The sequence below is a fragment of the Novosphingobium sp. ERN07 genome, from assembly GCF_012641335.1.
GTDB lineage: Bacteria > Pseudomonadota > Alphaproteobacteria > Sphingomonadales > Sphingomonadaceae > Novosphingobium.
This window is the reverse complement of record NZ_JABAID010000009.1, coordinates 54,631-142,954: the sequence shown is the minus strand read 5'-3', so window position 1 is coordinate 142,954 and position 88,324 is coordinate 54,631. Positions and strand designations below refer to the sequence as shown.

The following is an 88,324-nucleotide window of genomic DNA, read 5'->3' as shown; positions in this document are numbered from 1 at the left end:
CAATGCCCACCAGCCCGCTCAAATGCCCGCACTCGACCCGTCAAACACAAAACCGGTCAGCGTGCCGCCAAAGTCGCGGTTATTGCGGGTGTCCAGCTTAACGCTCATTTCGCAACGCTTATCTCCAATTTTGTCGATATAAATAACGATCCCACTAGCTTGAGCGAACTAGAGCGAAGTTGGTATTTTGAGAAATGCGATCAATCCAAAGAATTGGATATATTTGGCCACGTCCACTATGGTACGTTCGCTTTTAAAGCGAATCTGAGAAATAATAGAACTAAAGAACTTAACTACGAGCGCCAAACCGACGACGTCGAAGAAATACCTTTGTATTTTCATTTTTGGACTCCTGCAAACAAGTCAATCACACTTGCAGCCTTTCAGTCCTTTCAAGGTCGGTCATGTGTACAGATCGTTCTGGAGCAATTTAAAGCCGCATTTGAGGCTGCTCATCCAGACCTAATCTTCAAGTATAGAAAACTGGCCCCTAACGATTCAAATGGGAGTATTTTTGATGCTGCACCCGTTAAGAGCTTACGGCTGATCAAACGCAACGCAGAAGCGGATCTCGCTGACCGATATCACCAATCTGGCCAGCCTGAGATTGTCGATATCGAGCTAACCGTTAAGGCAAAAAAACGCCGCAGCCTCGGCAACTTTAAAAACGTTGCTGATAGCCTTCGAACCGAAGGCGCTATAATTTACAACGGCATGGATTTCCAAGAGGCAGTAGCGCTGATTCGCGTAGGGAACAAAATTCGGCCTGTGGGCATGTTTGGCGACCATTCCAATGCAGGGGTTATAGACATTACTGCTGACATCGAATTTGGAGAAGATGGCCACCCAACGATGGATAGTGTGCGCTTTCAAACAGTAGCACTTCTAGCTGACTTTTATAGTCGCCTAAAAGGAAAATGAAATGAAGGTCGACATAAGGCCGATTATCCGCGACCATTTCGCGTCAATTGAGCGCGGAAATGTAAATAAGCGCCCTTATTTTGACTACTTCATATTTTTCGGCCTGCCAGTAGCAATGGGAATTGTAGCTTTTTACCTGAGAGTTGAGTTAGGTAGAGATTCATACAATGCATCGATAACTTTTTTCGGCATATTTATTGCCCTCCTACTTAACATTCAGATGGCAATGTTTTCGATCTATCAGCGTAAAACCGACGCTCCCCAAGATGACGTTATGAATATAATCCACGACGAGCAAGTTGAACTTCGCCGACAACTCCTTGAGGAACTCAATTCCAACGCATCATATTTAATTTTAGTCTGCTGCGTCGCGCTCGTAATGTGTTTGTCGAGCTATGTTTTTGAGATCGAATGGGTTTTAATGTCAGCCTTAACAATCGTTATTTACAGTCATTTTCTTCTCACGATGCTGATGGTCGTCAAACGCACACACGCTCTTTTTCAAAGGGAGTATGTGCGCGACGTCAGCTAGTATCCAAGGCAACAGCGATAGCTTGCTAAAAACGAAAATTTTACCCACCTGTCTCAGCAATGCTCCTCATTGAAATGTACGCCACAATGGCGTACATTTCCCCTACAAGGAGCACCTCATGCTGGCCCACACCGACGCCACCGGCGCAATCGATGAACGCAGCACCGAACGCATGTCGTTTCGGACCAAGCCGCGCATCAAGGACGCTATCCAGAAAGCAGCGGCGCTGGCCGGGGTGGATGATTCCGTCTTCACGATGAACGCAGCCTACAAAGCGGCAATGGAAACCATCGCGGCGCACGAGCATACGATGCTCGCCCCAGTCGATCATCAGGCCTTCTTTGCCGCGCTAGACCGTCCGCCCGCACCCAGTGCCAAACTGCGTGCCGCCTTTACCCGTCACAAAGAGACGATTGCCAGCAAGTGACCGGCGATCCGGCGGATGCGCAGTGCATCATCGAACCGCTCGATCCGGCGCGGCATGATCGGGCGGCGTTTTCATGCGGGATCGAACAGGTCGACAACTATTTCAGGAAAACGGCCAACAAGCTGGCGCAAACCGGCAATGTCCGGGTTCATATTCTGACCAGTCCGGGCGGCGAAGTCATCGGCTTTTATGCCGCCAATGCCCACGCCGTCCATTACACCGATCTGCCCGACACCTTCCGGCGCGGTCGGCCGGGCCACGGGCATATCCCGGCAGCGTATATCTCGATGATCGGCGTCGATCAGCGTCACCAGCGCAAAGGCTATGGGGGCGACCTGCTCGTCGATTGCCTGCGCCGCATCGCCGCTGCTGCCGATGCCATCGGGATCAGGGTCGTGCTGCTCGATGTGCTGGATTGCGGCAATGCTGCCGTCACGCAGCGGCGCAAGGAACTCTATGCCAGCTATGGCTTTGCGCCTTTGCCCTCAAACGCATTGCGCATGTTCCTGCCGATCAGCGACGTGCAGGCGCTGGTGGCAGAGTTGCCTTAACGCGAGGCTTGGAGCCCTCCCCGCTGCGACTAATCTCACCTACGATTCGATAAGTCTCGCTCCCCTACCTTGAGCGAGGGGTTGGGGTGGGTGTTCGGCGGTCGCGCTGACAATCGACGCCTGCGAAAAGCCCCTGTCCTACAAACCCCCACCTGACATAGCCTCCGGGGCATGACGCACCTCGCCCCCCGCTCAGCCCCCGCCCCAGCCAGCACCGCCGCAGAAGGCCGCGCCGCATCCTCGATCCAAACCCCGGCAAGCCGCCGCGCCGGTCAATCGCAAGAGCCGATCAATCACGCCCAACTGATCGATCCCAATTATTCTTCAGGACAGTGTAAACTGTGTAAACCCCCCTCCCCTTTTCAGGGCGAGGACGGGTCGACCGGCCACGATCTGCGCGATCCTTTTGCAGGCCGCGCCGCACATGAAAAAGCTGCGGCGCTTCCCGCACCGCAGCTTCTCCCGGTTCGCCGGTCCCGCGCCTTGCGGCGCGGGCCGCGTCATCTGTTCGTCAGAACCGCAGGCCGACCACCGCGCGCACGGCGTGGGTGTCGAAATACTTGTCCTGAATGCGCATGTTCGTGCCGCCGCCGTTCAGCAGGAACGGATTGGTTGCAGGCGCGGTGCCCTGGCCCACCGAGACGGTGTACTTGTCGTCCTTGTAGCGGCTGTAGAGGTATTCGAGGCCGAGCGAGAGATTGTTGGTCAGCATCACTTCGGCACCACCGCCGGCCTGCCAGCCCCACACCATGTCGCCATCGTTGTTTTCGCTGAACGAGTTGGCGGTGTTGCTGGTGTAGAAATCGTGGTCGATCTTGGCATAGCTCACGCCGCCGGTGCCATAGAACAACGCACCGCCGCCGGGGGTGAAGCCGACGCGGCCACGGGCGGAGATGGCATAGTCCACCGAGCGGGCGATCTTGTAGAACGCGGGCGTGGTGCTGAACGCGGTCGAACGGTCGATCGAGTCATTGCGCGAACCTTCCAGCAGGCCGCCGAACACGATGTTGCCCGAGCGTGCGTCAAAGCCGATGCGGGCGCCATATTCGGCCCCAGCCTTGTCAGGCGCGCAACCGGCTGAACGCGATGCGCCGATGGCACCGTTGCAGAAGCCGGGCGAGAAAGCGTTGGCACCGGCCAGCGTGGTGACCTGATCGTTGTAGGTGCCGTTGCGATCGGTATCGAAGCCAAAGGTGTTACCGTTTTCGCCGTTCACGCCAAGGCCGCCGAAGCCCTGCACGTAGATGCCGTTGAAGTGGCTGTCGCGGTTGAAGCCATCGGCGGTGGTGGTCGCGGGCATGTCTGCCGACGAATCCTGCGCCATTGCCGGAACCGAGACAAGCGCTACCGTCGCGGCCAGCGGCCACGCGAAAAGGTTGTTGAACCTCATGTAAAATCCCTTTGCAGTTAACGCCTTGGGGCGTGCACCGGCTCAAACCGGCGGGGCGAGAAAAGGTTTCCGGCTTCGTCTCCACATCGGACTGAAAACGCGGAAAACTGCGGCGGAACGGAATTTCTTTGCGGCGCGGCGCGGCTGTCACTCGCCATTCATGTTTGACGGGTTTATGGCGCAGGCGATGACCCAGCCTGATCCTTCCGCCTTCCCCACCGCGCTTTCGGGGCTGCGCGTCGCCCTGTTCAGCGGCAACTACAACTACGTGCGCGATGGGGCGAACCAGGCACTGAACCGGCTGGTCGGCTATCTGCTGCGGCAGGGGGCGGACGTGCGGGTCTATGCGCCCAAGGTGGATAACCCGGCCTTCCCGGCCACCGGCACGCACATCGGCATCCCGTCGTTCGCGATCCCGAACCGCCCCGAATACCGCTTCCCACTGGCGCTCAGCCCCCGCGTGCGGCGCGATCTGAAGGCGTTCGATCCGCACGTGGTCCACGTCTCCTCGCCCGATGTGGTGGCGCACCGCGCGGTTTCGTGGGCGCGCCATCGCAAGTTGCCGATCCTCGCCTCGGTCCACACCCGGTTTGAAACATACTTCCGATACTACAACATGGCCTGGGCCGAACCGGTAGTCGAAGCGCTGATGCGGCGCTTCTATCGCCGCTGCGATGCGCTGGTCGCCCCATCGGAATCGATGGCGCAAGTGCTGCGCGATCAGCGCATGAACTACGATATCGACATCTGGTCACGCGGGGTTGACCGAGAAATCTTCCATCCCGGCGCGCGGGATATGGCGTGGCGGCGCAGCCTTGGTATCGCGGATGACGAAGTGGTGGTCGGCTTCCTTGGCCGTCTGGTGATGGAAAAGGGACTGGACGTCTTTTCGGATTCCATCGACCAGCTTGTGCGCAAGGGCGTGAAGCATCGCGTGCTGGTGATCGGTGAAGGCCCCGCCCACGAATGGTTCGCCGCGCGCCTGCCCGATGCCGTGTTCGCAGGCTTTCAGGGCGGTCACGATCTGGGCCGCGCGGTGGCGAGCATGGACGTGCTGTTCAACCCGTCTGTCACCGAAACCTTCGGCAACGTGACACTTGAGGCGATGGCCTGCGCGGTGCCGGTAGTGGCAGCGGCCGCTACCGGGAGCCAGAGCCTTGTCGACGATGGCGTATCCGGGCGGCTGATCACGCCAGGCGCGGTGCGGCAATTTGCCGAAGCGCTGCGCAGCTATGTCGAGGACGCAAGTCTGCGGGCAAGGCACGGCACGGCTGGCGAGGAGCGCAGCCTCGAATTTTCGTGGGACCGGATCAATCAGGCCGTGGCCGATACCTATCTGCGGCTGGTGCGTCAGAAGGCGCGGGCGAAGCTGCGTTAACGCAAAACGCCTGCGGTCTTCATGCGGTTGGCATACCACAGGAAGAACAGCAGCGAGGCCCAGATCACCCCGGTCATCACCATCATCGCGCCGCTCTTCATCGTTTCGGGCATCGCGCTATCGGTGAACTGGTAAATCTGGCTAACCGCGAGACCGAGCAGCGAGACGGCGAAAGCCGTCACCGCGTGACGTGATCGCAGCAGCAGCAGGATCGAACCCGCGAGCGATCCCCATACGCCAAGCGCCCAGAACACGCTGAGCCAAGCTGGCATGGCCTGCGTATAGGCAATCTCGACGTCGCCCATCCCCATCGACTTCATGTAGCTGACCGGATCGAGTTTGGTCATCGTGTAATCGACGCAGCCGAAGCTGTTCCACAGCAGACTGATAACGCCGACGATCCACAGATGCGCGGGTGTGCGGGCTGCGGTTGGCGTGGATTCGAGGTTTTGCATGTGTCCCCTCCCCCTATGATCGGAGGAGAGGATACCATGCAGCAGAGCATCGTCAAAGCGCCGCGAGAGCGCAGCTTCGATGAGCATCAGAGCCGTTCGATCCGGCGCGCGGCTTCATCCAGAATGTCGGCCACGGCGTGCGCGGTTTCGGTGTCGAAACCACTGGCCATCGCGCGATGGCGAAGCACGGCGTGGAGATTACCCATCGCGCGGCGAACCGGCGGGCTTTCAGCACGATCACGTTGTTCACCCAGCGCCTTGAGCCGCGTCACGACGACATCGATCTCTGCCTCCTTGCCAGCGAGTTCGGCCCGGCCAGCGTCGGTCACGGCAAAAGCCTTTCGCGGGCCATCGCCTGCTTCCTCTGCAATCAGGCCTTCGTCGACCAGCAGATTGAGCGTTGGATAGACGACGCCGGGGCTTGGCGCATATTCGCCGCCCGCCAGATCACCCACGGCGCGGATCAGATCGTAGCCGTGGCGTGGCTGTTCGGCCACGAGGTAGAGCAGCAGAAGGCGCAGTTCGCCACCGGCAAACATCCGCCCGCCCCGACGCCCACCGCCGCGTCCACCACGACCGCCTCCACCGAAGCCACCGCCAAACGGGCCGTCCTCACCGAAAGGTCCGCCTTTCCCGAAGGGACCGCCAAAGCGCCCTCCCATCATCGCCATCATCTTCATGGCATGTCGACCGCCCTTATGATGGCCATGTTCGAATCTCATGTGTTCATATCCTTTCATGATGCGTCTAAGATATATCTTTATAGCGATCTGACAAGAGGCTGGTGCAATTTTTTCTCGCAGGGCCTATCTCGACGGCAATGGCAGACCTTTTCGCCCCTCCCCCGCAGGACCGACCGCCGCCCGAAACCAGCGCCGAGGCGCCGCTGGCAGACCGGCTGCGCCCGCGCGATCTGAGGGAAATCATTGGCCAAGATCATCTGACCGGATCGGAAGGCGCGATTGGGCGCATGGTGGCGGCAGGCAAGCTGACATCAATGATCCTGTGGGGACCGCCGGGCACCGGCAAGACCAGCATCGCGCGCCTGCTCGCTGAAGCGGTGGGGATGCGCTATGTTGCTATCAGCGCAGTGTTTTCGGGCGTGGCAGACCTGAAAAAGGCCTTTGCCGAGGCCGAAGCGATGGCACTTGCGGGTCGGCGCACGCTGCTGTTCGTCGACGAAATTCACCGCTTCAACCGCGCGCAACAGGATGGCTTCCTGCCCTTTGTCGAAAACGGCACGGTGACGCTGGTGGGAGCAACGACGGAGAATCCTTCGTTCGCACTCAACGCCGCATTGCTCAGCCGCGCGCAAGTGCTGATCCTGCACCGGCTGGATGCAGCAGCACTGGGCACGCTGCTCGACCGGGCCGAGGATATCACCGGTCTGCGCCTGCCCCTCACCCCGCCCGCGCGCGAGGCACTGGTGGCATCGGCAGACGGCGATGGGCGGTTCCTACTCAATCAGGCTGAAATGCTGTTCGACGTATCGCTGCCCGCGCCGCTCGATCCCGAAGGCTTGGGGAAGTTCCTGATGCGGCGCGTGGCGGTTTACGACAAGGACCGTGAGGGCCACTACAACCTGATATCGGCGCTGCACAAATCGGTGCGCGGGTCCGATCCGCAGGCGGCGCTCTATTACATGGCGCGGATGCTGGTGGCGGGAGAGGAGCCGCTTTACGTGTTGCGGCGGCTGGTGCGCATGGCGGTGGAGGATATCGGCATGGCCGATCCGCAAGCGCTTGTGCAATGCCTTGCCGCGAAGGATGCCTATGAGTTTCTAGGCAGCCCGGAAGGCGAACTGGCGATTGTGCAGGCGCTGCTCTACATCGCCACCGCGCCCAAATCGAACGCGGCCTATATGGCGCACAAGGCGGCGTGGAAATCGGCACGCGAAACGGGATCGCTGATGCCGCCATCCAACATCCTGAACGCGCCGACCAAGCTGATGAAGGACATCGGCTATGGCAAAGGCTATGCCTATGATCACGATGCGGAAGATGGCTTTTCCGGCGCGAATTACTGGCCCGAAGGCATGGCTCCGCAGAGCTATTACGCGCCGGTTGAACGCGGGTTCGAACGCGAAGTGATGAAGCGGCTGGAATGGTGGGACCGCAAACGGCGCGAGCGCGGCGCAGAGTGACCCCTAACCGCTTCGGCCATTTCGTGGCGATCGACTGGTCGGGCGCAGCGGGCGAGCGGCACAAGGGGATTGCGGTGGCTATGGCTACGCGCGGCAAGGCCACTCCGCAAATCGTGCGGGCCGGCCATCGCTGGTCGCGCAAGGATGTGCTGGATTTCCTGCGCGACGATTTGCCTGCCGATGCGCTGGTTGGCATGGACCTTGGCATCTCGTTGCCGTTTGCAGACCGTGGCGGCTTCTTTGACGGTTGGCCAGACAGCCCGGCAAACGCGCGGGAATTATGGGCGCTGATCGATGCGATCTGCGCGCATGAACCGCATCTCAGCGTATCCGCTCTGGTCGATCACCCCGATCTGTCTGCATGGTTTCGGCGACATGGCGGACGCGAAGGGGCACTATTTGGTGGAGGCGCAGGACGCTTTCGCGTGACCGAGGCGGCGCAGCGGCGAATGGGGTGCAAGCCCTATTCGAACTTCAACCTCGTCGGCGCAGCGCAAGTCGGCAAATCGAGCCTGTCGGGAATGCGGATGCTGCACCGCTTGGGCCAAAGCGCGAGCGTCTGGCCCATCGACCCTATGCCTGCCCACGGTCCGGTCGTCTGTGAGATTTACACTACCATCGCCGCGATGGCAGCAGGCCGCAGCGCCAGCCGATCAAAGATGCGCTCTGCCGCCGACCTGGACGCGGGCCTGCATGTGCTGGGTTCGGCACCGTCAGGGTTGGCAGGGCCGCTGGACGATCATACCTGCGATGCCATCCTGACCGCCGCGTGGCTGCGCAATGCTGCCCACGATCCCGCCCTGTGGCACCCCCGCGAATTGACGGTAGACATCGCGCGGACCGAAGGATGGACATTCGGGGCGGTGTAAGCGGTCTTGTGAAGCGTGATCTGTGCGGCTAAGGCGCGCGTAACGCATCGCGCGGGCCGGCTTAGCTCAGTTGGTAGAGCACCTGATTTGTAATCAGGGGGCCACGGGTTCGAATCCTGTAGCCGGCACCATTTCCTCAAATCTATGGATCGTTATCGGCGATGCGCGAGAGCAAGCGTTCAAGGCGCTTCAGTTCTTCCTGTCGCAGGGCACGAATTTCGAGGAAGATCGCGGCGAGCTCTGGCGAGTCCAGAGCAAGAGTGAGATCGGAAAGCGTGATATCCTGATATTCGGGAACGGCAAAGGCGCGCCTCAGGTTGCCCGCGATTTCGCGCAGGCGCAATTCGCTGCTTGGAGAAAGCGAACCATGCGGCATGTTTGAGCCGTACCATAAGCATATGAAATACAAGCATTGGTATGCCATCGTAAAACTACGCAAGCAAGGTCGACCAGCCGAAAAACCTTTCGGTCTGCCGCCCAAAAACATCGGCCAATCACAACGGGAAATGTGCAACGCACATCACGCGCGGTTTATGCGGGACATCAACCAGAATATAGTATAAACTGAAACCAGTTTTGTGCGGAAGCGTTTTCGTTCTGCGCGCTGATGGAGAGAGAGTTTGGCCGACCAGCAACCATCTACCGACCTGTTCGAGAATCCGCTGGGCCTCGATGGGTTCGAGTTCATCGAGTTTTCCGCGCCGAAAGCCGAGACGCTTGAACCGGTGTTCGAGCGGATCGGTTTTACCCGCATTGCCAACCATCGTTCCAAGCAGGTGCAACTCTGGCGGCAGGGCGGGATCAATCTGATCGCCAACTACGAACCGCGCAGCCCGGCAGCGTACTTCGCGGCGGAGCATGGCCCTTCGGCCTGCGGCATGGGCTGGCGCGTGCGCAATGCGGCAAAAGCATATGCCACCGCGCTGGAGCGCGGGGCCGAGCCGGTGGAAGTGCGCACAGGGCCGATGGAACTGCGTCTGCCTGCGATCCGGGGCATCGGTGGTTCGATCATTTACCTGATCGACCGCAATGAAGGCGCGCCGCAGGGCGATCTTTCGATCTATGACATTGATTTTGAATATCTGCCCGGCGTGGACCGGCATCCGGAGGGCGCGGGATTTCACACGATCGATCACCTGACGCACAACGTCTATGGCGGGCGCATGGCGCACTGGGCGGCGTTCTATGAGCGCGTGTTCGGCTTTCGCGAGATCCGCTACTTCGACATCAAGGGCGAATATACAGGCCTGACGAGTCGCGCGATGACCGCGCCCGATGGCAAGATCCGCATTCCGCTGAACGAAGAGGCGAAAGCGGGCGGCGGACAGATCGAGGAGTTCCTTCGCGCTTATAATGGTGAGGGCATCCAGCACATTGCCTTTGCTTGTGACGATCTGATCGGCGGGTGGGACAAGCTGAAGGCGATTGGCACGCCATTCATGTCTCCCCCGCCCGCGACCTATTACGAGATGCTGGACGAACGCCTGCCAAGGCATGGCGAGCCAGTGGACGAATTGCAGCGGCGGGGCATTCTGCTGGACGGGTCAACGCAGGAAGGCGATCCCCGGTTGCTGTTGCAGATCTTCTCCGAAACGCAGATCGGACCGGTGTTCTTCGAATTCATCCAGCGCAAGAAGGATGAGGGCTTTGGCGAAGGGAACTTCACCGCGTTGTTTCAATCGATGGAGCGCGACCAGATGCGGCGCGGGGTCTTGCAGGTGAAGGAGACGGCAGAATGATCCCTCAGATCAAGCGTATCCACCATGTCGCCTATCGCTGCCGAGATGCGAAGGAGACGGTAGCGTGGTACGAGCGCGTGATGGGAATGCGCTACACCACGGCCTTTGCCGAAGACAAGGTGCCGTCAACGGGTGAGGACGATCCCTATATGCATGTATTCCTCGACTGCGGCGGGGGCAATGTGCTGGCGTTCTTCGAACTGCCGGGGCAGCCGGAGATGGGGCGCGATCCCAATACGCCGGCATGGGTGCAGCATCTGGCGTTCGAGGTGGAGGACGAGGCGGCTTTGCTGGCCGCCAAGGCGCACCTGGAGGCTGAGGGCATCGACGTGTTGGGGCCGACCTATCACGGCATCTTCCGTTCGATCTATTTCTTCGATCCCAACGGCCACCGGTTAGAATTGGCGTGCAATATCGGCACGGCGGAACAGTATGCCGAACTGGCGGAACTGGCACCGGTAATGCTGGAAGAGTGGAGCCGGACCAAGCGCGCGCCCAAGCACGCAGAATGGCTGCACAAGGAGCCTTAAGGTAGCGTCAGGACCACCTTGAGGCCATCTAGGTGCACTTCAGAAAAGGTCAGATCACCGCCATAATCGCGGGCGATGGCGCGGGATATCGCAAGGCCCAGGCCGCAGCCGCCGTGGTCGATATCGCTGCTGTGACCGATTGCGAACACCGCCTCGCGGCGTTCGGGTTCGATGCCGGTGCCATCATCGCACACTTCGATGCGGTGGCCGCCATCGGCTTCGCGTGCTTCGACACGGATTTGCGCGCGCGCCCATTTTCCCGCGTTGTCGAGCAGATTGGAAAGCGTTTCGCTGAGGTCATCGGCGTCCATCGGCATGCTTAGGCCGGTTGGATAGTGCGCGGTGAAGGCTTTGCCGGGGTGGCAGCGGCGCATCGCATCAAGCAGCGGCGGAAGCACTTCATCGAGGCGAGCGCGCGGCGGGACGCCCGCTTTTGAACCGCCAGAGCGGACGCGGGCCAGATGATAATCGATCTGGCGCTGCATTCTGCCCGACTGGTCGAGGAACACCCGCGCAGCATCGCCTTGCCCGGCTTCCTGCAAGCGCTCTGCCTCATCCGTGACCACAGCAAGCGGCGTGCGCAGCGAGTGGGCGAGCGAACTTGCCTCCACCCGGCCTCGCTCTACGATTTCGGCGTTGCGATCGACATAGGCGTTGAGATCGGTGACGACGGCCTGAAGCTCATCAGGATAGCCGCCGGCGATGAGGCGCGCTTCGCCCTTCCGCAGGGCATCAATAGCGGCGGTGAGGCGGTTGAAGGGGCGGAAGCCCAGTGTGATGATCGCAAGGCCGCTGGCGAGCAAGGCGAGCGCCAGCAGCGTGAGCCAGACCGTGAGTTCGCGGGTGAAGGCGCTGATGATGCGTTCAAGGTGGCGCTCATCGGTGGCGATTACGAAGTGGACAGGCGCACCGCTGGGGGCTTGGCGGATGAAGCCGTAGACGATGGTTGGGCCAGTGGGACCATCTGCAATGCGGTGGAGAATTTTCGGCGAATGTGCGATATCATGATCGAGCGCACCGCGCGTCATCGACGGGGATTTGAGCGTGCCGAAACCGGGCCGCGTGATCTGCCAGTAGAAGCCTGAAAGCGGTTCGGCATAGCGCGGATCAGACAGCGGGCGCGTGAGATGCGGGCGGCCTTGCGCGTCCAGCACGGTCAGCCCGCCGAGTTCGCGGACGTGGACTTCCAGCTCTTCGTGATACTGGGATTCGACGTGGCTGGTGAACAGCCGCACCGAAGAATACCAGATCGCGCCGATGCCCAGCGCGACCCAGAGCAGGATCGAAAGGAGAAAGCGGCCGCGAAGCGAGGTCAGGCGCATGGGTCAGACGTCCAGCCGATAGCCAAGGCCGCGCACGGTGCGGATCGCATCGCGGCCGATTTTCCGACGCAGACGGCTGATATGCGCTTCCACCGCGTTGCGATCCCGCTCCGCCTCAAGCGCATAGAGTTGGTCGAGGATGGCGTCCTGCGGGATCACGTGGCCGGGGCGGCGCAGGAACAGGTGGAGCAGCGCGAATTCCTTGCGGCTGAGATCGAGCGGCTCACCGCCGCGCGTGGCGGTGCGGGCAACCGGATCGAGCGCAAGATCCCCCGCCGTCACCGTGCTGGCGCTTTGCCCCCTGCCCCGCCGCCACAGTGCATGAAGGCGGGCGAGCAGCTCTTCGAAGCGGACCGGTTTGACGAGAAAATCGTCGGCGCCGCTGTTCAACCCTTCCACCTTGTCACGCCAGTTGCCGCGCGCGGTTAGGATAAGGATGGGCACAGCTTGCCCGGCGGCGCGCCAGTGGCGCAGCAGGTCAAGCCCGTCCCCATCGGGCAGGCCAAGGTCAAGGATGATCGCCGCCGTCTCGGCCAGATCGGGCCAGTCGCGCGCGGCTTCGGCGGTCTGCACCCAATCGACAGCCATGCCTGCCGAGCCGAGACGCTCTGACAGGCGTCGGCCCAGTTCGGCATCGTCTTCAACCAGCAGCAGACGCATCTTGCGGCAGTTCTTTCCGTGTTTGCCGCCTTTCATTGGCGCACAAAGCTGACGCGACCCTGACAGATTGTCAGGCTTGTGTCAGCTTCGCTTGCGATGAGACGCAGCATGGAACGCAACACGATCATCGGCGGCGCGGCATTTGCGGCGGTTCTTCTTGGCGGGCTTGGCTGGTGGGCCAGCAAGGATGCTCCTGCAACTGAGGAGGCCACAACCGAAGCAAGCGGTGGCGACCTGAGCGCCGAACAGATCAAGCGCATGGGCATCACCACCGAAGCGGCAACCGCGTCAAGCTCCGCCGAACTGGGCATGGTGCCGGGCGTAGTCACCCTCCCCCCCGAAGCACGCGTTGCAGTGACCGCACCCTTTGGTGGCACGGTGCTGCGGCTGTTCGTGGTGAATGGTCAGGCGGTGACCAAGGGGCAGCCGCTGGCCATCGTGCGATCGATCGAACCCGTGCAGTACGGCGCGTCGCTCGCCAAGGGCGAAGCGCAACTGGCCGTAGCGCGGGCCAATGCCGCGCGGACGGGCCAGTTGGCCAAGGAAGGCATCATCGCTGCCGCACGGGCTGATGAAGCGCGCGCAGCCTTGCGCGAGGCCGAAGTGGCGGTGAGCGAGAACCGCCGCATCCTGAACCAGTCCGGCGCAAGCGCAGGCGGCGAAGTGACGCTGCGTGCGCCGATCACTGGCAAGCTTTCTGCGGTGGCAGTCCAGACCGGCGGGCCGGTTGATGGCCTGACAGCGCCATTCGTGATCGAAAACACCGCCAGTTTCATGATCGATCTGCAAATTCCAGAACGTCTTGCCGGACAGGTACGCCCGGGCATGGCGATAGCGCTTGCCGACAGCGGCAATGCGCCGGTCGAAGGGCAAATTGTTTCGGTCGGCAGTTCCATTGATCAGGAAACGCGCGCGCTGGTCGCGAAAGCGCGTATCGATGGATCGCCAGCGCTGGTCAGCGGAAAAGCGGTTTCTGTCCTGCTCAAAGGCGGGCAGAACGTTGCAGGCGTGGGGGTTCCGGCTGCTGCCGTGACACAAGTGGGCGGCAAAGATGTCGTCTTTGTGGCAACGCCCAAGGGCTTTGCCCAACGTGAGGTCGTGGTCGCAGGCCGCGGCGCAAGCCAGATAACACTGGCCTCTGGCGTCAAGCCCGGCGAGCGCGTTGCAACCAGCGGTCTTTCGGAACTCAAAGTCCTGCTGGGCGGCGAATAGGATGCTTTCCAAGCTGGTAGAAAAGGCGCTTGCCGCCCGCGTAGCTGTGCTGGGCCTTGCCCTTGTGCTGGCGGCATGGGGTGGGTGGTCGTTCGTAAACCTGCCCATCGACGCCTTTCCCGACATCAGTTCGACGCAGGTGAAGATCATCCTCAAAGCGCCCGGCATGACGCCGGAAGAGGTCGAGAGCCGGGTGATCACGCCGATCGAGATGGAAATGCTCGGCATTCCCGATCAGGCGAATCTTCGGTCAGTGGCCAAGTACGCGATTGCGGACATTACCATCGACTTCAAGGACGGGACCGACATCTACTGGGCGCGCAGCCAGGTGGCAGAGCGGCTGGCCAACGTTTCAGGCGATCTGCCCGCCACCGTCGATGGCGGCATGGCACCGATATCCACACCGCTGTCAGACATGGTGATGTTCACGCTGGAAGGACCGCAGAGCCTGCCTGAAAAGCGCCGCGTGCTGGACTGGATCGTGCGCCCTGCCCTACGCACAGTGCATGGCGTAGCGGATGTGAACGCACTGGGCGGCTTTGTTGAAACCTTTGAAGTGCGGCCCGACAATGCCGCCTTGGCAGCGGCAGGCCTGACCGTGGAAGATCTGCGCACCGCAATTGAGAGCAGCAACCGCAATGATGGTGCGGGCCGTCTGAAGCAGGGCGAAGAAGCGCTGATCGTGCGGGCGGTGGGTGCAATCACATCTTTGGAAGACCTGTCTTCGGTCGTCGTCCGCACGCAGGAAGGCACCGTACTGCGCGTGGGCGATGTGGCGACCGTCGGCATGGGCAGCCTGACCCGATATGGCGCGGTGACCAAGAACGGCAAGGGCGAGGCGGTGCAAGGCCTCGTCATCGCGCTGCGCGGTGCGGATGCTTCCAAGGTCGTCGATGGCGTGAAGGCGCGACTTGAAGAGATCAAGCCAAGCCTGCCCAAGGGTATGAGCGTGGACGTTTTCTATGACCGTTCCGACTTGATCGGCAGCGCCGTGGGCACGGTGGAAAAGGCGCTGATCGAAGCGACGATTCTTGTGGTCGTGCTGCTGTTGCTGTTCCTCGGCGATGTGCGCGCTTCGGTGATCGTGGCTTTGGCCCTGCCGATGGCGGCGCTGCTCACGTTCATCTTCATGCGATCGATTGGCCTTACCGCCAACCTGATGAGCCTTGGCGGGCTGGCCATTGCGGTGGGCATTCTCGTCGATGGCGCGGTGGTGGTGGTGGAGAACGTGGTCGAACGCCTGTCCGACCCGAAGCACCGTTCGGGCGGGAAGCTCCATGCAGTGTTTATTGCTGCATCGGAAGTGGCCGTTCCCGTCGCCTCGGGCCTGCTGATCATCGCGCTGGTCTTTTTGCCGCTGCTGACGCTTGAAGGGCTGGAAGGCAAGCTGTTCTCTCCGGTTGCGCTAACCATCGTGCTGGCTCTGCTGTCTGCGCTGGTGCTTTCGCTGACGTTCGTGCCTGCGCTGTCCTATTTCGTGTTGCGTCAACAGGATGGCCATCATGAGCCGTGGCTGATGCGCAAGATTGCGCCTGCCTATACGCGTGCGCTGGATTGGGCGTTCGGCAATCGGCGCACGGTGGGCTTCATCGCGGGCGGATCGCTGCTGCTCGCGGGCATTGCCTATACTTTCACCGGCAAGACCTTTCTGCCGACGATGGATGAAGGCGCAACGCTGGTGCAGCTTGCGAAACTCCCTAGCGTGAACATCGACCACAGCGTGGCGGGCGACATGCGCGTGCAGCGGCTGATCATGGAAAAGGTGCCCGAAGTAACCGACGTGATCGCCCGCGTCGGCAGCGACGAACTGGGCCTCGATCCCATGAGCCTCAACGAAACCGACAGCTTCGTTCGCCTGAAACCGCGCAGTGAATGGCGCGTGGCGGACAAGGATTGGCTGGTCGAACAGATCCGCATCGCCTTGCAGGACATGCCGGGGATCGAGCCGAGCTTTACCCAGCCCATCGAAATGCGCGTTTCGGAAATGCTGACCGGCGCGCGGGGCGATCTGGCGATCAAGCTGTTCGGGCCTGACCTCAAGGAGCTTTCGCGCCTTGCCGGGCAAATCCAGAAGCGGCTCGAAAAGATCGACGGCACTAGCGAAGCGATCACCGTGGCCAACGACAGCGTGGATTACCTGCAACTGGACATCGACCGCGTGGCGGCGGGGCGCGCCGGGATGCCGGTAGATATGTTGCAAGACATGATGCGTGCCAACGTGGAAGGCGTGCGCGCGGGCGTTGTGGCCGATGGCGTTCGTCGAGTGCCAGTGGTGATCCGTGGCAATGGCGGCGAAGGCATGGACCCGCAGGCCTTTGCCGATCAGGTCTATCGCAGCCCGGCCGGGCAATTGGTGCGGGCGAGCGATGTGGCACAGGTTCGCCGCGTGGAAGGCCCGGTAAAGCTGGAGCATGAGAACGGATCGCGCTTTGCGCTCGTGCAAGCCTTTGTTTCTGGGCGCGATCTGGTGGGCTATGTGGAAGAGGCCAAGGCAGACATCAGCGCCAACGTGCCGCTGCCGCAGGGCTATCGCATCGTCTGGGGCGGGCAGTTCGAAAACCAGCAGCGCGCTTCGGCAAGGCTGATCGTGGTACTGCCAATTGCGGTGCTGCTGATCTTCGTGGTGCTTTACCTGACACTACGGTCGGTGCGAGCCTCTGCCCTGATCCTCGTCAACATTCCCTTCGCGGCGGTGGGCGGCATGGTGGCGCTGGCGATATCGGGGGAATATCTTTCGGTTCCGGCCTCGGTTGGTTTCATCGCACTGCTGGGCATTGCAGTGCTGAACGGACTGGTCATGGTCAGCTATTTCCGGCAGTTGCGGCAGAACGGAATGCCGCTGCATGAAGCTGTCCGCGTGGGCGCCGCGCGGCGTTTGCGACCGGTGCTGATGACGGCCAGCATTGCCGCCTTTGGCCTCGTGCCGCTGCTTTTCGCCAGCGGGCCGGGATCGGAAATCCAGAAGCCGCTGGCCATTGTGGTGATCGGCGGGCTGGTAACCGCAACGCTGCTGACCCTGATCCTGCTGCCCATCCTTTACGAACGCTTTGGCGAAAGTGCGGTCGAGCGCGATGCGGGCGACCGGTTGCACCCGGCAGGAGAAGGCGCATGATCCGCCCGGCAACACTCGCCGCATTGCTCATCGGTGTGGCTGGATCCGCAGTTGCTCAAACTGCCTTACCCCCGGAGCCAGCGGTCCATGAAGCCATCACTTCGCATCCTTCGGTGCTGGCCGCCGACGCGCGCGTAGAAGCGGCAAAGGCCGAAGCGCGAGGCCTGCGCGCGGGACCGCACGAGTTCACTTTTCAGGCGAGCCATATGCGCCGTTCGGTGCAAGGGCTGGGCAACGTGGCGGAATACGACGCCACTTTGACCCACGCGATCCGCCTGCCCGGCAAAGGCAAGCTGGACCGCGAGGCTGGCGATTTTGGCGTAACCGCAGCGCAAAATCGCGCAGAAGATGCACGCCATCAGGCGGCAACCCTGCTTAACGATCTGTGGTGGGACTGGCTGGGCGCAAGCGCCGAAGCGCGCGTGGATGCGCAAGGCGTGGCAAACTATGAGGCTACGCTCGCCTCGATCAAGCGGCGCGTGGAAATGCGCGATATGGCACCGCTTGAGGCTGACCAGACGGCAGCGGCGCTGGGCGAAGCGCGCACCGTGGCGGCGCAATCGCGCGGGAAAGCCGATCTGGCGCGGGCGCGGCTGATGGCGCGGTTTCCCGGTCTTGCCCTGCCCGACGAAGCGCCTGAACCGCCGCAGCCAAAGCTCCCGGTCGAAACGTTCGAAACGATGGCTGCGCAGGTGATAGAACGCAGCCACGAAATCGGCGCGGCCAAGGCCGAAAGCGCGCGCATGGCCGCCGTGGCAGACCGTGCCCGCAAGGACCGGATTGCCGACCCAAGCTTTGGCGTGCGCCTGTTCAGCGAACAGGGCGGGCGCGAACGGGGGGCTGGTCTTGTCGTGTCGATGCCCATCGGCGGTGGCAACCGGCGCGCTGTGGCGGATATGGCTGAATCCGAAGGACAGGCAGCGGCGGCGGAACTGGCAGCGGTACGGCTCGATGTGCAGGAAATGGCATCGCGCGATGTCACGCGCGCGCATTCGTCGATGCAGGCGTGGGAGCGGGCGCGGGAGGCGTTGAATGCCCAGATGGCAGCGCTCTCCAAGACTCGGCGCGGGCACCAGCTTGGCGCAATCGATCTGGCCGACGTGCTGCTGGCAGAACGCCTGACACACGCGGCTTTTCGCAGCGAAGCACTGGCGCGGGCGGAAGCCAACCGGGCCATCAACTGCCTGCTGATCGACAGCCACAACTTGTGGATTGCGGACTGATCACTGAAATCTGATCCACAGAGGTGACATTTGTCATTGCCTGCACGCTGGCTTGTGCGCAGGCAGGGATCATGACTGAAAACAAGCGTTCGATTCCGCTGCTATGCAACCTTCTGGCGTGGAGGCGCAAACATCCGCTGCTGACCGTGGCTGGTGCGGTTACCCTTTCGACGCTTGGTGCAGGCGGCGCGCTGTGGGCCTGTGCAGACAGTTCCTGCGCTCCGGGATGGCAACTTGCGGCAGCGGATTATGATTGCGCCGGGCGTGCCATGATCAGCCCCGGCAACGATACGCGGATCAACATGGTGCTGCTGATGCAAAGCTTGCACCCAATGCCGGACGCGCCTGCCAAGGGCAATCCCGATCCGTGGGACCGGCAATTCGGCAAGACCTTCATGTCATGGGGCGGCCTGCGCGAAGCATACTGGCCGCAGCCCGAACAAACGGAACAGGCCGGATACGATGAGCGAGTGTGCGAACCTGCGCTTAGCGGCACACCCGCTTTCATCGCAGCGATGGGCACAGAACCAGGCCTTCCCGCAGGTGAACGCTCCGCGTTGACGGAGATGCGCGCGCAGACGGGGTGCAACGAAGGCGCATGGGGCGAAGCGGCGATCACCAGCAAGCCGGGGCGCGAATATCTGGCTTATCTGAAGGCCGCAGATGCCTTTCACAAGAACGACTGGGCGAGAGCGAGCCAGGGCTTCGCTGCCCTCGCCCGCGCCAAATCAGGCTGGATTGCCGAAACGGCGAATTACATGCCGATCCGCATCGGGCTGCGCATGGCAATTGCCAATGCCGTGGATGAATGGGGCGATTTTGCAGGCTCAGCCAAAGCTGACAAGCCATCACTGGATGCGGCAAGCAGCGCGATTGACAGATATCTCAAAGCCTATCCGAAAGGCACCTACGCCGCTTCTGCGGAGGGTTTGAAGCGTCGTGTCGCGTGGCTGAACGGCGATATGGCCACGCTTGTGCGCCGCTATGAGACGCTACTGGCCACCACGCCGGGTTCAAGCGAGGCCGCCGCCGATCTGGCCGAAGAAATCGACAACAAGCTGCTGCAACGCGAAGATTTTGCAGCACTGATCGCTGCACAAGGCAAAGCCCCGCTGCTGCTGGCCGTGGCCGACTTCAAGCAGATGCGCCCCGGCGGGGATGACGGCATCGGCCTTTCCGCCAGCGATCTTGCGGCGCAGAAGCAACTGTTCGCAAGCCATACAGAGCTTTATGGTCTGCTGGAGGCGAGCCGCACCATCTATGGCGGCGGAGATGCGAAAGCCGTTCTGGCTCTGCTGCCCGATGCGGCGCGCCAGCCCCGCTTTACGCCGCTGGCATTCAGTCGCCAGACCGTGCGCGGGATGGCTCTGGGAAAACTGCGCGATCCGAATGAGGCCGGTTTCTGGCGCGAGTTGCTGGCAGGGGCCAATCCGCTCTATCAACGTCCGCTTGCCGAAATGGGCCTTGCCGTGCGCTGGCAGCGTGACCGGCGGGTTGATCAGATTTTCGCCACCAGCTCACCCATCACCGATCCTACGATCCGGGAAGTGCTGCTGCAAACCGTTGCCAGCCCCGCAATCCTGCGCGCCGCCGCCGCCTATACGGCACGTCCTGCGCATGAACGCGATGTCGCGCGGTTTACGCTGCTCTACAAGGATCTGACGCGCGGTGCCTATGCCGATTTCACTCGCGATGTGGTGCTGGTCCCTGCCAACGCGAATGTCGATGGCGGTCTGTGGGACTTCGCGCGGCAAGACGCGGTTCCGGCAGGGTTGTTCCGTAAAGGCCGCTGGTCCGATGGGTTCGCTTGCCCAACCATTGCCGAGACAGCCGCCACGCTGGCCCGGACACCTGGCGATCCCCGCGCACGGCTGTGCCTTGGCGATTTCTATCGGCTGAACGGTTTTGACAGCTTTTCGCTGTTCACCCCTGATAACAATGAGATGGCGCTGGGCAATGGACCAGATGGCTTTTCCGGCAAAGCGCTATCGCGCGGCGCGATTTATGACGCCATCATTGCCGATAAGGCTGCCGCAGCAGATGTGCGCGCCTATGCGCTCTATCGGGCTGTGATGTGCTATGCGCCATCGGGCTACAACGGTTGCAGCGGTCCATCGCGCACGATTGAGGAAATGGACGCCGCCCAAGCGCCGCAATCCACACGCAAGGCGTGGTTCACCGAACTCAAGCAGCGCTATCCCCAAAGCCAATGGGCCAAGAACCTGCGCTATTACTGGTGAGTTTTCGCGCCGCAATACTGTTCGCTTTTGCGCTGCTGGCAGGGTGCAAGGCAGACCCGCAGGCCGAAGCGCAACAGGCGAACGCGGCAAAGTTTGACGCGATCTACGTCTGGCCGGGAGTACGCCCCGCGCCAGACAGTGCGGCAAAAACTGTCTATGTTCTCGATGGTGAAGTACGACGCAACGGTCCCGCGCGACTGCAACGCCTGCGCATGGGTGTGCCTAAATTGCCGGGACGGTCGGTGTGGCTGGTTGTGCGGGCGGACCGGCTCGACTGGAACCACGCCACTTACGCAGCAGTCCTTGCCGACGTTGAAAAGTGGCAAGCGGCGGGCAATGATGTTGCCGGGCTTCAGGTCGATTTCGATGCGGCCACGCGCGGCATCGAAGGCTATGCGACGTTTCTTCACACCGTGCGCGAACGCCTGCCCAAACGGTTGAAGCTATCGATCACCGGCCTGATGGACTGGAGCGCGCATGGCGATCCGCAAGCCTTGGCCGGGTTGGCGCAAACGGTCGATGAAGTGGTGGTGCAAACCTATCAGCATCGCTCCACCATTCCCGGTTACGAGCAATATTTTGCGCGGATGGAGCGCTTCCCCATCCCGTTTCGCGTTGCGCTGGTCGAAGGCGGGGCGTGGACGCCCCCGCCCATGCTGGAGCGCCACCCGATGTTCCGAGGCTACGTGGTGTTCCTGCTGAATCCGGCGAAACCAAAAGCCTGACCAGCTATAGCGGATTGCCTTGCCCATCGAGCAGTTCGATACGGTATGAACAGCCATAGAGCGTTTTGCCCGGATGGCTGGTGGCGTTGGATACAGATCGCGCGATCACGGTGTGCGTGCCAAAACCACCAGGCTTTTCAGCCGGTTCGGTCACGTCTACCAGCACGCGTTGGCCAAGGAATTTGCGGAAATGAATTTCCGCCTCGACCTCTGCCCGCGTGGCTGCGCCCGAAGCCACAATCTCAACTATCAGGGCTTCGGGGTCCATCTTGTTCACAATACCTTCAGGACCGGCAATGACCGCCGGATCAGGTTCATCCAGCACGGCGAGGATACCGCTGGACGAAAAGGCAATGTGATCCGTCTGCCATTCTCCGGTTACCGCGACCGGTTCGGGCAATCGATATTCCAGCAAAAAGGGATTGTCGGTTTCGATCTTTACCCAGCCCAGTTGCGTGGCAACGCCGTCGTCGCCCGAAACACCCAGCGCAAAGCCGTTGTAGGTGGGCGCATCGAGATGGCAGTTGATCGCATCGGTCACGCTTACCGCAGCAGGATCAAACTCCTCATCGTCCTGCGCAAACGCGGGAGTAGCAAGGATCAAGGCGAAGGCAGCTAGCCGATGCAGCACGAAAGTTCCTTTCAATTCCGCGAATAGCGCCCGCGCGGCATGTCTTGGGGGAACAAGTCACCATCACGAACATCAAGGCGCATCTGTGTAAATGGCGGCGCTTCGATCTGCCGGGTGTCCGCAATAACCGTCTGGACGCCGTGGGCTATCGGCGGGATAGACAGTGTTTGCGAACGGTTTACCGGTTCGGGAAAAGACAGGACGAGTTGGCTGACGGTCGCGCCCGTCCGCGCAGGTGCAAAGGCCCATCCGCCCCTGCTGGTCTGCGCGGTTTCGCGGTGGCCGTCGCTGTAGATGAACACCACACCCACGCGCGAAAGCCGCAGTTCGCGCGCGGGATCACCGACGATGACCGCAACGGACGGCTGCCATTCGCTCTGCGGGATCGCCACGCCATGATCCACGCGCCGGTGCGTGCAGGCAGGCGGCATGACAGGAGCGCCGATATCGGGCGCTTCCATACCGGCAACACGATAAGCGTTCTCCATCGCCTGCTTGGCGTTGTGCCAGGTATCTATTGCGTTGGCCGCATGTTCGCTTTCCGCTGCATCTATGGAGGCTGATCCCACTGCAACCGCAGCAGCGCGGCTTGCCGTATCGCGCGCCATTTCCGCCTGTGCCAAAGCCTTGTGCGCAGAGGCAATATCTGCCGCGCTCGCAGGGGGGCGGTCTTCCGGCAACAGCACAGGGGGCGACATCGCCACCGCGACATTCCACGGACACAGTGCGGCAGCGGCCTCTACCGCCTTGTCCTCTGCCAATTCCCGCATCCGGCGTTCAGCGTCTTCGTTCCATTCGAAGCGCTCGTCAGCACGAAACAGCGGCGCATCTGCGGCGGGCTGATCGGCAACAAGCATGACCGCGCCGCCACTTGCGCCCCACCGCCCTTCCGCCATCTGATCCACGGAACCATAGCTGATGTACCAATCGAACCGTCCATCGGCCTTCAGCCGCAGTTCCGACCCAGTTTCCATGACGCCCGACAGGTAATAGTGCCCGACCAGCGCTGAATCCGCTTGCCCCGGATCGACAGGTGGCGCGGTGCTTGCGCACCGTTGCCGCTGCTGTTCGGGGGAAAGTTGATCGGCGCCGTGGCCAATTTCTTCCTGCACTTTCGTGCCGTAAGACAGACTATCAGCGCCACCTGCCTGCTGGAGCAGGCGTTGCCCTTGCGCCAGCGGGACGCAAGGATCGCCGGTTCCGGCATCCACCATCGCCCGCGCCAGATCGCGCTGCAATTCGGCACGCAAGATCAGCGAAACCGGATCATCGTGCGGTTTGCCCTGCTCCAGCAATTGGGCTGCTTTGCGATAGATCGAAACGACTTCGGGCAGATTACCCGCATCACGCGCCGCAGCCGCTTTTTCAAGCAGAAGGCCAGCCTCCTCCCACGGATCGGAAAGGGCTGGCGCGGCAGGTAAGAAAGCCGTGAGCGCAGTGGCCAATATTGTGGCCACGATGCTGCCAGTACGGTTCATGGTATTGTTGCGTTCTGGCATTCGCGGGGCGTAGACGTTCGTCAAAGGGGCCACAATCCACCCTATCCAAATCGGTTTGGAATGACACCGCCCATGCGCAAAACCGCTCTCATGTTCGCGTCCGCCTTATCCTTGTCAGCATTGCTGGCCGCACCAGATGCCACTGCTGCGCCGCGCGCCGTGCAAGTTTCGACGCCTGCCCCAAGAACGCCGGAACGCAAGCAGATTCTCGATGCCATCCGCCCCTCTTCCGGTTCGCAGATCCGCTTCATCGTCCACGATCTGCGCGTGATGAAAGGGAAGTCTGCCAATTTCGCCTATGCCTCGGTCGAACCGTCACAGCAGGAATACGATGGCGGTGAATACATTCTGCGCAACGATGGGCCAAAGACAAAAGGCGGTTGGCGCGTGATCTGGGCGGTAACCGGTGGGGGCGCTAATTCATGTGCCGACATAGCCGCCTATTATCGCGCCATTGCCAAATTGCTGAATGCACAGGGCATTGCCCCTGACCGGCTCAATCCCGGCCACAGCAAGGAAGAGCAAAACCTGTCAGCAGCCGCGCGCGAAGATGCAGACTGCAATACCGTGGGCGACCTCGGCCCAGCGGTGGATTGATAGCCAATCAACCCGCCGCAGCGTTCCTGCGAAGTTCGGCAAGAACCACCCGAAAAGCGGGCGAAGGGTTGCGACGGTTGGGGTAGTAAAGTTGGTGCCCAGCAAAGTCGACTTGTAACGGTTTTGCGCCGGTCACCTGAGCGTTTTGAGCTCGCAACGGGGACCGATGAAAAGTGTTTGATCCCACGGTTTGATGGTTCGATCCTTTCGTTGGAATGGAAGGATGCCATATGGGACAGATACGTCATGGGTGCGCCACGACCACGCACGCCGTCCGAGCAGCAATACTGCGCGCCGAGCTTCGCTCGCGACGCTGAGCCGTGAGCTGGGGATCAACCCGAAGGCGGTAGCGAAGTGGCGTAAGAGAACGACGGTCGAGGACCTGAAGACCGGGCCGAAGGCCCCTCATTCCACCACTCTGTCCGAGGCCGATGAGGCAGTTGTTGTGGCGTTCCGGCGGCACACGCTGCTGCCGCTCGATGACTGCCTCTATGCCTTGCAGCCGTGGCTCCCGCATCTGACGCGGTCAGCGCTGCACCGTTGCCTCCAGCGGCACGGAATCTCCCGTCTACCTGACATCGAAGGCGACAAGCCGAAGCGTCAACGCTTCAAACGCTATCCCATCGGCTTCTTCCACATCAACATTGCCGAGGTGCAGACCGCCGAAGGCAAGCTCTACCTGTTCGTCGGCATCGACCGCACCAGCAAGTTCGCGGTCACCCAGCTGGTCGACAAGGCCGACAGGCGCACAGCGTGGGAGTTCCTCGACCACCTGCTGAAGGCCGTACCTTACCGCATCCACACCATTCTGACCGACAATGGCATCCAGTCCGCCGATCAGCCTCGTAACCGCAACACCGCCTGGTCGCGTCAGATGCGCTTCGACATGATCTGCGAGGCGAACGACATCGAGCACCGGCTCACCAAACCGAACCAGCCGTGGACCAACGGGCAGGTCGAACGCATGAACCGGACGATCAAGGAGGCGACCGTCAAACGCTTTCATTACCAGAGCCATGACCAGCTCACGATGCACCTCGCCGACTTCATGGCCGCCTACAACTTTGCCCGCCGGCTCAAGACGCTCAGCGGGCTCACGCCCTACGAATACATCGCCAAGATCTGGACGTCAGAGCCAGACCGGTTCATCGTCGACCCGACCCACCAAATACCGGGACTGAATACCTAGAATGCGTCGTCAAGCGGACGGGGCAAGCAGGGCAGTTCAACTATCCACGACGCGCCATCGCAATTGGCACAACTTCCGCCCCCGTGCGCAACGTGTCCAGATAGTCCGCCCGCCATTGCGCCATCTCGACGCGCTCCTGCCAGTGCTGGCCGCGATAGTAGCCGGCGCGCACGGCGTCTTTGTCCTTGTGGGCAAACGCGCGTTCGATCACGTCTGACGACCACTTGCCGGATTCGTTCAGGAGCGTGCTGGCCATTGCGCGGAAGCCGTGCGCGGTTATTTTATCCTTGGTGAAGCCCAGCCGCCGCAGCGCCGCGTTCACCGTGTTCTCGGACATTGGCTTGATTGGCGTGCGGATCGACGGGAACACATACTTGCAATCGCCTGTCATGGCGCGAGCATCTTCGAACAGAGCGATGGCTTGGCAGGAGAGCGGAACGGCGTGTTCCTGCCTGCCCTTCATCTTCGGGGCCATTATGCGCCACACAGCCGCGTCCAGATCAATTTCCGACCATTCCACTCTGCGCCGTTCACCGGGGCGCTCGAAGACGTAAGGCGATAATTGCAGGGCAATGCGCGTAATCGGCAAGCCCTGCCCTTCATAACCGTCCATCGCGCGCAGCAGTTCGCCAACGCGCTTGGGTTCAAGAATCGCCGCATGGTGTTTCGGCTGGCGTTTGGCCAAGGCCCCGCGCAGATCGCGCGTCGGGTCCGATGTCGCCAGTTGGTTTGCAATGGCATAGCGAAACACGCCACCGACGAACTGAAGCGCACGATGCGCCTTCTCGTCGTTCTTCGCCGCTTCATAGGGTCGCACGGCTGGATTTCGGAAATGGGGCGATTGCCCAGCTCCTTCTGCAACAGCCGGATGAACCAGCGCCGTTTGACGATCGTGTTAGCCGCGAGGCGATCGCGCTCGTTCTTGGCGATGTGGGCATCAGCAACAGCCGTGAAGGTGTTGGCCGCGCTGATCTCGGCGCTGCGCAGATCGCGCTGCTTCTGTTCCGCCGGATCAATGCCATTGGCCAGCAGGCGACGTGCATCATCGCGCCACTCGCGCGCGTCCTTCAGGCTGACACGGGATACATGCCCAGCCCCAGTTTCTTCTCTAATTGCTTTGGCTTGCCATCTGCGTCGGTGCCATCGACGCGCTATTTCATGCGCCAAAGCATCCCGCCCTATGGCTGGACCAGCAAGAACAGCCTCTTTTCATCCGTCAGCTTGTAGGGCTTCGCTTGGGGCTTCGCGTTTCGGATTGTGATCGTCGAAAGTGCCATTGGGGGCCACGCCTTTCAGCAGTTGCTAAATGGCCCCCACCGTGCCCCCAGAATCGCCTGATTAGAGACGAACGTCGGCGGGCGCTGGCGGTTCAACCAGTCCAATTTATGGCAGATTTCCGGGGTTTTTTCAACCAAACGCGGGCATTGGCGAAAGGGGAAATGGTGCCGCTTAGGTGATTCGAACACCTGACCCCATCATTACGAATGATGTGCTCTACCGACTGAGCTAAAGCGGCCTACCCTGTGGGCAGGGGCGGCGTTTAGCCAGACGGGGCGGGCTAGGCAAGGGTTTTTGCGCAGGTTTGTGCGATCATTTTCCGAGGCCCGCGCTCCAGTCACGAATGGCAGCGGTCATGGCAGAGCCGATGCGGCCCAAGTCTTCTTCACCGATGGTCAAAGGCGGCGTGGTATAGAGAATGTCGCGGAACGGACGCAGCCAAACGCCGCGTTCGATACAGCCGGCAGAAAGGCGGTCTGCCGGCGCTGCGCGATCAAGCTGCACCACGCCAATCGCGCCTCTCGTCCGCACGTCCTTCACCCCCGGCAAGTCGCGCAAAGGAGCCAGCATCCGCTCCAGCGCCTTGCCGATGGCCTGTGCCTGCGCCAGCCTCGGCTCACGCTCGAACAGGTCGAGCGAAGCGTTGGCGGCAGCACAACCCAGCGCATTGCCCATATAGGTCGGCCCATGCATCAGCGCGTGCAACGGATCGTCGGACAGAAAGCCATCGTGGATGCGCGCGCTGGCAATCGTGGCTGCCAAGGGCAGCGTGCCGCCGGTCAGCGCTTTCGACAGAGTGACGATATCGGGCTGCACCCCGGCAATCTGGCAAGCGAACATCGCATCGCCCAGCCGCCCCAGCCCCACGAAAATCTCATCAAAGATCAGCAGTAGATCATGTTCGTCCGCCAGCCGTCGCAGCGCCTGCAGCGTGAAAGGATCGTGGAACACCATACCACCCGCGCCCTGCACCAGCGGCTCCACCACGATGCCCGCCAGTTCACCCCGATGCTGCGCCAGCACGTCACCTAGCGCAGCCTCCTGCGCTGCATCACGCGGCAGATCGACCACGACCTGTTCGAGCAGCGCGCCCTTGAACAGGCTGTGCATCCCCTCATCCGGGTCGCACACGCTCATCGTGGCGAACGTATCGCCATGATAGCCGCCCCGAAAGCACAGGAACTTCACGCGCCGCTGCCCGCGATTGAGCCAGAACTGCGCGGCCATCTTCATCGCCACTTCAACCGCGACCGATCCCGAATCGCTGAAGAACACATGGTCAAGATCGCCGGGCAGCAATCCCGCCAGCCGCCGCGCGAGGACATAGGCCTGCTCATGCGCCAGCCCACCCAGCATGACGTGGGGCAGCGTCTCCAATTGCCCGCGCACCGCTGCTTCAATGTGCGGATGGCGATAGCCGTGAACGGTGGCCCACCAGCTTGAAATCCCGTCAACCAGTTCGCGCCCATCCGCCAGCCGCAGGCGCACGCCCTCGGCCGAAACGACCGGCAGCGCGGGCCGCACCGTCTTCATCTGGGTATAGGGCAGCCACACGTGGCCGCGCCCTTTGGTGTACCAATCAGGAGTTGCGTTCATCCCCCTGCACTGACCTGCATGGCCGCGCGGATCAAGACCTGTATCGCCGGCGAAACGACCATTGCCCCGCCGCCTCCCAAGGTCCCCCGCGGTAGTGGTGCAGTGCAAGCCCTGTGAAGCTGAAATCGCGTGGTGCAAAACCCGCCGCCAGTTCATCCTGCAATGCACGCGCCTGCGCCCGCACGACCTTGTTCTGCACGGTGACGTGCAGACGTGGCTTGCTATGGTCCTGCGCGCTCAGCATTCCGTGGAAATGATCGGCAATCTGCGCCCGCAGATCGAGCATGTGAGGGCTGAGAATGCGCAGGGCCGTGCCGCCGCCAAGGTCCATCACGGCATCGATCCGCGCGTCTATGGGAGACGTATCCCCCGCCAGCGTTGCCATCAGCGACCGCACTTCTTCCAGCAGCATCGGCGGCAGCGCATGGAACAGCGTAACGTGCGCTTTCAGGAAATTGCGTTCGGGTGGAAAATGCGTTGTCCGCAAATGATCTGCCCATGCCTGAATATCACCGGGCAAAGTGGCAGTGGCAATCAGCGGCGCGGGTGAGGAGGGGACATCCATCGCCAAGCCCTGCCATGACGACACGTCTTGTTCAAACTGCATAGAAGGGAGGAGAAGGGAACATTCGGCAAAACCGCAAATATTCGCAGGCGCGAACGGCTCGGTACAGCCGGAATGTTCCCCGGATCCTGGGCAAAGCAAAGCTTTGTCCCGGTGCCTCCGTGGAAGTCCTTAGGCAGTAACCATTAACAAGGGAAGAACTTATTCACCATTTCGGATAAGATTTTGCAGTTGCTCACAGATCACCCCGCGCCTTGCGCAGGGCGAACCATTTGGCAACATTGGCATTATGCTGTTCAAGTGTATCAGCGAATACATGCCCGCCTGTGCCGTCCGCCACCATAAAAAGTGCTTCAGTTTCGGCAGGATTCAAAACGGCAGCAATCGAATCACGTCCCGGATTCGTGATAGGCCCCTTTGGCAGGCCAACCATCGTGTAGGTGTTATAGCCATTTACCGCCTGAATTTCCGATTGGCGGATGCGGCGGCCCAGAGGTTTTCCCTTGGTGATCGGATAGATGATCGTCGGGTCCGCCTGCAGCAACATGCCCTTGCGCACACGATTGGAATAAAGTCCTGCCACCATGCCCCGCTCTTCGGGTTTGCCGGTTTCCTTCTCGACAATGGAAGCAAGGATCAGCGCTTCCTGCGGTGTCTTGGCCACCGTGCGGGGTGATCGCTTTGCCCAAAGTTCGGCCAGCGCCTTGTCCATTGCCGCCTGCATCCGCTTCAGCACGGCGGCGCGCGGTTCGCCCTTCTGCCAGTCATAGCTGTCGGGCAGAACGGTGCCCTCACCCGGCGCGGATACCGGGCCGGTCAGATCCTTGTTCGCCAGCAACCGTTCGGCGACCATGATCGACGGCATACCTTCGGGGATGGCAATCAGGCGACGGATCACCTTGTCGCCTTTGAGGATTTCAAGGATCGTCGATTCGCTCGCGCCCTTGGGGATCAGGAACGAACCTTCCTTCACCTCGGTGCCGCTGCCCAGCAACTTGGCCCGCAACTTGAACAGCGTGGCGGACCCGATGGCTCCCTGCGCTTCCAGATCGTCGGCCAGCGCGCTCAGCCCTTCGCCCTTGCCCACGTCGAATTCGATCTGCTGTTCGAGCGGACCCGTGGCGACCCAGCCCCCGGCTATCCAGCCGAAGACGCCCACCACCACAAGCGCCACCGCAATCAACGGCAGCTTCGAACGACGACGGCGAGCCATGCGGCTGTTCCTTAGTCTTCCAGCGCCTTGACGATCACGCTGGCGTTGGTCCCGCCAAAACCGAACGAATTGTTCAGCGCCGCGCGCACCTTGCGGGGTTTGGCAACGTGCGGCACGAGATCGACGCCCTCGGTGCCTTCGTCAGGGTTGTGCAAGTTCAACGTCGGCGGCACGATCTGGTCGCGAATGGCCAGAATGCAGAAGATCGCTTCAACCGCGCCCGCGCCGCCCAACAGGTGCCCGATGGCAGATTTGGTGCTGCTCATCGATGCGCCCGAAAGATCGTCGCCAAGCACGCGCTTCACCGCCGCCAGTTCGATGGTGTCAGCCATCGTCGACGTGCCGTGGGCGTTCACATAATCGATGTCGCCCGCCGTCATCCCGGCCTTTTTCAGAGCCATGCGCATCGCCAGTTCCGCGCCCTTGCCTTCAGGGTGCGGCGCAGTCACGTGATAGGCATCGCCCGACAGGCCATAGCCGACGACTTCGGCGTAGATCTTCGCGCCGCGTGCCTTTGCGTGCTCGTACTCTTCCAGCACGACAACGCCCGCGCCTTCACCCATTACAAAGCCATCGCGGTCCTTGTCATAGGGACGGCTCGCTTCGGTGGGGCGGTCATTATAGCTGCAGTTCAGCGCGCGGGCCTGGGCAAAGCCTGCCACACCCAGCGGGTTGATCGTGCTTTCCGCACCCCCCGCCAGCATCACGTCGGCATCGCCATCCTTGATCATGCGCGCAGCATCGCCAATCGAATGTGCGCCGGTAGAACAGGCGGTGACGACCGCGTGGTTCGGCCCCATCAAGCCATACTTGATCGAGACTTGCCCTGAGATCAGGTTGATCAGGCGGCCATGCACAAAGTGCGGCGAAACGCGGCCCGGACCCTTTTCGTGCAAGACAATCGATTCGCTTTCGATTCCCGGAAGCCCCCCGATGCCCGACCCGATCGAGCAGCCGGTGCGCGTCTTCAGATCATCGTCCATATCGACAAGACCTGCGTCTTCCAGTGCCTGGCCTGCGGCATCGATGCCGAAGACGATGAACGGATCGACCTGACGCTGGATCTTGTGATCGACGCGCTTGCCGGGATCGAAGCCGAACTCGTGATCGGCAGGCTTCACCTCGCAGGCGATCTTGCACTTCTGGTCGCTCACGTCGAACTTGGTGATCGGCCCTGCACCGCTTTTCCCGGCGAGCAGGTTCTTCCACACGGTTTCCACGTCCGCGCCCAGCGGGGTGACGAGGCCAAGTCCGGTTACGACGACACGACGCATTGAATTCTCCGGGAAATATGCAAACAGGCCCAGCCCCTGAAGAAGGGCTGAGCCTGCCGAAGTCCTCCCCTGCCCGGCGCTTCCCCTAAGGGTCCGGCGCCAAGCAGCCCATCGACAAGCTCAGGGCAAAGGGGGGAAGTGGGCGATCAGCCCTTGTTTTCGTCGATGTACTTGATCGCGTCCTGCACGGTCGAGATCTTCTCGGCCGCATCGTCGGGGATCTCGACACCGAATTCTTCTTCGAAAGCCATCACCAGTTCAACGATGTCGAGCGAGTCTGCGCCCAGATCGTCGATGAAGCTGGCTTCTTCGGTGACCTTGTCAGCCTCGACGCCGAGGTGCTCGACAACGATCTTCTTAACGCGGTCGGCGGTATCGCTCATGAAATGCCCCTTCGAAGGAAAGCGTTGGAATTCTGGTTTCGGGTTTCGCCCTAATGAACGCGGGCCACGCTGGCAAGAGGCGCGCTGTGGATCACCTCACTTCGCGCCCCGCCCGGCTCAACCTTTGGTCTGCTCAACCACACGGATGTTCAATTCGCGCAATTGCTTCAACGCCGCCGGTGACGGCGCGCCCATCAGCAGGTCTTCAGCGCGCTGGTTCATCGGGAACAGCGTGATTTCGCGCAGGTTCTGCGCACCGCAGATCAGCATGACCACGCGGTCCACGCCTGCCGCCATGCCACCGTGCGGCGGCGCGCCATATTGGAACGCGCGGTAAAGGCCGCCAAAGCGCTCCTCCACGTCCTGCTTGGAGAGGCCGACGATCTCGAATGCCTTCACCATCGTTTCGGGCGACTGGTTGCGGATCGAACCCGAAGCGATTTCAAAGCCGTTGCAGACCAGATCGTACTGGAAAGCATTGATCGTCAGCGGGTCCTGATTGCACAGCGCGTCCATCCCGCCTTGCGGCATCGAGAACGGGTTGTGGCTGAAGTCCACCTTCTTGTTTTCCTCGTCCCATTCATAGAACGGGAAATCGACGATCCAGCACAGTTCGAACCGGTCCTTGTCAATCAGGCCAAGCTGATCGGCCACGCGCGTGCGCGCCGCACCCGCCAGCTTTGCCGCCTGTTCGGCCTTGCCAGCCGCAAAGAAGCAGCCGTCGTCAGGACCAAGGCCCAGCTTGTCGAACAGCGCGGCCATCTTGTCCGCGCCGTGATTCTTGGCAATCGGCCCGCCGAACTCGCCGCCCTTGCGCGTCACATAGCCAAGGCCCGCGTGCCCTTCGGCGCGCGCCCAGTCGTTCATTTCGTCAAAGAACTTGCGGCTCTTGTCTGCCGTGCCCGGTGCCGGGATCAGGCGCACGACGCCGCCGGTGCCCACGATCTTCTCGAACAGGCCAAAGCCCGACTGCGTGAACTCGTCCGATACGTCCGAAATGATGATCGGGTTGCGCAGGTCCGGCTTGTCCGAACCATACTTCAGCATCGCTTCGGCATAAGGAATCCGCGGGAAGCTGCCCGTCGGCGTCACGCTGCGGCCGTTCGCAAACGCCTCGAACACACCGCCGATCACCGGCTCCATCGTCTCCCAAACTTCTTCCTGCGTGACGAAGCTCATCTCCAGATCGAGCTGGTAGAACTCGCCCGGCAGACGATCGGCACGCGGGTCTTCGTCGCGGAAGCACGGTGCGATCTGGAAGTAGCGGTCAAAGCCCGCCACCATCAGCAACTGCTTGTACTGCTGCGGCGCCTGCGGCAGCGCATAGAATTTGCCCGGATGAATGCGGCTCGGCACGAGGAAGTCGCGCGCGCCTTCGGGGCTGGAAGCGGTCAGGATCGGCGTCGAATATTCGGTAAAGCCCGCCCCTTCCATGCGGCGGCGCATGTCGGAAATGACCTTGGTGCGCGTTACGATGTTAGCGTGCAGCGTCTCGCGCCGCAGGTCGAGGAAGCGATAGCGCAGGCGGATATCTTCAGGATATTCCTGCTCGCCCGCCACCGGCATGGGCAGTTCTTCCGCAGCCGAAAGCACCGTCGCCCCGCGCGCATAGACTTCGATCGCACCAGTGGGCAGGTTCGGATTGACCGTGCCTTCGGACCGCGCTTTCACATCGCCATCGATGGTCACCACCGATTCCACGCGCAGGGCTTCAAGGATCGCCAACGCCGGGCTGTCAACGTCGGCCACGATCTGCGTCATGCCATAGTGATCGCGCAGATCGACGAACAGCACGCCGCCATGATCGCGCTTGCGGTGCACCCAGCCCGAAAGGCGGACAGTCTGCCCGACATCACCGCGCGAGAGGGCGCCGCAGGTATGGGAACGGTAAAGGTGCATCGAAACTCTTTCCAATCGGTCTGCAATCGGGCAGGGGGAATGCGCGGCTAACAGGCGATGGCCGCGCATTTGTCAAGCCGCGCTCCCCTGACGGGGGCACCACCGGGCCGCTTCCCACGCGCGCCATACAGAAAAGACCGATGAAGATACATCCCCTCATCACCACGACCGACGCTCTGGCCGATCTGTGCGAGCGTCTGGCGAAAGCCGATTTCGTCACCGTCGACACCGAATTCATGCGCGAGAACACCTATTGGCCGGAACTGTGCCTGGTGCAGATCGCGGACGACAAGGAAGCCGCCGCGATCGATCCGCTGGCCCCCGGTCTCGACATGTCTCCTCTGCTCGACCTGATGTGCGAGAATGAGGACGTGCTGAAGGTCTTCCACGCCGGCGGGCAGGACGTGGAAATCATCTACAACCTCACCGGCAAGACCCCGCACCCGATCTTCGATACGCAGATCGCGATGATGGCAGTCAGCCAGTCGGAACAGATCGGCTATTCCAACCTTGTGGAATCCTGGCTCGGCCTGACGATAGACAAGGGCGCCCGCTTTACTGACTGGTCGCGCCGCCCGCTGACCGAACGCCAGATCGAGTATGCCATTGGCGACGTCACCCACCTGTCGAAAATCTTCCCCAAGCTGCTCAAGCGCCTGATCAAGACCGGACGCGGCGAATGGCTGGATATCGAGATGGAAAAGCTGGCCGACCCGGAAAACTACCGGACCGACATGGAAACCGTCTGGCAGAAGATCCGCGCGCCCAGCCGCAATCCCACCGTTCTGGGCCGCCTCAAATCGCTGGCGGCATGGCGCGAACGCGAAGCGATGGACAAGAACATCCCGCGTGGCCGCATCATGCGCGATGAAACGCTGGCCGATATCGCCAGCCACCCCCCGCGCGAACAACACGATCTGGCCAAAGTGCGCGGCCTTTCCACCGGATGGAAGGACAACGACATCGGTCGCCGCCTGATGCAGACGCTGGCCGATTCAAAGCCGCTGACCGAAGCCGAAATGCCGCCGAAGACGCCACGCGGCGCGCCCTTGGGCAAGGAAGGCGCACTGGTGGCCGATCTGCTCAAGCTGCTGCTGAAAATCCGCAGCCGCGAAATCGACATTGCCGCCCGCCTCCTCGCCCGCACCGACGATCTGGAACTACTTGCCGCCGGGCAGCGCAAGAACCTGCCGATCCTAGAAGGCTGGCGCTTCGAACAGTTTGGCCGCGATGCGCTCGAACTCGTCGAGGGCAAACTCGCGTTCGCAGTGGTCAACGGCAAACTCAAGATGGCGCATATCGACGATATCGGCGGCAACGGTGAACAGGCCGAAGTCATTGCCCATGTAGACGAATAGGACGCGGATGAGCACCTATCTGCCCACGCTCAAGCAGTTGCAATACCTTGTTGCCCTGCACGAACACGGGCATTTCGGGCGCGCTGCCGATTCCTGTTTCGTGTCGCAGTCCACGCTTTCCGCAGGCCTGCGCGAACTGGAATCGCTGCTCGGCGTGGTGCTGGTGGAGCGCACCCGCCGCGTCGTCCGCTTCACGCCGCTCGGCAATCAGGTCGTCGCCAAAGCGCACCGCCTGCTGCGTGAGGCGGAGGAACTTTCCGAACTCGTCCAAAGCCACGGCGCGCCGCTCGCGGGCGAACTCAGGATGAGCGTGATCCCCACCATCGCGCCATTCCTGCTGCCGCGCATCCTCCCGCGCCTGCGCAAGGAACGCCCTCAACTCAAACTCTTCCTGCGCGAGGAACCCAGCGCCGCCGCCATCGAATCGCTGCATCATGGCCGCGCCGATTGCGTGCTGCTCGCCCTCCCCTACGCCACAGGAGAGGTGGAAACCGAAGTGCTGTTCAAGGACGATCTGCTCGTCGCCTTCCCCAAGGACGATCCGCGCGATCCGCCTGCCTCAATCACCGCCAGCATGATCGACGAAAACCGCCTGCTCCTGCTCGAAGACGGCCACTGCCTGAAAGAGCACGCGCTAGCCGCCTGCAATCGCCCCGAACTGCGCGCAAGCGCCACGATGATCGGCACGTCCCTGCACACGCTGGTCCAGATGGTGGACAACGGCCTCGGCCTCACCATGCTCCCCCAGATGGCCATCGATGCAGGCATCCTGCACGACACCCAAATCGTCGCCCGCCCCCTGAAAGCCGACCACGCCTGGCGCGATATCGCGCTGGTCTGGCGCCGCAACAGCCCTCGCGCGGAAGAGTTCAGGATGCTGGCGCAGGAACTGCGGGCGGGGTAATAGCAATGAGCGACGAGCCAAAGCGTCCGGCAGAAAATCCACCCCGCCACATGCCCAGATTTATTGCAATAGGTGTATTCTGCTCGGTCGTTGCCCTTATGGTTTACGGGCCGGATTTTGGTGTCGAATGGGGCGGCATTGCGATGCTTTTCGGCATCCCCTTTGCGTTTGGGATGCTAATTGGTGAAGCAATAGACCGCGACGAGTTGATGGGCTGCTTTGTTTGGCCGACGATTTCAATTGTTGCTCTACTCTTCATCGCTTACTTGATCTTCGGAGAGGGCGTACTCTGCATTGCAATGGTTATGCCTCTCTGGATCGTTGCTGCAATTGGCGGCACGTTGACAAGCTTATGGAACCATAAGCGACTTACGTCACGGAAAGAAGAGAACGACCATAATCATTTAAACCTTGCCGCATGGACGATTATTCCAACATTCCTCGTCGTTGCGGAAACTGCGTTGCCGCCATCATGGACTGAACGTGAAGTGATCCGCGAAATCACTGTTACCGGGACACCTGCGGATGTTTGGCCACACTTGGTCGAAATTCGCGACATCCGGCCTGACGAAGGTCGCTGGACCTTTTCGCATGATCTCCTTGGCATTCCTCGCCCAGTTGACGCGCGCATCGAATTTGATCGCGGAACACCTGTTCGCAAGGCGAAATGGGCCGATGGCGTCCGCTTCGAAGAACACGTCGTCTCACAGCAGATCGGCAAGGAAATGCAGTGGCGGTTCGTATTTCCAGACAATAGTCTGCAAAACCATACCGACAAACATATCTCACCAAATGGCGAAAGCTTGCGTATTCTTTCAGGCGGTTACGCACTCAAAATGACCGCAGATGGACGCACCAGTATTCGCTTGACCACTCGTTACGCAATGCGAACGCGCCTTCCCGGATATATGGAGTGGTGGGGCGAGAGATTGTTAGGCGATGTACAGAACAATGTTCTTCAGGTCATCGCAGGAAGGATCGCTTCGTAATGCGACCATGCCAAAACAAAACGGAAAAGCCCGTTAAAAGCGCCGGGTGGGCAGATTGGCAAAAGGCAAATAGCGAAGCTTTGGCAAGTTCGAACCGCTGGGTAGAGCAAAATGGCCTCCCGCTCGCTCGGTTCCGCCAGTTCTGAAAGCCCCTCAATCCATGTGCTTCAAACCAACGCGCAGGTAATCCCACCCCGTCACCACCGTCAGCACCGCTGCCGCCCACAGCGTCGTCAGGCCCACGGTATGCGGCACGTTCACTTCGATCCCACCCACCGGCATCAGCCATCCCGGCAGCGCTTGCCCCAGAATCAGCGCGCCCAGCGAGATCATCTGGAACGTCGTCTTCCACTTCGCCAGCTTGCTTACCGGCACCGAAACGCGGATGCCGCCCAGAAATTCACGCAGGCCCGAAACCGCGATTTCGCGCAGCAGGATCACCAGCCCCGCAATAACGTGCATATCGCCGACATAAGGCCCGCGCAGGATGCCTTGCGCGGTCAGCACCAGAATCACCGCCGCCACCATGATCTTGTCGGCAATCGGATCGAGGAAGATGCCCAGCTTGCTCACCGCGCCCTGCGCGCGGGCAAGATAGCCGTCGAAGTAGTCGGTAATGCCCATCAGGCAATAGACGCCGAACGCCAGCGCATAGCCCAGCCGCCATTCTGGCCACCACAGCAGCGCGGCCAGCAGAGGAACGGTCACGATCCGCGACAGGGTGAGCAGATTGGGCAGTGTCAGCATCGGTCCCCGGCATAGCGCGCAAATACGACAAACGGAATCGCAACATTCGCAGCCTACCGCATCAATCTTCAAAACTGCTTGCCCACGCCCCTCACCGGGCTAAGGGTGCGCACGAGTAGAGATGCTGGCAACGGATTAAATGACAACATCGACACATCTGGTGCGCACGCGCCGCTTCCTGCCATTGTTCGTCACCCAGCTTCTGGGGGCCTTCAACGACAATCTCTACAAGAACGCGATGGTCCTCTACGCGGTCTACAGCGTGTACAGTTCCGAAGCGGAAGAGGCGCGCTTTTCGGCCATTGCCTCTGCACTTTTCATCCTGCCGTTCTTCCTGCTTTCCGCACTCGCCGGGCAACTGGCCGACATGCGCGACAAGGCGAAGATCATCCGCGTGGTGAAAGCGTGCGAAATCGCGATCATGCTGGTCGGCGGCGCAGGGCTGGTCATGGCGTGGCTGGGCATGGAAGTGCAATCCATCGCCATCCCGCTGATGCTGGCCGCCCTGCTCGCAATGGGCGTCCACTCCACGTTCTTCGGCCCGATCAAGTACGCGATCCTGCCGCAGCATCTGCACGATCACGAAGTGCTGGCAGGCACCGGTCTGGTCGAGGCAGGCACTTATATTGCTATCCTTGCAGGCACGATTCTGGCGGGCTGGATTCCGGTAGAAGTCGCTGCCGGCGGCGTCGTTGTTACGGCGCTGATCGGCTACGTTTCTGGTCGGCAAGTGCCGCCAGCACCGCCGCTGCAAGAAGCGCAGAAGATCGACTTCAACGTCTTCACCGCATCATGGCGGCTGATCCGCAACACCACGCGCCACCGGCAGGTGTTCATGGCGATTGTGGCCATCAGCTTTTTCTGGACCGTCGGCACCGTGCTGTTCATCCAGTTCCCGCCGCTCGCAAAGAACGTGCTCTACGCCAGCAAGGAAGTGGCCAGCCTGTTCCTCGTGATCTTCTCAGTGGGCATCGCCATTGGCTCGATGTCGATCAACGCACTGCTCAAAGGCACGGTCTCGGCTCGCTTCTCGCCGGCATCGGTCTTGGTGATGGGTGCCTTCGTCACCGCCTTCCACCTCGTGTGCAAGATGTGGCCCGACATGCCGGGGCAGCAGTTGATGGACGTTGCCACCTTCGTGGTCCAACCGCTTGCCATTCCCCTGCTGCTCTGCCTTTTGGGCATCGCCGTGGCGGGTGGCATGTTCGTCGTTCCGCTCTATGCCTTTCTCACCACCGTGGTCGATAAATCGGAAACCGCCCGCACGATTGCCGCAAACAATATCGTCAATTCGGGCGCTATGGTGATCGGCGCATTGCTCGCTGGGGCGCTAAGCCACTTCGGCGTGGCGCTGGTCGATCAGCTCCTGCTGGGCGCAGCAATGTGCGTGGTTTCAGCCTGGCTGGGCTGGCTGCTCTACAAGGCGGAGAAAGCGGCGAAGGCTGCGTGAGCGGTCAGGCGATGAACGCCATCACCGCCATGAAGCACGCGCAGTAAGCAATCAGGAAATCGCGCACATCCTGCATCGTGATGCGCTTCAGATCGACGGGTTCTGACCGCACGTCCATTTCGCGCAGGCGCTCCTCGGCGCGGCGCATCGCGGCAATCACTTCCGGCTCATAGCTCGGCAGTTCGCGCAGCACGTGGCGCGGCAGCGATGCACGGAACGAATTGCGGGCAGTGCCGTATGCGGCAACGGAGGCGGGAGCGAGCGACCTGTTCATGACGCCTGCTTAACGCTTTATTCACCTTTCGGTATCCTGCTTTTCCGCCGTTTTCAGGAACGTTCCAAGGCGGGACAGAAGGTCGCACCGGCCCAATCCGACACCGAAACGACAAGGGCCGCCCCGCTATGGGACGGCCCTCACATCGACTGGCCGAGGAAGACTGCGCCAGTCGAAAATTTAATGGTCAGGTCAGATGCTGTCGCCCAGCGCGCCTTTGACCTTGCCCTTGACCTGCTGCGCCTCGCCCTTGCGCTCCTGCGCGACACCTTCGGCGTGAAGGCTGGCGTTGCCGGTCGCCTTGCCGACGGCCTGCTTCACGTTGCCGGCAGCTTCGTTGGCCAGACCCTTGGCCTTGTCGGTGAGTTCACCCACAGCATATCTCCTTGATTTTTCAGGCGATGTCTATCGCCCCTTCGGAAATGAAAACGCCGATATCGCCATCCGGTTCCAATCAGATCGCGCCAGCCATCTTCAAGATTTGCATCCACTCTTCCGGCCGCACCGCCCCCACCGAAAGCCGCGAAAGGCGGATCAGGTCCATCTCCTGCAATTCGGGCGTCGCCTTCACCTGTTTGAGCGTCACGGTCTGCGGCAACTTCTGCACTGGCTTCACTTTCACGGCCGCCCACTTGCCATCGGGATCGGTCGGATCGGTCAAGCCGCCCTCGCTGATCACGATCACGCCCACCACTTCGACCCCGATGTTCGAATGGTAGAAAAACGCCAGATCGCCCGGCTGCATCGTGCGCAAATTGCGCGCGGCAAGGTGATTGCGCACCCCGTCCCACGTCCCCTCACCCTCGGCCACAAGATCGTCCCAGCCATAGACGTCAGGTTCAGATTTCATCAGCCAGAGGTTGCGGCCAGCCGTGTCCGTGATGTTGATTTTGGTCATGAAACCCCGCGAGAATCCCGTTACAGGCGGTTTCCATAGCGACAATTTTCCGAACTGGAACACCATGCCCCTCAAAACCTTGCCGGTGATCTCGTTGACCACCGAAGCCGACGCGCTTTCCCGCGAACTTGGCGAATCTTTCCAGGCCTTCGGCTTCGCGATGGTGAAAGACCACGGGATCGACCCCGCTCTGATCGCCCGAGCCTGGAAACTGACCGCCGAATTTTTCGCGCTGCCCGAAGACGAAAAGCGCACATACTATATCGACGGCCTTGGCGGTGCGCGCGGCTACACGCCTTTCGGCACCGAAATCGCCAAGGGCGCAAAACGCCACGATCTCAAAGAGTTCTGGCACGTCGGACGTAATCTGCCCGCCGACCACCCCCTCGCCGCGATGTCGATGTTCCCCAACATCTGGCCAACCCGCCCCGAAGGTTTCCGCGAGACGTTCGAGGAACTCTACGCCGAATTCGACCGCGTTGGCGCGCGCATCCTGTCGCGCATCGCGGTATGGCTCGGCCTTGATGAACATTGGTTCGAGCCGGCGATTGAGGACGGCAATTCGGTCATGCGCCTGCTCCATTACCCGCCGCTGCCCGCTGACGCGGAACCGGGCGCGATTCGGGCGGGCGCGCATGAGGATATCAATCTGATCACGCTGCTGCTGGGAGCGGAAGAAGCAGGCCTGGAATTGCTTGCGAAATCAGGCGAATGGATCAGCGTATCCCCACCCGAAGGCGCGCTGGCGGTGAATATCGGGGACATGCTGCAACGACTGACGAATCACGTCTTGCCCTCCACCACGCACCGCGTGCGCAACCCGGAAGGCGAGCGGGCAAAGCACAGCCGTTATTCGATGCCGTTCTTCCTGCACCTGCGCAGCGATTTTCCGTTCAAGACGCTGCCGCAGTGCATCACGGACGAAAATCCCGACCGCTATCCGGTGTCGATCACGGCGGACGATTACCTGCAGGAACGCCTGCGCGAAATCGGGCTGAAGAAGTAGCGTTCAGCACAGCACTCAAGACGCCTCGGTGCGTCTTGAGTGCTGCTAGGTGCATCTAGGTGCACTTCGGAAATGCACCGCAAACACTTGCGCCAAAACGCAAAAAGCCGCCTTTCGGCGGCTTTTGTTGGAGAAATGGTGGAGCCTAGCGGGATCGAACCGCTGACCTCCTGCATGCCATGCAGGCGCTCTCCCAGCTGAGCTAAGGCCCCACATTTCCGACAGGTCCGCCGTGGGAGGCGGGCTGTTCCGGCGGGTGTATCTCGCCGGGAGCCGCGCCTCTAAGGGAGAGTGTTGCGGCTGACAAGACCAAAATTTCCCAACGGCAAATTTTGTTGGAGCCGGTCCGAAAACCGGCCCCGAAAACATATCAAACTTCGTCGTCGTCGCCATCGTGACCGGCAACGCCCAGATCGTCGTCACCGCCAAGGTCAACGTCGTTGTCGGGCGAATCGCCGTCTTCGTCGATGTCCAGATCCTCATCGGCCAAATCCACGTCAGGCGCGACGTCGGCCTTTTCTTTCTGGATTTCCTCATAGGGAATCGGCTGCTTCGACTTGAGCACCGGCTCGGCAGTCCAGGTGTACTTGCACTCGACACAGGTGATCGGGTCGGCATTGCCCAGATCGTAGAAGCGGGTGCCACACTTCGGACAACCGTGCTTGGCGCCCCATTCCGGCTTGACCATGAAACTTCCTCAAGACTGGCCCGACACAGATGAAATTGGCCGGGCGGAGAAACTGCACGCTTGATGGGTCCGCAGCTTCGCGGAATCAAGAGAGCGCGCGCCTTGCCATAGCGGCGCGCTGCTGTCAAAAGCCGCGCGCTTTATCCGCCCTCCCCGACCTGAAAGAGCCAACGTGTCCTCACACGATTCAGCGCAGATGCGCCCCCGCCGCTTCACCGCCTCCGGCCCGCTGACCGGGCGGATTCGCGTGCCGGGCGACAAATCGATCAGCCATCGCTCTATCATGCTGGGCGCGCTGGCGGTGGGCGAAACGCGGGTGACCGGGCTATTGGAAGGCGAAGACGTGCTCTCCACCGCCGCCGCCATGCGCGCGATGGGCGCTTCGATAGAGCGCGACCCCGATGGGACGTGGCACGTTCATGGCGTGGGCGTGGGCGGGCTGCTGCAACCGCAAGCGGCGCTCGACATGGGCAATTCGGGCACGTCCACCCGCCTGCTGATGGGCCTTGTCGCCACGCATCCGATTACCGCGACGTTCGTGGGCGACGGCTCGCTGTCCAAGCGCCCGATGGGCCGCGTGATCGATCCGCTTTCCACGATGGGCGCGGAATTTACCGCCAGCCCCGGAGGGCGGCTTCCCCTCACCCTGCGCGGGATTTCACCTGCCGTGCCGATCGAATACCGGCTGCCGGTGGCATCGGCGCAAGTGAAAAGCGCGATCCTGCTGGCGGGGCTTAACACGCCGGGAATCACCACGGTGATCGAACCCGTGCCGACGCGCGACCATTCGGAGCGTATGCTGCGCGGATTCGGGGCAGAACTGACGGTGGACATTGCCGATGATGGTGCGCGAGTGATCCGCGTGCGCGGTGAAGCGGAACTGAAGCCGCAGGATATCGTGGTGCCGGGCGATCCCTCGTCCGCCGCATTCTTCGTTGTGGCTGCGCTGCTGGTCGAAGGGTCGGAACTTGTGGTGGAAAACGTCGGGCTGAACCCCACGCGCGCCGCGCTGTTCGATGTGCTGCGCTTGATGGGCGGAAACATCGAGGAACTGGACCGGCGCGATGTCGGGGGCGAGCCGGTGGCTGACCTGCGCGTGCGCCATTCGCTGCTGACCGGCATCGAGGTGGACCCCGCCGTGGTGCCGAGCATGGTGGACGAATTCCCGGTGCTGTTCGTGGCCGCAGCGCTGGCCAAGGGACGCACGGTGACCACCGGCCTTGAAGAACTGCGCGTGAAGGAATCTGACCGGATCAGCGCCATGCGCGCCGCTCTGGAACTGGCAGGCGCAACGGTGACCGAGACCGAAGACGGGCTGATCATCAATGGCAACGGCGGCGATCCCCTGCCCGGCACGGAAGAGGGCGCAAGCGTGGTGACGCACCTCGATCACCGCATTGCGATGGCGATGGCGATTGCCGGCATTGCCAGCAAGCGCGGCGTGGAAGTGGACAATACGCGGCCCATCGCCACCAGCTTCCCGATATTTGAAAGTCTACTGGAAAGCGCGGCGCGTTGATAAATCCTGCGCTTGCCAATGCGATAGGGTTTTGCGGCACCGCCTGCATCATCTTCGCCTACGCCTATGTCACCAAGCTGGAACGGCCCAATCCGTTCGTGCAGCATGGCGTCAATCTGCTGGGTGCCGCGCTGTTGACGATTTCGCTGCTGGTGCACATGAACCCCGCCTCGTTCGTGCTGGAGTTCTTCTGGGCGGCAATTGCGATCTGGGGGCTGGTTAAGGCGTTCAGGAACAGGAAGTGCCAATGATCATCGCCGTGGATGGCCCGACCGCTTCGGGCAAAGGCACCATCGCCAAGGCGCTCGCCGCACATTTCGCCCTGCCCCATCTGGACACCGGCCTGCTCTATCGCGCGGTGGGGCGGCAGGTAATGCTAAGCGGCGGCAACCCGGATGACGCGGATGCAGCGTTGGCCGCCTGCCATTTTCCCGAAAGCCTACTGGACGATCCCGAACTGCGCAGTGAGGAAAGCGGCGGCTATGCCAGCCGCGTTTCGGTGCATCCCCCCGTGCGCACGGCGCTGCTGGCACGGCAACAGGCCTTTGCAAACCAAGCAGGCGGTGCGGTTCTGGACGGGCGCGACATCGCGACGGTTATTGCGCCCCACGCCGACGCCAAGCTGTTCGTCACCGCCAGCGTCAGCGCCCGCGCGATGCGGCGCTGGGTGGAGATGAAGGGTCTGGGCAAGGATGTGGAGCGCGAGGCCATCGAAGCTGATCTTGCGGAGCGGGATGAGCGCGACCGAAACCGGGCCGAGGCTCCGTTGCGGCACGCGGAGGGGGCGACGTTGCTGGATACGTCTAACCTGACCAAGGAAATGGCGGTGGCGACGGCGATTGCGCTGGTGGAGAAGCAGGTGGCGGCAGGTAAGTGCAGTGCTGCGAAATCTGGTTAATTCTAATCGGCAACCGTTTCTAGAACTCATACCTAATGCCCATCGAGCGGATTGATTACGGTCCACATGGCAAGTGCCCCAAAATGGCATCGGAATGCGCCGATCTGCCGGAACGAGGTTCATGCCGTGGCTTTGTTTGCAAACATCAAAATCAGAACGTTTTCCGTCTTGGGGAACGTGCTTCTGGCGCTTGTAGCAATCGGTGGTGCATTTGTCGCGTACACCAGTTCCGCAAACATGGTTGCGAAAACCGAGTTGGTTACGACAAATATTGTGCCCTCGATGGTTCAGCTTTCCAACCTTAACGCAAATATACTGGAAGCGCGCATCGCGTTGACCCGCAGTATCCTCGCGCCCAACATCGAAGAAACCCGAGTTGTCGAAGACGAATTATCTTCAAAAATGGCTGCGGTCGACAAATCATTGACCGATTACCGACCTATGTTGGTCGGCCCTGACGAGGAAAAATTGCTTGATTCCATAGACGCCTCGTGGACCGAGTGGAAGGCTTCTGCCGACCCCATCCGCAAGCTTTCGCTCCAACTCAAGAACACAGAAGCGACCAACGCTTTCAACGTTGACCTCGCCCCCAAAAACGTAGCGCTATCTGAAGCAATGAAAGCCATCCTCTACTTCAATGAAAAACTGGCAAAAGAATCCGGTGATGCCAGCGAGGCAGCAGGCCATTCCGCACAGAACGCATCTGTGATCGTCGCGGGTCTTGCAGCCGTGATTGCCACGCTCGTCGTAGCCGTGACACTTCTTCGCGTGGCGCGCCCGCTGGCAGGGATAACCGCGGCAATGGAAGATATGGCATCGGGCAATCTTGATCGAGATGTACCTTATCTTGAAAATGGCGATGAGGTGGGCGGCATTGGCCGCGCTCTTCAGGCGATCAAGGATGCCATCGCCTGCCGCACTCGCGAGGAAGCCGAAGCGCGGATGGAAGTGCAAAAGCGCATGGTTGATGGACTCGCGACCGGTCTTGCTTTGTTGCGAGACGGCAAACTGGACTGCCGCATCCACGCCGCTTTTCCTGAAGAGTACGAAGCGCTGCGTCGGGACTTCAACCAGACAACTGCCTCTCTGGCTGCGGTTATCGCAGAGGTTGTGCAGGGCTCGCAGAACGTGCGCACCGGAGCGAGCGAGATCGCCAGTGCAGCGACCGATCTTTCAGGCCGGACAGAGAGTCAGGCCGCAGCACTTGAGGAATCGGCTGCAGCCGTGCGCCAGTTGCTGGATTCGGTGCGTGATACCTCTACGAATGCGGATGAAGCCAGCGCAATTGCAGACCGGGCCAGCAACGAAGCCGGGCAAGGCGGCGAGATGATGGCGCGCGCTGTTGCCGCAATCGAGGAAATTGCGCGATCCAGTGCGAAGATGGGCGAAATCGTCTCGCTGATCGATGGCATCGCCTTTCAAACCAACCTGCTGGCGCTCAATGCCGGGGTCGAAGCTGCGCGTGCCGGCGAATCCGGCAGGGGCTTTGCTGTGGTGGCCAACGAAGTGCGCGCTTTGGCGCAGCGTTCTGCCGATGCGGCCTCGGAAATCACAGCGATCATCAAAGCGAGCGAACAGGAAGTTGCAGACGGTGTAAAGCTGATCGGACAGACGCAAACCGCGCTGGATGGTATCATGCAGCACACCGCTCGCCTGTCTGAAAAGATCACGACGATTGCTGCGGCAACTGGCGAGCAATCCCAGGCAATCGCGCAAGTCAACACCGTGGTCAGCGATATGGATCGGATAACCCAACAGAACGCCGCACTGGTCGAGGAATCGACTGCGGCATCGCAGCACCTGTCCTCTGCAGCCATGAATTTGCTGCAGTTGGTGGAACGGTTCGATCTGGGCCGGGGGCAAAGTGGAACGACAAGCTATGGGTATTCGACAAGACTAGCCGCCTGATGCGAGCATTTGAGGCCATAGGGGGTGCATACCCCGTAGCTCTGGCGAAGCTGCACCCCCATTTTCCTTGCTTTTCCCGCCCCATGCGCCTAAGCGCCGCCCGTCCACGCAGGCTCGCGCCCGCAAGGATGCCCCTGCCAGCGTTCGGCTTCGGGGGCGGTTCGGCCCTTTTTGGCCCACGGTCTGCATGGTGCGGGGCGTGGAGGAAAGACCGGCGGAAACAACCGCCTGGCCGGGATACTTAAGACACAGGAAGCTTGAATAATGGCTACCACCCCCTCGCGCGACGATTTCGCCGCGCTGCTTGACGAATCGCTTGGCGGAGCCGCCAACGGTGGCTTTGAAGGCCGCGTCGTCAAGGGCACCATCACCGCCATCGAAAACGACAAGGCCGTCATCGACGTGGGCCTGAAGAGCGAGGGCCGCGTTGCCCTGCGTGAATTCGCCGCTCCCGGTCAGCCGCACGGCCTTTCGGTTGGCGACGAAGTGGAAGTTTACGTCGACCGCGTTGAAAACGCTGACGGCGAAGCGATGCTCTCGCGTGACCGCGCTCGCCGCGAAGCCGCTTGGGACAAGCTTGAAAACGAATTTGGCGAAGGCAAGCGCGTTGAAGGCGTGATCTTCGGCCGCGTGAAGGGCGGCTTCACGGTCGACCTCGATGGCGCCGTGGCGTTCCTGCCCGGTTCGCAGGTCGATATCCGCCCCGTGCGCGATGTAACCCCGCTGATGGACATGCCGCAGCCGTTCCAGATCCTGAAGATGGATCGCCGCCGTGGCAACATCGTGGTTTCGCGCCGTGCGGTGCTGGAAGAAACCCGCGCAGAACAGCGTTCGGGCCTGATCCAGAACCTGAAGGAAGGCCAGATCATCGACGGCGTGGTCAAGAACATCACCGATTACGGTGCGTTCGTGGACCTCGGCGGCATCGACGGCCTGCTCCATGTCACCGACATGAGCTACAAGCGCGTGAACCATCCTTCGGAAGTGATCGCCATTGGCGACACGGTGAAGGTGCAGATCATCCGCATCAACCAGGACACGCAGCGCATCAGCCTTGGCATGAAGCAGCTTGAAAGCGATCCGTGGGATGGCGTGGCTGCGAAGTATCCGGTGGGTGCGAAGCTTTCGGGCGTTGTCACCAACATCACCGAATACGGTGCGTTCGTGGAACTGGAAGCTGGCATCGAAGGCCTCGTCCACGTTTCGGAAATGTCGTGGACCAAGAAGAACGTCCACCCCGGCAAGATCGTTTCGACCTCGCAGGAAGTCGACGTGCTGGTGCTGGAAGTCGACAGCGACAAGCGCCGCATCTCGCTCGGCCTCAAGCAGGCCCAGCAGAACCCGTGGGAAGCTTTTGCAGAAAAGCACCCGGTCGGTTCGACCGTGGAAGGCGAAGTCAAGAACGCCACCGAATTCGGCCTGTTCATCGGTCTGGACGGCGACGTGGACGGCATGGTCCACATGTCGGACATCGCATGGGGCATCTCTGGCGAAGACGCGCTGGCACTGCACCGCAAGGGCGAGCAGGTTTCGGCCGTGGTTCTCGACGTGGACGTCGAGAAGGAACGCATCAGCCTTGGCATGAAGCAGCTTGAAAAGGGCGCTCCGGCTGCTGGTGGCGCTTCGGCGGCTGCCGCTGGTTCGCTGCGTCGCGGCGAAGTCGTCACCGTCACCATCCTTGAAGTCCGCGATGGCGGTCTTGAAGTGCAGGCTGGCGAAGACGGCGCAACCGGCTTCATCAAGCGTTCGGATCTGGGTCGCGACCGCGACGAACAGCGTCCCGACCGCTTCCAGGTTGGCCAGAAGCTCGACGCGATGGTCACCGGCTTCGATCGTTCGAAGAAGCCGAACTTCTCGGTCAAGGCCCGCCAGTTGGCCGAAGAGAAGGAAGCAGTGGAACAGTACGGCTCTTCGGATGCCGGCGCTTCGCTGGGCGACATCTTGGGTGCGGCGCTGAAGGCTCGCAACTAAGAAGTCGCTCCCGCAAGGGACAAGCAAAACCAAGGCCCGCTCGGAGCGATCCGGGCGGGCTTTTGCTTTGTGGCGCGCTTTGCATTGTGGTGGTGCAGCGCTAAAGCTGGAGCATGACGCTAGAAATTCACCAGTTCCCCTGCCTGTCCGACAACTATGGCTTCCTCGTTCACGACCCTGCGAGCGGGGAGACGGCGTGCATCGATACGCCGGATGCCGAGGCCTATCTGCGTGAGGCCGAGGCGAAGGGGTGGAAGATCACGCAGATCTGGAACACGCACTGGCATCCCGATCATGCAGGGGGGAACGAAGCAATCAAGGCGGCGACCGGGTGCGTGATCGTGGCTCCTGCGGGGGATGCAGCGAAGATTGCGGGCGTTGATCGGACGGTGGCGCACGGCGATGCGGTGGCGCTGGGGGCGTTTTCAGCGCAGGTTATCGAAGTGGGCGGGCACACGCTGGGGCACATTGCATATCACCTGCCAGCGGCGGTGGTGGCGTTTGTGGGGGATGCGCTGTTTCCGCTGGGCTGCGGGCGCATGTTCGAGGGAACGCCGGACCAGTTCTGGGCGAGCCTTGCACGGTTGAAGGCTCTGCCATCCGAGACGACGCTCTACAGCGCGCATGAGTACACGCAGGCCAACGCTCGGTTTGCGGTGTTTGCAGACCCGGACAATGCGGCGCTGCACGCTTATGCCGATGGGGTGGAAGCGCGGCGCGCGCGTGGCGAGTGGACCGTGCCGACGACGCTGGGCGCAGAACTGACCGCCAATCCGTTCCTGCGGGCTGATGATGCCGATATGGCTGCGCGGTGGGGTGGAGAATCGCCCGAACAGACATTTGCCGCACTGCGCACCGCCAAGGACACTTTCCGCTGACGCCGATCCTGCTAAAGCGTCAGTTGACCTTGGGGGAAGCGCATTGCCGAGCGACAGGAAGATCATCCGCGTAACGTCGTTCGACGTGGCCGAAGCGGCGGGCGTGAGCCAATCAACCGTGAGCCGCGCGCTGGCCGGTGACACATCGATCAGCGAGCCGACACGCCAGCGCGTGATGGAAGCCGCGCGGCGGCTGAACTATCAAGTGGATGAAAACGCGGCGCGGCTGCGGCGCGGGCGCACGGGCACGCTGGCGGTGGTGATGATCTGCCGCGAGGCGCAGGACCGCAAGGACATCAACCCCTTCTACTTCTCGCTGCTGGGCAGCACCTGCGCGGCGGCATCCGCGCGCGGGTATGAAACGCTGGTCGCGTTTCAGGATGCGCCTGAGAACTTCTGGGGGCATTTTCAGGAACGCCGCAAGGCCGATGGCATGATCGTGATCGGCACGACCACCAACACCGCCGCGTGGGACTATTTCCGCGACATGCAGCAGGGCACGCACTGGACCTGCTGGGGGTCGCCCGACAACGACATGCCTTGGGTGCGCAGCGATAACCTTTCGGGCGCGACGCTGGCGACGCGGCACCTGCTGGTACGGGGATACCGGCAAATCGTGTGCATCGGTTCCGCCACATCGCCGCAACGCCAGTTTCAGGAGCGCTATGAGGGCTATGCCGAAGCGATGCGCTCTGCCGGGCTGGAGCCGCGCCTGCAACAGGTGGACAGCGGCTTGGCGCGCGAGGAACAGGGGCGGCTTGCGGCGATTGCGCTGACGGAAAGCGGCGAGGCCTTCGACGCGATCTTTGCAGTGTGCGACGAGATGGCGCTGGGCGCGCTGAAGGAGCTGACGGCGCGTGGATATGCCATCCCGGATCAAGTGGGCATCATCGGCTTCGACGGCATCCGGGCAGGCGCATGGTCGACCCCTCCCCTCACCTCGATCGAGCCGGACTTCCAGATGGCGGGCGCGCTGCTGGTGGAGCAGTTGCTGGCGAAGATCAACGGAACTGAAGGGTCAGGGCGGCGCGTGCCGGTGAGGCTGGTGATCCGGGGATCTACGCGGCCTTGAGGCGGGTTGCCCCGCAGTCTGATATGTATTACTTTTTGGTACTTGCCTTTTGAAAGGGTAGCTTGTGCCGCGCAACACCTCTGTCACCATCGGTGACCATTTTGCCGATTTTATTTCCGCGCAGGTGAAAACCGGTCGCTATGGTTCGGCCAGCGATGTGGTGCGCGCAGGCCTTCGAATGCTGGAAGACCACGAAGCGAAGTTCAAAGCACTGCAGGATGCACTGATCGAAGGCGAGCAATCTGGGATCGCCGAAGATTTCGACTTTGATGATTTTTTGAGTGAGATGAACCGAGAGCATAACGCTGAGTGAGGGTTCTTGAATTTTCTCGGGCTGCAGTCGCTGATCTTGCGAGAATATGGCGCTATTCCTCCGCCAACTGGGGAGCACAACAGGCTGACTGCTATGCGCGAGAACTGCGTTACGCTTGCCGCCAACTGGCGGACGGAAGAAAAATTGGCCGCATGACAATTGCTCAAGACGGAATGTTCAAACTCCGTAGCGGGGCACATATGATCTACTACCGCATGACGACCAAGCAAGTGACTGTCATCCGTGTCCTGCACGCCAAGCAAGACGTCGACCGGCACCTGTAAAGCCCACAAAACAAAACCCCTCCCGGCTTTCACCGGAAGGGGTTTTGTTTTGTGTCAGGCCTGAAACGCGAGTTATGCGATCAGTTCACCAGACCGGCGATGGCATCATCGACCAGCGCCTTGTCGGCTCCGGCGGAGTGATTCTGAGCGATCAGGTTGCGTGCAGCGGCAGTTGCCGCTTCGGCAGCCTTGGCACGCAGATCATCAATGGCAGCGCGTTCGGCAGCGGCGATCTTGTCCGATGCCATCTTTTCGCGGCGGGTGATGGTGGTGGCAGCGTCAGCTTCGGCCTTGGCGACAATCGCGGCGGCTTCGGTCTTGGCGTGTTCGACCATCGACGCCGCGTCCTTTTCGGCGTTGGCAATCTTGGCCGCGTATTCGGCACGCAGCTTTTCGGCTTCGGCGCGGAGCACCTTGGCTTCATCGAGCTGCTTGCGGATCGCGCTGATTTGCTTGTCGAGACCGCCGACGATGGCACCGGGCACCTTCTTCATGACAAGAATGCCAAGGAAGATGAGCATGGCGAGCGCCACCCACGCACCCGGCGCAAGGCCCAGTGCTGAAGGTTCGACGTGGTGTTCGCCGCCAGCCGGTTCGTGCTCGACGACGGCGGTCGTCTCGGCATGATTAGCCATTTGCGAGAACTCCCTTCACGGCGGCTTGCGCTTCGGCAGCGGGGATCGACAGGCCGGCAAGGCGGCTTGCGATATCCTGCGCGGCTTCGGCGGCAACGCCTTCCACTTCGCCCAGCGCCGAAGCGCGGGCAGCAGCAATGCGGGTTTCGGCGGCAGTCACGGTCTCGTCAATGCGAGCCGAGGCAGCAGCGAGCTTGGCGTCGGTAGCCTTGGCCGCTTCTGCTTTGGCAGCAGCGATGAGGCTTTGCGCTTCGGCGCGCTGCTTGTTCGCCTGGACGCGCCATGCCTCTTCCTCGGCATCGGCGGCGGCGCGTGCTGCTTCGGCAGCGGCAAGGTCGTCGGCGATCTGCTTGTCGCGGCCGTCCATCGTGGAGACGACCTTGGGCAGCATGCCCCGGCCGATCACGAAGAAGACAATGCCGAAGAACACCAGCAACCAGAAGATCTGGCTGGAATAGGTGGTGGCAAGCTGTTCAATCTGAGGCATCGCGGGTGTCCGGGCGTCAGGCGGCCGGGGCGGACCCCGGCCAGCATTTCAACAATCAGTGAGCTTCGTTTGCCTTAGGCAACGAAGATCAGGATCATCGCGACGACGAACGAGAGCAGGCCCAGAAGTTCGGCAGCGGCGAAGCCGATGAACAGGCGACCCTGCTGGCCGTCAGCGGCGCCAGGGTTGCGCAGCGCGCCTTCGAGGAACTTGGCAAACACGTTGCCCACGCCGAGCGAGGCGAGACCGGCGCCAACAGCGGCGAGACCAGCACCGAGCAGCTTTGCGCTTTCTGCGTCCATGTCAAAAACTCCTTTTCAATTCCGTATGGGAAAATGTTGCGGGTATCAGTGAAGGTTCTCGGCGTCGTTCAGATAGACGCAGGTGAGCAGGGCAAAGACATAAGCCTGAATGCCTGCCACCAGAAGTTCCAGCGCGCAGATACCGATCATCAGCAGGAAGCTGGGAACGGCGGCGAGGAAGAACGTCCCCACCCCGGCGTTGGTGCCGGAGATGACGAAGCCAGAGAGCACTTCGAGCAGCACGTGCCCGGCCATCATCGCCACGAAGAGACGCAGGCCGAGGCTGAACGGACGCACCATGAACGAGATCAGCTCGATCGGGAAAATGATCGGGATCATCGGGACGGGCGTGCCGTGCGGCACAAAAAGGGAGAAGAAGTGCAGGCCATGCTTGGCGAAACCGACGCCGAGCACGATCGCAAAGCTCATGATCGCCAGAACACCGGTGACGGTGAAGTGGCTGGTCGGCGTAAAGGGGTGCAGGCCGACAAGAGCAAGCGGCAGCAGACCGAGCAAATTGGCGAAAAGGATGAACCCGAACAGCGAGAAGACATACGGCAGGTACTTGCGCCCGGCCTTCCCGATGTTCGCCTGAAGCAGGTTGTCAACAAAGCCGGTCAGCCCTTCGACTGCCATCTGCCAGCGGCCCGGAACGAGCTGGCGCTTTGCGCCGCCCGCCACGAAAGCCACGAGAACGACAGTGGTGATCGCCATCCACAGCGCCGAATTGGTGAACGCGATGTTGTAACCACCGATGGCCCAGTTCTCGGTCCCGAAAAGGGATTCAATCGTGAACTGGTGAACCGGATCGACCTTGCCTTCGGCCACGCGCTTAACCCCGTCTCACTCGAATACAACAACAGCGCCCTATTCGGGGCGCCGACTCGAAATTCGGATGATGTTGCGGAATGCCACGACGACCCCCATGAACAACATCACCAGCAACCCCCAGGGGCTTGTTCCGGCGAACTGGTCAATGACCCAGCCGATGAACGCGCCACCTACAAGACCCCCGATCAGCTCCGCCAGCACGCGATTGCCCATGCGATAGTTCGCATCGGTTTCACCGCCTGCCTTTGGCCGGTTACGCTCCTCTTCACGCTCTCGAAGGGCTTTCAGCCGCTTGTCGAGCGCGTCGATCCGCGCATCCTCACCGATAGGCTCCATCCCGGACGGTTCATCATTCATGCCAGTTCCCCTGATCAGTTGCCCGACCGAAAGTGCAGCACAAACGACGGATGACCGCCGAGGGCGCGGTCCCCTTAGGCGGGGGGTATCCCTGAGTCAACCGTAACAGATCGTGGCTGATCCAAGGTATGAGTGCAAAAGCGAACGCCCTTCTACGCAGTTGCGAGGAAGGGCGCAAAAGCCAGCGTTTACCGCTGGCGATTCGTATGCGGAATATTTCCTTACGGGCAGCGCGAATCGCGCAGCGGCGCACCTGCACTACGCGTCTGCCAAGACCCGTCCGGTGCCTGATATTTCTCACCTGGCTTGGTCTGCGAGATGAGCAGACAGCCTGAGGTGAGCGCGTATTCCTCGACCGTCGCCTTGTTGGCCTGTGCCTTTTCGGCATAGACTGCCTTGCGCTTGATGTTGATATCTTCGACCACGGCGCGAAGTGCTGGCGCAGGCGGCGTCACGTAGCCGAGATACCCGTCCATCTTTTCACCCACCTGCCCGGCAGCGCGAGCGGCGGCGTAAGCCGGATCGCGGTTCTGCGCGGTGGCGGGTACGGCGATAGTGCCCAGCATCAGGCCGGTTGCAGCCAGTGCAGCGAGGCTCTTGCGCATTGAAACCTTGGTCATCGTTTCCGTCCTCAAAGTCACGCCGTCCATCAGAAGATGTCCGGGTTGCTTTCGATCGTGGCGTTCGCATCCTGCGCGAGCCGGTACACGACCTCCTGCTTGATATTGATGTTGAGCTCGATCACGATCGGCTTGTCCGGTGCGTTCACCGAAATGCAGCCGGTCGTTGCGCCAATCATGGCCAAAGCCCCCATCAGCGGCAGCGCGAGCAAGGCGCGATGCCTGAAATTTGATCCGTTCCCCATGCTGCCTCTCGTTGCAGGGTTCGCGGATCGGGTCAATTCCGGGTTCCTCATGGCATGTTTCCGCTTTCTGCAGGCTGAATGTTGTTTTGTTGTTGTCCGGGAAGCACGATGACCGGGGTACCGCCGGGGCGCACGCCATTTCCGAAGCGTTGAAGGGCGCGGCCCTGCGCATCGACGAGCCCGAGCGTGCGCGGGTCCTTGACGAAGGCCGGGTCGTACATCGCCTTGAACGATGTCATGATCTGGTAGAACGGCGCGCGAATGTTGACGTTGAACTGGATCGGCAGGTTGGCCACCTGCTTCGTAATGAAGTTTTGTTTGGTGCCAGCGCCCTGTTTCACGCCGTCGAACTTTACGTTCGTCACGATATCGCCTTCGAGATCGCCGCGCATGGCGATGGCCATCGTCTTGTAGTCCAGCGATTTGAGCGCGTCGAAAGCGAAGTTCGCCATCGCCCCCATGTTTTCATAGGTCAGTGCGCCGACATAGGACACGTTGCCGCCGGGCGCGCGGGAAACGAGCGTGCCTTCCTCGATCCGGCCGCCATTGGCATCGAATACCAGCGGGAACTGGCCGTCGAACGTGCCGGTGGCGGCAAGGTTGCCCAGTTCCATCTTCTCGATGAATTTGGCGGCATCGATGCCGTTGACGGTAAGCGTGTAGCGCCGCGCTTCGGCAATGCCGAGGCGAAGATCGGTTGGTTCGAGCACCAGCGTCCCGGCCAGGAAGGGCCAGCGCGCATCGTGGAGGCGCAGGACCTGATCGGGTAGCAGGGTGAGATCGATCACGCCGTCGTTCACTTCGATACCAGGGTTGATCGAGGCGACGGTAACCTTCTGGTGCGGCGCGCTGACCATGCCGAGCAGGTCGGTGAATGCGATGCGCCCCTTCAGGCCCTTCGCCGGGCCGAACGCGGCGGCAAGGTCCATACTGTCAGTGCCGAAATTGCCGGTGCTGGTGACCGTGCGCGAGTTCCAGTCGATGCGCCCGGTGCCGGTAACCTTGCCTTCGACATTCGCGACGACGCCCAACGCAAGGCGAGTCAATTGCGCGGGCTGGAAGCCCTTGTCGAACACCAGATTGGGCACGGCGAGATCGGTGTGGCCTGTACCTGTAGACAAATCGTGGCGGATCGCGGCAGAGCCGACTTCGCGCATTGTCTTCGCTTCGCGTAGCAAGGCATTGGCGGTGATGCGATTGTCGGCCAGCGTGAGCGTTGCACCTTCGCTGCGCAGCATCTCGAACCGGGCAGGGTCGAGCCGGTCGGTCAGGTTAAAGCCGGCGCCTGAAATCGTCAGCGCACCGCCAGCAAAACGCCATTGGCCCGATGCATTGGCGATGTTGAGCGGGACTGCCGCGAGGCTGGCCTCAACCCCACCGAAATTGCCGGTGAAGTCCTTGCCCAGCTTCGCGTCGAGATCGGCAAGGCGAAAGCGTGAGGCGGTTTCGGGCGGGCCGAGCGTGACTTCCACAGCCTTGGCGGCGAGCGTGCCTGGCCATGCGAAACCGACAGCGCCGGTCTTCACCCGAACCGGCGTGTCGGCAAGGCTACCGGTGAGTTCCAGCCCCGGCGTTCCTGCAGCGAGTCGCAAGCCCGCAGACCCATTGCGCACGATGGCAGAGCCGCCCGGCGGACACAGTGCCAGCGTGTTGCCGTCCACCGCAACGCTACCGACGACAAGGCGATCAAAGCGTGTGCTGACGCAGCGCTTCCACAGCGCAAGCTCTCCCCGCGCACCATAGCTACCGTTGACAGGCAGGACGAGGTTCTGGACTGAACCGCCCGGAATTGCGCCAGAAATCTGCGCGGTGCCGGAAAAGCCGAGCGAACCATCAGGCACCTGCGCAATCATCATTTCCGGGATGGCAAGCGCGCCGCCCTCTGCCCGCCACGGTGCCATCGTCAGGCGGAACAGGGCCTGCCCTGCGCGCCCGCGCTCCATCCGCCCGGTGATACGCGGAAGACCCGCACCGCCAGTCGTGATATTGCCAGCGAAAAGCGGCGGGCCATCTTTGTCACCATTTACCTTGCCGCCGCTGGCAAGCTGGAAGCGCGAGAGCGTGAGCAGCGCCTGCCCGCTGCCGCCGGTCAGCTGCGCCTGTGGGATCACCACCGACAGCGCATCGCCATTGTGCCGCAAAGTGACTTCGCCCGTCAGGCGACTGCCGCGTTCTTCCCGACCAAGGCTGCGGCGCATCTGCGCCAGCATCGGGGCCAGCAGCGTGCCGCTGGCACTACGCTGGGCGGAGTCCAGAGCGCTGACAAGGCCAGCGCCCTGGCGCAGCCCCTCACCTTGCAATGCGCCCCGAAATTCCGACTTGCCAAAACCATCGCGCGCACGGATCGCGCCGTCCACGCCAAGCAGGCCGAAGCGCACGCCATCGCTGACAACGCCGCCCGCGTTGGCCTGCACCCGACCGGTGACCGCACCATCACGCAACGCGAGGCGCGTGTCGAGCGCGAGCGATTCTGCCGACACGCCGGGGAATGCCAGTTTCTGTCCGCGCAAGGCAACATTGCCGGTCAGTCCTGCGAAATCCTTGTCGGCAATGGCATCCAACTGCGCGGTAAAAGGACCGCTGTGGGCACTGCCATCACAGTTCAGGCTTGCCAGACGCAGCGGGCCTGAAAGTGAGGGCCGTGCTTCACGGATCGAGATCCTGCCGAACAGATCGGCCTTTCCGGCTGTGCAGCCGGACATGGCAAGGTTTGGCGCGACCGCCGCCAGCGTTCCGGCAAAGCCGTCCTGCAACTGCCCCCGCCCTTCGAGCGCAAGACCGATTTTGCCATAATCCGTCAGCATCAGCCCGCGTCCATCCTCGATCCTGAGATCAAGCGCTGGCAGGGCGAAAGGCGCATCGTCTGTCTTGGGAGCAAACAGCACTTTGTCGAGTGTACCGAAGCTCAACTTTTCATTCAGATATTGCCCGTAAACCCTTGGCCGGACGAGCGTAACCCCGCTGACAACGGGGGTGCCCCAACGGTAGCGGATCGCAACCAACACGCGTTCGACGGTAAGGTCTGGACGCTTCGGATCACCCACGACGAGGTTTTTGAGCACCTGCTGGCCGGGACCGATGCTTTCGATCTCATAAGTTGCAGGCAGGCCATAGGCTTCAAGCTGGCTGAGGATGATTCGATCCGCCAACCGTTCCTTCGACAGCCACAGACCGCCCCCCGCCACGGCAATGACGGCAAGCACAGACAGACCGGCACGCCGCCACTTGCGCGCAGGTTTTGGCGCAGGATCGACACCTGCCCCGGCGCCGACTTCCGCCATTTCGAAACGATCTGCCATCTGCCCCCTTCTTGCGCACTCCCGCAGCTTGGGCAATGCACGGCGTTGAACGCACTGGCCCCGTTTCGGTGCCCGCGAGGAGTTGAATGGCCGACCAGACCCGACTCTTTCCTGAACAGAACGCTGCAAACGGCGGAAAATCGTCGTTCGACGGCGCAGATCCTAGCGGCCATCGCGCGCGGCTGCGCAAACGGCTGATGTCGGGCGGTGACGATGCGCTGGCCGATCACGAGGTGATCGAATACCTGCTGATGGTGGTGCGCCCGCGCATCGACACCAAGCCTATCGCAAGATCGCTGGTGCAGCGCTTCGGCAGTCTCGCCGGCGTTTTGAACGCCGATCCCCAAGCGCTGGCACTGCATCCGAATATGGGCGAAACCAGTGCTGCGGCGCTGCACATCGTGGCGCTGGCCGCACGGCGCCTTGCGCGAACGACAGTGCGCGAACAGCCGGTACTATCAAACTGGCAGGCGCTGCTGGACTATCTCCACATCGACATGGCCCACCTGAATGTGGAGCGGGTCCGCGTACTCTATCTCAATTCGCAGAACCTGCTGATTCTCGATCATCTGGTCGGTGACGGCACGCTTGATGAAAGCCCGATCTACACGCGCGAAGTGATCAAGAAGGGGCTAGATGTGGGCGCGGCAGCGATGATCCTTGTCCACAACCACCCTTCCGGCTCTCCCCAGCCGAGTCGTGCGGATATTCAGATTACGCAAAAGATCATGGAAGCGGCACGTCTGATGGGCATGACGGTGCACGATCACATTATCATCGGACGCGAAGGTCATACCTCACTGAAGGCCAAAGGCCTGATCTGAAGCGAGCCGGTTGCGCCGCCCCCAACGATCCGCCACTGTGCCGATCAACAGGGCATTGGCGGGCAGCACTTGCAATACAGGCGTGAAATCGAAGGGCTGCGCGCGATCGCAGTGATCCCGGTCGTGCTGTTCCACGCCTGGGTGCCGCTTCTGGGCGGCGGCTTTGCCGGTGTGGACGTGTTCTTCGTGATCAGCGGCTACCTGATCACGCGCACCATTCTGGACGATGTGGCGCAGCAGCGCTTTACCCTGTTCCACTTCTACGAAAGACGCGCGCGCCGTATATTGCCCGCGCTGTTTCCGGTGCTGCTGGCCAGCCTATTGCTGGCTTGGGCCACGATGATCCCGCCAGATTTTCGCAAGCTCGGCCAAGCGACCATTGCCAGCGCACTCTTCGTGGCGAACATGCTGTTTGCGCAAAAGACCGGCTATTTCGACGACGACGAGGGCTTTGCGCCGCTGCTGCACTTGTGGACGCTTTCAGCGGAAGAGCAGTTCTACATCGTGTTTCCACTGCTGGTGCTGGCCCTGCTCAAATTCGGCACCCGACTTTCGTTGAACACTGGCCGCGCAATGCTGATGGCTTTTGCGACGCTGGCACTGGCCTCATTCGCGGCAGGATTGCTTGTCCGAGCATACGATCCGGCACTGGCGTTTTTTGCCCTACCAACGCGAGCTTGGGAACTGTTGGCAGGCGCGATCTGCGCCATTCTGCCTGCGGCCCGTCCGCGCGGATGGGCTGCACTGACAGGCCTGGCGATGATATTCGCGGGCTATGTTCTGGCCACACCCGCAACGACTCCGGGATGGGCACTGCTGCTGCCGGTGAGCGGCGCAGCGCTGGTGCTGCGCCATGCTGCCCCCGCAAACCTGGCGGGCAAGCTACTGAGCCTTGCGCCGCTGACGGCCATCGGCGCATCGTCGTATGGCATCTATCTGTGGCACAATCCGCTTCTGGCAACGCTGGATTATGTGTGGCTGGGTGAACCGCCACTGTGGATCGTGGGCGGGACGGTGACGCTGGCCGTGCTGCTTGGCTTCGCTTCGCATCATTTGGTGGAGCGCCCCGTGCGAAACGGGCGGGCACTACGCAATCCGATGGCGCTGGTGCTGGGGTGCGGTGCGATGCTGGCCGCCGTGCTGGTGCCGGGCCTTGCCGCGCATTGGCGCAAGCTGGAGCCGCGCAGCGCGCCGGTCAGCGCAACGCTGGGCAATCACGCGCCGCCCGGTGAACGGGTGTGGCAGATCATTCCGCCCGGCAACGCGCCGCTGCTTTACATCGTCTATGGCGACAGCTTTGCGCGCCAATATTTCCCGGCCCTGACCGAACGCTATGGCGAAGGTGCCCTGCTGACCTCACCCGGCTGCCTGGGCCTGCCCGGACTCACCAACTTTCGCGACCGTTCGGACATGGCGAAAGACTGCGCCAGTCGGCCGGATCGACTCGCCCGGATCGTCCGGGACCGGAAGATCGGTACGATCATCTGGGCACAACGCTGGGAGCGCGAAATGTTCAACACGGCCACGCTGAAAAGTGTGGGCCGCTCGTCAGAGGCTGGCTGGAAAGCCGTGGCCAAAGGCATCGAACAGGTGCGGGCCACGCTGCCGCCGTCCACGCGCCTGATCATCATCGCCAACGCACCGACCGCTGCCGCAGCAGGCGATGCAATGGAGGGCGGCTATTTGCGGTGCCTTGCCTATATCAACATCGCCTGCCCGGCGTCCTATCCCCGCGAGCGGGCCGAAGGCCATCGCATCAACCCACTGCTCGCCGCTGAGGCCACACGTCTGCCCGGCACCCGCTATTTCGATCCGGCGCAAGTGCTGTGCGATGCCAAGGGCTGCGCGCTGATGCGGCAGGGCAAGGCGGTCTACCACGACTGGACCCACCTTAGCGAATGGAGCGCCCAAGCTGTAGTCAAACGCTTCGCCGAGGATTTTCCGGCTCTGTGATTACGGCGTGATCATGCCACGAGGCGTGTTGCCCCTTGCCATTGCGCGCCCCCTTCCCTAGCGGCCCCGGCATAAGCCAAGCGCCAAGAACTGCATCGGAGTCGAACATGGTCCCCCGTTACGCCCGCCCCGCGATGACCGCGATATGGGAACCCGAAGCCCGCTACCGCATCTGGTTCGAGATCGAAGCGCACGCCACCGAGAAGCTAGGCGAACTGGGCGTCGTACCGCCAAGCGGCGCCAAGGCACTGTGGGACTGGTGGGCAACCAACCCCGCCATCGACGTTGCCGCCATCGATGCGATCGAGGCCGTGACCAAGCACGACGTAATCGCGTTCCTTGATTGGGTGGCGCAGCAGGTCGGCCCCGAAGCGCGCTTCATGCACCAGGGCATGACCAGCTCCGACGTGCTCGATACCACGCTCAGCGTGCAGCTTGCGCGCGCATCGGATCTGCTGCTAGCCGATCTTGATGCCCTGCTGGAGGCAATCAAGCGCCGCGCTTTCGAACACAAGTACACGCCGACCATCGGCCGCAGCCACGGCATCCATGCCGAGCCGACCACATTCGGCAAGAAGCTGGCCGAAGCCTATGCCGAGTTCACCCGCTGCCGCGCCCGCCTTGTGGCGGCACGCGCGGAAGTTGCGACTTGCGCGATTTCGGGCGCGGTGGGCACGTTTGCCAACATCGATCCCTCGGTCGAGGAATATGTGGCCGAGAAGCTGGGTCTGGCAGTGGAGCCGGTTTCGACGCAGGTGATCCCGCGTGATCGCCACGCGATGTTCTTCGCAACGCTGGGCGTGATTGCCAGCAGCATCGAACGCCTTGCCGTGGAAGTGCGCCACCTGCAGCGTACCGAAGTGCTGGAAGCCGAAGAATACTTCTCGCCCGGCCAGAAAGGCTCGTCGGCCATGCCGCACAAGCGCAACCCGGTTCTGACCGAAAACCTCACCGGTCTGGCCCGCATGGTGCGTTCTGCGGTGACCCCGGCGCTGGAAAACGTGGCGCTATGGCACGAACGCGATATTTCGCACTCTTCGGTCGAACGCTTCATCGGCCCGGACGCCACGATCACGCTCGACTTTGCGCTCGCACGTCTGACCTCGGTGGTCGACAAGCTGGTCGTTTATCCTGAGCGTATGCAGAAGAACCTCGACAAGATGGGCGGCCTTGTCCACTCGCAGCGCGTGCTGCTGGCTCTGACGCAGGCCGGACTTGAGCGCGACACCGCCTACCGTCTGGTGCAGCGCAATGCGATGAAGGTGTGGGAATCGGACGGGCAGTTGAACCTGATGGAACTGCTCAAGGCTGACGAAGAAGTGGCTGCGGCGCTGACCGCGCAGCAAATCGAGGACAAATTCAACCTCGACTACCACTTCAAGGCCATCGACACGATCTTCGCACGGGTGTTTGGCGCGGCCTGATCCACACCACTTGCGCCCCTGCCTGCGCAGGGGTGCATGATGCGGGACATCGCAAAGCGCGGGGGGACTCGCCAAGCAGGCCAACCTGCCTTAAGCATCGCCGCAGGACGGGTGGCTTACGGAGCGAAAGGCATGACAATGCTGCGCACGATTTTCTGGGTTCTCGTCATTGCATTGCTGGCCGCCTTCACCGCCGCCAACTGGCACCCTGTCGAAGTGCGTATCTGGGAAGGCCTGCTGCTGGAAACACGGCTGCCCGCGCTGGTTATTCTGGCGTTCCTGCTAGGCCTTGTTCCCACATGGCTGCTCTATCGCGCCACGCGCTGGCGGTTGCTGCGACGGATCGCCAATCTGGAAACGCAGTTGACCGCGAAAACGGCCCCATCGCTGACCTCCACCAACCTCGAAGCCGCGCAAACTGCGGAAACCAAGAGCGAGACCCCGTGAGCAACCCGATCTACCTTGCCCTCGACCTGCCGCGCCTCGACGCAGCGATTGCCCTTGCCCAAAAGGTGAAGGGTCACGTCGGTGGGCTGAAGCTGGGGCTGGAGTTCTTTTGCGCGCACGGACACCACGGCGTGCATGAAGTGGCCAAGGCAGGCCTGCCGATTTTCCTCGACCTGAAACTGCACGACATTCCGAACACGGTGGCGGGCGCGATGCAGTCCATCCACGTGCTGGAACCTGCCATCGTCACCGTCCACGCATCGGGCGGACGCGCGATGATGGAAGATGCCAAGGCTGCTGCGGGCGAACATTGCAAGGTCGTTGCGGTTACCGTCCTTACCAGCCTTGACGATGCCGATATGGGCGCGATGGGCGTGGGCGGTTCCGCCCATGATCAGGCACTCCGCCTTGCCGATCTGGCGCAGGAAGCCGGGCTGGACGGCATCGTCTGTTCGGGACATGAAGTGGGTGCGATCCACAAACGCTGGAAGAACGGCTACTTCGTAGTGCCCGGCCTGCGCCCCGCCGACGGCAAGCTGGGCGATCAGAAGCGGTCTGTCACCCCCCGCGCCGCCCGTGATGCCGGGGCCAGCGTCCTCGTCATCGGTCGCCCAATAACCCGCGCGGAAGACCCGGTGGCCGCTGCCCGCGCAATCGAAGGCACGCTCTGATCCGATGATCCGCTTCCGGCTTGCCGAGGCTGGCGATGTACCAGCATTAAGGGCGCTCGTCGAACGCGCCTATCGCGGCGAAAGCGCGAAACGGGGCTGGACGCACGAAGCAGACTTGCTCGACGACGAGCGCACCAGCGACGCCGAAATCGCAGATGCTATTGGGGATGCAGATGCGCGTGTTCTTGTGGCGCGGATCGACGGGAAGCTGGCTGGTACGGTCACCATTCGCAATCTGGGTGCCAGTCGGGCCTATCTCGGAATGCTATGCGTCGATCCAGACCTTCAGGCGGAAGGGCTTGGCCGCGCATTGATCGCCGATGCCGAAGACCTTGCGGTCGAGGCCTTTGGGGCCACTATCATGGAAATGACCGTGATCGACGCGCGGACCGACCTGATCGCATACTACGAACGGCGCGGCTATGCCCGCACGGGCAAGATGCGCCCCTTCCCCTATGGTGACGGCAATCGTTACCGCATGGCCGTGCTGGAACGAAGCCTGCGCTGAACGGTTCATCGCCCTGTAACGTCTCTGCGCCCAGATCGGCGGCAATAGCACTTACGGGAGATACCCCACATGAAGCGCATGTTCCTTTTCGCCGCCGCGGCAGCGGCCCTCGTTCCTCTTGCAGCGCAGGCCCAGGTCATGTCGAACGGTCCGGTCGTCAGCGCAGGAAATACGCTGCTGAACATCGCCGCAGAAGGCAAATCGGCACGCACGCCAGACCTTGCCGTGTTCACCGCCGGCGTCACTACGCAAGGCAAGACCGCAGGCGAAGCGCTGACCGAGAACGCGCAGCGCATGACTTCGGTGATCGCAGCGCTGCGCAAGGCTGGCATTGCCGAACGCGATATCCAGACCAGCAATCTTTCGGTCAATCCGGTCTATGGCCAGCCCAAGCGCCTGCCCGATGGTTCCTATGAACAGGGCGACCCGGTAATCATCGGTTATCAGGCCAGCAACCAGGTTTCAGTTCGTCAGCGCAAGCTCGACCAGTATGGCAAGGTGATCGATACGCTGGTTGCGGCAGGGGCCAATCAGGTGAACGGCCCCGCCTTCCAGATCGATTCGCCCGATGGCGCGCTTGATGAGGCGCGGATCGAAGCGATGAAAAAGGCGCGCGCGCGGGCAGACCTCTATGCAAAGGCTGCAGGCCTGCGCGTGGTGCGCATTCTTTCGATCAGCGAAAACGCCGGTTGGGCACCGCCGCAGCCCCCGGTCCTCTTCGCGCGGGCAGAGATGGCCTCTGCGCCTAAGTCCTCGCCGGTTGCTGCTGGCGAGCTGGAAATGACCGTGACGGTTAACGTCAGCTACGAACTGGCCCCTTGAGCCTTGATTGACAGGGGCGGCGCGTTACCCGTAACGCGCCGCCTATGCCCGGACCGATGATCAAGATCTGCGGGGTCACCACCCCCGATGCGCTCGATGCCACGATTCGCGCACAGGCGACCCATGTCGGGTTCAATTTCTTCCCCCCCTCACCGCGTTTTCTGAAGCTGGATGATGCACCAGCACTCGCAGAGCAGGCCGAAGGTCGACTCACGCGGGTCGGTGTCTTCGTCGATGCCGACGATGCCTTTTTGGCCGATGCCATTGTGGCAGCCCGGCTTGATGCGATCCAGCTTCACGGCAAGGAAGATCCGGCGCGCGTCGCAGCATTGCGCGCACGTTTTGGCAAACCGGTGTGGAAGGTCATATCCGTTGCAAGTCCAAGGGATGTCGCCAAGGCCGATGCTTATGCCACCGCCGCCGATTTCCTGCTGTTCGATGCCAAGACGCCCAAAGGTGCTGCCCTGCCCGGCGGACTGGGGCTGGCTTTCGACTGGACGCTGCTTCGGTCCTACAAAGGCCCATTGGGCTGGGGCCTTGCTGGCGGACTTGCACCGGAAAACGTCGCAGATGCCGCGCGTAGCACGGGAGCCGCTCTGGTAGATGTATCTTCGGGCGTGGAAATCGGGCCGGGCGTGAAAAATGCCGACCGCATCCGCACCTTCTGCTTCAACGCGCGCAACGCCTGACTTCAAACGAAAACGGGCGACCTCCCGAAGGAAGCCGCCCGCCATCAGTTCCGATCGTGTTTGGAGACGCGATCAATCAGAACTTCACGCCGAGGCCAATGATGGCAGCATCGGTGTCGGTGAACAGCGCGTTGTCCGGGAAGAAGTGGCGGTATTCAGCCTTAGCGTAGAACTTCCCGAACGAGTGCTGATAGCCAGCGCCGAGCGACCATGCGCCTTCGCAACCGTCGCAGTTTTCGGTGTTGTAGCCGCCGATGCCATAGAGCTTGCCGGCTTCACCGATCTTCGCGCCAGCGCGTGCTGCAAAGCCGAAGGTAACCTTGGTACCATCGGTCAGCAGCTTGTCAGCCGAAACTTCGCCACCGGCGAATGCGGTTTCACCCAGATCGAAATCGTAGCCAGCAGCCACACCAGCGATTTCTTCGCTGTCGGTGCTGTTCCACACGATGCCGCCACGGGCTTCGACGCGGGCTTCGTTGGCAAGAGCCGGGGTAGCCGCAACGAGCGAAGCGGCGAGCGAGATAAGAACCAGACGCATATTATTGTACTCCTGACTTTTTTGGCCCCTTCTTTGCGAAGTGGGCAGGGCGTCAGGTAGGTTCGCGCCAACGCGGTGACAATGACGAAAATCACTGCACAAGCATATCACTACAAAAATGTGACATAGCTGCAACATTAGCCAAACTAACAAAGTTAGTTACTTGTGAGATTTATTTGGTCATTATTATAACGCAAAAAGGCGACCCCTTTCGGAGCCGCCTTCACGACGTTGCAAAGCCGATCTAGACTGCGCGAGATTGCCGCAAGATGAACGGCGCATGCAGGTTTCCGCAATGCAGCATCGCCCCCCTGCCCCAAAGGCTGGCACTTTGCAAATCTGGACAAGCGCCGCGCCCTCTGCCAAGCGCGGCGCTATGAACGCGCAGACTCCAAACAGCTTCCGCAACCAGCCTGACGATCGTGGCCACTTCGGCCAGTTCGGTGGGCGCTATGTTGCCGAAACGCTGATGCCGCTGATCCTCGATCTGGAAGCCGAATACCGCAAAGCCAAGGCTGACCCGGCATTTCAGGCCGAATTCGACGATCTGCTGGAGCACTATGTTGGCCGCCCCAGCCCGCTCTATTTCGCGCCTCGACTGACCGAGGAACTGGGCGGCGCGCAGGTCTGGTTCAAGCGTGATGAACTGAACCACACCGGTGCGCACAAGATCAACAATTGCATCGGCCAGATCCTGCTGGCCATGCGCATGGGCAAGACGCGGATCATCGCGGAAACCGGCGCGGGCCAGCACGGTGTGGCCACCGCCACCGTCTGCGCGCGTTTTGGCCTGCCCTGCGTGATCTTCATGGGCGCGACCGATGTTGAGCGGCAGAAGCCAAACGTGTTCCGCATGAAGCTGCTCGGCGCCGAGGTCGTGCCCGTCACGGCGGGCGCTGGTACACTGAAAGATGCGATGAACGAGGCGCTGCGCGATTGGGTCGCCAACGTGCACAACACGTTCTACATCATCGGCACCGCCGCAGGCCCGCACCCCTACCCGGAACTCGTGCGCGATTTCCAGAGCGTGATCGGCAAGGAAGCGCGCGCGCAGATGCTCAGCCGCATCGGTCGCCTGCCCGATCTGCTGGTGGCAGCCATCGGCGGCGGCAGCAATGCCATCGGCCTGTTCCACCCGTTCCTTGATGATGAAAGCGTGAGGATGCTCGGCGTGGAAGCGGCAGGGCACGGGCTGGACAAGGAGCACGCGGCGTCGCTTGCAGGCGGACGTCCCGGCATCCTCCACGGCAACAAGACCTATCTGCTGCAGGACGATGACGGCCAAATCCTCGAAGGCCACTCGATCAGCGCTGGCCTCGATTACCCCGGCATCGGACCTGAACATTCGTGGCTCAAGGAAATCGGCCGCGTCGATTACACCTCGGTGACCGACAAGGAGGCTCTGGACGGCTTCCAGTTGCTCTGCCGCACCGAAGGCATCATCCCCGCATTGGAGCCCGCCCACGCCATTGCAGCGGTGAAGAAGGTCGCACCAACGATGGGCAAAGACCAGATCATCCTCGCCAACCTGTGCGGGCGTGGCGACAAGGACATCTTCTCCGTCGCGGAGCATCTGGGGGTTTCGTTGTGATATTGGTCGCCCGGCTGAGTATGGCATTGCTGTTCGCTGCCATTTTCGCCGGGGCAGTTTTGGCTATGGAAGGTGGGGCTCTCTATCTGATAAATTCCATTACCGACCACCAGTTTTCCCCGCGTGGTGCCGGTTGGGGTTTGATGATAATTGCCGCTGCAATTGGCGGCGGCAAGATGGGCTACCGTTCAGTCGACGAGTTCAGCCTTGCCAGAATGTTATTTGAGGATTTTCTTGAGACCAAAGAAGGCCGACTTACCACAGCATTGATCCTAATCTGGCTGCCCGGTTGGACAATCTATAGTTGGCTCTACCTCAAAGATGATGAGTATTGCTATTATGACTGCGGATGGAGCGAGGGCGATTGGGCCTACTTCGTTTCCTTTCTTATAGGAATACCTACCGCCATTTTGGCGCTACACTTTTTGCTCAAATGGATACGTGCTGGAAAATGAGTTACATTCGGTGACCCGCCTCTCAAACGCCTTCGCCAAGGGCAGCCCTGCCCTCGTCACCTTCGTCACCGGTGGCGACCCCACGCCCGATGCGACGGCGTCGATCCTCGACGCGCTCGTCGAAGGCGGTGCGGACGTGATCGAGCTGGGGATGCCCTTCACCGATCCGATGGCCGATGGCCCGGCGATCCAGCTTGCCAACCTGCGTGCGCTGGGTGCGGGCACCACCACGGCTGATATCTTCCGCATCGCCGCCGCATTTCGCGCGCGCCATCCCGAAGTGCCGCTGGTGTTGATGGGCTATGCCAATCCGATGACCATTCGCGGGGCGGACTGGTACGCCGCCGAATGCGTGAAGGCGGGCGTCGATGGCGTGATCTGCGTGGACATTCCGCCTGAGGAAGACCCCGAACTCGGCCCTGCGCTGCGCGATGCGGGCGTTTCGCTGATCCGCCTCGCCACGCCGACGACCGACCATGCGCGCCTCCCTGCGGTGCTCGAAGGCTCATCGGGCTTTCTTTATTACGTCTCGGTCGCCGGGATCACCGGTATGCAGCAAGCGGCGCAGGCTTCGATCGACGAGGCGGTGGCGCGAATCAAGGCTTCCGCGACGATCCCGGTCGCGGTTGGCTTCGGTGTGCGCACGCCCGAACAGGCCGGGGCCATCGCCAAGGTTGCCGATGGCGTCGTCGTCGGTTCGGCCTTCATCGATCTCGTCGCAAAGCATGGCGCGGATGCCGCAGGGCCGGTGAAAGAACTCACCGCCGCGCTTGCCGCTGCCGTCCACTCTGCCCGCAAGGAAATCGCATGAGCTGGCTCAACAAGGTCCGCAACGCCCTCCCCTTCACGCCGAAGCGGGACACGCCGGACAACCTTTGGATCAAGTGCCCTTCGTGCAGCGAGATGCTGTTCACGAAGGAGTATGAGGACAACCTCTCGGTCTGCCCGCATTGCGACCATCACGGCCGCATCGGCGCCGATGCGCGGCTCGACCAGTTGCTTGACGCGGGCTACGAACTTCTGCCCGCGCCCAAGGTCAAGGAAGACCCGCTCAAGTTCCGCGACAGCAAGAAGTATGTCGACCGCCTGAAAGCCGCGCGCGCAAGCAACCCTCATGCCGATGCACTGACCAACGCATTCGGCAAGATCGAGGGCCAGAAGGCCGTTGTGGGGGTGCAGGAATTCGCGTTCATGGGCGGATCGATGGGCATGGCCGTGGGCAATGCCTTCGTCGCCGGATGTGAGCGTGCGGTGCGCGAGAAGTGCCCCTACGTTGCAGTCACCGCTGCGGGCGGCGCGCGCATGCAGGAAGGCATTCTCAGCCTGATGCAGATGCCGCGCTCCACAGTGGCGATTGCCCGCCTGCACGCGGCGGGGCTGCCCTATATCGTGGTCCTGACAGATCCCACCACCGGCGGCGTCACCGCCAGCTATGCCATGCTGGGCGACGTCCAAATTGCCGAACCCGGCGCACTCATCGGCTTTGCCGGACAGCGCGTGATTCAGGACACGATCCGCGAAAAGCTGCCCGAAGGCTTCCAGCGTGCGGAGTATCTCCACGCGCACGGCATGGTCGATATGGTGACCCACCGCCGCGATCTGAAAGGCACGCTGGCGCAAATCATTGACTATCTGATGGCGGCGAAGGCGGCGGCTTAACGCCCTTCCACCACCCGCTTCGCGAGAGGATCAGGCAGAAATCCTCCCCGTTTTCACGAAGTGCAAATGGGGAGGTGGCATTGGCAAAGCCAATGACGGAGGGGTTCCTTGAAGGACTTCGCAATATCGGAAAATGCCGATGTTCAGGCCCAGCTTGATCGCCTCGGCGCGCTGTCGCTTCCATCCGGGCGCCTGGGTCTCGACACCGTGCGAGAACTCTGCGCGCGTCTCGGCAACCCGCAGGACCAACTCCCTCCTGTCTTCCATGTCGCCGGGACGAACGGCAAAGGTTCGACTTGCACCTACCTGCGCTACATTCTGGAAGCGCAGGGCCTTACGGTCCATTCCGCCACGAAGCCGCATTTGGTGCGATACAATGAACGCATCCGCATCTCGGGAGAGCTGATCGCAGACGAGCTTCTCGCATCATTGCTGAAGGAAGTGCTTGATGCTGGCGAAGGGCTTGAGCCGAGCTTCTTCGAGGTAACGACCGTCGCCACGTTCCTTGCCTATGCGCGCACCCCGGCAGATGCTTGCGTGCTCGAAACGGGACTGGGCGGTAGACTGGATGCGACCAACGTCATGCCCACGGCAGCCGTCTGCGGCATAGCCACGCTGGGGCTGGACCATGAGGCGTTTCTGCTGGCCCCGGAAGAGGGCGTACCGACAGAGCCGCTCGCTCGCATCGCCTTTGAGAAGGCAAGCATCGCCAAGCCCGGCGTACCACTGGTGACGATGGCCTATCCTCAGGTCGCCGCCGATTCGGTTGCCCAAACCGCAAGGCGGATCGGCGCGCCACTGATGATGCGTGAACGGGACTGGAATGCGCAGATATCGGATACCATCCAATACAATGATGCAACGGGCACCCTGACGCTTCCCCTCCCCGCTCTGCCGGGGGAGCATCAGGCCGAGAATGCGGCGCTGGCCGTGGCGATGATCCGGCACCAGTCGGCCTTGGCGATATCCCCTGAAGCGATGCGCAATGGCATCGTCGCGGCGCGCTGGCCTGCGCGATTGCAGCGGCTTGGAGCTGGGCCGCTGACCGACCTTGCGGGCACGCGCACCGTGTGGCTGGATGGTGGCCACAACCCCGACGCGGGCCACGCCATCGCGCGCCATCTGGCATCGCAACCGCCGGTGCATCTGATCATGGGAATGCTGGCGAACAAGGATCCTTCCGCGATCCTCGCACCGTTGGCAGACCGCGCGCTCTCGCTCTCCGTCGTTCCTGCACCGGGGCATGAAGCGCACCGCCCCGAAGACTTCGCGCCTTTCACCGGCCTGCCCGTCCGCAGCTTCGGCACCGTGCCCGAGGCGCTGGCCGCCCTGCCGAGCGACGGCGACGTGCTCATCGCCGGTTCGCTCTATCTGGCGGGCGAAGTCCTGAGGCTCAACAACGAAATACCCGATTGATCAGGCGAAGGGATCGGTTTCCGCCTTGTCCTCGCCTGCGGTGCCCATCGCAGCGTCGACCAGTCCGCTACGGCCCATCCACCAGAACAGCACAACGCCGGGCACGGCCAGCACGGTGGTGAGCAGATAGAAGTTCACATAGCCCATAGCTTCGATCAGCGCGCCCGCGGTAGTACCGGTGGCAAAACGCCCCACCACGCTCGCGCTGGCCGATATCAGCGCATATTGCGCAGCCGTGTAGCGCAAGTCGCACAGCGCCGAGAAGTAGGCGACGACGACCACGCCGCCATAGCCCGAAGCCATGTTCTCGAACCCGATGGCCCCTGCCATGCCAAGATTCGAATGGCCCGCCGCCGCCAGTGCCGCAAACGACAGGTTCGAAATGGCCATGAGGACGAGCGCGAGCAGCACCGAACGCTTCAGGCCCATGCGTGTATAGGCCACGCCACCGATGAAAATGCCGATCAGATAGGCCCAGAAGCCGACCCCCACATCCCAAATGGCGATCTCGTCGTTGGTAAAGCCAAGATCGTTGAAAAGCAGGCGGAAGGTCAGATTGGCCAGCGTATCGCCGACCTTGTGGACAAGGATGAACAGCAGGACCAACCACGCGCCATTGCGGCGGAAGAATTCACCAAACGGGCCAATGATCGAGGCGACGACTTCGCCCACGCCCTTCTTGCACGCAGGATCGCGATGGCGTGCCGGTTCACCCAGAACCAGCGCGGTAAACATGGCGGGTACCGCAAACAGCGCGCAAAACAGGTAGGCCGATGTCCAGCCATATCGGGCCGACACCACTAATGCCAACGCGCCAGCCCCGGCTGATCCAATGCGCCAGCCATATTGGCTCATCCCCGATCCGGTGCCGAGTTGATAGGGCTTCAACGTTTCGATGCGATAGGCATCGATCACGATGTCAAACGTTGCTCCGGCCACGCCAACCAGCACCGCCGCCAGTACGGTAGCGCCGATATCCGCAGCCGGATCGACCAGAGCCAGATTGGCAACAGCCGCCATGACCAGCGCGCCTGCGAGCAGCATCCACGAAACGCGCCGCCCCATCCGCCCCAGCAGTGGCAGGCGCACGCCGTCCACCAACCATGCCCAGAACACTTTGAGGTTATAGACAAGGAATGCGAGGGTGAACGCCGTAACGGTCTTCTTGTCGATCCCATCCTGCGCCAGCCGCGTCGTCAGCGTCGCGCCGATCATCGCGTAAGGAAACCCCGACGACATCCCGAGGAAGAAGGCTGCGAGCGATTCTTTTTCGAGATAGGGCCGCACCGAGGCCATCACGCCACGCGGGCTGGAGGTGTCTGCGGTCATCGGCCCGAATGCTCCCTTCTTATGACGCGCCAGACTAGCGGCCTTTTCACCAGCCGCTAGGGGTGACGGATTGCGCGTTTGCGCGTAAGGGCGGCGAATGACTTTTCCCCCAAGAAACGGCGGCGACCGCCCAAAACGGTTCAGCCCCCGGACGACAACGCCAGAGAAAAAGCCGTTCTCCATGCGCAGCGGCGCGCCGCGCACGTCGCAACCCGTCGTGCCCGCCAAACGCGCGCTGGCCGACGATGGATCGGAGCGTGAGGGCGACCGCATCGCCAAGCTGCTCGCCCGTGCCGGAATCGCCAGCCGCCGCGAAGTTGAGCGGATGATCGAGGAAGGCCGCGTGAAGATCGGGGACGAAGTGGTCACCACGCCGGCAACGCTGCTCAAGAACCTCAAGGGCGTCAGTGTCGATGGCAAGATGGTTGGCCCGATTGCGGCCCCGCGCCTGTTCCGCTTCCACAAGCCTGCAGGCCTGATCACGGCCGAACGCGACCCGACCGGACGCCCGACGATCTACACAGCCCTGCGCAACGCCATGCCCAAGGACGCGCCGCGCGTCATGCCGGTGGGCCGCCTCGACGTGAACACCGAGGGGCTGCTGCTGATGACCAACGACGGCGAATTGAAGCGTGCGCTGGAACTGCCCTCAACCGGGATTCCGCGCACTTATCGCGCCCGCACGTTTGGCGACATCAGCCAGGCACGGCTAGAGGAACTGAGCGAAGGGATCGAGATCGACGGCGTCCGCTATGGCCCGATCATCGCCAATCTCGAACGCAGCGCCAATCGCAACAAGTGGATCGAACTGACGCTGACCGAGGGTAAGAACCGCGAAGTGCGCCGCGTGCTGGAACATCTTGGACTGGAAGTTTCGCGCCTGTTGCGCACCAGCTATGGTCCGTTCGAACTGGCCGACCTTCAGCGCGGATCGGTTGAAGAAATTCCGCAAGTCATGGTCGAACGCTTTCGCAAGACGTTGAAAACGGCCTGAGGATCAAACGATGAGGATTATAGCCGGAGAATGGCGTGGGCGGCCACTGCGCGCACCGGACGGGGATACCACGCGCCCTACTGCTGACCGCACGCGCGAAACGCTGTTTTCGATGTTGACCAGCCGCCTTGGCAGTTTCGAAGGGCTGGCAGTGGCTGACCTTTTCGCCGGATCGGGCGCACTGGGCCTTGAAGCGCTATCGCGCGGCGCGGCTTCGGCGGTGTTCGTGGAACAGGATGCGGGCGCGGTTCGCAGCATCCGCGCCAACATCGCCGCTCTGCGTTGCGCGCCCCAGTGCGACGTGCGCGCCGGATCGGTCCTGTCGCTCGGCCCGGTCAAGCAGCCACTCGACCTTGTGATGCTGGACCCGCCTTACAAAACCGGCGCGGGCGCGGTGGCGATCGACCGGCTCGTGCGGCTTGGCTGGATCGGTGAAGCGACATGGATCAGCCTTGAAACCGCTGTGGGCGAAATACCGGACGTGCGCAGTTGCGTAGTCGATGCAGAGCGCAAGGTAGGCAAGGCACTACTGACGCTGATGCGGTTGAAGAGCTGAACTTGCGCTTATCTGTGCCCTGAAGGAAAAGCAGCCTAATTCTTTAATCGTGGTGCCAGCCGGACGCCGGCCAGTGTCATCGCGCCTGCCAGTGTCAGGAACAGGCCAACATAGGCTGTGCCGCCTACGCCTGCCGCCCATGCAGCCACGAACGGCGCAAGTGCCCCACCGATGATGCCGCCGATATTGAAGGCAAGCGAAATCCCGGTGTAGCGCACCGAAACCGGGAACAGCGTCGGCAGCCAAGCGCCTAGCGGACCATAGACAAGGCCCATAACAAACAGCGATGCGGCGAGTGTCGCGAAAACAATCGGTAGCGAGCCTGACCCCAAGCCTGTGCCGAACAGTAGCCCCAAAGCCGCCGTCAAGGCCGCGCCCGTGCCCAGCACACGCTGGACCGAGGTTTTGTCTGCCCAGTAACCAGCGGCCAGAATGCCGATTGCGAAAAAGGTGTTGGCTCCCAACTGGACGCCGAGAAACGCCTGCTTGGCGTAGCCCAGCTTCGTTGTGGCGAAGGACAGGGCGAATGTCGTTGCAAGGTAGAACACCGCAAAGCAGGCCACCACTCCCGCAATCCCCGCCAGTACTGCCGGGGTATGATGGCGCAACAGGCGGTTGATCGGCACTTGCGGCGGCGGGGCCTTTTCCATCGCTTCGCGGAAGGACGGCGTCTCACCAATCTTGAGTCGCACCCAAAGACCTACGCCAACCAGCACTGCGCTGGCCAGAAACGGCACGCGCCAGCCCCAGCTTGCGAAGTCTGCATCCGACAGGCCAAGGCCGAGCAACAGGAACAAGCCATTGGCGAAGAAGAACCCTACCGGCGCACCCAGCTGCGGCGCACTGCCGAAACGCGCTTCCCAGCCTTTGGGCGCATTCTCCACCGCCAGCAGTGCCGCGCCACCCCATTCACCGCCAAGGCCGAACCCTTGGCCGAAGCGGAGCAGGCACAGCAGGGCGGGCGCGATCCAGCCCGCCATCGCATAAGTCGGCAGGAAGGCGATGAGCAGTGTCGATGTGCCCATCAGCATCAGCGATGCGACCAGCGTGGACTTGCGGCCGATACGGTCCCCGAAATGACCGAAAGCGACGGCTCCAACCGGCCGAGCAAAGAACGCAAGGCCAAAGGTCATGAAAGCGAGCAGCGTCTGCGCCGTTTGGGATTCACTGGGGAAGAATAAAGGCCCTATGACCAGCGCGGCCGCTGTCGCATAGATGTAGAAATCGTAGAATTCCACAGCCGTGCCGACCAGACTGGCCGTGAGGACGCGCGCGTGTCGCTTCAAGGGATGCAAGGCACAGTTCTCCCGCCCGCTTCGCTATGCGCATCTTTGGCGAGGCGCGTTTCGGAAACTTATGCGACGGTCCGATAATACGGCAAGCCTTTCACGGCAAGCACGCGACACACACACTCGATTCACACGAAAAGGGCGCGGAACCACCGCCGCGCCCTTTGTCACTGTATAACAGTGTTAGACCCCGCCGCGATTGCGACAGCTATCCTTCACGGTCTTGCTGCAAAGGGGATAATCCTTCGTCTCTGCCGCCGGAGCACCGTTGCTTGCCATCATGGCACCGTTCGATGCGGCTCCTGTCGACATGGCAGCGGCACCTGCGTCAGCCGTCATTGAGTCTTTCGGTGCATCGGTGGGGCTGTTCTGGGCCATGTCGCCAGCAGCGGGCTGTGTCGGATCGGCCGGGGGCGTTGCCGTGGCCGCAGCCGATTGTCCGGCAACCTGCGCAATGATCGACGGCCAGACCTGCGTGCGCTGATCGGGCGTCATCGCATAGACCTGGCCCTTCTGCTCATCGGTCAGTGCCCACCAACCCTTCTGCTGATCGGCATCGAGCGTCCAGAAGTACTCCTGATAGTTCGCAGGCCAGGCGTTGTACTTGGTCTTTTGCTCGGCGGCCCAAGCGTCGATCTGCAACTGCTGATCAGGCGTGGGTGAAAACGCACCGGTGGTCGGAGTGGCAGGCGCAGGGGCAGCGGTAGTTGGACCGGTCGGCGCGGTAGTGTCTGGCATCGTGGTTGTGGTAGACTGCGCGACAACCAAGGCCGGCGCCGCAGCCGTGGCAAGCGCCAGTGCGCTCGCGGCAAGAAGATATCGCATCGTACTTCTCCTGGTTATTTCTTTTCACGCGGAAGTATCTGCCCAAGCGTTGGCGAGGATCGGAGTTCCCGCGAGTGAGACGAAAAGAGTGCAACTTGAGATCACCGGATAAGTCTGGTGTTAACCAACTATCCGCTAAGCCAGATTCGGATTTTGATTTAGGGGGCTTTGTGGCTGACTTGTTGCGAAACGTGCTGATGGGTGTGGGGTGTCTGGGCCTTCTGTGGCTCGGATCGTGCGCAATGATCGGTGCTGGAACTGCTGTGGCGGTCAACTCGACATCGGAGAAAGTCGGGAAATGGTACGAAAAGGAAGAGCTTAAGCAGCACAACGAGCGCGACAACAAAGCGGCTGCCTATCACGAGCATTCCGATTACAACGCCGACTACTACGAAAACTACGAGGACTGACGGCGATCCGGTGCCCCTTGTGGTGCCGGACGATGTTCTCTAACCGTTCCGCGGTGATAGAGAACGCGAATCAACAGACCGCCTGGCTCGAAGGCCTGAATCCGCCACAGCGCGAGGCGGTGATCACTACCGAAGGGCCAGTGCTGATGCTGGCGGGCGCGGGCACCGGAAAGACCGCTGCCCTCACCGCCCGCCTCGCCAATCTGCTGCGTCAGCGTCTTGCTTGGCCGAGCGAGATTCTTTGCGTCACTTTCACCAACAAGGCCGCGCGCGAGATGCGTGAGCGGGTGGGCAACCTGATCGGCCCGGCGGTGGAAGGTATGCCTTGGCTCGGCACCTTCCACGCCATTGCCGCCAAGATGCTTCGCCGCCATGCCGAACTGGTCGGCCTGCAGAGCAACTTCACGATCATCGACACCGACGACCAGTTGCGCCTGCTGAAACAGTTGATTGTGGCCGAAGGCGTGGACGACAAGCGCTGGCCCGCCAAGCAACTCGCCGGCCTGATCGACAAGTGGAAGAACCGCGGGCTCAATCCCGGCGATCTCGATGCGCTGGAGAACGAGGCCTATGCCAACGGCAAGGGCCAGCGCTTCTACGCGCTCTACCAAAACCGGCTGCGCGAACTGAACGCCTGCGATTTTGGCGATCTCCTGATGCACATGCTCAACATCTTCCGGCGCGAGCGGGACGTGCTGGAATCATGGCAGCAGCGCTTCAAATACGTGATGGTGGACGAATATCAGGACACCAACGCAGTGCAGTATTTGTGGCTGCGCCTGCTTGCCCAGACTCGCAAGAACATCTGCGTGGTGGGGGACGACGATCAGTCGATCTACTCATGGCGCGGCGCGGAAGTCGCCAATATCCTGCGGTTCGAGAAGGATTTTCCCGGCGCAAAGGTGATCAAGCTGGAGCAGAACTACCGCTCCACCCCGCATATCCTCGGCGCGGCCTCGGGCCTGATCGCCGAGAACTCCGAACGCCTCAGCAAAACGCTGTGGACCGAGATCGACGGCGGCGACAAGGTCCGCATAATCGGCGTGTGGGACGCTCCGGAAGAAGCGCGGCGCATCGGCGAGGACATCGAACGGCTTGAGCGTGAGGGCGCCCCGCTCGATCGCGTTGCCATTCTCGTGCGCGCCCAGTTCCAGACGCGCACGATCGAAGACCGCTTCATCCAGATCGGCCTGGGTTACCGCATCGTCGGCGGTTTCCGCTTCTACGAACGCGCCGAAATCCGCGACGCGCTGGCCTATCTGCGCCAGATTGCCAGCCCGCAGGATGACCTTGCGTTCGAGCGGATCTACAACACCCCCAAGCGCGGCCTTGGCGACAAGACGCTGGAAAAGCTGCACCGCCATGCGAGAGCGCGCGGAGTGCCCCTTTCACTGGCGGCGGTAGAGATTCTCGATACCGACGAGCTGCCAGCCCGCGCGCGCAACACCCTCGCCGCGCTGATGCGCGATTTCGCGCGCTGGCGCGATGCGGCCAAGCAACTGGTGCCCGCCGAACTCGCCCGCACGATCCTCGACGAAAGCGGCTACACCGCCGCGCTTCAGGCGGAAAAGACCGCCGAAGCCGCCGGGCGCCTCGAAAACCTCACCGAACTCGCCCGCGCGATGGAGGAATACGAGACGCTGGGCGATTTCCTCGAACACGTCAGCCTTGTGATGGACAACGAGAACACCGCCGACGAGGACAAGGTCACGATCATGACCATCCACGCTGCCAAGGGCCTCGAATTCGACAACGTGTTCCTGCCGGGCTGGGAAGAAGGCGTGTTCCCCTCGCAGCGTTCGCTCGACGAAGGCGGGCTTGCATCGCTGGAGGAAGAACGCCGCCTCGCCTACGTTGCGATCACCCGCGCCCGCAGGCGCTGCACCATCCTCCACGCCGCCAATCGCCAGATCTACGGCCAGTGGACCAGCTCGATACCCTCGCGCTTCATCGGCGAACTGCCCGCCGACCATATCGAGGAGGAAACCACGCTCTCGGGCGGCGCCTCGATGTGGCGCGCCAACTGGAGCGAGCGTGACGATCCCTTCGCCCATGTCGCGCAAGCCAATGCCAACCGCGCCGCCTCACGCGGCCCCGGTTGGCAACGCGCCGCCGCGCAGACCTTCAACCCCGCCCCCCGCCGCATCGCCGAACCCACCCGCAGCGCCGCCAGCTTCGCCGCCAAACCCCGCGGCGACATCACCGTGGGCGCGCGCGTCTTCCACGAAAAGTTCGGCTACGGCACCGTGGCCGAGCAGGAAGGCAACAAGCTGGAGATCGATTTCGAAAGCGCGGGGCGGAAGCGGGTGATTGACAGTTTTGTGAAGGTGGCGTGAGGGCGTTGGCTTTGCAGGCCTAGTTTTTGAACGACTGCTTTCGCCTAGTTGCTGTCAAAGCGGCCTGACGTGCGCGCTGTGCTCACCGATCCAGCGAAGAGCAAAGTGGAAAAATGTGACGACCTTGCCTTCAGCAGTGATGCGTCCAGGCCCGCCCCATTGGTTTGCGGCAATTGCGTCCCTGCATAAATCAGCCGCCTCCTGCTCGCGTCCTGCAAGGATGAGCGCAGCGACCTGATTAGCCGACACCTGACCAAGTGGAGGCGCTGCGATGGCAATGAAGTCCTCCATAGTCGTCGCGGCGATGCGAGAGGGCATGGAGTTCAGAAATTCTAATCCCGCTTTGACCATCTCAGCAAGGTCGCCTTCTTTCTCAATCGAGCAGCTGAACATCGGCACTACGAGGCAATGCGGTCCGCGAGCGCGAGTGGAGAGAGGTTTCACGTTCAAACCATCAAAACCCATGATGCGGCTCATTAGGTCGTCGATAAGGAACGGTTTGACGGTGGCTGATATGTGGGACGCATACCGCTCGGTTGAGATCGTCGGATTCATGTAAACGAACCACTCACCGATCGTCTTGAACGACGTCGGTTTGAGGTAGTCCCATCCGGCGAGTTTGGTTTCCCGTTTCCATGCATCGTCGAAAGCCTTGGCGAGTTCTCGACGTTCACGCTTCTGCTCTCGGTTCAGCTTAGCCGCGTTCATGGATACCCCTCGGTCACAGGCCCGTGTCGTAGCTCGCTCTTAGTCCGCCAACCACCCATCTTGGACCATGCGCAGGTCTTGCTCTGATCTTTCTTCCGTCACCCCGTGCTTGACACGGGGTTGGGCTATTCTTCTAGTGCAGCGCCCGACGAGAAAAGCCAAGGCCCGGATCAAGTCCGGGCCGACGACGGAATGGGATTTAATCCTGCGCCGAGTGCTCTCGCTCTCTCCCCTTCTGGGGAGAGATACGTAGGCTTGGCGGCTTGCCGCCTAGCCGGAGTTGAGAGGGGCTTGGGCTGTGAGGTGAGGCTGGGCACGAGCCTTCCCCCTCTCCCAACCCTCTCCCCTGAAGGGGAGAGGGCTAAAGCTTCAAAGCGCCGAAACCGCCAGAAATTCCGGAATCGGTCCGTTCCACTCCCCCGGCTTCGAGGGCGGTTCGGAATGGTCGCGGTAGCTCGGCTGTTCGCGACGGGGAGCGCGTTCTTGGCGGGCCTCTGCACGCGGTTCGCGGTCAGCGCGGGGTTTGCGCTCCTCGCGGGCGGGACGTTCGCGGCGGCTTTCGCGCTTGGGCTCTTCCTCGCGGCGCTCGGTTTCGCGGGGCTTGCGCTCTTCCTTCGCAGGAAGCTCAAGCGCGAACTCTGGGATCTTCGTCCCCTGAAGCTTCTCGACGTTATCGATGGCCTCGGCGTCTTCGGAAGCCACCAGCGTAAATGCCCGGCCCGTCGCCCCGCCACGACCGGTGCGGCCGATGCGGTGGACGTAGTCGTCCGGGTGCCAAGGCGTGTCGAAGTTGAAGACGTGGCTCACGCCCTTCACGTCGAGCCCGCGTGCGGCGACGTCGGAGGCGCAGAGGATCGAGATGTCGCCGTCCTTGAACTTCTGCAGTTCGGCGTTGCGCGCGCTCTGGTCCATGTCGCCATGAATCTCGCCTGCAGCAAAACCGTGGCGCTGCAGCGACTTGGCCAATTCGCGCACGGTTGTCTTGCGGTTGGCGAAGACGATGGCGGTGCTGACGTTATCGGTGCGCAGCAACTGGCGCAGCACTTCGCGCTTTTGCCTGCCGGTGCAGCGCACCTTGAACTGGGCGATGTTGGTGTTCGTCGCTGCCGGGCGCGCCACTTCTATCGACTTCGGGTTCGACAGGAACTTGTCCGCCAGCTTCTTGATCGGCGGCGGCATCGTGGCCGAAAAGAGCAGCGTCTGGCGCGTGGTTGGCAGTCTGGAGCAGATAGTTTCGATGTCCGGGATGAATCCCATATCGAGCATCCGGTCGGCTTCATCGATCACCAGCATCTCGCAACCGGTGAGCAGGATCTTGCCGCGCTCGAACAGGTCCATCAGACGGCCCGGCGTGGCGATGAGCACATCGACGCCTTCGGACAGGGCTTTCACCTGATCGCCCATCTGCACGCCGCCGATCAGCAGCGCCATCTTCAGGTCATGGTTCTTGCCATACTTTTCGAAGTTCTCGGCAACCTGTGCAGCGAGTTCGCGCGTGGGTTCGAGAATCAGCGAGCGCGGCATCAGCGCGCGGCGGCGGCCGTGGGCGAGGATATCGATCATCGGCAGAACGAAACCGGCGGTTTTGCCCGTGCCGGTCTGCGCGATGCCGATGATATCTTTCATCATCAGAACGGCGGGAATTGCCTGCGCTTGAATCGGAGTCGGCTCGTCATAGCCGGCATCGAGGACCGACTGGAGCAATTCATCCGAGAGGCCGAGGTCGGCAAACTTCATGCAGGCAATTTTCCGAAAACAAGAGACGGCACAATATTTTGCGCCTGCTGGACTGCCTGCATTCCGCAAAGACGCCAGCACTGCCCGCGCGCTAAGCCGAAACGGGCCGAAAAGTCAAGAAATCCGCAACCGACAGATCGTTTCAATCGTCATCAGGCACGAGTTCGCGCATCTTGGTGATCGCGCAATTCGCACCGGCGCGCGAATGGATCGTATCGCGACCTGCGCATAGCTGCCCGTCTTCGCTGCGATCAACGTAGAAACCGGAATAGAAATCCCGCGCACTGCAAGATTTGTCGAGGCTGGCGCCGATCAGCTTGCGATTGCGCGTGACCAGCAAAAGACGGTCCTGCGATTCGATCTGAACCCCGGCAATACTGGCGATAGCCAGGCACTTGTCTGCCTTGCGTTCAAAAAAACGCGGCGGCTGTGGCGGCCCGGAAAAGCGCGGGTCGGGCGGCGGGGCCAGCATCGATCCCGGCATACGCGGAGCGATGCGGATGATCATTCGCTGTTCGACACGCACCTGATTCCAGGTGTCATCTTCCAGCCCTTGGGCGATGAAATCCGCAAAGGCTCCAGACCCGGCCTGTCCCACGAAGAGCGGCGATTCCGTCGGAATGCTCGCCGCCGCCCACTCACCACTGACATCGCCCGATGCCACGGGGCCGGTCGTTGCAAACGACAGCAGCATCCCGACGGGGGCCAGAAGATTGGCAAGATTGGACATTTGCGTTGCGAAGACTCTTGTTGACCCCATGCCGGATGGGCGCCCCTGTTCCGCTGCCACCCTTTCCAGCACCCCTAGCCCTGACGCTTGAACCTTTGCTTAACCCGCTCTCTAACAAAAATGAATTGCCCTTGCGCAAGGCTGGCAATAGCCGGGGCGGATGAGCGAAGCGTTCTTGAACGAGGCAGCCGGGCTGCTGGGACCGAAAGGGTTGACGACCGATCCTGTCGATATGGCCGCATGGCTGACCGACTGGCGCGGGCGCTATACCGGCAAGGCGCTGGGACTGGCATCGCCTGCCGATGCCGCAGAACTGTCCGCACTGGTCAGGCTATGCGCGAAGCATGGAGTGCCCATCGTACCGCAGGGCGGCAACAGCGGCATGTCGGGCGGCGCAACACCGTTCGACGGCGGAAATGAATTGATCGTCTCGCTGCGCCGGATGGACCGCATCCGTACGGTCGATAGCGCAGCCCGAACAGCGACCTGCGAAGCGGGGGTAATCCTCCAAGTGCTGCACGAGGCCGCAGAGGCCGAAGAATTGCGCTTTCCGCTATCGCTTGGTGGCAAAGGCTCGGCCACGGTCGGCGGGCTGATCTCCACCAATGCCGGCGGCACGCAAGTGCTCCGCCACGGGTCGATGCGCGCGCTGGTTCTGGGGCTGGAAGCGGTCATGGCCGATGGTTTGGTGCTGGATTTGCTCACCCCGCTAAAAAAGGACAATCGCGGGTTCGACCTGAAGCAGGTGCTGATTGGATCGGAGGGAACGCTGGGGATCGTCACCGCAGCAACGCTCAAGTTGGCACCCGCTATCGCCGGACGCACGGTGATGTGGGCGGGCACCGCTTCGTTGCAAGACGCACGCAGACTGTTGCTGCTGGCGCAGGATATGGCGGAAGATCTGCTCGAAGGTTTCGAGGTTCTGCCACAGCACAGCCTTGAAGCGGTGCTCGACTATCTGCCCGATGCACGTGCGCCGCTGGCCGATCCGCGCCCGTGGCACGCGCTGATCGAACTGGTTGCGGGCGATGCCGAAACCGCTGCGCGACTGCCGGAAATTGCCGAAAACTTACTGTCCACCGCCTTCGAACGCGGCCTGATCGCTGACGCCACCATCGCCGCGAGCGAAGAACAGGCCGAACGGCTGTGGCTTATTCGCGAAACGATCTCGCCTGCCGAACGCGCCATCGGCCCGGCCATGCAGCACGACATCTCGGTGCCAGTCGAACGGATGCCAGCCTTCGTCGAAGCCGCAGTGCCGCAGCTTGAAGCCGATTGGCCCGGCACACGCGCGGTGTGTTTCGGCCACCTTGGCGATGGCAATGTGCACTTCCATGTCATCGCGCCGCCGGGGCGCGAACGCGTGGAATGGGAAGCGAGCGACGGCAAGGCCATCAGCGCGCAAGTTCACGATATGGTGACGGCATGGGGTGGGTCGATCTCTGCCGAACACGGCATTGGACGGCTCAAGCGCGATGAACTGGCCCGCCTGACCGATCCGACAATGCTTTCTGTGATGCGCGCAATCAAGCAGGCGCTCGATCCGCAAGGGCTGCTGAATCCCGGCAAGCTTGTGTAACTCGGCTTGCGCCACCTTGGCGCAGTCCCTAAGAACCGCGCTTCCCGCGTGATGCGGCCAGCGCCGTTATTTTGCCGTGCGTTGTGTGTTGCTTATTGGAGAGATGCAAAATGGCCAGCGCGCCGCAAGCCAACCTTCCGATGTTCTACAATGATCTGATGCCGCTCAACAGCCGCGACCATGCAACGTGGAAGGCCAAGAACGCAGACACAGCGCCCTGGCTCGTCGGTCAGCACGCTATCCCTTTGACGGCAGAGGAATTTCCGCAGGCTGCCCGCCACTATCCGATCATTTTCGCATCGGGCGACAATCCTGTTCCGCTGGCACTGATGGGCCTCAACGAAGGCGTCAATGTCTTCGTCGATGCAGACGGCAAAGTTACGCAGCCGATTTACATTCCGGCTTATGTTCGCCGTTACCCGTTCCTCCTCGCCAAGCTGAACCCGAACAGCGAAGAGCTTTCGCTGTGCTTCGATCCGTCGTCGGGTCTGCTGGGTGATTCGCATGAAGGGCAGGACCTGTTCACCGATGGCCAGCCTTCAGAAGCGACCAAGGCCGCGCTGAACTTCTGCGAACAGTTCGAACAGGCTGGCCAGCGCACGCAGGCTTTCATCGACGAACTGAAGAAGCACGACCTGCTGATGGAAGGCGAAGTGGCCATCCAGCAGGAAGGCAACGAGCAGCCCTTCGTCTATCGTGGCTTCCAGATGATTAATCAGGACAAGCTGCGTGAAGTGCGCGGCGATGTGCTGCGCGGCTGGGCGCAGAGCGGCCTTCTGCCGCTGCTTTATGCACACCTGTTCTCGCTCGAATTGATCAGCCAAGTCTTCGGCGCGCAGGTTCAGCTCGGCAAGGGGCCGATTCCGGCGGTTCCTGCCCCGGTAGCCTGATCGCCTGCGCAAAAGCGCAACAGTGCTAAAGAAAAACGCGACGACCTAACGGTTCGTCGCGTTTTTTCTTGGAGTGTTGCAAAAATCCCTCGAAACCTCTTGCAGCGCCCCAAAGCCTCACCTATCTTGATGATGTTGCGTTGCGGCTCCCCTCATGGCCCAGCGTAACTGGTGCACTCACGTGCACCTCCTCCCTGAACCTTGGCCACCTGGAGCTTGCTCCAGGTGGTTTTTTCTTGAGTGATGGCCGCGCTATTCTGCGGCAGCGCGCCATCGTCCACGATCGGACGTGCGGCCCATATCCGCCACATCCACCGCCAGCCGCCGCACCAACCCCACGACCAGTTCGACCGTGGCCGCAAAGCCCGGCCCCGGTTCGGCCATGCGCGAATCGAGATAGCAGGTCCGGTCAATCTCAAGCTGAATACAATGCAGGCCCTCGTGCCTGCTGGCATGGCGCTCCAGCACGTATCCGCCCGCATAAGGGCGATTGTGCGACACGCGCCGCGCCGATTCGGCAAACACGCTGAACGCAGACGCGACAACTCCGCCGTCGCACGATGCGCCGAAGCGATCCCCGATCACAAACTCCGGCGCCGCCTCTCCCGGCGATCGCGCGGATAGTGGCGGCATTGAGTGTAGATCGATCAGCAATGCCGCACCCCAGCGGTCACGAATGGCGGCCATCGTGTCCGCCAACGCCCGGTGATAGGGCTGATGGATGGACGCAATGCGCTCGTTCAATTCGCCATGATCAAGGCGCCGCTTCCACAACTCACCCAGTCCCGGCAGGCGACGGGGAACGAGGCCCAGTCCGCTCCGCGCGCGCCGACCGAAACCACTCGGTGCGGCAGAAGCATCAGGCGGACGACCGCCCAGCATCTCCCAGTCCACATCGTCGCTCGCCCGGTTGAGATCGAGCATCGCGCGTGGGGCGTGAGCCACCAGCAACGCGGCCCCGGTTTCGCGCGTCACCGCTTCACCCAGTAGATCGGCGTAGCGATCTTCCAGACGCGGCGCGGAAAAGGCCGGGTGGCGCATCCGGTCGAGCAGCGACTTGGCATAGGCGCGTCCGGCGTGGGGCACCGCAATCACCACCGGAATGGGCGACGGATCAGGCAGTTTCAGCGTGAAGGCAGGCACACCGGGATTGCCGGGCACCGATCCGCCGTGGATCGGCACCGAATCAGCCGTTTGCTCACCGGGATGCTGCATACGGCAACCGTGCAACCGATTCGCGATGAAGTCAAAATCCTGTCCAAACGCCCGCGTCGTTACCGTAAAATTTTGTGATCATTTCGTCTTTTGGCAGCAGCATCGGCGCAAGAATGTTAACCTCGCTTTGGCATAGGGTAGCGACACGCACACATATGCGTTTCCGCCCATACCGATGACCATAAAGATACAGGTTGGCCATGATCAGGATCCTGCTCGCTGAAGACGAAGAGGCGATGCGCACTTACCTTACTCGCGCGCTCGAAAATGCAGGCTTTTCCGTGGCTGCGGTTGATCGCGGAACCGCGGCAGTCCCGCTGCTGGAGCGCGAGCATTTTGACCTGCTGCTGTCGGATATCGTGATGCCCGAAATGGACGGTATCGAACTCGCGCAGCGCTGCGCCGAGATCAGCCCCGCCACCAAAGTCATGTTCATCACAGGATTTGCCGCCGTCACGCTCAAGGCGAATCGCGAAGCGCCCCAGGCCCGCGTGCTGTCCAAGCCGTTTCATCTCAAGGATCTGGTGCTCGAAGTGGAGCGCGTTTTCGAAGATGTACCGTTCGCGGGAACACGCCAGCCCTGACCAGCGACCACATCCGAAATTTACCCCTTGCCTTGGCCCATCCCCAAGGCTAATGGGCCGCTTCCCAACAGCGTGACGGTCCGCCGAAACGCCAAAGGACAGCACGATGGTGCGGGCGTATAGCTCAGTGGTAGAGCACTATGTTGACATCGTAGGGGTCGCAAGTTCAATCCTTGCTACGCCCACCATCGCACGAAAAACCCCGCCAATGGCGGGGTTTTTTCTTGTCCGGCAGAGAAGGAGGCAAGGCAGCCGAAGCCGCCTCGCCCTGCACCGCTTACTTGCCCTGCCAGTTCGGCTTGCGCTTCTCGGCAAAGGCCGCCGCGCCTTCGCGCGCATCGCTCGATGTGAAGACCGGCGCGATGTAGGCCTGCTGCTTGGTCCACATGTCCGCCTCGGTCCATTCGTGCGAATCGCGAATGATGCCCTTTGACGCGATCAGCGCCAGCGGACCGTTTTCCGCAATCCGCGCGGCCAGCGCCTTGGCGGCGTCAAGCGACGGTCCTTCGACAATCTGGTTGACGAAGCCCAGTTCATAGGCCCGCTGCGCAGTGATGAAATCGCCGGTCAGCGCCAGTTCCATTGCGATGCGCGGCGGGATCTGGCGCGGAAGTTTGATTAGCCCGCCAGCCGCTGCCGCCAGCCCGCGCTTGGCTTCGGGAATGCCGAACTTCGAGGATGCGCTCGCCACAATAAGATCGCACGAGAGCGCCAGTTCCATGCCACCCGCCAGTGCATAGCCATCGACCGCCGCAATGATCGGCTTCTTCGGCGTCCATTCGGACAGTCCGCCAAACCCGCGCCCCGGAATCGAAGGCGATTCGCCACGCAAAAACCCTTTCAGATCCATACCCGAACAGAACGTGCCACCCGCCCCGGTCAGGATCGCGCAGCGCAGATCAGCCTCTGCATCGAGACGATCCATCGCCGCCGAGATGCCTTCAGCCGCCGCCTTGTTCATCGCGTTCTTCGCGTCGGGCCGGTTGATCGTGACGATCAGCACGTTGCCATCGACTTGGGTAAGGACTTCCGCCTCGCTCATAGCATCTCTCCAAAGGAAACCTGCCCGGCTTTAACCGGTCACTTAAAACATTGCCCCGCCATATCCGCCATGTCCAGTGCCCACACCCCAAATATTGCGCGAATCGCCAAGTCTTCCTGCGCCCCTGCCTTGCGCCGCACAAAGCCTCTGCTAAGGGATGGCGCAATTTCTCTCCCCAGCTTGAAAGACAGGATGGTTATGGCGAAGATCAAGGTTAAGAACCCGGTCGTCGAACTCGACGGCGACGAAATGACCCGGATCATCTGGGAATGGATCCGCGAACGCCTGATCCTCCCCTATCTCGACATTGATCTGAAGTACTACGACCTCTCGGTTCAGAAGCGTGACGAGACGGACGACCAGATCACCATCGATTCCGCCAATGCGATCAAGCAGTACGGCGTCGGCGTGAAGTGCGCCACGATCACGCCCGACGAAGCCCGCGTCGAAGAGTTTGATCTCAAGTCGATGTGGAAGTCGCCCAACGGCACGATCCGCAACATTCTGGGCGGCGTCGTGTTCCGCGAACCCATCGTGATCCAGAACGTGCCCCGTCTGGTTCCGGGCTGGACCGATCCCATCGTCGTTGGCCGTCACGCCTTTGGTGACCAGTATCGCGCCACCGATTTCGTCGTCCCCGGCCCCGGCAAGCTGCGCCTCGTCTGGGAAGGCGACAACGGCGAAACGATCGACCGCGAAGTCTTCAACTACCCGTCGGGCGGCGTCGCAATGGCGATGTACAACCTTGACGATTCGATCCGCGATTTCGCCCGCGCTTCGTTCAACTATGGCCTCGGGCTTGGTTGGCCGGTGTACCTGTCGACCAAGAATACCATTCTCAAGGCTTATGACGGCCGCTTCAAGGATCTGTTCCAGGAAGTGTTCGACACCGAAGGCTTCAAGGAAAAGTTCGCTGCCGCCGGCATCGTCTACGAACACCGCCTGATCGACGATATGGTCGCCTCGGCGCTCAAGTGGTCGGGCAAGTTCGTCTGGGCATGCAAGAACTACGACGGCGACGTGCAGTCGGATACCGTTGCACAAGGCTTCGGCTCGCTCGGCTTGATGACCTCCGTTCTGATGACCCCGGATGGCAAGACCGTGGAAGCCGAAGCCGCCCACGGCACGGTGACCCGTCACTACCGCCAGCACCAGCAGGGCAAGCAGACCTCGACCAACCCGATTGCATCGATCTTCGCATGGACGCGCGGCCTGATGTATCGCGGCAAGTTCGACGAAACGCCCGAAGTGGTGAAGTTCGCTGAAACGCTCGAACGCATCTGCATCGAAACCGTTGAAAGCGGCAAGATGACCAAGGATCTGGCACTGCTGATCGGCCCCGATCAGGCATGGATGACCACCGAGAAGTTCTTCGAAGCCATCGTCGAAAACCTCGAAACGGAAATGAAGAACTGGGCGTAAGCCTGCGTAATTTCCGCAAGGACACCGAAAGGCCCCGGTTCACGCCGGGGCTTTTTTCGATTCAGAATTCTACCCCATCAGTAGACCTTAACGGGTGACAGAGTCCGGCCCCTTGCCTACCCTGCAACGATGGCAGGCAATCTTGAACCTACAACCGCACTTTCCGACGCTCTCGTAATCCTCGGTGCCGCAGGC

Annotated in this window: 89 protein-coding genes, 4 tRNA genes and 2 pseudogenes (1 of these 95 cut by a window edge); 55 read left to right on the top strand and 40 right to left on the bottom strand. The window is 61.7% G+C overall.

What is annotated here, in order from left to right; translation table 11 throughout:
• From HGI47_RS13755 to HGI47_RS13740, 4 genes are all read left to right on the top strand, one after another.
• On the top strand, positions 1–921 hold a 921-nt coding region (locus HGI47_RS13755; protein ID WP_168853328.1), incomplete at its 5' end, for a hypothetical protein.
• Position 922: 1 nt separating this feature from the next.
• On the top strand, positions 923–1,453 hold the full coding sequence (locus tag HGI47_RS13750) for a hypothetical protein (protein ID WP_240950182.1): 531 nt from the start codon (positions 923–925) through the stop codon (positions 1,451–1,453).
• 118 nt (positions 1,454–1,571) lie between these two features.
• Entirely contained in the window at positions 1,572–1,880 is a 309-nt protein-coding gene (locus HGI47_RS13745) for a DUF1778 domain-containing protein (protein ID WP_168853327.1), read from the top strand.
• On the top strand, positions 1,877–2,431 hold the full coding sequence (locus HGI47_RS13740) for a GNAT family N-acetyltransferase (protein WP_168853326.1): 555 nt from the start codon (positions 1,877–1,879) through the stop codon (positions 2,429–2,431). The genes HGI47_RS13745 and HGI47_RS13740 overlap by 4 nt, the downstream gene beginning before the upstream one ends.
• 511 nt (positions 2,432–2,942) lie before the next feature.
• Here the strand turns inward: HGI47_RS13740 and HGI47_RS13735 are convergent.
• On the bottom strand, positions 2,943–3,821 hold the full coding sequence (locus HGI47_RS13735; RefSeq protein ID WP_168853325.1) for an outer membrane protein: 879 nt from the start codon (positions 3,819–3,821) through the stop codon (positions 2,943–2,945).
• A 175-nt stretch (positions 3,822–3,996) separates the two neighbouring features.
• On the opposite strand from HGI47_RS13735, the gene HGI47_RS13730 reads away from it, so the two are divergent.
• Positions 3,997–5,199 carry a glycosyltransferase family 4 protein gene (locus tag HGI47_RS13730; RefSeq protein ID WP_370521723.1) on the top strand — a complete coding sequence of 401 codons (1,203 nt, stop codon included), beginning with the start codon at positions 3,997–3,999 and terminating at the stop codon, positions 5,197–5,199.
• Here HGI47_RS13730 and HGI47_RS13725 read toward each other — a convergent pair.
• Together HGI47_RS13725 and HGI47_RS13720 are read right to left on the bottom strand one after the other, a co-directional pair.
• Complete coding sequence (locus tag HGI47_RS13725) at positions 5,196–5,654, bottom strand: hypothetical protein (RefSeq protein ID WP_168853324.1); 459 nt, start codon at positions 5,652–5,654, stop codon at positions 5,196–5,198. The genes HGI47_RS13730 and HGI47_RS13725 overlap by 4 nt on opposite strands.
• A gap of 86 nt (positions 5,655–5,740) precedes the next feature.
• Positions 5,741–6,376: a PadR family transcriptional regulator gene (locus tag HGI47_RS13720; RefSeq protein ID WP_206066197.1), complete on the bottom strand. Its 636-nt coding sequence runs from the start codon at positions 6,374–6,376 to the stop codon at positions 5,741–5,743.
• 98 nt (positions 6,377–6,474) lie between these two features.
• Here HGI47_RS13720 and HGI47_RS13715 point away from each other — a divergent pair, with 98 nt between their 5' ends.
• The 3 genes from HGI47_RS13715 to HGI47_RS13705 all read left to right on the top strand — a co-directional run bounded on the left by HGI47_RS13715 (position 6,475) and on the right by HGI47_RS13705 (position 8,797).
• Complete coding sequence (locus HGI47_RS13715; RefSeq protein WP_168853322.1) at positions 6,475–7,797, top strand: replication-associated recombination protein A; 1,323 nt, start codon at positions 6,475–6,477, stop codon at positions 7,795–7,797.
• Positions 7,794–8,666, top strand: a complete 873-nt coding sequence (locus HGI47_RS13710; RefSeq protein ID WP_168853321.1) for a hypothetical protein — start codon at positions 7,794–7,796, stop codon at positions 8,664–8,666. The genes HGI47_RS13715 and HGI47_RS13710 overlap by 4 nt, the downstream gene beginning before the upstream one ends.
• A 55-nt stretch (positions 8,667–8,721) precedes the next feature.
• Positions 8,722–8,797 (top strand) — tRNA-Thr (locus HGI47_RS13705).
• An 11-nt stretch (positions 8,798–8,808) separates the two neighbouring features.
• On the opposite strand, the gene HGI47_RS13700 is transcribed toward HGI47_RS13705, so the two are convergent.
• Positions 8,809–9,042, bottom strand: a complete 234-nt coding sequence (locus tag HGI47_RS13700) for a hypothetical protein (protein WP_168853320.1) — start codon at positions 9,040–9,042, stop codon at positions 8,809–8,811.
• Between the two features lie 244 nt (positions 9,043–9,286).
• Between HGI47_RS13700 and hppD the strand changes: the two genes are divergently transcribed.
• Both hppD and HGI47_RS13690 read left to right on the top strand, forming a co-directional pair.
• On the top strand, positions 9,287–10,405 hold the full coding sequence (hppD, locus tag HGI47_RS13695; protein WP_168853319.1) for a 4-hydroxyphenylpyruvate dioxygenase: 1,119 nt from the start codon (positions 9,287–9,289) through the stop codon (positions 10,403–10,405).
• The gene (locus HGI47_RS13690; protein WP_168853318.1) at positions 10,402–10,935 is read left to right on the top strand and encodes a VOC family protein; all 534 of its coding nucleotides are present in this window, start codon (positions 10,402–10,404) and stop codon (positions 10,933–10,935) included. Before hppD ends, HGI47_RS13690 begins: the two co-directional genes overlap by 4 nt.
• Here HGI47_RS13690 and HGI47_RS13685 read toward each other — a convergent pair.
• Together HGI47_RS13685 and HGI47_RS13680 are read right to left on the bottom strand one after the other, a co-directional pair.
• Positions 10,932–12,257, bottom strand: a complete 1,326-nt coding sequence (locus HGI47_RS13685) for a sensor histidine kinase (RefSeq protein ID WP_168853317.1) — start codon at positions 12,255–12,257, stop codon at positions 10,932–10,934. The two genes, HGI47_RS13690 and HGI47_RS13685, sit on opposite strands and share 4 nt — an antisense overlap.
• Before the next feature lie 3 nt (positions 12,258–12,260).
• Positions 12,261–12,917, bottom strand: a complete 657-nt coding sequence (locus tag HGI47_RS13680; RefSeq protein ID WP_168853316.1) for a response regulator transcription factor — start codon at positions 12,915–12,917, stop codon at positions 12,261–12,263.
• Positions 12,918–13,025: 108 nt separating this feature from the next.
• Between HGI47_RS13680 and HGI47_RS13675 the strand changes: the two genes are divergently transcribed.
• The 5 genes from HGI47_RS13675 (at position 13,026) to HGI47_RS13655 (ending at position 21,429) form a co-directional block, all read left to right on the top strand.
• Complete coding sequence (locus HGI47_RS13675; protein ID WP_168853315.1) at positions 13,026–14,129, top strand: efflux RND transporter periplasmic adaptor subunit; 1,104 nt, start codon at positions 13,026–13,028, stop codon at positions 14,127–14,129.
• A 1-nt stretch (position 14,130) separates the two neighbouring features.
• On the top strand, positions 14,131–17,241 hold the full coding sequence (locus tag HGI47_RS13670) for an efflux RND transporter permease subunit (RefSeq protein WP_168853314.1): 3,111 nt from the start codon (positions 14,131–14,133) through the stop codon (positions 17,239–17,241).
• Positions 17,238–18,464: a TolC family protein gene (locus HGI47_RS13665; protein ID WP_206066195.1), complete on the top strand. Its 1,227-nt coding sequence runs from the start codon at positions 17,238–17,240 to the stop codon at positions 18,462–18,464. The genes HGI47_RS13670 and HGI47_RS13665 overlap by 4 nt, the downstream gene beginning before the upstream one ends.
• A 71-nt stretch (positions 18,465–18,535) precedes the next feature.
• Positions 18,536–20,704, top strand: a complete 2,169-nt coding sequence (locus HGI47_RS13660) for a hypothetical protein (protein WP_168853313.1) — start codon at positions 18,536–18,538, stop codon at positions 20,702–20,704.
• On the top strand, positions 20,701–21,429 hold the full coding sequence (locus tag HGI47_RS13655) for a DUF3142 domain-containing protein (protein WP_370521722.1): 729 nt from the start codon (positions 20,701–20,703) through the stop codon (positions 21,427–21,429). Before HGI47_RS13660 ends, HGI47_RS13655 begins: the two co-directional genes overlap by 4 nt.
• Positions 21,430–21,433: 4 nt before the next feature.
• On the opposite strand, the gene HGI47_RS13650 is transcribed toward HGI47_RS13655, so the two are convergent.
• Together HGI47_RS13650 and HGI47_RS13645 are read right to left on the bottom strand one after the other, a co-directional pair.
• Positions 21,434–22,060 carry a hypothetical protein gene (locus HGI47_RS13650; RefSeq protein ID WP_206066194.1) on the bottom strand — a complete coding sequence of 209 codons (627 nt, stop codon included), beginning with the start codon at positions 22,058–22,060 and terminating at the stop codon, positions 21,434–21,436.
• Between the two features lie 11 nt (positions 22,061–22,071).
• Positions 22,072–23,538, bottom strand: a complete 1,467-nt coding sequence (locus HGI47_RS13645; RefSeq protein ID WP_168853201.1) for a hypothetical protein — start codon at positions 23,536–23,538, stop codon at positions 22,072–22,074.
• Between the two features lie 111 nt (positions 23,539–23,649).
• On the opposite strand from HGI47_RS13645, the gene HGI47_RS13640 reads away from it, so the two are divergent.
• Together HGI47_RS13640 and HGI47_RS13635 are read left to right on the top strand one after the other, a co-directional pair.
• Complete coding sequence (locus tag HGI47_RS13640; RefSeq protein ID WP_168853311.1) at positions 23,650–24,156, top strand: hypothetical protein; 507 nt, start codon at positions 23,650–23,652, stop codon at positions 24,154–24,156.
• A gap of 230 nt (positions 24,157–24,386) precedes the next feature.
• Positions 24,387–25,345 (top strand): annotated as a pseudogene (locus HGI47_RS13635) (IS481 family transposase).
• Positions 25,346–25,385: 40 nt separating this feature from the next.
• On the opposite strand, the gene HGI47_RS23110 reads toward HGI47_RS13635, so the two are convergent.
• The 9 genes and pseudogenes from HGI47_RS23110 to aspS form a co-directional block, all read right to left on the bottom strand.
• On the bottom strand, positions 25,386–26,162 hold the full coding sequence (locus HGI47_RS23110) for a tyrosine-type recombinase/integrase (RefSeq protein ID WP_370521720.1): 777 nt from the start codon (positions 26,160–26,162) through the stop codon (positions 25,386–25,388).
• A 233-nt stretch (positions 26,163–26,395) separates the two neighbouring features.
• Positions 26,396–26,512 (bottom strand): annotated as a pseudogene (locus HGI47_RS23105) (hypothetical protein); the annotation flags it as partial.
• A gap of 273 nt (positions 26,513–26,785) precedes the next feature.
• Positions 26,786–26,861 (bottom strand) — tRNA-Thr (locus HGI47_RS13625).
• A gap of 74 nt (positions 26,862–26,935) precedes the next feature.
• Positions 26,936–28,219, bottom strand: coding sequence for an adenosylmethionine--8-amino-7-oxononanoate transaminase (locus HGI47_RS13620; RefSeq protein WP_168853309.1), 1,284 nt, complete (start codon positions 28,217–28,219; stop codon positions 26,936–26,938).
• Positions 28,220–28,250: 31 nt separating this feature from the next.
• A complete protein-coding gene (locus HGI47_RS13615; RefSeq protein WP_240950181.1) occupies positions 28,251–28,826 on the bottom strand; it encodes a 2'-5' RNA ligase family protein in 576 nt (191 codons plus the stop codon).
• A gap of 193 nt (positions 28,827–29,019) precedes the next feature.
• Positions 29,020–29,997: an endolytic transglycosylase MltG gene (gene mltG, locus HGI47_RS13610; RefSeq protein ID WP_168853308.1), complete on the bottom strand. Its 978-nt coding sequence runs from the start codon at positions 29,995–29,997 to the stop codon at positions 29,020–29,022.
• A gap of 11 nt (positions 29,998–30,008) precedes the next feature.
• The gene (gene fabF, locus HGI47_RS13605; RefSeq protein ID WP_168853307.1) at positions 30,009–31,271 is read right to left on the bottom strand and encodes a beta-ketoacyl-ACP synthase II; all 1,263 of its coding nucleotides are present in this window, start codon (positions 31,269–31,271) and stop codon (positions 30,009–30,011) included.
• 146 nt (positions 31,272–31,417) lie between these two features.
• Positions 31,418–31,654 carry an acyl carrier protein gene (locus HGI47_RS13600; RefSeq protein ID WP_168853306.1) on the bottom strand — a complete coding sequence of 79 codons (237 nt, stop codon included), beginning with the start codon at positions 31,652–31,654 and terminating at the stop codon, positions 31,418–31,420.
• Between the two features lie 117 nt (positions 31,655–31,771).
• Entirely contained in the window at positions 31,772–33,553 is a 1,782-nt protein-coding gene (gene aspS, locus HGI47_RS13595; RefSeq protein ID WP_168853305.1) for an aspartate--tRNA ligase, read from the bottom strand.
• A gap of 140 nt (positions 33,554–33,693) precedes the next feature.
• Between aspS and rnd the strand changes: the two genes are divergently transcribed.
• From rnd to HGI47_RS13575, 4 genes are read left to right on the top strand one after another with little or no spacing between them, the layout of a single operon-like run.
• A complete protein-coding gene (rnd, locus tag HGI47_RS13590; protein ID WP_168853304.1) occupies positions 33,694–34,911 on the top strand; it encodes a ribonuclease D in 1,218 nt (405 codons plus the stop codon).
• A gap of 7 nt (positions 34,912–34,918) precedes the next feature.
• Positions 34,919–35,815 (top strand): hydrogen peroxide-inducible genes activator, encoded by an 897-nt coding sequence (locus HGI47_RS13585; protein WP_168853303.1) that lies wholly within the window; start codon positions 34,919–34,921, stop codon positions 35,813–35,815.
• A gap of 5 nt (positions 35,816–35,820) precedes the next feature.
• Entirely contained in the window at positions 35,821–36,804 is a 984-nt protein-coding gene (locus tag HGI47_RS13580) for a hypothetical protein (RefSeq protein WP_168853302.1), read from the top strand.
• Positions 36,804–36,950 (top strand): type II toxin-antitoxin system CcdA family antitoxin, encoded by a 147-nt coding sequence (locus HGI47_RS13575; RefSeq protein WP_168853301.1) that lies wholly within the window; start codon positions 36,804–36,806, stop codon positions 36,948–36,950. Before HGI47_RS13580 ends, HGI47_RS13575 begins: the two co-directional genes overlap by 1 nt.
• A 7-nt stretch (positions 36,951–36,957) precedes the next feature.
• Here the strand turns inward: HGI47_RS13575 and pgsA are convergent, their stop codons facing one another.
• Positions 36,958–37,551: a CDP-diacylglycerol--glycerol-3-phosphate 3-phosphatidyltransferase gene (pgsA, locus tag HGI47_RS13570; RefSeq protein WP_168853300.1), complete on the bottom strand. Its 594-nt coding sequence runs from the start codon at positions 37,549–37,551 to the stop codon at positions 36,958–36,960.
• A gap of 139 nt (positions 37,552–37,690) precedes the next feature.
• Here pgsA and HGI47_RS13565 point away from each other — a divergent pair, with 139 nt between their 5' ends.
• Complete coding sequence (locus tag HGI47_RS13565) at positions 37,691–39,001, top strand: MFS transporter (RefSeq protein ID WP_168853299.1); 1,311 nt, start codon at positions 37,691–37,693, stop codon at positions 38,999–39,001.
• A gap of 4 nt (positions 39,002–39,005) precedes the next feature.
• Here the strand turns inward: HGI47_RS13565 and HGI47_RS13560 are convergent, their stop codons facing one another.
• The 3 genes from HGI47_RS13560 to HGI47_RS13550 form a co-directional block, all read right to left on the bottom strand.
• Positions 39,006–39,275 (bottom strand): hypothetical protein, encoded by a 270-nt coding sequence (locus tag HGI47_RS13560; RefSeq protein ID WP_168853298.1) that lies wholly within the window; start codon positions 39,273–39,275, stop codon positions 39,006–39,008.
• Positions 39,276–39,467: 192 nt separating this feature from the next.
• On the bottom strand, positions 39,468–39,650 hold the full coding sequence (locus HGI47_RS13555) for a CsbD family protein (protein WP_168853297.1): 183 nt from the start codon (positions 39,648–39,650) through the stop codon (positions 39,468–39,470).
• A gap of 79 nt (positions 39,651–39,729) precedes the next feature.
• Positions 39,730–40,173 carry an EVE domain-containing protein gene (locus HGI47_RS13550; RefSeq protein WP_168853296.1) on the bottom strand — a complete coding sequence of 148 codons (444 nt, stop codon included), beginning with the start codon at positions 40,171–40,173 and terminating at the stop codon, positions 39,730–39,732.
• A gap of 64 nt (positions 40,174–40,237) precedes the next feature.
• On the opposite strand from HGI47_RS13550, the gene HGI47_RS13545 reads away from it, so the two are divergent.
• A complete protein-coding gene (locus HGI47_RS13545) occupies positions 40,238–41,179 on the top strand; it encodes an isopenicillin N synthase family oxygenase (RefSeq protein WP_168853337.1) in 942 nt (313 codons plus the stop codon).
• A gap of 136 nt (positions 41,180–41,315) precedes the next feature.
• Here the strand turns inward: HGI47_RS13545 and HGI47_RS13540 are convergent.
• A tRNA-Ala gene (locus HGI47_RS13540) sits at positions 41,316–41,391 on the bottom strand.
• Positions 41,392–41,549: 158 nt separating this feature from the next.
• The gene (locus HGI47_RS13535; protein ID WP_168853295.1) at positions 41,550–41,867 is read right to left on the bottom strand and encodes a TIGR02300 family protein; all 318 of its coding nucleotides are present in this window, start codon (positions 41,865–41,867) and stop codon (positions 41,550–41,552) included.
• Between the two features lie 196 nt (positions 41,868–42,063).
• Here HGI47_RS13535 and aroA point away from each other — a divergent pair, with 196 nt between their 5' ends.
• The 9 genes from aroA (at position 42,064) to HGI47_RS13490 (ending at position 50,710) form a co-directional block, all read left to right on the top strand.
• A complete protein-coding gene (gene aroA, locus HGI47_RS13530; RefSeq protein WP_168853336.1) occupies positions 42,064–43,386 on the top strand; it encodes a 3-phosphoshikimate 1-carboxyvinyltransferase in 1,323 nt (440 codons plus the stop codon).
• Positions 43,383–43,637 carry a permease gene (locus HGI47_RS13525; RefSeq protein ID WP_206066193.1) on the top strand — a complete coding sequence of 85 codons (255 nt, stop codon included), beginning with the start codon at positions 43,383–43,385 and terminating at the stop codon, positions 43,635–43,637. The genes aroA and HGI47_RS13525 overlap by 4 nt, the downstream gene beginning before the upstream one ends.
• A complete protein-coding gene (locus HGI47_RS13520; protein WP_168853294.1) occupies positions 43,634–44,284 on the top strand; it encodes a d(CMP) kinase in 651 nt (216 codons plus the stop codon). The genes HGI47_RS13525 and HGI47_RS13520 overlap by 4 nt, the downstream gene beginning before the upstream one ends.
• Before the next feature lie 66 nt (positions 44,285–44,350).
• A complete protein-coding gene (locus tag HGI47_RS13515) occupies positions 44,351–46,192 on the top strand; it encodes a methyl-accepting chemotaxis protein (protein WP_240950180.1) in 1,842 nt (613 codons plus the stop codon).
• A gap of 264 nt (positions 46,193–46,456) precedes the next feature.
• Positions 46,457–48,163: a 30S ribosomal protein S1 gene (gene rpsA / locus HGI47_RS13510; RefSeq protein WP_168853292.1), complete on the top strand. Its 1,707-nt coding sequence runs from the start codon at positions 46,457–46,459 to the stop codon at positions 48,161–48,163.
• Positions 48,164–48,276: 113 nt separating this feature from the next.
• A complete protein-coding gene (gloB, locus tag HGI47_RS13505; RefSeq protein ID WP_168853291.1) occupies positions 48,277–49,041 on the top strand; it encodes a hydroxyacylglutathione hydrolase in 765 nt (254 codons plus the stop codon).
• A gap of 43 nt (positions 49,042–49,084) precedes the next feature.
• Positions 49,085–50,113 (top strand): LacI family DNA-binding transcriptional regulator, encoded by a 1,029-nt coding sequence (locus HGI47_RS13500; protein WP_206066192.1) that lies wholly within the window; start codon positions 49,085–49,087, stop codon positions 50,111–50,113.
• A gap of 64 nt (positions 50,114–50,177) precedes the next feature.
• Entirely contained in the window at positions 50,178–50,426 is a 249-nt protein-coding gene (locus tag HGI47_RS13495; protein ID WP_168853290.1) for a type II toxin-antitoxin system ParD family antitoxin, read from the top strand.
• A complete protein-coding gene (locus tag HGI47_RS13490) occupies positions 50,423–50,710 on the top strand; it encodes a type II toxin-antitoxin system RelE/ParE family toxin (protein WP_168853289.1) in 288 nt (95 codons plus the stop codon). Before HGI47_RS13495 ends, HGI47_RS13490 begins: the two co-directional genes overlap by 4 nt.
• An 80-nt stretch (positions 50,711–50,790) precedes the next feature.
• On the opposite strand, the gene HGI47_RS13485 is transcribed toward HGI47_RS13490, so the two are convergent.
• The 8 genes from HGI47_RS13485 to HGI47_RS13450 form a co-directional block, all read right to left on the bottom strand.
• On the bottom strand, positions 50,791–51,345 hold the full coding sequence (locus HGI47_RS13485; RefSeq protein WP_168853288.1) for a hypothetical protein: 555 nt from the start codon (positions 51,343–51,345) through the stop codon (positions 50,791–50,793).
• Entirely contained in the window at positions 51,338–51,832 is a 495-nt protein-coding gene (locus tag HGI47_RS13480) for an ATPase (protein ID WP_168853287.1), read from the bottom strand. Before HGI47_RS13480 ends, HGI47_RS13485 begins: the two co-directional genes overlap by 8 nt.
• Positions 51,833–51,906: 74 nt before the next feature.
• Positions 51,907–52,134 (bottom strand): F0F1 ATP synthase subunit C, encoded by a 228-nt coding sequence (locus tag HGI47_RS13475; protein ID WP_011444975.1) that lies wholly within the window; start codon positions 52,132–52,134, stop codon positions 51,907–51,909.
• Between the two features lie 45 nt (positions 52,135–52,179).
• Positions 52,180–52,962, bottom strand: coding sequence for a F0F1 ATP synthase subunit A (locus HGI47_RS13470; RefSeq protein WP_168853286.1), 783 nt, complete (start codon positions 52,960–52,962; stop codon positions 52,180–52,182).
• 39 nt (positions 52,963–53,001) lie between these two features.
• On the bottom strand, positions 53,002–53,322 hold the full coding sequence (locus HGI47_RS13465) for an AtpZ/AtpI family protein (protein ID WP_168853285.1): 321 nt from the start codon (positions 53,320–53,322) through the stop codon (positions 53,002–53,004).
• A 221-nt stretch (positions 53,323–53,543) separates the two neighbouring features.
• Positions 53,544–53,942: a YdbL family protein gene (locus HGI47_RS13460; RefSeq protein WP_168853284.1), complete on the bottom strand. Its 399-nt coding sequence runs from the start codon at positions 53,940–53,942 to the stop codon at positions 53,544–53,546.
• A gap of 29 nt (positions 53,943–53,971) precedes the next feature.
• Positions 53,972–54,154 (bottom strand): YnbE family lipoprotein, encoded by a 183-nt coding sequence (locus tag HGI47_RS13455; RefSeq protein ID WP_370521718.1) that lies wholly within the window; start codon positions 54,152–54,154, stop codon positions 53,972–53,974.
• An 80-nt stretch (positions 54,155–54,234) separates the two neighbouring features.
• The gene (locus HGI47_RS13450) at positions 54,235–57,486 is read right to left on the bottom strand and encodes a YdbH domain-containing protein (RefSeq protein WP_168853283.1); all 3,252 of its coding nucleotides are present in this window, start codon (positions 57,484–57,486) and stop codon (positions 54,235–54,237) included.
• Positions 57,487–57,572: 86 nt separating this feature from the next.
• On the opposite strand from HGI47_RS13450, the gene radC reads away from it, so the two are divergent.
• The 8 genes from radC (at position 57,573) to HGI47_RS13410 (ending at position 64,824) form a co-directional block, all read left to right on the top strand.
• A complete protein-coding gene (gene radC, locus HGI47_RS13445) occupies positions 57,573–58,310 on the top strand; it encodes a DNA repair protein RadC (RefSeq protein WP_168853282.1) in 738 nt (245 codons plus the stop codon).
• 69 nt (positions 58,311–58,379) lie between these two features.
• Positions 58,380–60,263: an acyltransferase family protein gene (locus HGI47_RS13440; protein ID WP_168853281.1), complete on the top strand. Its 1,884-nt coding sequence runs from the start codon at positions 58,380–58,382 to the stop codon at positions 60,261–60,263.
• Positions 60,264–60,370: 107 nt separating this feature from the next.
• Entirely contained in the window at positions 60,371–61,687 is a 1,317-nt protein-coding gene (gene purB / locus HGI47_RS13435; RefSeq protein WP_168853280.1) for an adenylosuccinate lyase, read from the top strand.
• Positions 61,688–61,819: 132 nt separating this feature from the next.
• The gene (locus HGI47_RS13430; protein ID WP_168853279.1) at positions 61,820–62,134 is read left to right on the top strand and encodes a lipopolysaccharide assembly protein LapA domain-containing protein; all 315 of its coding nucleotides are present in this window, start codon (positions 61,820–61,822) and stop codon (positions 62,132–62,134) included.
• Positions 62,131–62,805 carry an orotidine-5'-phosphate decarboxylase gene (gene pyrF, locus HGI47_RS13425; protein ID WP_168853278.1) on the top strand — a complete coding sequence of 225 codons (675 nt, stop codon included), beginning with the start codon at positions 62,131–62,133 and terminating at the stop codon, positions 62,803–62,805. The genes HGI47_RS13430 and pyrF overlap by 4 nt, the downstream gene beginning before the upstream one ends.
• A gap of 4 nt (positions 62,806–62,809) precedes the next feature.
• A complete protein-coding gene (locus HGI47_RS13420; RefSeq protein ID WP_168853277.1) occupies positions 62,810–63,313 on the top strand; it encodes a GNAT family N-acetyltransferase in 504 nt (167 codons plus the stop codon).
• 69 nt (positions 63,314–63,382) lie between these two features.
• Positions 63,383–64,135, top strand: coding sequence for an SIMPL domain-containing protein (locus HGI47_RS13415; RefSeq protein WP_168853276.1), 753 nt, complete (start codon positions 63,383–63,385; stop codon positions 64,133–64,135).
• Between the two features lie 44 nt (positions 64,136–64,179).
• A complete protein-coding gene (locus tag HGI47_RS13410; RefSeq protein WP_168853275.1) occupies positions 64,180–64,824 on the top strand; it encodes a phosphoribosylanthranilate isomerase in 645 nt (214 codons plus the stop codon).
• A gap of 76 nt (positions 64,825–64,900) precedes the next feature.
• Here HGI47_RS13410 and HGI47_RS13405 read toward each other — a convergent pair whose 3' ends face one another.
• Positions 64,901–65,362, bottom strand: coding sequence for an outer membrane protein (locus HGI47_RS13405; protein ID WP_168853274.1), 462 nt, complete (start codon positions 65,360–65,362; stop codon positions 64,901–64,903).
• 376 nt (positions 65,363–65,738) lie between these two features.
• Between HGI47_RS13405 and trpB the strand changes: the two genes are divergently transcribed.
• From trpB to HGI47_RS13380, 5 genes are all read left to right on the top strand, one after another.
• Positions 65,739–66,953, top strand: coding sequence for a tryptophan synthase subunit beta (gene trpB, locus HGI47_RS13400; protein ID WP_168853273.1), 1,215 nt, complete (start codon positions 65,739–65,741; stop codon positions 66,951–66,953).
• Between the two features lie 20 nt (positions 66,954–66,973).
• Positions 66,974–67,408, top strand: coding sequence for a hypothetical protein (locus tag HGI47_RS13395; protein ID WP_168853272.1), 435 nt, complete (start codon positions 66,974–66,976; stop codon positions 67,406–67,408).
• A 10-nt stretch (positions 67,409–67,418) separates the two neighbouring features.
• Positions 67,419–68,219 (top strand): tryptophan synthase subunit alpha, encoded by an 801-nt coding sequence (trpA, locus tag HGI47_RS13390; RefSeq protein ID WP_168853271.1) that lies wholly within the window; start codon positions 67,419–67,421, stop codon positions 68,217–68,219.
• Entirely contained in the window at positions 68,216–69,067 is an 852-nt protein-coding gene (gene accD / locus HGI47_RS13385) for an acetyl-CoA carboxylase, carboxyltransferase subunit beta (protein ID WP_168853270.1), read from the top strand. The genes trpA and accD overlap by 4 nt, the downstream gene beginning before the upstream one ends.
• Before the next feature lie 108 nt (positions 69,068–69,175).
• Positions 69,176–70,483, top strand: coding sequence for a folylpolyglutamate synthase/dihydrofolate synthase family protein (locus tag HGI47_RS13380; protein ID WP_168853269.1), 1,308 nt, complete (start codon positions 69,176–69,178; stop codon positions 70,481–70,483).
• Here the strand turns inward: HGI47_RS13380 and HGI47_RS13375 are convergent, their stop codons facing one another.
• Positions 70,484–71,812 carry an MFS transporter gene (locus HGI47_RS13375; protein WP_168853268.1) on the bottom strand — a complete coding sequence of 443 codons (1,329 nt, stop codon included), beginning with the start codon at positions 71,810–71,812 and terminating at the stop codon, positions 70,484–70,486. It abuts the gene before it with no gap.
• A 97-nt stretch (positions 71,813–71,909) separates the two neighbouring features.
• Between HGI47_RS13375 and HGI47_RS13370 the strand changes: the two genes are divergently transcribed.
• Together HGI47_RS13370 and rsmD are read left to right on the top strand one after the other, a co-directional pair.
• Positions 71,910–72,806 (top strand): pseudouridine synthase, encoded by an 897-nt coding sequence (locus HGI47_RS13370; RefSeq protein WP_168853267.1) that lies wholly within the window; start codon positions 71,910–71,912, stop codon positions 72,804–72,806.
• A gap of 10 nt (positions 72,807–72,816) precedes the next feature.
• Complete coding sequence (rsmD, locus tag HGI47_RS13365) at positions 72,817–73,362, top strand: 16S rRNA (guanine(966)-N(2))-methyltransferase RsmD (RefSeq protein WP_168853266.1); 546 nt, start codon at positions 72,817–72,819, stop codon at positions 73,360–73,362.
• Between the two features lie 35 nt (positions 73,363–73,397).
• Here rsmD and HGI47_RS13360 read toward each other — a convergent pair whose 3' ends face one another.
• On the bottom strand, positions 73,398–74,657 hold the full coding sequence (locus tag HGI47_RS13360) for an MFS transporter (RefSeq protein WP_168853265.1): 1,260 nt from the start codon (positions 74,655–74,657) through the stop codon (positions 73,398–73,400).
• A gap of 177 nt (positions 74,658–74,834) precedes the next feature.
• Positions 74,835–75,476 (bottom strand): hypothetical protein, encoded by a 642-nt coding sequence (locus HGI47_RS13355; RefSeq protein ID WP_168853264.1) that lies wholly within the window; start codon positions 75,474–75,476, stop codon positions 74,835–74,837.
• A gap of 95 nt (positions 75,477–75,571) precedes the next feature.
• Between HGI47_RS13355 and HGI47_RS13350 the strand changes: the two genes are divergently transcribed.
• Positions 75,572–75,886, top strand: coding sequence for a hypothetical protein (locus HGI47_RS13350; protein WP_206066191.1), 315 nt, complete (start codon positions 75,572–75,574; stop codon positions 75,884–75,886).
• 53 nt (positions 75,887–75,939) lie between these two features.
• The gene (locus tag HGI47_RS13345) at positions 75,940–78,222 is read left to right on the top strand and encodes a UvrD-helicase domain-containing protein (RefSeq protein WP_168853262.1); all 2,283 of its coding nucleotides are present in this window, start codon (positions 75,940–75,942) and stop codon (positions 78,220–78,222) included.
• 54 nt (positions 78,223–78,276) lie between these two features.
• On the opposite strand, the gene HGI47_RS13340 is transcribed toward HGI47_RS13345, so the two are convergent.
• The 3 genes from HGI47_RS13340 to HGI47_RS13330 all read right to left on the bottom strand — a co-directional run bounded on the left by HGI47_RS13340 (position 78,277) and on the right by HGI47_RS13330 (position 81,397).
• Positions 78,277–78,930: a hypothetical protein gene (locus HGI47_RS13340; protein ID WP_168853261.1), complete on the bottom strand. Its 654-nt coding sequence runs from the start codon at positions 78,928–78,930 to the stop codon at positions 78,277–78,279.
• 369 nt (positions 78,931–79,299) lie between these two features.
• Positions 79,300–80,667, bottom strand: a complete 1,368-nt coding sequence (locus tag HGI47_RS13335; protein ID WP_168853260.1) for a DEAD/DEAH box helicase — start codon at positions 80,665–80,667, stop codon at positions 79,300–79,302.
• 142 nt (positions 80,668–80,809) lie between these two features.
• On the bottom strand, positions 80,810–81,397 hold the full coding sequence (locus tag HGI47_RS13330) for a hypothetical protein (RefSeq protein ID WP_168853259.1): 588 nt from the start codon (positions 81,395–81,397) through the stop codon (positions 80,810–80,812).
• A 160-nt stretch (positions 81,398–81,557) separates the two neighbouring features.
• On the opposite strand from HGI47_RS13330, the gene HGI47_RS13325 reads away from it, so the two are divergent.
• A complete protein-coding gene (locus HGI47_RS13325; RefSeq protein ID WP_168853258.1) occupies positions 81,558–82,976 on the top strand; it encodes an FAD-binding oxidoreductase in 1,419 nt (472 codons plus the stop codon).
• 110 nt (positions 82,977–83,086) lie between these two features.
• Positions 83,087–83,866 (top strand): SapC family protein, encoded by a 780-nt coding sequence (locus HGI47_RS13320; protein WP_168853257.1) that lies wholly within the window; start codon positions 83,087–83,089, stop codon positions 83,864–83,866.
• A 252-nt stretch (positions 83,867–84,118) separates the two neighbouring features.
• On the opposite strand, the gene HGI47_RS13315 is transcribed toward HGI47_RS13320, so the two are convergent.
• Positions 84,119–85,081: an N-formylglutamate amidohydrolase gene (locus HGI47_RS13315; RefSeq protein ID WP_168853256.1), complete on the bottom strand. Its 963-nt coding sequence runs from the start codon at positions 85,079–85,081 to the stop codon at positions 84,119–84,121.
• A 200-nt stretch (positions 85,082–85,281) separates the two neighbouring features.
• On the opposite strand from HGI47_RS13315, the gene cpdR reads away from it, so the two are divergent.
• Together cpdR and HGI47_RS13305 are read left to right on the top strand one after the other, a co-directional pair.
• Entirely contained in the window at positions 85,282–85,665 is a 384-nt protein-coding gene (cpdR, locus tag HGI47_RS13310) for a cell cycle two-component system response regulator CpdR (RefSeq protein WP_168853255.1), read from the top strand.
• A 113-nt stretch (positions 85,666–85,778) separates the two neighbouring features.
• Positions 85,779–85,853: transfer RNA gene (locus tag HGI47_RS13305), tRNA-Val, on the top strand.
• Positions 85,854–85,942: 89 nt separating this feature from the next.
• Here the strand turns inward: HGI47_RS13305 and HGI47_RS13300 are convergent.
• A complete protein-coding gene (locus HGI47_RS13300; RefSeq protein WP_168853254.1) occupies positions 85,943–86,707 on the bottom strand; it encodes a crotonase/enoyl-CoA hydratase family protein in 765 nt (254 codons plus the stop codon).
• A 198-nt stretch (positions 86,708–86,905) separates the two neighbouring features.
• On the opposite strand from HGI47_RS13300, the gene HGI47_RS13295 reads away from it, so the two are divergent.
• Both HGI47_RS13295 and HGI47_RS13290 read left to right on the top strand, forming a co-directional pair.
• A complete protein-coding gene (locus tag HGI47_RS13295) occupies positions 86,906–88,129 on the top strand; it encodes an NADP-dependent isocitrate dehydrogenase (RefSeq protein ID WP_168853253.1) in 1,224 nt (407 codons plus the stop codon).
• A gap of 129 nt (positions 88,130–88,258) precedes the next feature.
• Positions 88,259–88,324: the 5' portion of a cation:proton antiporter gene (locus tag HGI47_RS13290; RefSeq protein ID WP_168853252.1), read on the top strand. The gene runs 1,719 nt beyond the window's last position; 66 of the gene's 1,785 nt are visible here — the first part of the coding sequence; the start codon lies at positions 88,259–88,261; its stop codon lies off the right edge, out of view.

Coding starts and splice junctions, on each gene's coding strand:
- purB (WP_168853280.1), top strand. CDS start 60,371: ATGGTCCCCCGTTACGCCCGCCCCGCGATGACCGCGATATGGGAACCC.
- HGI47_RS13330 (WP_168853259.1), bottom strand. CDS start 81,397: ATGTCCAATCTTGCCAATCTTCTGGCCCCCGTCGGGATGCTGCTGTCG.
- rsmD (WP_168853266.1), top strand. CDS start 72,817: ATGAGGATTATAGCCGGAGAATGGCGTGGGCGGCCACTGCGCGCACCG.
- HGI47_RS13370 (WP_168853267.1), top strand. CDS start 71,910: ATGACTTTTCCCCCAAGAAACGGCGGCGACCGCCCAAAACGGTTCAGC.
- HGI47_RS13580 (WP_168853302.1), top strand. CDS start 35,821: ATGAGCGACGAGCCAAAGCGTCCGGCAGAAAATCCACCCCGCCACATG.
- HGI47_RS13335 (WP_168853260.1), bottom strand. CDS start 80,667: ATGAAGTTTGCCGACCTCGGCCTCTCGGATGAATTGCTCCAGTCGGTC.
- accD (WP_168853270.1), top strand. CDS start 68,216: ATGAGCTGGCTCAACAAGGTCCGCAACGCCCTCCCCTTCACGCCGAAG.
- HGI47_RS13520 (WP_168853294.1), top strand. CDS start 43,634: ATGATCATCGCCGTGGATGGCCCGACCGCTTCGGGCAAAGGCACCATC.
- HGI47_RS13640 (WP_168853311.1), top strand. CDS start 23,650: ATGTTCGCGTCCGCCTTATCCTTGTCAGCATTGCTGGCCGCACCAGAT.
- HGI47_RS13300 (WP_168853254.1), bottom strand. CDS start 86,707: ATGAGCGAGGCGGAAGTCCTTACCCAAGTCGATGGCAACGTGCTGATC.
- radC (WP_168853282.1), top strand. CDS start 57,573: ATGGCCGACCAGACCCGACTCTTTCCTGAACAGAACGCTGCAAACGGC.
- HGI47_RS13410 (WP_168853275.1), top strand. CDS start 64,180: ATGCCCGGACCGATGATCAAGATCTGCGGGGTCACCACCCCCGATGCG.
- HGI47_RS13430 (WP_168853279.1), top strand. CDS start 61,820: ATGACAATGCTGCGCACGATTTTCTGGGTTCTCGTCATTGCATTGCTG.
- HGI47_RS13545 (WP_168853337.1), top strand. CDS start 40,238: ATGCCCCTCAAAACCTTGCCGGTGATCTCGTTGACCACCGAAGCCGAC.
- HGI47_RS13565 (WP_168853299.1), top strand. CDS start 37,691: ATGACAACATCGACACATCTGGTGCGCACGCGCCGCTTCCTGCCATTG.
- HGI47_RS13685 (WP_168853317.1), bottom strand. CDS start 12,257: ATGCGCCTGACCTCGCTTCGCGGCCGCTTTCTCCTTTCGATCCTGCTC.
- HGI47_RS13735 (WP_168853325.1), bottom strand. CDS start 3,821: ATGAGGTTCAACAACCTTTTCGCGTGGCCGCTGGCCGCGACGGTAGCG.
- HGI47_RS13465 (WP_168853285.1), bottom strand. CDS start 53,322: ATGAATGATGAACCGTCCGGGATGGAGCCTATCGGTGAGGATGCGCGG.
- HGI47_RS13375 (WP_168853268.1), bottom strand. CDS start 71,812: ATGACCGCAGACACCTCCAGCCCGCGTGGCGTGATGGCCTCGGTGCGG.
- HGI47_RS13325 (WP_168853258.1), top strand. CDS start 81,558: ATGAGCGAAGCGTTCTTGAACGAGGCAGCCGGGCTGCTGGGACCGAAA.
- HGI47_RS13475 (WP_011444975.1), bottom strand. CDS start 52,134: ATGGACGCAGAAAGCGCAAAGCTGCTCGGTGCTGGTCTCGCCGCTGTT.
- HGI47_RS13485 (WP_168853288.1), bottom strand. CDS start 51,345: ATGGCTAATCATGCCGAGACGACCGCCGTCGTCGAGCACGAACCGGCT.
- HGI47_RS13415 (WP_168853276.1), top strand. CDS start 63,383: ATGAAGCGCATGTTCCTTTTCGCCGCCGCGGCAGCGGCCCTCGTTCCT.
- HGI47_RS13535 (WP_168853295.1), bottom strand. CDS start 41,867: ATGGTCAAGCCGGAATGGGGCGCCAAGCACGGTTGTCCGAAGTGTGGC.
- HGI47_RS13420 (WP_168853277.1), top strand. CDS start 62,810: ATGATCCGCTTCCGGCTTGCCGAGGCTGGCGATGTACCAGCATTAAGG.
- HGI47_RS13665 (WP_206066195.1), top strand. CDS start 17,238: ATGATCCGCCCGGCAACACTCGCCGCATTGCTCATCGGTGTGGCTGGA.
- HGI47_RS13450 (WP_168853283.1), bottom strand. CDS start 57,486: ATGGCAGATCGTTTCGAAATGGCGGAAGTCGGCGCCGGGGCAGGTGTC.
- HGI47_RS13720 (WP_206066197.1), bottom strand. CDS start 6,376: ATGAGATTCGAACATGGCCATCATAAGGGCGGTCGACATGCCATGAAG.
- HGI47_RS13675 (WP_168853315.1), top strand. CDS start 13,026: ATGGAACGCAACACGATCATCGGCGGCGCGGCATTTGCGGCGGTTCTT.
- HGI47_RS13575 (WP_168853301.1), top strand. CDS start 36,804: ATGCGACCATGCCAAAACAAAACGGAAAAGCCCGTTAAAAGCGCCGGG.
- HGI47_RS13620 (WP_168853309.1), bottom strand. CDS start 28,219: ATGAACGCAACTCCTGATTGGTACACCAAAGGGCGCGGCCACGTGTGG.
- HGI47_RS13745 (WP_168853327.1), top strand. CDS start 1,572: ATGCTGGCCCACACCGACGCCACCGGCGCAATCGATGAACGCAGCACC.
- HGI47_RS13480 (WP_168853287.1), bottom strand. CDS start 51,832: ATGCCTCAGATTGAACAGCTTGCCACCACCTATTCCAGCCAGATCTTC.
- HGI47_RS13355 (WP_168853264.1), bottom strand. CDS start 75,476: ATGCGATATCTTCTTGCCGCGAGCGCACTGGCGCTTGCCACGGCTGCG.
- HGI47_RS13615 (WP_240950181.1), bottom strand. CDS start 28,826: ATGCAGTTTGAACAAGACGTGTCGTCATGGCAGGGCTTGGCGATGGAT.
- HGI47_RS13295 (WP_168853253.1), top strand. CDS start 86,906: ATGGCGAAGATCAAGGTTAAGAACCCGGTCGTCGAACTCGACGGCGAC.
- rnd (WP_168853304.1), top strand. CDS start 33,694: ATGAAGATACATCCCCTCATCACCACGACCGACGCTCTGGCCGATCTG.
- HGI47_RS13715 (WP_168853322.1), top strand. CDS start 6,475: ATGGCAGACCTTTTCGCCCCTCCCCCGCAGGACCGACCGCCGCCCGAA.
- HGI47_RS13315 (WP_168853256.1), bottom strand. CDS start 85,081: ATGCAGCATCCCGGTGAGCAAACGGCTGATTCGGTGCCGATCCACGGC.
- HGI47_RS13515 (WP_240950180.1), top strand. CDS start 44,351: ATGGCAAGTGCCCCAAAATGGCATCGGAATGCGCCGATCTGCCGGAAC.
- HGI47_RS13460 (WP_168853284.1), bottom strand. CDS start 53,942: ATGACCAAGGTTTCAATGCGCAAGAGCCTCGCTGCACTGGCTGCAACC.
- HGI47_RS13750 (WP_240950182.1), top strand. CDS start 923: ATGAAGGTCGACATAAGGCCGATTATCCGCGACCATTTCGCGTCAATT.
- HGI47_RS13725 (WP_168853324.1), bottom strand. CDS start 5,654: ATGCAAAACCTCGAATCCACGCCAACCGCAGCCCGCACACCCGCGCAT.
- HGI47_RS13680 (WP_168853316.1), bottom strand. CDS start 12,917: ATGCGTCTGCTGCTGGTTGAAGACGATGCCGAACTGGGCCGACGCCTG.
- HGI47_RS13340 (WP_168853261.1), bottom strand. CDS start 78,930: ATGAACGCGGCTAAGCTGAACCGAGAGCAGAAGCGTGAACGTCGAGAA.
- rpsA (WP_168853292.1), top strand. CDS start 46,457: ATGGCTACCACCCCCTCGCGCGACGATTTCGCCGCGCTGCTTGACGAA.
- HGI47_RS13550 (WP_168853296.1), bottom strand. CDS start 40,173: ATGACCAAAATCAACATCACGGACACGGCTGGCCGCAACCTCTGGCTG.
- HGI47_RS13585 (WP_168853303.1), top strand. CDS start 34,919: ATGAGCACCTATCTGCCCACGCTCAAGCAGTTGCAATACCTTGTTGCC.
- aspS (WP_168853305.1), bottom strand. CDS start 33,553: ATGCACCTTTACCGTTCCCATACCTGCGGCGCCCTCTCGCGCGGTGAT.
- HGI47_RS13700 (WP_168853320.1), bottom strand. CDS start 9,042: ATGCCGCATGGTTCGCTTTCTCCAAGCAGCGAATTGCGCCTGCGCGAA.
- HGI47_RS13645 (WP_168853201.1), bottom strand. CDS start 23,538: ATGAACCGTACTGGCAGCATCGTGGCCACAATATTGGCCACTGCGCTC.
- HGI47_RS13660 (WP_168853313.1), top strand. CDS start 18,536: ATGACTGAAAACAAGCGTTCGATTCCGCTGCTATGCAACCTTCTGGCG.
- aroA (WP_168853336.1), top strand. CDS start 42,064: ATGCGCCCCCGCCGCTTCACCGCCTCCGGCCCGCTGACCGGGCGGATT.
- pgsA (WP_168853300.1), bottom strand. CDS start 37,551: ATGCTGACACTGCCCAATCTGCTCACCCTGTCGCGGATCGTGACCGTT.
- HGI47_RS13730 (WP_370521723.1), top strand. CDS start 3,997: ATGGCGCAGGCGATGACCCAGCCTGATCCTTCCGCCTTCCCCACCGCG.
- HGI47_RS13395 (WP_168853272.1), top strand. CDS start 66,974: ATGGCATTGCTGTTCGCTGCCATTTTCGCCGGGGCAGTTTTGGCTATG.
- fabF (WP_168853307.1), bottom strand. CDS start 31,271: ATGCGTCGTGTCGTCGTAACCGGACTTGGCCTCGTCACCCCGCTGGGC.
- gloB (WP_168853291.1), top strand. CDS start 48,277: ATGACGCTAGAAATTCACCAGTTCCCCTGCCTGTCCGACAACTATGGC.
- trpB (WP_168853273.1), top strand. CDS start 65,739: ATGAACGCGCAGACTCCAAACAGCTTCCGCAACCAGCCTGACGATCGT.
- HGI47_RS13690 (WP_168853318.1), top strand. CDS start 10,402: ATGATCCCTCAGATCAAGCGTATCCACCATGTCGCCTATCGCTGCCGA.
- HGI47_RS13670 (WP_168853314.1), top strand. CDS start 14,131: ATGCTTTCCAAGCTGGTAGAAAAGGCGCTTGCCGCCCGCGTAGCTGTG.
- HGI47_RS13405 (WP_168853274.1), bottom strand. CDS start 65,362: ATGCGTCTGGTTCTTATCTCGCTCGCCGCTTCGCTCGTTGCGGCTACC.
- HGI47_RS13560 (WP_168853298.1), bottom strand. CDS start 39,275: ATGAACAGGTCGCTCGCTCCCGCCTCCGTTGCCGCATACGGCACTGCC.
- mltG (WP_168853308.1), bottom strand. CDS start 29,997: ATGGCTCGCCGTCGTCGTTCGAAGCTGCCGTTGATTGCGGTGGCGCTT.
- HGI47_RS13320 (WP_168853257.1), top strand. CDS start 83,087: ATGGCCAGCGCGCCGCAAGCCAACCTTCCGATGTTCTACAATGATCTG.
- HGI47_RS13600 (WP_168853306.1), bottom strand. CDS start 31,654: ATGAGCGATACCGCCGACCGCGTTAAGAAGATCGTTGTCGAGCACCTC.
- cpdR (WP_168853255.1), top strand. CDS start 85,282: ATGATCAGGATCCTGCTCGCTGAAGACGAAGAGGCGATGCGCACTTAC.